General features: G+C 46.3%; 117 protein-coding genes, 1 pseudogene, 1 riboswitch and 1 other annotated feature (2 of these 120 only partly in view). Of the genes and pseudogenes, 23 read left to right on the top strand and 95 right to left on the bottom strand.

All coding sequences use genetic code 11. The features are described from left to right. The 34 genes from pyrR to ICW23_RS03210 form a co-directional block, all read right to left on the bottom strand. Positions 1–333: the 5' portion of a bifunctional pyrimidine operon transcriptional regulator/uracil phosphoribosyltransferase gene (pyrR, locus tag ICW23_RS03375; RefSeq protein WP_003154392.1), read on the bottom strand. Its footprint begins 213 nt before the window's first position; the window shows 333 of its 546 coding nt (coding positions 1–333); its start codon is at positions 331–333; its stop codon lies off the left edge, out of view. A gap of 188 nt (positions 334–521) precedes the next feature. Continuing rightward, complete coding sequence (locus tag ICW23_RS03370) at positions 522–1436, bottom strand: RluA family pseudouridine synthase (RefSeq protein ID WP_016936188.1); 915 nt, start codon at positions 1434–1436, stop codon at positions 522–524. A 1-nt stretch (position 1437) separates the two neighbouring features. Continuing rightward, a complete protein-coding gene (gene lspA, locus ICW23_RS03365; protein ID WP_016936189.1) occupies positions 1438–1899 on the bottom strand; it encodes a signal peptidase II in 462 nt (153 codons plus the stop codon). A gap of 101 nt (positions 1900–2000) precedes the next feature. Beyond that, positions 2001–2372, bottom strand: coding sequence for a TraR/DksA family transcriptional regulator (locus tag ICW23_RS03360; protein WP_095240746.1), 372 nt, complete (start codon positions 2370–2372; stop codon positions 2001–2003). A 148-nt stretch (positions 2373–2520) separates the two neighbouring features. Next, the gene (ileS, locus tag ICW23_RS03355; RefSeq protein ID WP_188154031.1) at positions 2521–5286 is read right to left on the bottom strand and encodes an isoleucine--tRNA ligase; all 2766 of its coding nucleotides are present in this window, start codon (positions 5284–5286) and stop codon (positions 2521–2523) included. Positions 5287–5337: 51 nt separating this feature from the next. Further along, positions 5338–5564: a binding site (T-box leader), on the bottom strand. A 61-nt stretch (positions 5565–5625) separates the two neighbouring features. Continuing rightward, the gene (gene divIVA / locus ICW23_RS03350; RefSeq protein WP_003154406.1) at positions 5626–6120 is read right to left on the bottom strand and encodes a septum site-determining protein DivIVA; all 495 of its coding nucleotides are present in this window, start codon (positions 6118–6120) and stop codon (positions 5626–5628) included. Between the two features lie 94 nt (positions 6121–6214). Then, the gene (locus tag ICW23_RS03345; RefSeq protein WP_016936192.1) at positions 6215–6985 is read right to left on the bottom strand and encodes a YlmH family RNA-binding protein; all 771 of its coding nucleotides are present in this window, start codon (positions 6983–6985) and stop codon (positions 6215–6217) included. 61 nt (positions 6986–7046) lie between these two features. After that, positions 7047–7325, bottom strand: a complete 279-nt coding sequence (locus ICW23_RS03340) for a YggT family protein (protein ID WP_016936193.1) — start codon at positions 7323–7325, stop codon at positions 7047–7049. Positions 7326–7331: 6 nt separating this feature from the next. Beyond that, on the bottom strand, positions 7332–7790 hold the full coding sequence (gene sepF / locus ICW23_RS03335) for a cell division protein SepF (protein ID WP_016936194.1): 459 nt from the start codon (positions 7788–7790) through the stop codon (positions 7332–7334). Continuing rightward, positions 7787–8479 carry a YggS family pyridoxal phosphate-dependent enzyme gene (locus tag ICW23_RS03330; RefSeq protein ID WP_016936195.1) on the bottom strand — a complete coding sequence of 231 codons (693 nt, stop codon included), beginning with the start codon at positions 8477–8479 and terminating at the stop codon, positions 7787–7789. The genes sepF and ICW23_RS03330 overlap by 4 nt, the downstream gene beginning before the upstream one ends. A gap of 6 nt (positions 8480–8485) precedes the next feature. Next, the gene (gene pgeF, locus ICW23_RS03325; protein ID WP_029575208.1) at positions 8486–9322 is read right to left on the bottom strand and encodes a peptidoglycan editing factor PgeF; all 837 of its coding nucleotides are present in this window, start codon (positions 9320–9322) and stop codon (positions 8486–8488) included. Positions 9323–9474: 152 nt separating this feature from the next. Next, positions 9475–9726 carry a YlmC/YmxH family sporulation protein gene (locus ICW23_RS03320; RefSeq protein ID WP_003154415.1) on the bottom strand — a complete coding sequence of 84 codons (252 nt, stop codon included), beginning with the start codon at positions 9724–9726 and terminating at the stop codon, positions 9475–9477. Positions 9727–9786: 60 nt separating this feature from the next. Beyond that, positions 9787–11067 carry an acetylornithine deacetylase gene (locus ICW23_RS03315; protein ID WP_016936197.1) on the bottom strand — a complete coding sequence of 427 codons (1281 nt, stop codon included), beginning with the start codon at positions 11065–11067 and terminating at the stop codon, positions 9787–9789. Positions 11068–11139: 72 nt separating this feature from the next. After that, a riboswitch (TPP riboswitch) is annotated at positions 11140–11248 on the bottom strand. 4 nt (positions 11249–11252) lie between these two features. Beyond that, positions 11253–12050, bottom strand: a complete 798-nt coding sequence (locus ICW23_RS03310) for an ABC transporter ATP-binding protein (protein ID WP_016936199.1) — start codon at positions 12048–12050, stop codon at positions 11253–11255. A gap of 130 nt (positions 12051–12180) precedes the next feature. After that, positions 12181–12963 carry an RNA polymerase sporulation sigma factor SigG gene (gene sigG, locus ICW23_RS03305; RefSeq protein WP_013352181.1) on the bottom strand — a complete coding sequence of 261 codons (783 nt, stop codon included), beginning with the start codon at positions 12961–12963 and terminating at the stop codon, positions 12181–12183. A 139-nt stretch (positions 12964–13102) separates the two neighbouring features. After that, entirely contained in the window at positions 13103–13822 is a 720-nt protein-coding gene (sigE, locus tag ICW23_RS03300; protein ID WP_016936200.1) for an RNA polymerase sporulation sigma factor SigE, read from the bottom strand. 57 nt (positions 13823–13879) lie between these two features. Beyond that, entirely contained in the window at positions 13880–14809 is a 930-nt protein-coding gene (gene spoIIGA / locus ICW23_RS03295) for a sigma-E processing peptidase SpoIIGA (protein ID WP_016936201.1), read from the bottom strand. 215 nt (positions 14810–15024) lie between these two features. Beyond that, entirely contained in the window at positions 15025–19314 is a 4290-nt protein-coding gene (locus tag ICW23_RS03290) for a S8 family peptidase (RefSeq protein WP_016936202.1), read from the bottom strand. Between the two features lie 272 nt (positions 19315–19586). Beyond that, entirely contained in the window at positions 19587–20735 is a 1149-nt protein-coding gene (gene ftsZ / locus ICW23_RS03285; RefSeq protein WP_016936203.1) for a cell division protein FtsZ, read from the bottom strand. 35 nt (positions 20736–20770) lie between these two features. After that, the gene (gene ftsA, locus ICW23_RS03280) at positions 20771–22084 is read right to left on the bottom strand and encodes a cell division protein FtsA (protein WP_003154425.1); all 1314 of its coding nucleotides are present in this window, start codon (positions 22082–22084) and stop codon (positions 20771–20773) included. 548 nt (positions 22085–22632) lie between these two features. Then, positions 22633–23424: a cell division protein FtsQ/DivIB gene (locus tag ICW23_RS03275; RefSeq protein ID WP_016936205.1), complete on the bottom strand. Its 792-nt coding sequence runs from the start codon at positions 23422–23424 to the stop codon at positions 22633–22635. A 129-nt stretch (positions 23425–23553) separates the two neighbouring features. Next, positions 23554–24465 carry a UDP-N-acetylmuramate dehydrogenase gene (murB, locus tag ICW23_RS03270; protein ID WP_188154030.1) on the bottom strand — a complete coding sequence of 304 codons (912 nt, stop codon included), beginning with the start codon at positions 24463–24465 and terminating at the stop codon, positions 23554–23556. Between the two features lie 25 nt (positions 24466–24490). Further along, positions 24491–25582, bottom strand: coding sequence for an undecaprenyldiphospho-muramoylpentapeptide beta-N-acetylglucosaminyltransferase (gene murG, locus ICW23_RS03265; RefSeq protein ID WP_188154029.1), 1092 nt, complete (start codon positions 25580–25582; stop codon positions 24491–24493). A gap of 116 nt (positions 25583–25698) precedes the next feature. Next, the gene (gene spoVE, locus ICW23_RS03260; protein ID WP_003154430.1) at positions 25699–26799 is read right to left on the bottom strand and encodes a stage V sporulation protein E; all 1101 of its coding nucleotides are present in this window, start codon (positions 26797–26799) and stop codon (positions 25699–25701) included. A 58-nt stretch (positions 26800–26857) separates the two neighbouring features. Beyond that, entirely contained in the window at positions 26858–28213 is a 1356-nt protein-coding gene (murD, locus tag ICW23_RS03255; protein WP_188154028.1) for a UDP-N-acetylmuramoyl-L-alanine--D-glutamate ligase, read from the bottom strand. Beyond that, entirely contained in the window at positions 28214–29188 is a 975-nt protein-coding gene (gene mraY / locus ICW23_RS03250) for a phospho-N-acetylmuramoyl-pentapeptide-transferase (protein WP_007409707.1), read from the bottom strand. Positions 29189–29295: 107 nt separating this feature from the next. Next, positions 29296–30768 (bottom strand): UDP-N-acetylmuramoyl-L-alanyl-D-glutamate--2,6-diaminopimelate ligase, encoded by a 1473-nt coding sequence (locus ICW23_RS03245; protein WP_016936209.1) that lies wholly within the window; start codon positions 30766–30768, stop codon positions 29296–29298. Positions 30769–30963: 195 nt separating this feature from the next. Continuing rightward, entirely contained in the window at positions 30964–32883 is a 1920-nt protein-coding gene (locus ICW23_RS03240; protein WP_016936210.1) for a stage V sporulation protein D, read from the bottom strand. Positions 32884–32995: 112 nt separating this feature from the next. Then, positions 32996–35125, bottom strand: a complete 2130-nt coding sequence (gene pbpB, locus ICW23_RS03235; protein ID WP_016936211.1) for a penicillin-binding protein 2B — start codon at positions 35123–35125, stop codon at positions 32996–32998. Positions 35126–35131: 6 nt separating this feature from the next. Beyond that, positions 35132–35485: a cell division protein FtsL gene (ftsL, locus tag ICW23_RS03230; protein WP_016936212.1), complete on the bottom strand. Its 354-nt coding sequence runs from the start codon at positions 35483–35485 to the stop codon at positions 35132–35134. Between the two features lie 38 nt (positions 35486–35523). After that, positions 35524–36459 carry a 16S rRNA (cytosine(1402)-N(4))-methyltransferase RsmH gene (gene rsmH / locus ICW23_RS03225; RefSeq protein WP_016936213.1) on the bottom strand — a complete coding sequence of 312 codons (936 nt, stop codon included), beginning with the start codon at positions 36457–36459 and terminating at the stop codon, positions 35524–35526. A 66-nt stretch (positions 36460–36525) separates the two neighbouring features. Continuing rightward, entirely contained in the window at positions 36526–36957 is a 432-nt protein-coding gene (gene mraZ / locus ICW23_RS03220) for a division/cell wall cluster transcriptional repressor MraZ (protein ID WP_013352164.1), read from the bottom strand. 125 nt (positions 36958–37082) lie between these two features. Continuing rightward, complete coding sequence (gene bshC / locus ICW23_RS03215) at positions 37083–38702, bottom strand: bacillithiol biosynthesis cysteine-adding enzyme BshC (RefSeq protein ID WP_188154027.1); 1620 nt, start codon at positions 38700–38702, stop codon at positions 37083–37085. An 86-nt stretch (positions 38703–38788) separates the two neighbouring features. Continuing rightward, positions 38789–39670, bottom strand: a complete 882-nt coding sequence (locus ICW23_RS03210) for a 2-dehydropantoate 2-reductase (RefSeq protein WP_316936403.1) — start codon at positions 39668–39670, stop codon at positions 38789–38791. A 163-nt stretch (positions 39671–39833) separates the two neighbouring features. Between ICW23_RS03210 and ICW23_RS03205 the strand changes: the two genes are divergently transcribed. Then, positions 39834–40316: an N-acetyltransferase gene (locus ICW23_RS03205; RefSeq protein ID WP_060962853.1), complete on the top strand. Its 483-nt coding sequence runs from the start codon at positions 39834–39836 to the stop codon at positions 40314–40316. 40 nt (positions 40317–40356) lie between these two features. Here the strand turns inward: ICW23_RS03205 and gerR are convergent, their stop codons facing one another. The 3 genes from gerR to ICW23_RS03190 all read right to left on the bottom strand — a co-directional run bounded on the left by gerR (position 40357) and on the right by ICW23_RS03190 (position 41808). After that, positions 40357–40932, bottom strand: a complete 576-nt coding sequence (gene gerR, locus ICW23_RS03200) for a sporulation-specific transcriptional regulator GerR (RefSeq protein WP_188154025.1) — start codon at positions 40930–40932, stop codon at positions 40357–40359. A gap of 156 nt (positions 40933–41088) precedes the next feature. Next, entirely contained in the window at positions 41089–41268 is a 180-nt protein-coding gene (gene rpmF / locus ICW23_RS03195; protein WP_003154457.1) for a 50S ribosomal protein L32, read from the bottom strand. A 21-nt stretch (positions 41269–41289) separates the two neighbouring features. Then, positions 41290–41808, bottom strand: a complete 519-nt coding sequence (locus ICW23_RS03190) for a YceD family protein (RefSeq protein WP_016936218.1) — start codon at positions 41806–41808, stop codon at positions 41290–41292. 208 nt (positions 41809–42016) lie between these two features. Here ICW23_RS03190 and ICW23_RS03185 point away from each other — a divergent pair, with 208 nt between their 5' ends. After that, positions 42017–43264 carry a nucleotidyltransferase gene (locus ICW23_RS03185; RefSeq protein WP_188154024.1) on the top strand — a complete coding sequence of 416 codons (1248 nt, stop codon included), beginning with the start codon at positions 42017–42019 and terminating at the stop codon, positions 43262–43264. An 18-nt stretch (positions 43265–43282) separates the two neighbouring features. On the opposite strand, the gene ICW23_RS03180 is transcribed toward ICW23_RS03185, so the two are convergent. Both ICW23_RS03180 and ICW23_RS03175 read right to left on the bottom strand, forming a co-directional pair. Beyond that, positions 43283–44305 carry a SepM family pheromone-processing serine protease gene (locus ICW23_RS03180; protein ID WP_016936220.1) on the bottom strand — a complete coding sequence of 341 codons (1023 nt, stop codon included), beginning with the start codon at positions 44303–44305 and terminating at the stop codon, positions 43283–43285. Between the two features lie 5 nt (positions 44306–44310). After that, positions 44311–45090 (bottom strand): patatin family protein, encoded by a 780-nt coding sequence (locus ICW23_RS03175; protein WP_014304961.1) that lies wholly within the window; start codon positions 45088–45090, stop codon positions 44311–44313. Positions 45091–45268: 178 nt separating this feature from the next. On the opposite strand from ICW23_RS03175, the gene ylbJ reads away from it, so the two are divergent. Beyond that, a complete protein-coding gene (ylbJ, locus tag ICW23_RS03170; RefSeq protein WP_099744270.1) occupies positions 45269–46495 on the top strand; it encodes a sporulation integral membrane protein YlbJ in 1227 nt (408 codons plus the stop codon). 17 nt (positions 46496–46512) lie between these two features. Here ylbJ and coaD read toward each other — a convergent pair whose 3' ends face one another. The 8 genes from coaD to ICW23_RS03130 form a co-directional block, all read right to left on the bottom strand. After that, positions 46513–46995: a pantetheine-phosphate adenylyltransferase gene (gene coaD / locus ICW23_RS03165; protein WP_016936222.1), complete on the bottom strand. Its 483-nt coding sequence runs from the start codon at positions 46993–46995 to the stop codon at positions 46513–46515. A 4-nt stretch (positions 46996–46999) separates the two neighbouring features. Next, positions 47000–47554: a 16S rRNA (guanine(966)-N(2))-methyltransferase RsmD gene (rsmD, locus tag ICW23_RS03160; RefSeq protein ID WP_016936223.1), complete on the bottom strand. Its 555-nt coding sequence runs from the start codon at positions 47552–47554 to the stop codon at positions 47000–47002. A gap of 298 nt (positions 47555–47852) precedes the next feature. After that, positions 47853–48125 (bottom strand): YlbG family protein, encoded by a 273-nt coding sequence (locus ICW23_RS03155; protein ID WP_016936225.1) that lies wholly within the window; start codon positions 48123–48125, stop codon positions 47853–47855. 57 nt (positions 48126–48182) lie between these two features. Further along, a complete protein-coding gene (ricF, locus tag ICW23_RS03150) occupies positions 48183–48632 on the bottom strand; it encodes a regulatory iron-sulfur-containing complex subunit RicF (protein WP_016936226.1) in 450 nt (149 codons plus the stop codon). 71 nt (positions 48633–48703) lie between these two features. After that, positions 48704–48943, bottom strand: coding sequence for a YlbE-like family protein (locus ICW23_RS03145; RefSeq protein ID WP_003154475.1), 240 nt, complete (start codon positions 48941–48943; stop codon positions 48704–48706). 15 nt (positions 48944–48958) lie between these two features. Further along, positions 48959–49369, bottom strand: a complete 411-nt coding sequence (locus tag ICW23_RS03140) for a YlbD family protein (protein ID WP_016936227.1) — start codon at positions 49367–49369, stop codon at positions 48959–48961. A gap of 174 nt (positions 49370–49543) precedes the next feature. Further along, entirely contained in the window at positions 49544–50584 is a 1041-nt protein-coding gene (locus ICW23_RS03135; protein ID WP_016936228.1) for a CAP domain-containing protein, read from the bottom strand. Positions 50585–50667: 83 nt separating this feature from the next. Beyond that, the gene (locus ICW23_RS03130) at positions 50668–51111 is read right to left on the bottom strand and encodes a CBS domain-containing protein (RefSeq protein ID WP_016936229.1); all 444 of its coding nucleotides are present in this window, start codon (positions 51109–51111) and stop codon (positions 50668–50670) included. Positions 51112–51251: 140 nt separating this feature from the next. On the opposite strand from ICW23_RS03130, the gene ICW23_RS03125 reads away from it, so the two are divergent. Then, positions 51252–51611 carry a YugN family protein gene (locus ICW23_RS03125; protein ID WP_188154023.1) on the top strand — a complete coding sequence of 120 codons (360 nt, stop codon included), beginning with the start codon at positions 51252–51254 and terminating at the stop codon, positions 51609–51611. A 33-nt stretch (positions 51612–51644) separates the two neighbouring features. Here the strand turns inward: ICW23_RS03125 and ctaG are convergent, their stop codons facing one another. The 6 genes from ctaG to cyoE form a co-directional block, all read right to left on the bottom strand. After that, positions 51645–52529: a cytochrome c oxidase assembly factor CtaG gene (ctaG, locus tag ICW23_RS03120; RefSeq protein ID WP_016936231.1), complete on the bottom strand. Its 885-nt coding sequence runs from the start codon at positions 52527–52529 to the stop codon at positions 51645–51647. A gap of 24 nt (positions 52530–52553) precedes the next feature. Beyond that, a complete protein-coding gene (gene ctaF, locus ICW23_RS03115; protein WP_007409686.1) occupies positions 52554–52886 on the bottom strand; it encodes a cytochrome c oxidase subunit IVB in 333 nt (110 codons plus the stop codon). Between the two features lie 2 nt (positions 52887–52888). Beyond that, positions 52889–53512 (bottom strand): cytochrome c oxidase subunit III, encoded by a 624-nt coding sequence (ctaE, locus tag ICW23_RS03110; RefSeq protein WP_013352146.1) that lies wholly within the window; start codon positions 53510–53512, stop codon positions 52889–52891. After that, entirely contained in the window at positions 53512–55380 is a 1869-nt protein-coding gene (ctaD, locus tag ICW23_RS03105; protein WP_016936232.1) for a cytochrome c oxidase subunit I, read from the bottom strand. Before ctaD ends, ctaE begins: the two co-directional genes overlap by 1 nt. A gap of 31 nt (positions 55381–55411) precedes the next feature. After that, the gene (coxB, locus tag ICW23_RS03100) at positions 55412–56482 is read right to left on the bottom strand and encodes a cytochrome c oxidase subunit II (RefSeq protein ID WP_016936233.1); all 1071 of its coding nucleotides are present in this window, start codon (positions 56480–56482) and stop codon (positions 55412–55414) included. 217 nt (positions 56483–56699) lie between these two features. Further along, positions 56700–57617, bottom strand: a complete 918-nt coding sequence (gene cyoE, locus ICW23_RS03095) for a heme o synthase (protein ID WP_016936234.1) — start codon at positions 57615–57617, stop codon at positions 56700–56702. A gap of 343 nt (positions 57618–57960) precedes the next feature. Between cyoE and ctaA the strand changes: the two genes are divergently transcribed. Next, positions 57961–58887: a heme A synthase CtaA gene (ctaA, locus tag ICW23_RS03090; RefSeq protein WP_188154022.1), complete on the top strand. Its 927-nt coding sequence runs from the start codon at positions 57961–57963 to the stop codon at positions 58885–58887. A gap of 93 nt (positions 58888–58980) precedes the next feature. Here ctaA and pyc read toward each other — a convergent pair whose 3' ends face one another. The 4 genes from pyc to glsA form a co-directional block, all read right to left on the bottom strand. Then, on the bottom strand, positions 58981–62427 hold the full coding sequence (gene pyc / locus ICW23_RS03085; protein WP_188154021.1) for a pyruvate carboxylase: 3447 nt from the start codon (positions 62425–62427) through the stop codon (positions 58981–58983). Positions 62428–62502: 75 nt separating this feature from the next. Next, complete coding sequence (locus ICW23_RS03080) at positions 62503–63714, bottom strand: FtsW/RodA/SpoVE family cell cycle protein (protein WP_016936237.1); 1212 nt, start codon at positions 63712–63714, stop codon at positions 62503–62505. 204 nt (positions 63715–63918) lie between these two features. Continuing rightward, positions 63919–64200: an Fpa/YlaN family protein gene (locus ICW23_RS03075; protein ID WP_016936238.1), complete on the bottom strand. Its 282-nt coding sequence runs from the start codon at positions 64198–64200 to the stop codon at positions 63919–63921. Positions 64201–64307: 107 nt separating this feature from the next. Beyond that, entirely contained in the window at positions 64308–65237 is a 930-nt protein-coding gene (gene glsA, locus ICW23_RS03070) for a glutaminase A (protein WP_188154020.1), read from the bottom strand. Between the two features lie 102 nt (positions 65238–65339). Between glsA and ICW23_RS03065 the strand changes: the two genes are divergently transcribed. Next, complete coding sequence (locus ICW23_RS03065; RefSeq protein WP_016936240.1) at positions 65340–65816, top strand: hypothetical protein; 477 nt, start codon at positions 65340–65342, stop codon at positions 65814–65816. On the opposite strand, the gene ICW23_RS03060 is transcribed toward ICW23_RS03065, so the two are convergent. After that, positions 65811–67139, bottom strand: coding sequence for a PhoH family protein (locus ICW23_RS03060; RefSeq protein ID WP_045927174.1), 1329 nt, complete (start codon positions 67137–67139; stop codon positions 65811–65813). The two genes, ICW23_RS03065 and ICW23_RS03060, sit on opposite strands and share 6 nt — an antisense overlap. Positions 67140–67294: 155 nt before the next feature. Between ICW23_RS03060 and ICW23_RS03055 the strand changes: the two genes are divergently transcribed. Continuing rightward, positions 67295–67921: a YhcN/YlaJ family sporulation lipoprotein gene (locus tag ICW23_RS03055; RefSeq protein WP_016936242.1), complete on the top strand. Its 627-nt coding sequence runs from the start codon at positions 67295–67297 to the stop codon at positions 67919–67921. Between the two features lie 102 nt (positions 67922–68023). Further along, positions 68024–68233: a YlaI family protein gene (locus tag ICW23_RS03050; RefSeq protein ID WP_016936243.1), complete on the top strand. Its 210-nt coding sequence runs from the start codon at positions 68024–68026 to the stop codon at positions 68231–68233. A 41-nt stretch (positions 68234–68274) separates the two neighbouring features. Here ICW23_RS03050 and ICW23_RS03045 read toward each other — a convergent pair whose 3' ends face one another. Next, complete coding sequence (locus tag ICW23_RS03045; RefSeq protein WP_095240763.1) at positions 68275–68595, bottom strand: YlaH-like family protein; 321 nt, start codon at positions 68593–68595, stop codon at positions 68275–68277. A 55-nt stretch (positions 68596–68650) separates the two neighbouring features. Then, positions 68651–70489 carry a translational GTPase TypA gene (gene typA, locus ICW23_RS03040; protein WP_016936244.1) on the bottom strand — a complete coding sequence of 613 codons (1839 nt, stop codon included), beginning with the start codon at positions 70487–70489 and terminating at the stop codon, positions 68651–68653. 111 nt (positions 70490–70600) lie between these two features. Between typA and ICW23_RS03035 the strand changes: the two genes are divergently transcribed. Together ICW23_RS03035 and ICW23_RS03030 are read left to right on the top strand one after the other, a co-directional pair. After that, positions 70601–70789, top strand: coding sequence for a YlaF family protein (locus tag ICW23_RS03035; RefSeq protein WP_016936245.1), 189 nt, complete (start codon positions 70601–70603; stop codon positions 70787–70789). A gap of 309 nt (positions 70790–71098) precedes the next feature. Continuing rightward, positions 71099–71716, top strand: coding sequence for a hypothetical protein (locus ICW23_RS03030; RefSeq protein ID WP_045927172.1), 618 nt, complete (start codon positions 71099–71101; stop codon positions 71714–71716). Between the two features lie 37 nt (positions 71717–71753). On the opposite strand, the gene ICW23_RS03025 is transcribed toward ICW23_RS03030, so the two are convergent. Then, positions 71754–72047: an anti-sigma factor family protein gene (locus ICW23_RS03025; RefSeq protein ID WP_045927171.1), complete on the bottom strand. Its 294-nt coding sequence runs from the start codon at positions 72045–72047 to the stop codon at positions 71754–71756. Next, positions 72044–72363: pseudogene (locus ICW23_RS19150) on the bottom strand (sigma-70 family RNA polymerase sigma factor); the annotation flags it as partial. The gene ICW23_RS03025 and the pseudogene ICW23_RS19150, both read right to left, overlap by 4 nt. A gap of 370 nt (positions 72364–72733) precedes the next feature. On the opposite strand from ICW23_RS19150, the gene ICW23_RS03015 reads away from it, so the two are divergent. After that, positions 72734–74299: a M4 family metallopeptidase gene (locus ICW23_RS03015; protein ID WP_188154019.1), complete on the top strand. Its 1566-nt coding sequence runs from the start codon at positions 72734–72736 to the stop codon at positions 74297–74299. Between the two features lie 49 nt (positions 74300–74348). Here the strand turns inward: ICW23_RS03015 and ICW23_RS03010 are convergent, their stop codons facing one another. The 3 genes from ICW23_RS03010 to ICW23_RS03000 all read right to left on the bottom strand — a co-directional run bounded on the left by ICW23_RS03010 (position 74349) and on the right by ICW23_RS03000 (position 75907). Continuing rightward, entirely contained in the window at positions 74349–74801 is a 453-nt protein-coding gene (locus tag ICW23_RS03010) for a GNAT family N-acetyltransferase (protein WP_188154018.1), read from the bottom strand. Continuing rightward, on the bottom strand, positions 74788–75585 hold the full coding sequence (gene suhB / locus ICW23_RS03005; protein ID WP_016936254.1) for an inositol-1-monophosphatase: 798 nt from the start codon (positions 75583–75585) through the stop codon (positions 74788–74790). Before suhB ends, ICW23_RS03010 begins: the two co-directional genes overlap by 14 nt. A 133-nt stretch (positions 75586–75718) precedes the next feature. Then, complete coding sequence (locus ICW23_RS03000) at positions 75719–75907, bottom strand: hypothetical protein (protein ID WP_003154513.1); 189 nt, start codon at positions 75905–75907, stop codon at positions 75719–75721. 238 nt (positions 75908–76145) lie between these two features. Here ICW23_RS03000 and ICW23_RS02995 point away from each other — a divergent pair, with 238 nt between their 5' ends. After that, the gene (locus ICW23_RS02995) at positions 76146–76778 is read left to right on the top strand and encodes a DUF1054 domain-containing protein (RefSeq protein WP_188154017.1); all 633 of its coding nucleotides are present in this window, start codon (positions 76146–76148) and stop codon (positions 76776–76778) included. A 35-nt stretch (positions 76779–76813) separates the two neighbouring features. Here the strand turns inward: ICW23_RS02995 and ICW23_RS02990 are convergent, their stop codons facing one another. Continuing rightward, positions 76814–77080: a UPF0223 family protein gene (locus tag ICW23_RS02990; protein WP_016936256.1), complete on the bottom strand. Its 267-nt coding sequence runs from the start codon at positions 77078–77080 to the stop codon at positions 76814–76816. A gap of 179 nt (positions 77081–77259) precedes the next feature. On the opposite strand from ICW23_RS02990, the gene ICW23_RS02985 reads away from it, so the two are divergent. Continuing rightward, positions 77260–78732 carry an aminotransferase class I/II-fold pyridoxal phosphate-dependent enzyme gene (locus ICW23_RS02985; RefSeq protein WP_045926937.1) on the top strand — a complete coding sequence of 491 codons (1473 nt, stop codon included), beginning with the start codon at positions 77260–77262 and terminating at the stop codon, positions 78730–78732. A gap of 47 nt (positions 78733–78779) precedes the next feature. On the opposite strand, the gene ICW23_RS02980 is transcribed toward ICW23_RS02985, so the two are convergent. Beyond that, complete coding sequence (locus ICW23_RS02980; protein ID WP_076982563.1) at positions 78780–78899, bottom strand: GapA-binding peptide SR1P; 120 nt, start codon at positions 78897–78899, stop codon at positions 78780–78782. Positions 78900–79012: 113 nt separating this feature from the next. Next, positions 79013–79807 (bottom strand): polysaccharide deacetylase family protein, encoded by a 795-nt coding sequence (locus tag ICW23_RS02975; protein WP_016936258.1) that lies wholly within the window; start codon positions 79805–79807, stop codon positions 79013–79015. 248 nt (positions 79808–80055) lie between these two features. Between ICW23_RS02975 and ICW23_RS02970 the strand changes: the two genes are divergently transcribed. Next, on the top strand, positions 80056–80430 hold the full coding sequence (locus tag ICW23_RS02970) for a hypothetical protein (protein WP_016936259.1): 375 nt from the start codon (positions 80056–80058) through the stop codon (positions 80428–80430). Positions 80431–80479: 49 nt separating this feature from the next. Here ICW23_RS02970 and lpdA read toward each other — a convergent pair whose 3' ends face one another. The 5 genes from lpdA to ICW23_RS02945 all read right to left on the bottom strand — a co-directional run bounded on the left by lpdA (position 80480) and on the right by ICW23_RS02945 (position 86532). Continuing rightward, on the bottom strand, positions 80480–81892 hold the full coding sequence (gene lpdA / locus ICW23_RS02965) for a dihydrolipoyl dehydrogenase (protein WP_016936260.1): 1413 nt from the start codon (positions 81890–81892) through the stop codon (positions 80480–80482). A 4-nt stretch (positions 81893–81896) separates the two neighbouring features. Then, positions 81897–83222 carry a pyruvate dehydrogenase complex dihydrolipoyllysine-residue acetyltransferase gene (gene pdhC / locus ICW23_RS02960; RefSeq protein ID WP_016936261.1) on the bottom strand — a complete coding sequence of 442 codons (1326 nt, stop codon included), beginning with the start codon at positions 83220–83222 and terminating at the stop codon, positions 81897–81899. A 124-nt stretch (positions 83223–83346) separates the two neighbouring features. Further along, positions 83347–84324: a pyruvate dehydrogenase complex E1 component subunit beta gene (gene pdhB, locus ICW23_RS02955; RefSeq protein ID WP_016936262.1), complete on the bottom strand. Its 978-nt coding sequence runs from the start codon at positions 84322–84324 to the stop codon at positions 83347–83349. 3 nt (positions 84325–84327) lie between these two features. Beyond that, positions 84328–85443 (bottom strand): pyruvate dehydrogenase (acetyl-transferring) E1 component subunit alpha, encoded by a 1116-nt coding sequence (gene pdhA / locus ICW23_RS02950; protein ID WP_013352119.1) that lies wholly within the window; start codon positions 85441–85443, stop codon positions 84328–84330. A gap of 420 nt (positions 85444–85863) precedes the next feature. Next, a complete protein-coding gene (locus ICW23_RS02945; RefSeq protein WP_016936263.1) occupies positions 85864–86532 on the bottom strand; it encodes a YkyA family protein in 669 nt (222 codons plus the stop codon). Between the two features lie 246 nt (positions 86533–86778). On the opposite strand from ICW23_RS02945, the gene ICW23_RS02940 reads away from it, so the two are divergent. Together ICW23_RS02940 and def are read left to right on the top strand one after the other, a co-directional pair. Beyond that, the gene (locus ICW23_RS02940; protein ID WP_003154542.1) at positions 86779–86952 is read left to right on the top strand and encodes a YjcZ family sporulation protein; all 174 of its coding nucleotides are present in this window, start codon (positions 86779–86781) and stop codon (positions 86950–86952) included. Between the two features lie 112 nt (positions 86953–87064). Then, the gene (gene def, locus ICW23_RS02935; RefSeq protein WP_016936264.1) at positions 87065–87619 is read left to right on the top strand and encodes a peptide deformylase; all 555 of its coding nucleotides are present in this window, start codon (positions 87065–87067) and stop codon (positions 87617–87619) included. A 34-nt stretch (positions 87620–87653) separates the two neighbouring features. Here def and ICW23_RS02930 read toward each other — a convergent pair whose 3' ends face one another. Beyond that, positions 87654–88427, bottom strand: coding sequence for a Cof-type HAD-IIB family hydrolase (locus ICW23_RS02930; RefSeq protein WP_188154016.1), 774 nt, complete (start codon positions 88425–88427; stop codon positions 87654–87656). A gap of 354 nt (positions 88428–88781) precedes the next feature. On the opposite strand from ICW23_RS02930, the gene ICW23_RS02925 reads away from it, so the two are divergent. Next, the gene (locus ICW23_RS02925) at positions 88782–88991 is read left to right on the top strand and encodes a DNA-dependent RNA polymerase subunit epsilon (RefSeq protein WP_016936266.1); all 210 of its coding nucleotides are present in this window, start codon (positions 88782–88784) and stop codon (positions 88989–88991) included. Between the two features lie 5 nt (positions 88992–88996). Then, a complete protein-coding gene (gene rnjA / locus ICW23_RS02920) occupies positions 88997–90664 on the top strand; it encodes a ribonuclease J1 (protein ID WP_029575210.1) in 1668 nt (555 codons plus the stop codon). A 33-nt stretch (positions 90665–90697) separates the two neighbouring features. Here rnjA and ade read toward each other — a convergent pair whose 3' ends face one another. The 5 genes from ade to ICW23_RS02895 form a co-directional block, all read right to left on the bottom strand. Further along, positions 90698–92431 (bottom strand): adenine deaminase, encoded by a 1734-nt coding sequence (gene ade / locus ICW23_RS02915; protein ID WP_188154015.1) that lies wholly within the window; start codon positions 92429–92431, stop codon positions 90698–90700. 149 nt (positions 92432–92580) lie between these two features. Next, positions 92581–93246: a Ktr system potassium transporter KtrC gene (gene ktrC, locus ICW23_RS02910; protein ID WP_016936269.1), complete on the bottom strand. Its 666-nt coding sequence runs from the start codon at positions 93244–93246 to the stop codon at positions 92581–92583. Between the two features lie 40 nt (positions 93247–93286). After that, complete coding sequence (locus tag ICW23_RS02905) at positions 93287–94114, bottom strand: gamma-glutamylcyclotransferase family protein (RefSeq protein ID WP_188154014.1); 828 nt, start codon at positions 94112–94114, stop codon at positions 93287–93289. A gap of 1 nt (position 94115) precedes the next feature. Beyond that, the gene (locus ICW23_RS02900) at positions 94116–95420 is read right to left on the bottom strand and encodes an ATP-binding protein (protein ID WP_095240772.1); all 1305 of its coding nucleotides are present in this window, start codon (positions 95418–95420) and stop codon (positions 94116–94118) included. Positions 95421–95591: 171 nt separating this feature from the next. Beyond that, positions 95592–95876, bottom strand: a complete 285-nt coding sequence (locus ICW23_RS02895) for a transcriptional regulator AbhA (protein WP_013352109.1) — start codon at positions 95874–95876, stop codon at positions 95592–95594. Positions 95877–96146: 270 nt separating this feature from the next. On the opposite strand from ICW23_RS02895, the gene mreBH reads away from it, so the two are divergent. The 3 genes from mreBH to ICW23_RS02880 all read left to right on the top strand — a co-directional run bounded on the left by mreBH (position 96147) and on the right by ICW23_RS02880 (position 98693). Then, entirely contained in the window at positions 96147–97154 is a 1008-nt protein-coding gene (mreBH, locus tag ICW23_RS02890; protein WP_029575211.1) for a cell shape-determining protein MreBH, read from the top strand. A gap of 71 nt (positions 97155–97225) precedes the next feature. Beyond that, complete coding sequence (locus ICW23_RS02885) at positions 97226–97360, top strand: protein YkpC (RefSeq protein WP_016936273.1); 135 nt, start codon at positions 97226–97228, stop codon at positions 97358–97360. Positions 97361–97460: 100 nt separating this feature from the next. Continuing rightward, positions 97461–98693 (top strand): aminopeptidase, encoded by a 1233-nt coding sequence (locus ICW23_RS02880; RefSeq protein WP_016936274.1) that lies wholly within the window; start codon positions 97461–97463, stop codon positions 98691–98693. Positions 98694–98722: 29 nt separating this feature from the next. Here ICW23_RS02880 and ICW23_RS02875 read toward each other — a convergent pair whose 3' ends face one another. Then, a complete protein-coding gene (locus ICW23_RS02875) occupies positions 98723–99631 on the bottom strand; it encodes a ketopantoate reductase family protein (RefSeq protein WP_047475218.1) in 909 nt (302 codons plus the stop codon). A 111-nt stretch (positions 99632–99742) separates the two neighbouring features. Continuing rightward, positions 99743–101362: an ABC-F family ATP-binding cassette domain-containing protein gene (locus ICW23_RS02870; RefSeq protein ID WP_016936276.1), complete on the bottom strand. Its 1620-nt coding sequence runs from the start codon at positions 101360–101362 to the stop codon at positions 99743–99745. Between the two features lie 163 nt (positions 101363–101525). Here ICW23_RS02870 and ICW23_RS02865 point away from each other — a divergent pair, with 163 nt between their 5' ends. Next, positions 101526–101795, top strand: coding sequence for a hypothetical protein (locus ICW23_RS02865; RefSeq protein ID WP_015239771.1), 270 nt, complete (start codon positions 101526–101528; stop codon positions 101793–101795). Positions 101796–101831: 36 nt separating this feature from the next. Here the strand turns inward: ICW23_RS02865 and lepB are convergent, their stop codons facing one another. The 14 genes from lepB to ICW23_RS02795 all read right to left on the bottom strand — a co-directional run bounded on the left by lepB (position 101832) and on the right by ICW23_RS02795 (position 114637). Then, positions 101832–102449: a signal peptidase I gene (gene lepB, locus ICW23_RS02860; protein WP_395940959.1), complete on the bottom strand. Its 618-nt coding sequence runs from the start codon at positions 102447–102449 to the stop codon at positions 101832–101834. A 94-nt stretch (positions 102450–102543) separates the two neighbouring features. Continuing rightward, on the bottom strand, positions 102544–104445 hold the full coding sequence (locus ICW23_RS02855) for a PTS fructose transporter subunit IIABC (protein ID WP_188154013.1): 1902 nt from the start codon (positions 104443–104445) through the stop codon (positions 102544–102546). 14 nt (positions 104446–104459) lie between these two features. Beyond that, positions 104460–105371, bottom strand: a complete 912-nt coding sequence (gene pfkB, locus ICW23_RS02850) for a 1-phosphofructokinase (RefSeq protein WP_016936279.1) — start codon at positions 105369–105371, stop codon at positions 104460–104462. After that, positions 105368–106123 (bottom strand): DeoR/GlpR family DNA-binding transcription regulator, encoded by a 756-nt coding sequence (locus ICW23_RS02845; protein ID WP_045926921.1) that lies wholly within the window; start codon positions 106121–106123, stop codon positions 105368–105370. The genes pfkB and ICW23_RS02845 overlap by 4 nt, the downstream gene beginning before the upstream one ends. 284 nt (positions 106124–106407) lie before the next feature. Continuing rightward, positions 106408–107601 carry an ABC transporter permease gene (locus tag ICW23_RS02840; RefSeq protein ID WP_045926920.1) on the bottom strand — a complete coding sequence of 398 codons (1194 nt, stop codon included), beginning with the start codon at positions 107599–107601 and terminating at the stop codon, positions 106408–106410. Continuing rightward, complete coding sequence (locus ICW23_RS02835) at positions 107598–108290, bottom strand: ABC transporter ATP-binding protein (RefSeq protein ID WP_016936282.1); 693 nt, start codon at positions 108288–108290, stop codon at positions 107598–107600. Before ICW23_RS02835 ends, ICW23_RS02840 begins: the two co-directional genes overlap by 4 nt. Continuing rightward, the gene (locus ICW23_RS02830) at positions 108291–109427 is read right to left on the bottom strand and encodes an efflux RND transporter periplasmic adaptor subunit (RefSeq protein WP_045926919.1); all 1137 of its coding nucleotides are present in this window, start codon (positions 109425–109427) and stop codon (positions 108291–108293) included. Position 109428: 1 nt separating this feature from the next. Next, positions 109429–110127: a YknW family membrane protein gene (yknW, locus tag ICW23_RS02825; protein ID WP_188154012.1), complete on the bottom strand. Its 699-nt coding sequence runs from the start codon at positions 110125–110127 to the stop codon at positions 109429–109431. Between the two features lie 343 nt (positions 110128–110470). Continuing rightward, on the bottom strand, positions 110471–110704 hold the full coding sequence (gene moaD, locus ICW23_RS02820) for a molybdopterin converting factor subunit 1 (protein ID WP_015417377.1): 234 nt from the start codon (positions 110702–110704) through the stop codon (positions 110471–110473). Next, a complete protein-coding gene (locus ICW23_RS02815; protein WP_045926916.1) occupies positions 110701–111171 on the bottom strand; it encodes a molybdenum cofactor biosynthesis protein MoaE in 471 nt (156 codons plus the stop codon). Before ICW23_RS02815 ends, moaD begins: the two co-directional genes overlap by 4 nt. Next, positions 111172–111693, bottom strand: coding sequence for a molybdopterin-guanine dinucleotide biosynthesis protein B (mobB, locus tag ICW23_RS02810; RefSeq protein ID WP_029575212.1), 522 nt, complete (start codon positions 111691–111693; stop codon positions 111172–111174). Continuing rightward, positions 111654–112946: a molybdopterin molybdotransferase MoeA gene (locus tag ICW23_RS02805; protein ID WP_016936288.1), complete on the bottom strand. Its 1293-nt coding sequence runs from the start codon at positions 112944–112946 to the stop codon at positions 111654–111656. Before ICW23_RS02805 ends, mobB begins: the two co-directional genes overlap by 40 nt. A gap of 17 nt (positions 112947–112963) precedes the next feature. Then, positions 112964–113983, bottom strand: coding sequence for a molybdopterin-synthase adenylyltransferase MoeB (locus ICW23_RS02800; protein ID WP_047475238.1), 1020 nt, complete (start codon positions 113981–113983; stop codon positions 112964–112966). 51 nt (positions 113984–114034) lie between these two features. After that, on the bottom strand, positions 114035–114637 hold the full coding sequence (locus tag ICW23_RS02795) for a molybdenum cofactor guanylyltransferase (RefSeq protein WP_188154011.1): 603 nt from the start codon (positions 114635–114637) through the stop codon (positions 114035–114037). Positions 114638–114781: 144 nt separating this feature from the next. Here ICW23_RS02795 and ICW23_RS02790 point away from each other — a divergent pair, with 144 nt between their 5' ends. Next, on the top strand, positions 114782–115343 hold the 5' portion of the coding sequence (locus tag ICW23_RS02790; protein ID WP_016936291.1) for a coiled-coil domain-containing protein. 413 nt of this gene lie beyond the right edge of the window; the window shows 562 of its 975 coding nt (coding positions 1–562); the start codon lies at positions 114782–114784; the stop codon falls past the right edge of the window.

Raw genomic sequence — 115343 nt, 5'->3', positions numbered from 1 at the left:
GCCGGTATAAAGCACATCATCGACCACAATAACCTTTTGGTCTGTGATATCAGCCGGAATGTCCGCGCCTTTTACAAGCGGTTCCTCATTGCTCGTTTTTTTTGTGAGATCGTCACGGTAAAGGGTAATATCAATTTCTCCGACGGTGACCGGATTTCCTTCAATCTGTTCAATCCGTTCAGCCAGCCGCTTTGCTAAATAAATGCCTCTTGTTTTAATCCCTACAAGAATGCAGTCATTCATTCCTTTATTCCGTTCGATCATTTCATGGGCTATCCTTGTGAGCGCCCTTCTGATGGCCTGTTCGTCGAGAATAACAGCTTTTTGATTCACTCGTGACACCTCTCCATTCGTATATAAGAAGAAAAAACCCCTCCTGCCAGAGCATAGAGGGGTTCCTTTCCAGGACGAAGACACACACGTATCTCTTCTGTCCTTTCCGTTATCCTTCTCAGCCTCTCTGGACTGTGTTAAAGAATCTATTCAGCTTGTTTTTATTATTTCAGAAAAGAAAGTCGCTGTCAATGGCTATTTCTCAAATGTTCAATGAGTTTTTTCATATCTTCAGGAAGGGGCGCTTCAAACTCCATGTATTCGCCCGTCCGCGGATGATCAAAACCTAATATTCCGGCATGAAGCGCCTGGCCGTTGAAATCAATGGTTTTTCTCGGTCCGTACTTCGGATCGCCTGCCAAAGGAAACCCGATATATTTCATATGAACGCGGATCTGATGCGTTCTTCCGGTTTCAAGACGGCACTCTACGAGCGTGAAGTCTTGAAAACGCTCAAGCACGTGGAAATGCGTGACGGCGTTTTTGCTGCCTTCTCTTGTTACGGTCATGCTTTGACGGTCTTTCTTATCTCTTCCGATCGGAGCGTCAATCGTTCCGTCATCATGTGAAATCAACCCGTGGACAACCGCTGTGTACTTTCTCGTCACGGTTTTATTGACGAGCTGATTAACGAGTGATTCATGCGCCATATCGTTTTTGGCGACCATTAACAGGCCGGAGGTATCTTTATCAATACGATGGACGATTCCCGGGCGCATGACGCCGTTAATGCCTGAAAGATCATTGCAGTGAGCCATCAGTCCGTTTACGAGCGTCCCTGTCACATGGCCGGGCGCCGGATGTACGACCATGCCCCGCGGTTTGTTCACAACCAAGACGTCCTGATCCTCATAGTAAATATCCAGATCCATCGGCTCTGCAAGCACGTCCAGTTCTTCCGGTTCAGGAATGGTGACGGTTACCTGATCGCCGGGCTGCATTTTGTAGTTGGCTTTGACGGATTTGCCGTTAACGGTTACCAGTCCCTCTTTCACCCATTGCTGCACCTGAGTGCGTGACCAGTTTTCTCCTGCTGCGGCCAAAAATTTATCAATCCGTTCGCTTTTTTGTTCAGGCTGAACGGTTATCTCAAATTGATTCATGTTATTGCTCCTTCTTTTTCCCGCTGTCAAACAGCATATGAATAAATAAAAGTATGACGCCGACGCACAGTGAGGAGTCCGCGATATTAAAAATCGGATAGTGATAATTCACGATGATGACGTGAATAAAATCGACTACTTCCTGGCGTGCCGCCCGGTCGATAAAGTTTCCGGCTGCACCTCCCAGCATTAAGCCGAGAGAAATTCCGAGTAACATCTGCCCTTTTGCATAACGCTGTATGTAATAAACGATTCCGATAATCACGGCGATGGTAATGACGTAGAAAAACCACATTTGGCCGGCTAAAATTCCCCATGCCGCTCCCGTGTTGCGATGAGAGGTGATATAAAGCACCTGATCGATGACAGGTATGCTTTGTCCCAATTCCATATGGCTGACGACAAGCCATTTGGTTAATTGGTCGGCAATAATAATAAAAAGAGCGATAAGATAATAAAGCACACACGTTCCTCCAGTATACAGTTACTTTTATCCTTTATGAATTTTATCAGTAAAAGATGCCGGAGTAAAGGCAGATCATAAGGGCATGAAGACAGACGCTGTCACTCATACAGCGCCTGATCATATGCATAATCTCCGGATACCCAGTATGGAAGGGTTTTCTTTTCAAATTGAGCGGGATAATAAAAATCATCAGCAGTTCTGGCCGTCGGCAATACCGCGAGCTTGTCAATCGGAATGGGGGCGCCTGTTTTTTCACAATAACCGTACGTATTGTTTTCAAACTTAGACAGGGCAAGAAGAACATCCTGAAGTTCTTCTTTTATATGATAGATCAGAGTTGCTTCTTGGTCGTTCATTGAAGGTTCAACAGATGCTGACATTTGAAAGCAAGAATATTCAAATAATCTTGATTGAAGTTCTTCTTTCATCATGAGAAGCTCCGTGTGGATTGCGGTCAGTTGATCATTCATTCATCACAACTCCTGCTCTTGATTTATAGCTTTATTGTTGCCCCCAGAGCGCCATTTGAAGCCCATAAGATTTTTCCTATCGTTCTAATCGATGACATTAGTGGCATGTAAAAAACGCCCGGCTGTCAGCCGGGCGCTTTCTCATTCATTAATTTTGATAATATTTTTCAACGATTTCCGCATTGCGCAGTGATAATGTCGGATACTTCGGATTAGCGCCGACATCTTTAGAAATCACGCGGGACCGCTCACACATCTGACCTTCCGCTTTTTCTACGGTCATTTTTCCTGTTGTGAAGCTTTGCGCGTTTTCCGGCGCTTCGCTTTCGTCTTTTACTGTCAGTTCCGAGACGATAAACAGCTGTGCGATGTTTTCTTTAATGGATGACAAGAGGTCGCGGTTTTCTTTGTTCGGATACAAAGTCAGGCTCGCTTCCAATGATCTCCCGATAATTTTTTCGTTACGGGCCATTTCCAAAGCTTTCAGCACGTCATTGCGAAGCTCCATGAAGCGGTCGAATTTTTCTTCTGTCGCTTGACTGTCCGGAACAGAGATGGTTTCCGGCATATCTGTCAGCTGCACGCTCGCCTCTTCAACAAATGATAAGTGAGACCACATTTCATCCGCCGTATGAGGGAGAATCGGCGCAGTCAGCTTCACTAACGCCAGCAGCGTTTCATAAAAGACGGTCTGCATGCTGCGGCGGTCCGGATGATCCGCATGCTCGATGTACACGACATCTTTTGCGAAATCAAGATAGAAAGAGCTGAGCTCGATCGTACAGAAATTATGAATGCTGTGATAAACAACCGCAAATTCGTATTCATCGTACGCTTTTTTCACTTTATCGATCAGCTTATTCAGCTTGATCAGCATATATTGATCCACTTCACGAAGATCTTTTACATCAACGGCATTGACGCTTGGATCGAAATCGAACAGGTTGCCGTGAAGGAAACGGAACGTGTTGCGGACTTTCCGGTATACTTCCGCGACCTGCTTCAGAATATCTTCAGAAACCGGGTGATCGGCCTGATAGTTTACGGAAGAAACCCATAAACGCAGAATTTCAGCTCCAAGCTGTTTTGCGATTTTTGTCGGCTCAATCGTATTGCCGAGTGATTTACTCATTTTACGGCCGTTTGCATCAAGTGTAAATCCGTGGCTTAATACGCCTTTATACGGCGCTTTGCCGGTGACTGCAACGGCAGTTGAAAGAGATGAGTTAAACCAGCCGCGGTATTGGTCAGAGCCTTCAAGGTATAAATCAGCCGGGCGGACGAGATCATCACGTTCCTCAAGAACGGCCTGATGAGAAGAACCTGAATCAAACCATACATCCATAATGTCTTGCTCTTTCGTGAAGATTCCGTTCGGACTGCCCGGATGTGTAAATCCTTCCGGCAGAAGGTCTTTTGCCTCTCTTTCAAACCAGACGTTTGAGCCGTGCTGTTTGAACAGCTCAGAAACGTGTTCAATCGTTTCGTCGGTGATGATCGGCTCACCGTTTTCAGCATAAAATACCGGGATCGGAACGCCCCAGACACGCTGTCTTGAAATACACCAGTCGCCGCGGTCGCGCACCATGTTGTAAAGGCGCTGTTCGCCCCACTCCGGCACCCACTTCGTTTGTTTGATGGCATCAAGCAGCTCCGGTCTGAAATCTTTAATTGACGCAAACCATTGCGCTGTCGCTCTGAAGATAGTCGGTTTTTTTGTTCTCCAGTCATGCGGATAAGAGTGTGTAATAAACTCGAGCTTTAAGAGCGCGCCGTTTTCTTCAAGCTTCTCCGTGATCGGTTTATTGGCTTTATCGTAAAACATTCCTTCAAAGCCCGGCGCTTCGTCGGTCATGTTGCCTTTTTCATCGACAGGGCAAAGTACTTCTAAGCCGTACTTTTGGCCGACGATAAAGTCATCTTCCCCGTGGCCCGGAGCCGTATGAACACAGCCTGTTCCGGCATCGGTTGTAACATGGTCACCGAGCATGACGAGTGAATCTCTGCCGTACAGCGGATGTTCTGCAGTGATATATTCTAACTCTCTGCCTTTATACGATGCGACAACTTCAGGATTTTCAAAGCCGCATGCCTCCGCTACGCTTTGGATTAATTCAGCCGCTACTACATAACGCTTGTCTCCAACCTTGATGACATTGTATTCAAGATCAGGATGAACGGAAATTCCGAGGTTGGCAGGCATTGTCCACGGCGTCGTCGTCCAGATAATAAAGCTTTCTCCGTTCTCGAGAACACCTTTACCGTCTTTCACCTTAAATGCAACATAAATGGATGCCGAACGTTTGTCCTGATATTCAATTTCCGCTTCTGCTAAGGCAGATTCACTTGAAGGCGACCAGTTGACAGGCTTCAGGCCTTTATAAATATAGCCTCTTTTCGCCATCTCGCCGAAAACGCGGATCTGCTGCGCTTCAAATTCAGGCTGAAGCGTAACATAAGGGTTTTCCCAATCGCCTCTGACGCCGAGACGCTTGAATTGTTCGCGCTGTCTTTCAATCTGCTGCCATGCATATTCTTCGCAAAGCTTGCGGAAATCGGCTACAGACATTTCTTTCCGGTTCACTTTTTTGTTTTTTGTCAGTGCCGTTTCAATCGGCAGACCGTGCGTGTCCCATCCCGGAACATACGGTGCGTTGTAGCCGCTCATTGATTTATAGCGGACGATAAAATCTTTCAGGATTTTATTCAGGGCATGACCCATGTGGATGTCTCCGTTTGCATAAGGAGGTCCGTCATGCAGTACGAATTTCGGGCGGTCTTTCGTCCGTTCTTGAACAAGACGGTAAATATCCTGCTCCTCCCATTCTTTCTGCATGTCAGGCTCACGGTTCGGCAGATTTCCGCGCATCGGAAAATCTGTTTTCGGCATTAACAGCGTATCTTTGTAATCCATTTTCATTCCTCCACAACATTTTTCAGAAAATAAAAAAAGCCCTCTCATCCCATAAGGGACGAGAAAGCTTATCTCGCGGTACCACCCTTTTAGAAAAAACGATCATCCGTCTTTTCCTCTCGAACATCGTAACGTGATGGAACGTCCTTTCCTACTCTCGGTTCAGAAAGGAAACTAAAGGGCTGATCTGCATGATTCCGGCCATCCCGGGCTTTCACCTTCCCCGGTTCGCTTTATGGCCTGCTTTGAGTCATGCCGGTCCCTTTCATCGTCTTTTCATCTGAATTTATGAACGTATTATATTCGAACGGGCCGGAGAATGTCAAGAAAATCTGAAAATTATTCTTTTTCCTCAAATACCGCGTCGACTTCGTATTCTAACAGATGATCCCAATCATCGTTTTTCAGCAGGTCGAGCTGCGCCTCAATCAGCATTTGGAAACGCGTTCTGAACACTTTAGACTGTTTTTTCAGCTCTTCAATTTCCATTGCGATTTTTCTTGATTTGGAAAGCGACTCATTGATGATTCGATCAGCATTTTTTTCTGCTTCACGGACGATCAGCTTCGCCTCTTTCTGCGAATTGCGCTTTACGTCTTCTGCCGCTTCTTGAGCTACGAGAATTGACTTATTCAGCGTTTCTTCAATATTGGCAAAGTGGCCGATTTTTTCATCCAGCTCGTTCACTTTCGCCTCAAGCTCCGTTTTTTTACGGAGTGCGATTTCGTAATCTTTTCTGACCTGCATTAAAAATTCATTTACTTCATCTTCATCATATCCGCGAAAACCTTTTGTAAACGTTTTGTTATGGATATCATTCGGCGTTAATGGCATATTGCCACCTCCATTTTACATTTCAGTACGGTTATCTAGTTCACATTATAAAACAAATACGGCCATAGATGGAGAAAAAATCTGAAAAAACGACTCATTTTTGCCGTTCGAATGTGACTTTCCATTTGTCTTTTTTCGTTTTTCCGTCTACTTTTGTCAAACTGCATCGTCCGAAGCCCCGAATCGAGAGCATGTCCCCTTCAGCAACCTGATAGGACGGATCCTCAACGGCTTTCCAATTCACCTTAACGAGCCCGTTTTTCACAAGGGTCTGCGCTTTCTGCCGGGATTGCCTGCTCATCGAAGCGCAGACAGCGTCGAGGCGCAATGAAGAAACCGTGTCATCCCTTATTTCGACATCTGAAGCGGGAATGTGAAGGGCTGAAAGCTCGATTTTCTCAAGCTTTACCGGCGCTTTGCCCGCTTTGGTCAGCTGAGTGCCGACAAAATCGGCGATTTCACCGGAAACGATAAGCTGCACGGCCTCCTCTGAGAAAATCAGATCGCCGTATTTCTGCCGCTTTAAGCCGATCCCCATTAATGATCCGAGAAGAGAGCGGTGATCGATGTTGACGAATTTTTCAGCGTATTGAACATCAAAGGCCTGAAGCTCAAAATCATCTTGTTCAGGTTCCATATATTCAGGATATAAAATCGCGCGTTTGCGCTCAGCTCTGTCATATCCCCCGAAAAAGGCAAGACCGCACGCATCGCCGATGACGGCTTTTACAATCACCTGTTCCCGCGGATCTAAGAAATCGGTCAGCTTCATCCGATATTGGTCCAGGACAATCTCTTTCCATTCAAGCGCCTGGTCGATAAAAGGGCGCTCGTCGTGTCTGAAGTGCTGGTAAATATCGCTCATGTTCTTTCCTTTCTATGTAAAGAGGCTTGGCTGGTGCCAAGCCCGTATCAAACTGTCGCATTCAAGTATACATTGCGATCATGCGGTATAGGCCCCAAAGTCCCGTCGTGGCAAACCGAAGCACGATAATCGCTACAATCGGGGATATATCCAGCATGGCAATGGGCGGAATGATCCTTCTGAACGGCTCTAAATACGGTTCGCAAATCGATGCGAGAAACCGTCCGACCGCCGTTTCTCTCGTACTCGGCACCCATGACATAAAGATGTAGATAATCAGGGCAAACGAGTAGATGTAAATTAAATAACTCAGAACGGAAAAAATTTGATAAAGAATCATCCTGCTTTACCACCTCTGATGTTCGTCTTCATTTATAAGCTCCGAAATCGTGCCGGAAACATCGACATTATCAGGCGTGCACAGAAAAATATCCGAACCGATTCTTTGAATGTCGCCGCCGATGGCATAGACGGTTCCGCTTAAAAAGTCGACGATTCTTTTCGCCTGATCATGCTGGATGCGCTGAAGATTGACGACAACCGCCCGCCTGTTCTTTAAATGATCGGCGATTTCCTGCGCTTCCGCATATACACGCGGTTCACTCAACACCACTTTAGAGGATTTCTGAACACTTTGCAAGCTTACTACGTTCTGTTTGCCCGCAGGCTTCTGAGCGTAGGCAGTCTGTTTATCTTTCTGCTGTTCATGCTCTTCCGGACGATCCTGCTCCGTTTCAATGTATTCGTATTCGTACTCCTCCTCATCCATCGAGAAAAAGTTTTTCAGTTTATTTTTCATGCTCATTTGTTTACACCCCCCGTTTCATTTCCGACTAATGAAGAGCCGATTCTGATAAAAGTAGCGCCCTCTTCAACAGCGATTTCATAATCATTTGACATGCCCATTGACAGTTCACGGCATGGTGCGTTTGTCTGGTTCAGCTCCTGCACCTGGTCCCTCAAATCACGCAATTGCCGGAAACAGGCTCTGATCGTTTCTGTATCGTCTGTCAGGGGAGCCATCGTCATCAGGCCCTCTACAGAAATGTTTCTAAACTCAGAAAGCTCTCTGATAAAGGGGATGACCTCCTCTGTTTTCAAACCGTGCTTAGACGGCTCAAGCGAAGTATTCACCTGCACAAAACAGCGAACCGCATGCTGCGCCCGTTTTTCAATTTCTTTAGCCAATGACAGTCTGTCTAAGGAATGTATATAAGATACACGGTCAGCGACGGCCTTCACCTTTCTGGACTGAAGACTGCCGATAAAGTGCCACACGGGGCTGCCTTTGATGACATCCTGCTTACGGATAAGCTCGGCATCCCGGTTTTCTCCCAGACTTGTAATACCGGCATCCACGGCCTCTTGAGCCCTTTCGGCTGATACGTATTTTGTAACCGCGATGACGGTTACATCTTCGGGGCTTCGGCCCGATCTGTTACATGCTTCGTTTATTCTTTCGTTTATATGTCGTAATTGATCAGCAACACGCAAGATAACTTATGCCTCCTTCATTCCGATAAAGGACATCATGCGTCCCGTTTTTCCTTTGTCGCGGCGATGTGAAAAGAATAGTTCACGCTCTTGTTCGGTGCATAAACCGCTGACTGAAATGTTTTCTTCCGGAATGCCGCAATGTATCAGAAGAAGGCGGTTGACCTCTTTTAAATCAAGCTGATACCGGCCTTTTTCCGTTTCGCGTATGGCGGATTCTGCGGAAAACGGCAGCGCCCGGACTTCATTGATGACGCGGTCGTCGACGGTATAGCTGTCCGCGCTGATGGACGGACCGATGACGGCCTGAATATCTGTTAAGCGGGAGCCTTCTTCGGTTACCCAGCGTTCCGTCATGATGCGCCCGATTTGTCTGACCGTCCCATTCCATCCGGCATGGGCAGCGCCGATCATTGATTTCACCGGGTCATAAAAATACAAAGGCACACAGTCTGCAAAACACAGGGCCAAAAAAAGATTTGTATCTTTCGTATAGAGCCCGTCCGTCCCGCGGAATGCGGAGGAATAGTCTCTCGCCCCTTTTCCTTTATCTCCCGCTGTCACGCATCGGACGCGGTTTTCATGTGTCTGATCGGCGAATACCCAGGAATCCAGATCAGTACCGCATAAGGACGCTATGATTTCACGGTTTTTCACAACATCATGAGCTTCGTCCCGGACGTGCAATCCGGTATTTAATGACTCATACGGAGGATTGCTGACACCGCCGTTTTTCGTTGTGAATCCGGCGATGACCTTTGTGTTATGCTGATTCACACGGTTCCAGTCTTCTATCATGAGTGCCGAGGGGGTGGTAAAACTAAACGGGTGATATGTATTCATGAAGATCCAACCTTTCGACAAACATTAAAAAGCGAATTTCCCACTCATTTTAACACAATTTTAAGCATACGTTTAGCGGCTGATTGAAAAATGAGATAAATAAATGTGCCGGAAACATTGAGATTTCCGGCTTTTTACAAGTAAAGGGAGGATTATGCTCCCCCCTTTGGTTCGTTTACACGCACTAAGATGACATCTTCCCCAATTTTAACTATATTTCGCCAAGGAATGATCATTTCCTCTTCTTTTCCGAAAAAACCGAGAACTTTTCCGCTGCCGCCTAAAATAATCGCCTGAATTTTTCCCGTTGTCACGTTAATATCAATATCACCGATGCTTCCGAGTTTTTTTCCGTTCGACACGTTGACTACATCTTTTATTTGAAATTCAGATATGCTGATCATTTGTATCACGCCCTTTGCCCGTTCTTTTTCCTATTATATGAGCGGCCGGGCTGAACCTTGTCACATCGGGCAATCTTTTTTGCGGCTGCACCAGGTGAGGATAAATCTCAGCATGATTTTCGTATAGTCCATCAGTTCATCGACGGACACTTCCTCGTTTACGGAATGGGCGTTTTTTAAATCGCCGGGTCCGTATATGACGCTCGGAATCCCGGCATGATAAAGCCATCCTCCGTCTGTTACGGTTTGGGAAACATCAATGACGGGCTCCTGTTGTTTGACGGCTGAGTGCGATTCCGCCAGAACAGAAACGGCCGGATGGTCCGGGTCGATTTCCAGCGCCGGGAACACCTCTCCTCTGTCTTCAATCATGGAAGATCCGCCCCATTTGAACACCGGCCTGTTTTCCCTGAGCCACAGATCACCGTCAGAGACACGATTGATATAGTCTTCGATTTCTGCAGCAGCTTGTTCGTGCGTTTCGTTCGGGTAAAAGTGGACGGTAATCCATAATCGGCATTCATCGGCGACAAACGCTGCGTGCCTTCCCCCTTCAATAACGGCGGGGTTGATCGTATTGGTGCCTGGCGCAAAGCCGGGATAGCTTTTCGTTACCGCCCAGTGGCGTTCCAGCTCTCCCAAGGCAGTGATAATTTTCGCCATTTTTTCGATTGCGCTCGCTCCGAATGTGCCTCCGCCCGCATGAATCATATTGCGCCTCATGCCGTCATGAAATGTTTGTTTGCTTTTCAATTCTATCCAGCCGGTGATGACTCCGCCCTGCCCTTGAATATGCAGGCTGCTCGTATCCGCGACAACCGCAAAATCCGCGTGATAGCCGCGTTTGCAGCATTCCAGCGTTCCCGCCTCGCCGACTTCTTCTCCGATCACAGATTGTACAATGAGGTCGCCCGCAAGCTCAATGCCTGCATCATGTATCAGCTTCAGAGAAAATAGAACACACGCCAATCCGCCTTTCATATCAGCGGCGCCTCTTCCGATCAGCATGCCGGCTTTAACGAGCGGCTGAAACGGGTCAGAGTCCCAGTCTTCATCCCTGACTTCGGCTACGTCAATGTGTCCGTTTAAAATCAGGCTTTGATGCCCGCTTGAATCTGTCCCTTTAAAAACACCGACTACGTTCGGGTCTTCCGGGTACACATCCCACATATCAACCGAGCAGCCCATTTCTTTTAAAAATCCGGCCACCCACTTCTGAGCTTCTGCTGTATTTCTTGCAGGCGGAGCCGGTGTCGGAAAGGCAATCAACCTTTCAGCAATATGTATTAAATCGTCCCGCCGTTTATCCGCCTGCTGCAGCAGCATGTCAAGCTGGTTCATTGAACATCTCTCCTTTTGCTGTATTAAAAAAACCCGTTTCATCAAATGAAACGGGTAAAAACGGATTTTCCTCCGCTTTTTTCACCGCTTCCCTCCGCCGGCATGATCCGGATCAGGTCCGTTAAGGGTTGAGACCAACGTCTCTCTCAGCTGCATGTCAGCAGCACCCCCAGGGTGAATTGATTTTATTTGACGGATGATGCCGCTTTTGCACGCGTTAAAAATGGACGGCCGTTGTTCCATAAGACATTGACAGGCATATCGAAAAACGCTGTAAGCCGCTCGTCAGAAAGCATGTCCTTGATTTTCCCGGCAGCGAACACCTCGCCTTGTTTTAAAAGCAGCGCCTGATCAAATACCGGCAGAATTTCTTCAGCATGATGAGTGACATAAAGGATGGACGGCGCATTTTCTTTTTCAGCGATCGACGTTATCGTGTCCAGCAGCTGCTCTCTTGCCATAAAATCGAGACCCGTCACGGGCTCATCCAAAATCAGCAGTTCCGGATCAGCCATAAGCGCCCGCACAATCAGCGCTCTTTGCCTTTCCCCCTGAGACAACGTTTCATACCGTCTGTCCGCGAAACTAATGGCGCCTAAATCTTTCAGAAGACCGATCGCTTTTTCCCTCACTTGTTCACTCGGTGTTTCATAAAGCCCGATTGAAGCGTACGCGCCGCTGAGGGCGATTTCAAAAGCGGAATCCGCGGCATATAATTTGTGCTGCAGACCCGCTGAAACAAGACCGATTTTTTTTCTGAGCCTGTCACCGAGCTCTGTTTTGCCGAATTGATGACCGAGCACCTGCATCTCTCCTGAAGTGGGAAAGTAATAAGAACATAACATATTCAGCAAGGCTGTTTTTCCGGCTCCGTTCAGTCCGAACAGCACCCAATTTTCGTTTTTCTCAACGCGCCAGTTGATATCTTTCAAAATCCATTGGCCGTTTCTTTTTAATGAGACATTGTCCAGTTGTAAAATCATTGCAGTTCCCCCGTTTATTTATTGTTTCAATTTTCTTAAAACTTTTACACATTAGAATACATCACTTTTTCACAAACGTAAACCGGCGCACGAAAAAAGCCTTTAAAACAATGTTTAAAGGCTTTCTCCGTTATTGATGGATATTCTTATTCATTTGTTTAATGGCTGCCTTTTCAAGCCTTGAGACCTGAGCTTGGGATATGCCGATTTCTTCTGCGACTTCCATTTGGGTTTTCCCCTGGAAAAAGCGCTTTCGCAAAATCATTTTTTCCCGTTCGTTCAGTCTTCTCATGCCTTCTTTCAGAGCGAGCTCCTCAATCCATTGTGTATCCTTATTGCGCTCATCGCTAATCTGGTCCATCACGTAAATCGGATCGCCGCCGTCATTATAAATCGGCTCAAACAGTGATACCGGATCTTGGATGGCGTCAAGGGCAAACACAATTTCTTCATGGGGCACTTCAAGAACTTTGGCGATTTCCTCTGCTGTCGGCTCCCTGCTTGTCTCACTGATTAACCGCTCCCTTACTTGAAGCGCTTTATATGCGATATCGCGAAGCGACCTCGAGACGCGGATCGGATTGTTATCCCGCAAATATCTGCGGATTTCTCCGATAATCATCGGTACAGCGTATGTTGAAAACTTAACATTATGGCTTAGGTCAAAATTATCAATGGATTTCATTAGTCCGATGCAGCCGACCTGAAATAAGTCATCAACATACTCTCCTCTGTTGTTAAACCTCTGAATGACGCTTAAGACAAGGCGCAGATTGCCGTTTACAAGCTTTTCCCTCGCTGAATCATCGCCCTCATCCTGCAATTGCTTAAACAGCTTTCTCATCTCTTCATTCTTGAGCACCGGTAATTTGGAGGTATCCACCCCGCAAATTTCGACTTTATTTCTTGACACGTTTTTCCCTCCCACTAGGAGCTGCTGTACAACGTTAAGTATCTCCTCGGGTGGGAAAAATATGCACCGCTATTTTACAGAAATAAACATCCGGCGCCGGCAATCCTTGCAGCAGTAAGGACCGTCAGATGGAAAAATTTTACACCATTTTGTTAAACTCTTTTCTCAGTCTTTTAATAATCCGCTTTTCGAGCCGGGAGATATAAGATTGTGAAATCCCCATCATATCGGCTACATCTTTTTGTGTTTTTTCTTCTTCACCGACAAGCCCGAATCGCAGTTCCATGATCTGCTTTTCTCTATCATTTAATTGCTCAAGCGCTTTTTTCAAAAGTTTTTTATCCACATTGGCTTCAATGTCTTTTGTAATAATATCATCATCTGTGCCGAGCACATCCGAAAGCAGCAGTTCGTTTCCGTCCCAATCAATGTTCAGCGGTTCATCAAAGGACACCTCTGAACGGATTTTATTGTTTCGGCGCAAGTACATCAAAATTTCGTTTTCAATACATCGCGACGCGTAGGTTGCGAGTTTGATTTTCTTTTCCGGATTAAACGTGTTTACCGCTTTGATCAAACCGATTGTGCCGATGCTGATTAAGTCCTCGATATTGATGCCGGTGTTTTCGAATTTGCGGGCAATGTAAACGACAAGGCGTAAGTTTCTCTCAATCAGGATGGCCCGCGCCGCCTGATCCCCGCTCGGCAGCTTTAATAAGAGCACCTGCTCCTCTTCTTTAGACAAAGGCGGCGGCAGCGCTTCGCTTCCTCCTATGTAATATACTTCATCACTTTTCAGTCCGAGTTTCATCAGCCATTTATACCACAAATATGTCAGACGCAGCTTAAGTTTTTTCATCTTCCTCCCCCTTCTAAATACAATGCGTTTTGAGTATGATGAATAACAGACTTTTCGTCAGGATACATGCTTCACAGCCTTCCCGGTCAGCATCTTCGGGTGAACGATTCCGTCAAATTCACCGTCCGCTGATAATTGTTTCGCGCTGATGCCGATCAGGCATTTTTCACATGCAATCATCTCGTCTTTCGTTATAATCGTGACGTAATCCGGCTTTAAACAGAGTAAAAATTGATTGTCCTGGCCGACGCCCCTGTATGGAATCAGCCTCAGCTTATCCGCATGGCGGAATGAATCATCAAGCTGCTCTATCACTTCAAGCGGACTGGCAGATTTGATGATGTCCGTTTCCTTTTCGCTGAGAATCGGAGCGAATTTGTCAATGTGAAGGATCATGACCGGCGTTTTTGTCAGCGGGTCATACAGCTGATTCCCGGAATCCACCAGGCCTTTTGCGCGGATTGTCTGTCCGCTGAATTCTGCCTGAACCATGACAAGTTCATCGTACTGAATGGACTTCGTCTCGATGTCTTCGATTCTCTTTTTCGAAAAAAACCATACGGCCGGAAATCCGATGACAACAAATATCCAGCTGATCGGATCGCCGAAGCCGGTCTGGCTCGTAACCATGGCGCCGTGTTTTACAATTGATTCTGTCTGCAGCAGGGAATGTACGCCGATCATTCCCCCGCCGACGAGAAAGGTCGCGAAATAAAAGGCGAACAAATTTTGAAAAAAGTACCGAAACCGTTTAAAGCCAAAAGCCGTAAGCACGATGACAACTGAAAATGCCATTTTTCCCGCCGGATGCTCTACAAAGGGAGAAACAGGCGTAAACATCAGAAGCACAATGGCTGATCCGATGAAACCGCCGGCGGCCACTCTTCTTTTTTTCACCTGGCGTTTTAAAATAAAGGCGGTTAATAAAAGCAAAAGAGAATCAAAACAAAAGTTCAACAGCCAAATGACATCCAGATAGATTTTCACATCTGACCCCTTTCCTCTTTTGTCTTACATATCTGTTTCTCTCTCTTGTTTCATAAGTATAAAGCAAGCTCTGTGGGAAAGTCTGTCAATTAATGTTGAGGGGAAAGTACAATTTTTAAGGGATAACCGTTTTATTTGTCGAGGGTCGAAGAGATTGATTTCCTATTGACCGTCTCAGCCAAAAAAGCGCTGCCGTGTCCCGGCAGCGCTCTGTTTTACTCATTGATATAAAGTTTTCCTTTTGCTGTCTGTCTCGTTTCATTTCCATAATCATCTCTTGCAATAACGTCAATTTTTGCTCCGCTTGCTTTGATGGAAGAAGTCGCCGTCCAGTAACCCTCATATCGTCCCGGAGAAATTTCTCTCAGCGGAAGCTCCGTCGCGTTTTGGGTCCCTGCCCGGGCGTTTGTCAGAGGCATACGGATCACGAATGAGGCGTCTAATTTCTTCCCGCTTGAAAAAGCGATTTTCACTGATTCTCCGGCTTTTAATTTTTTATCCGCTCCGGGAACCAATCCGGAGATGACGGGAGCGTGATAATTGACATCAATCACCGTCTTTTTCGTTGTTTTGTTACCCGCTTCGTCTGAGGCCGTGACTTTGATTTCGTTGCTGCCGTTTTCCAAAAGGATTCTTGCTTGATAAGAGCCGTCACTCACCTCGGCCTTTTTGCCGTTCACCTTCACCCATTTTAAATGGGCGTCGTAAGCTTTTCCTTTTACAGTCACCGCTTCTTTATTTGTTTTATCTCCGTTTGCCGGACTGTCAATCGTCACATCCGGCTTATCCTGATCGAGTATGACCGTGACAGGGCGTGACTCATCGGTTGATCCCTTGTCCGTCACAGATGCCGCCGTCAGCCGATTGGCATCTTTACGCAGTGTGACATCAGCCTGGAAATGGCCGTCTGCATCTGCTTTCGTTTCAGCGGCGGTTTTACCGTTATTGGTCAGGCGGACTGCGGTTCTTGGCGAAGCCGTTCCTTGCACCGTGATTGACTTCTTGTTTGTAAATGACCGGTCAACAGGCGACGTGATGTCAGGCACGGAAGCTTCGTAGTCGACTAAAGCCCTGATCATAAAGTTTCCGTCTGATTTATCGGCTTTTGACCAGCTGCCGTCGAGGTATTGCCAGTTTCTGTTCGAATATGGACTGCCGTCGTCAGATGACAGGGCAGGTGAATAAGGATCGGGTTTCGTCTGGCGGAGCACAAGATAAAAATCCTTTCCGACCTCGATTCCTTTTGAGCTGAGATCCACTTTGGTCCATTTTCCGTTTCGAAGCGCTTCAGCTTGGAACGGGCCGGCAATTTTGCTGCCCGGGCTCCCGTCAGGGCCGGATGCATCATATACTTCTGCTTGAAATTCGGTACCGCCCGGATCAGGCCAGTCCGCGCCCCAAAATTTAAAGAGGCCTCCTGTCAGCATACCGTGTTCTTTTCCGTCTTTAAGCGTCATCTTAACGGCAGATTTGCTGCCTGCCTTAAAATAGGACAGTCCGGCTTCTTCAGTCCCGTTATCATAAGCAATTTCCCCTTCATAGCCGATATACGGCTTAAGCTTGGCGTTTTTTTCAGCATCCCCTTTGATGTCAACAGAAAATTCGCTGTTGTAAAAGCCTTTTGCGGCTACTTTAATGGTGTATGAGCCTTCGTACGCCCGAAGCGAATATTCACCCTTGTCATTTGTCACCGCAGGCTCAATTGCAGCGTCCTCCACTACATAAAGCGCGGCCCCTTCCACCGGTTCGCCTGTCGACTGATTGGTGATGGTTCCTTTTAGCGTGCCGGACGGCATTTGTTCCAGTGTAAAGTCTGCCTGTGCGGTTTTGTCTGCTTGAACAGAAACTTGTTTTGCAGCGGGTTTAAATCCGTATGCCTCGGCTTTCAGCGTATAGTTTCCCGCTTTATGAGACAGGCTGTAGCTTCCGGTTGCGGGGTCGGAATACACGGATTTCCCCGTCTCGGCGACACTGATTTGCGCTCTGAGCGGCAGGAGATTCGTTTCACGTTTCACCGGTTTTCCGGATGATTTCACCGCCGGTTTGGCCAGTTTCGGACTGACGGCTTTTTTCTTCAGATGTCCGGGCGGTGTTTGTCTATTGTGTTTACTTTTTTTGGCCGCCTTGCCGAGAGGGCTGCTTGAAAGCCGGACGTCATCAATATACCATCCGTCTTCATTGAGTACTTCGTCTGACTGCATATTAAACATAAGCTTTATATTTTGGCCTTTATACGCGGATAAGTCTGCTTCTTCATCATTCCATCCTGCGGAGTCACCATTGTAAACAGCTGCCTGCTCCCAATTCGATTTTCCTTCCGGCAGAACGAACACGTACCCGTAATCAAAAAATTCTTCGAGCTTGTGCCAGCTTTTAAATTGCAAAAACAACCGTCCTGAATCTGGAACCTGGATCGGAGGCATCACTAAATTCATATTGGCCGAATCGGCATACGGTCCGGACAGATTCGTCGCATACACTTTATCTCCGGAAAATGCAGCGCCGGGGCCTGAACTCGGAATCCCCCATTCCCATTGGTCATGTGTCCCGTAACTGGACCAGCCGGCCGGCTGTGATTCAAAATCTTCTTTGTACCCCGCCGTAATGCTCGGTTTTACGTCAGCCCGGTACGTATCAGATTCTGCAGAATGACCCCCGAAATCTTTTATTGTCCATTTATAACTTACCGTGCTGCCCGTTACGTGTGGAATTTCTGCCTGGTAGAGCCCCTTTTTTTCATCACCGCTTTTTTGAACGGCGGCGATCGTTTTCCATTCTCCTTTATCAAATTGATAGGAAAGTAACACCTCAGTCACGCTTACATCGTCTTCTGCTGTAACCGTTAACGGCAGATTTGCCCCTTTGTAAGCTACTTGGACGGGTTCATGATGCCAGCTGGGCGGATTGTGATCTTCGCCCGCAGAAGATACTTTGCCTTCTACGCTTCCGATTCCGTCTGTTACGGCAGAAACGGCGTCAAAAGCATTGACTAAACCGTGGCCGTAGCCGTTATTCGGTGATTCCGGAAAAACGGAGTCTGTCAGCTTTTCAGCGGTGCGCGTCAAAACGTCTTCCATTTCATCAACCGTAATAGAAGCGTTCGCCTGCCTTAACAAAGCCGCCGTCGCCGCCACATGCGGCCCGGCCATTGAAGTTCCGTTCCAGCCGCCTTCATATGTTCCCCCAGGAATAGAGGAACGGATATTCACTCCCGGAGCCGAAATATCCGGCTTAGTTTCATGATACGGTGAGGGGCCTTGAAGTGAGAAATCAGCAAGTTTCTTGTCGATGTCAGTCGCGCCTGTCGCAAATGCTTCCGGATAATTGGCCGGATTTGCGATTGAACCAGGTCCTCCCGGTGTAAATAAATCTTCATTTCCCGCAGAGAATTCCGGAAAAATCTCGGCTGCTCTCCATGCATTCACCATATCGCGGTACCACTCGTCCATTCCTGAACCGCCTGCCCAGGAATTATTGACAACATCCGGCGCCATCTCGGGATGCGGAGTGCCGTTTTTATCTTTTGGCGCGAGCACCCACTCACCGGCATCCAAAATATCGGCATCGGTTCCTCCGTCATCTGAAAATGCTTTTACTGCGATCCATTTCGCGCCCGGAGCGACACCGATTTGATTTGAGCCGTCAGGTTCTGAACCCGTCATCGTGCCTGTTACATGAGTGCCGTGTTCAAGATCATCGTAGGGCGCGTCTTTTTTAGACACGGCATCATACCAGTTCATTTCATGGTTCGGCGCTGCGGGATTTTCAGGATCGTACCCCCGGTATTTTTCCTTAAGCGCCGGGTGATCCCACTGAACCCCTGTATCAATCGAGGCGACAACCGTACCGGTGCCGTCGTAACCAGAGGCCCAGGCCTTCGGCGCATCAATTTGGCTGATGTTCCATTCAACGCCTCCCTTTGCCTTGATCTCTTTTTGTTTTTTCTTCAATTGAAAAGGAGCTTTTGATTGAGTAAGCTGTCGCTTTTCATTCGGGAGAACTTTTTCTACTTCAGGAAATGAGGCAACTTTCTCCATTACCTCTTTCGAAGCCGTGACTGCCATTCCGTTGACAATATAATAGGAATGGATGCGGTCCGCCTTGCCTTTCTTTTTTTGTTTTTCCAAATATGTTTTTATATTCTGCTGGGCATCATGAGCCGCCAGTTTTAAAGAAGAGACGACCGCTGACCGCTTTTGATATTCTGTTTTTGCTGCCGAAAGCGATTGGGACTTGGCATTTTTCTCTGCTTCTTTAACCGCTTTTTTCGTATCGGCTTTCTCTTTAAATTTGATGAGAAATGTGACTTTATCATTTTTCTCAAAACGCTTCTTGACTGAATCGGAAATCTTATGCTGAACGCTCTTAGAGGAAGAAAGATCTTTGGTGGCAGAAACTGTTCCCGGTGTGGTCTCCGCTGCGGCTGCACCCGGAAACAGCAGTGAACTGACGACAATCGCGCTTAAAACGGAGCCTGTCCATCTGTTTCTCATTTTTTTCTTCAATCGTATCCCTCCTTATTTGGAAACGCAATATAAATTTGTATTCCTCCCCTCTCAATTGGAATGGTTTGTCATTTCGATGCTGCACGTTAAATGTAGACAATCTTCTATTCAGATATTGTCACATTCTGTCAGAAAGCCGGACGAAACTAGAAAACAATCAATTGGTCATAGGTATAAAGTTTCTATTTTCATTGTATAGATCATGGGGATAGGCAGGAAGACTGAGCGAAAAAAGAAAAAGGACAAAACCATGTGGTTTTGTCCTTTTTGCATCAGCCGCGTTTGTTGCGGTTTCTTAAAAATGTAGGAATATCAAGGGCATCATCCGCCGGCTGTGAAGTATGGCGGTTTACCGTGTTTTGATGCTGTGTTTCTTCTCGTTTCGGCTCACGTTTCGCAGCAGGCTGGCTTTGAGACTTCAAGCCTTGGTTTAAACTCGGACGCTGCGGTTTTGAGTCGTCTTTCTCCTGTTCGATAAAACCAGTCGCGATGACGGTAACGACGATTTCATCTTTCAGATTTTCATTGATAACTGAACCGAAAATCATATTCACATCAGGATCAGACGCAGAAGCGACGATATCGGCTGCTTCCTGCACTTCGTAGAGGCTCAGATTTGTACCTCCCGTAATGTTCATTAAAACACCTTGCGCTCCGTCGATTGCCGCTTCAAGGAGCGGGCTGGAGATGGCCTTTTTAGCGGCTTCGGCAGCACGGCTTTCGCCTGTAGCGATCCCGATACCCATCAATGCTGAACCTTTGTTGGACATGATGGTTTTAACATCGGCAAAATCTAAGTTGATTAAACCAGGCGTCGCGATAAGGTCTGAGATACCTTGCACCCCTTGGCGAAGCACGTTATCAGCTTCACGGAATGCTTCAAGCATCGGTGTGTTTTTATCGACAATTTCTAAAATCCGGTCATTCGGAATAACGATCAGCGTGTCAACGGCTTCTTTCATCGCCGTGATCCCGCCGGCAGCCTGCAGCTGGCGTTTTCGTCCTTCAAATGTAAACGGTCTTGTTACGACTCCGACAGTCAAAGCGCCTAAGTCTTTTGCGATTTGCGCAATAACCGGTGCGGCTCCCGTTCCGGTACCGCCTCCCATTCCGGCTGTAACGAACACCATGTCAGCGCCTTTTAACGCTTCTTCGATTTGTTCTTTACTTTCTTCAGCGGCTTTTTTGCCGACTTCCGGATTCGCTCCCGCTCCGAGACCGCGGGTCAGCTTTTCTCCGATCTGCATTTTCACTTCTGCTTTTGACAGGTTAAGAGCTTGCGCGTCCGTATTTACCGCGATGTACTCTACACCCTGTACTTCGTTTTCAATCATTCGGTTGACCGCGTTATTACCGCCGCCTCCTACTCCGATTACTTTAATTGATGCTAAGCCGTCTATGTTTGTTTCGAAATCCAACATGCTAAATCCTCCTAATCTGCCGAATGACTATCAATCTATTCCCAAAACATGCTTAATAGTTTTTTCATTTTGCTCGGTTTGTTGTGTTCGGCTTGTGTTTTTTGTTTTGCTTTTGGACGCTGCTGCGCCTCAGGCCGCTGATGATGTTCTTCTTCGTGAGAGACCGCGATTTCCTGCACGGCTTCTTCCGGCATATGAAAGCCTATTTTTCTTCCCTGAATTCTGGCATTTCGGCAGGCAAATTGTATCAAGCCGACACCCGTCATATATTGAGGGTCTCTTACACCGATATAATTCGGGCTTGCGACCCTGACATTGTGCCTCAGCACTTCCTGTGCCAATGAAAGCACGCCGGGCATTGCGGCCTGTCCGCCGGTCAGCACAAAGCCGCCGGGCAGATCTGTAATTCCCATATGCTCAATTTCGGCTGCGGCAATCTCAAGAATCTCTTCCACTCTTGCTTCAATAATATTGGCAATTTCCTGCTGTGTAAAAGATTGCTTTTGATTCGTTCCTATGACGGTGACTTCAAATACTTCATCTTCTGAAGCCTCATCGTAGAATGCATGTCCGAATTGTTTCTTTACTCTTTCAGCCTCTTCGGTGGAAGTGCGCAATCCGATCGATACATCTTTCGTGATGTTTTCGCCTCCGAGCGGAATGACGGCTGTCTCCTTCAGGTGCCCCTGTTCAAATACCGCCACCGTCGTCGAGCCGCCGCCGATATCAATCATGGCTACTCCGAGGTTTTTTTCGTCTTTTGACAAAGCCGCTGAACCGGCCGCAAGCGGCTGCAGGCAGATATCTGTAATTTCGACGCCCGCTCTCTCCACACAGCGAAGCAAATTATGTAAGATCGTTTTGGAGCCGGTAATCAGCGTGCCTTCTACTTCCAGGCGCACGCCGAGCATTTTTTTCGGATCGGTAATTTCGTCTCTTCCGTCAACGATAAACTGTTTCGGAACGACGTCAACGATCAGCTGCTCGTGCGGAACTGACACGACCTGTGCCGCTTCCATTACCCTGCGGACGTCTTCAACGTGAATTTCTTTGTTTTCACTGGAAACAGCGACAACGCCGTTCGTATCTTGAATATGAATATAATTTCCATTAACGCCGACAATGGCTTTTTTCAGCGGAAAACCTACCATTCTTTCAGCTTGGTCAAACGCTTTTCTTATAGAATGAACGGTTTCATCTATATCAACGATTGAGCCTTTTTTCAACCCTTCAGACGGTACATTTCCCACTCCGATAATGTTAAGGGAATCATCTGTCATTTCTCCGACGATCACTTTTGTATTGGACGTACCGATGTCAAGACTGACGTAAAGTTCATTGTTGTTCATTCTATGGCACCTCCTCACATTTCGATCAAATTCTATTCTATTATTTGCGGAACAACAATACAATGGATGTGGCTTTACAAGTGTGTAACAAAAACAACAGCATCAACAAATTTTCATCTGATTTCTCACAATTTATGTTTAATGAAACTATTCGTTATATTCTATGTATATCCTCTTTTATATCGCATTTTTTTTATTTTTTTTGGAGATGGCCCACCTTACCGTAAGATTTCTTGTCACGGGGTCATCCTGTGCAATCCAGATGCAAATATACCCGCTTTCCATTAGTCTACACTAAGATGAACCTTCAGAAAAGCGATAGATATTGCCAGAAACATCCGAAAAAAGAAGAAACAGGTGGAAAATTCCAAATGCAATGATCACTGCAGAAGACACGCCCATTGCATTAAGAATTTTCCGCTTGTCCGGCAGCCGGAATCCCCGGCAAAAAACAAACATAGTCATAACTATTCCGCTATCGGTTATATCGGCTGCCATGCTGATTGTAACAGTCCCTTTTGAATCACCTTAAAATTAGTTCTTTAGAACTATTGATCAGTTTCTTTTTTCTTGCCGGATTTACCTTTTTTAAATTCTTCAAAATATGTAGCGACTTCTAAGTGGATAATTCCCTTTTTTCCGCCGTCCAGCTGAGAAACGATAGAAGGATAGGTCTTCATCCGGGCGGCAAACGTTTTAATTGAAGCGGTCACCACATATCCGTCGTTCATATACAGCTTAATCCGGTCCTGATCCATTTTTACCGGAGTGTAGTAGATTTCAGAAATCGACTGCTTTAACGAACCTGAAAGCTTATCAAGCTGATCTGCCATTTTGACCCGCTTTTTCGCGTTTGTCCAGTCTACCAAAATCGGACCCGCGTCATCGGGCGTGACTTCGTTCGGCAGCACGGTGCCGTTCTCCAGCACTTCATAATACACATCATTCCGCTGCAGATACGCGATGGTCTTATATTCTTCAATGTGAATTCTGACTTTGTTAGGAAATGCTTTTGAAAGCTCCGCCTTTTTCACCAGCTTATTCTGCTCAATCTTTTCTTCTGTTTTTTTCTTGTTCAGACTCCAGAACTCGGTCTGTCCGTTATGTATATCAGAAAGCGCGCTGATCTCTTTTACAGACACGTTTTCGTTTCCGGAAACGGTGACAGAAGAGACTTTGCTGATCGGCATCTGCAAATACACGATGATTAAAACCATCATAAAAAAGAGCACAATGAATGAAATCAGCCGGCGGTTTGCTTTTTGTTTCCGCTGCTCTTTGATTTTCGGAATCCGTTCTTCAATATTTACGATTTTTTCTCTTTCATGATTCGGGTTCACTGCCTGTCCACCTCGCTAAGAATGAAACAGCTTGACATTCGTCTGATTGAAAAACAAACGGCATGCTGTGATGCCGTTTGACATTTGTTAAAAGTATATCACATGAGCTCGCGGAAATCAGAGAACCTTTTAGCGATTCCCGCCGATGATTTCAACTTCTGTATGCATGTCAACATCATACTGCTCACGGATGGTCTTTTTCACATACTCAATCAGGTCAAGGACGTCCTTGGCAGTCGCCCCGCCGGCATTGACGATAAAATTCCCGTGCATTTCGGACACTCTCGCTCCGCCGATCTGATATCCTTTTAATCCCGCTTTTTCAACGAGGTTTCCGGCATGATCCGGCAGCGGATTTCTGAATATGCTTCCCGCGCAGGGGCTTGAGTACGGCTGAGTATTTTTTCTGTAATCTTTGTTTTGCTGCATTTGCGCCGTGATGGCTTCCCGTTCCTTTTGCTCAAGCTTTAGAACTGCCTCAAGACACACGCCGGGACGTTTTTTCTGCAATACAGACGTTCTGTAGCTGAAGTCCATCTCTTCGTTCGTCAGCCATTCGATCGTGCCGTCTTCAAATAAGATACGGGCTTTCACAAGAATCTCACTCATATCAGATCCATGCGCCCCCGCATTCATATAGACGGCTCCGCCGATTGATCCCGGAATGCCTGCTGCAAATTCGAGTCCGGACATTCCTTTTTTACTCATCGAAGTCGCAAGACGGACGACTGAATAACCGCCTCCGACCGTCACCTGATCGCCGTCAATCTCTAAATGATCGAGACCCGCTCCCAGCTTAATAACAACTCCTCTTATGCCTTCATCAAGCACGAGCAGATTTGAACCGCGGCCGATAACCGTCCATGGCAGGTCATGTTTCTTCACAATATCCATAATATCTTTGACTGCTTCCACACGGTTGGGGATGATTAAAATGTCCGCCGGACCGCCGATTTTCATCGTTGTATGATTCGCGAGCGGTTCTTGTTCCAGCACTTTGCCGACTTCGCGGTCTCTTAATTCCTGAATTACGTTCTCCATCGTAAACCTCCGCATTCCATTTGCTCTATTTTTTAATGTCTTCCATGATACTGTACAGTCTGGCTGCCGCATCGGGAACACCGAGTGATTTTGTCCGCTCACTCATGTCTTTTAGCGTTTCGTCATTCATTACGATTTTGTCCAGCGCAGCGATCAGTTTTTCTCCGCTGAGCTCGGTTTCTTTCAGTACGATTGCAGCGTCATGCTGGCTGAGCGCCTTCGCATTGACTTCCTGGTGATTGGCTGTCACGTACGGGCTCGGAATGAGCACACTCGGAATGCCGAGTGCGGTGATTTCCGCAATCGTTGTCGCCCCGGCTCTGGCCACAATAACATCAATTGATTTTAAGTACTCCGGCATTTGGTGCAAAAACGGTTTTGTCACCATATTATCAGCGGCTTTTCCGCCTTTCAGCTCAGCCGTTACCTTCTCATAATGCACTTCCCCGGTAATATAAAGCACTTGGTAAGGTCTCGTTTTCAATTCTTCCTGCATATCAATAACGGCACGGTTAATAGGAGCCGCACCTCTGCTTCCGCCGAAAATGAGCACCGTTTTTTGATCTTCTTTCAGCCCGAATTCAGTTAACGAGCGGCCTGTCTTAATTGAGACGACTTCAGAGGCTCTCGGGTTTCCCGTAAAAACAACTTTTTCAGCAGGAAAATGCGATTTTGCCTCTTCAAAGCAAATCGCCACCTTATTAACATATTTCGAGAGAAACTTATTCGTGATGCCCGGAAGGCTGTTTTGCTCATGAATGATCGTCGGAATTCCCATTTTTGCCGCCGCGTATACAACTGGACCGCATACATAGCCGCCTGTGCCGATAACGGCATCTGGTTTAAATTCGTTTAAATACGATTTGCTTTTCTTCACGCCTTTTAAGAAACGCATGACCGTTTTTACATTTTCAAAAGAAAGTTTTCGTTTGAAACCTGTAATTTCAATGGCGCGAAACGGAATATTTTCCCTTTCAACAATTTTTTTCTCAAGACCGTTCTCTGTTCCGATATATAAAAATTCCACGTCCGGGTGCCGGCGCTGAACTTCTTTAATAAAGGCCAAAGCCGGATAAATATGTCCTCCGGTTCCGCCCCCGCTTACTGCAATACGCATTCGTATGTCCCCCTTAATCACATAGCGATAACCCTGTTTTTTAGGACAGGGTTATTGATGTTGTCTGTTTTTTTATAAATGACGAATATATCATGAGTGATGAGGCAAGATACAGATCAATACCTCGAGTACCGGCTGACATTTAAAAGCACGCCGACCGCTGCAAGCATCAGCGTCAATGATGACCCTCCGTAGCTTAAAAACGGCAGCGTAATTCCTGTTACCGGGATCAGCCCCGTCACAACACCGATATTAATCATGACTTGAATAGCAATCATAGAAATAATGCCGATGGCGACAAAGCTTCCGTATAAATCCGGAGCGCCGAGCGCAATCCTGACGCCCCGCCATAATAAAATACTGAACAGCAGCAATATGAGCGATCCGCCGATAAAGCCGAGTTCCTCAGATAAGATAGCAAAAATGAAATCGGTTTGCGGCTCCGGCAGGTAAAAAAACTTTTGCCGGCTTTGGCCGAGCCCCATTCCGAACAGACCGCCCGGACCTACGGCATAGAGCGACTGAATGATCTGAAATCCGCTTCCAAGCGGGTCCTCCCACGGGTTTAAGTAGGAGGTGATCCGTTTAATCCGATAAGGAGCGGACAGAACAAGCGCCGCAAATCCGCTTAAACCGATGAGTCCGAGAAACGCGAAATGAGCGATTCGCGCACCGGAAACAAATATCATCACGATGCACGTGCCCACCATCACCGTCCCCGTTCCAAGGTCGGGCTGGCACATGATAATAATAAATGCAGAAAACACGATTCCGAGCGCGGGAACGAATCCGCGTCTGAATGACGTAATGTTCTTCTGTTTTTCAGAAAGAAATTTAGCCAGAAACGCAATCATCGCGAGTTTCATAAACTCCGAAGGCTGAATGCTGAACGCGCCCACACCGATCCAGCTTCTTGAACCGTTCCGCACCATTCCGACTCCCGGAATCAGTACAAGCACAAGCAGGAAAAAACAAATGATCAGAAGCAGCTTCGACCATGTGCGCCATGTCCAATAATCCACATTCATAATGAAAAACATGGCAATGACGCCGATTCCCGCAAACAGCAGCTGCCGTTTCGCAAAGAAAAACGAGTCGTCAAATTTATAATCCGCCCAAACCGCACTTGCACTGTAAACCATAATTAATCCTATTGTTAAAAGCAATAACGTAATGATAACTAATAACAAATCAGGCGCTGTTTTTTTAGTAGTCAAAGCAATCGACACCCCAAGCATAAGTCATTTAGGGCTGCCGATGAACAGAGACAAGCCCTTACTTAAGCATATGCACGGCATCTATAAACATGTCACCGCGTTCTTCAAATGTTTTGAACTGATCCCAGCTTGCACACGCAGGTGACAAGAGGATGACGTCTCCTTCATTTGAGAGCGCAAACGCCGCAGATACTGCTTGTTCAACATTATCGACACGTTTGACATGTTGTATTCCCAGCTCATTGCCCAGTTTTTCTATCTTCGGCGCCGTCTGGCCGAACGTAAGGACCGCTTTGACATTGTCCATATACGGTTTCAGATCGTCAAAGCCGTTGCCGCGGTCAAGTCCGCCTGCAAGCAGTATAACCGGAGCTTTGAACGCGGAGAGCGCTTTGCTTGTGGCTAAAATATTCGTCGCTTTGCTGTCATTATAAAATTTACGATTCTGAATCGCAGTCACATACTGCAGACGGTGTTTAACACCGGTAAAGCTTGTCAGCACCTTCTGAATCGCTTTATTGGATGCGCCCGCCGTTTTTGCCGCGGCTACAGCGGCTAGAATATTTTCTAAATTGTGCGCGCCCGGCAATACGATGTCATCAACAGGCAGAATCGCTTCATCGCCGAACATCAGCATTCCGTCTTTAATGAATGCGCCGCCGGACAGTTCCTGATGAACTGAAAACGGAACGGTGCCGGCTTTTCCGCCTTCAGCAAGCCGCACGACTGTTTCATCGCTTTGGTTTACGATGGCCGTATCGCTCTCAAGCTGATGCAGATACACCTTCTGCTTGGCTTTTTCGTAATTTTCACGGCTGTGGTGATAATCCAAATGAGCGTCAAATACATTTAAAATCAGGCCGATTTCAGGTCTGAACGCATGAGTCCCCATCAGCTGAAACGAAGAAAGCTCCGTGACGATCCATTCATCACCGTCAGCACGATAAGCCACTTCACTGGCGACAGTGCCGATATTCCCCGCGATCAGCGCCTTTATCGAGTCAGCCTTCAGCATTTCGTAGACCAGGGTCGTCGTTGTCGTTTTCCCATTCGAGCCTGTAATGCCGATGAATTTTGCATTGGTGATATAATACGCAAGCTCGATTTCCGTCCAAACCGGGATGCCTCTTCTTTGCGCTTCCTCCACCATAATATTTTCATACGGGATTCCGGGATTTTTGATCAGAATGGTTATATCATGCTGATCAAAAAGTGATGTCGGATGTTCACCGCAGATAACCTCAATTCCTCTTTCTGAAAGCCTTTGGGCAGGTTCGTTTTCTTCAAAGGCTTTTTGATCATTTACGACGACGTTAATGTCTTTTTCATGAAGAATCGACGCAGCCGCATATCCGCTTTTCGCCAGTCCGAGGACCAGAAAGTTTTGTTTTTGCAAAAAAAGTTCGTTTTCCACTTATAACCACACCTCGATGTAAATTCCTAAAACGGCAAGCAGCAGTCCCGCAGTCCAGAATGTGACGACAACTCTCCATTCAGACCATCCGACCAATTCGTAATGGTGGTGAAGCGGACTCATTTTAAAGATTCGTTTTCCTGTCGTTTTAAAGCTGATGACTTGTAAGATAACAGATAAGGTCTCAATCACAAAAACTCCGCCGATAATGACGAGCAGAATTTCAAGCTTTGTCAGAATGGCAACGGTCACGATCGCTCCTCCGAGCGCAAGCGACCCGGTATCCCCCATAAATACTTTGGCGGGATGGGCGTTGAATACAAGAAAACCGAGAACGGCGCCGACAACGGCAACCGAGAAAATCGCAACGTCATATTGTGACTGGTTCCACGCAAGGATCGCGAAAGCGCCGAATGCGATAGCAGCGGTACCGGACAAGAGGCCGTCCAGACCGTCTGTCAGGTTGACGGCGTTTGAACCTCCGACAAGCATAAAGAGAACGAGGATAAAGTATCCCCAGCCGAGATCAATTGACAGATGTGTTCCCGGCACCCTGATGCCGGTTGAAAAATGGCAGTAATGATATACTCCGTAGAATACAATGGCGATAATGATCTGGCCGATCAATTTCTGTTTCGATGTTAATCCGAGATTCCGTTTCATCACCACTTTAATATAATCATCCAAAAAGCCGAGCAGGCCGTATCCGATCGTGACAAACAGCAGAAGAAACATTTCCGCGCTCAGATGCGAAAATTTCTGCGTCATGACAATCGCCGTAATGGCAATGGATACGATAATCATGACCCCGCCCATCGTCGGCGTCCCTGATTTTTTCATATGTGATTTCGGCCCTTCTTCTCTGATGCTCTGGCCGAATTTTAAACGTCTTAAAAACGGGATAAGAATCGGAGATATCAGAACACTGATTAAAAATCCCATTATTATTGTAAATAAAATCACTTGCTCAAGCATTGCTCTTTTCTCCTCCCGTTTCGTTCAAACGACATACGTATTTATCATATTCACATTGTTTCCCCGTAATTCTTTTCATTTCCCTCATTCTAACACTCTTTCCTGTTTTACTTTTTATTCAGCTCAACGATAGCTCTTCCCGCTACTTCGGCGTCATCAAAGTCGAATGTTTCATTGCCGATCTGCTGATAGGTTTCATGCCCTTTTCCGGCAATCAGAACCACATCACCCTTTTTCGCGTTGGCAATGGCAAAAAAGATGGCCTGCTCGCGGTTGGCGATACTGTGATAGTAAGTTCCTTCTACCCCTCTTTCCATATCTCTTAATATGGCCAGCGGGTCCTCGCTTCTCGGGTTATCTGAGGTAAAGATCGGTTCGTCAGCGATCCGCACCGCAATTTCAGCCATTTTCGGGCGCTTTGTTTTGTCCCGGTCACCGCCGCAGCCGACGACGACGAAAAGCTTGCCTTCTGTCATGTCTTTGCATGTATTCAGGACGTTTTCCAGACTGTCAGGCGTGTGCGCGTAATCGACGACGACAGGAAACGGCTGATTGTGATTCACCAGTTCAAACCGGCCTCTGACACCTTGCAGCTCTTCAAGAGCGCTTGTGATCGTATCGAACGGGAGACCTGCTGCGATCGCTGTCGCCGCTGCAGCCAGTACGTTATACACGTTGAACCGGCCGACGAGTGAAACCGTGATCTGCTTTGTTCCTTTTGGCGTAACGAGTTCAAAGCTTGTGCCTTGCGCAGAGATCTCAATTTGTTTCGCCATGACATCGGCATCATTTTCGATTCCGTATGTAAGGATGTGCGCCGCCGTCACTCTTTCAAAATAAGCGCTGGCTTTGTCATCTGCGTTTAAAACGGCCCGCTTCGGCTTTTCATGGTTGAAAGAGCCGCCCAGCTGAGAAAACAGGAGGCTTTTAGCCTGTCTGTAGTCTTCCATCGTCTTGTGATAGTCTAAATGGTCCTGCGTCAGATTCGTGAACACGGCGATATCATAATCGCAGCCGTGAACCCTGCCGAGTGACAGAGCGTGAGAAGACACTTCCATAATAGCTGTATCAACATGCTCGTCATTCATTTTCTTGAACGTTTTTTGCAGTGTGACGCTTTCGGGCGTTGTATTTTTGACCGGGAATGTCTCATCACCGATTTTAATGTACATCGTTCCGATTAAACCGGTCTGTCTTCCCGCTTTTTTGAAAATCTCATCCACCATATGCGTCGTTGATGTCTTGCCGTTTGTGCCGGTGATGCCGATAAGCTGAAGTTTCTTTGTCGGCTGCCCGTAAAACGCGTCAGAAAGAACGCTGAGCGCCCGCTGTGACCGGCGGACGATAATGACAGGAATATCGACGTCAAGCTCTTTCTCGGCGACGATGGCAGCTGCGCCGTTTTCTGCGGCTTTTTGGGCGAAATCATGTCCGTCCACCGTATACCCTTTTATACACACAAAAAGACTCCCTTTTCTCACTTCCCTGGAGTCCATCTCAATTGAAGTTATATCAGGGTCATGAAAGTCATTTTGAACAGGTTCGGCCATTAAATATGTAAGCAGCTTTGTAAGTTTCATTGTATCAAACCTCTCAGAAATTCTATTCATTCTTTTATCATGATAATTGTTTATAAAAGTCAGAATGGCTTTTAAACATACAGTTCATATTTTAGCGTAAATAAAAGGATACATCCAGTTAATCTTAAAAGTTATCTTCTTTTTTTCTCTTTATGATAAAAGGCAGCCGAAAACAATCGGCTGCCTCAAAAAGACTCATTCTTCACTCAAGTAAACACGGATCTTTGAGCCTTCTTTTACTTTCGTTCCGGCTGCAGGTGATTGCTTCACAATTTTGCTTCCTTTTCCTGAGGAGTCTATATTCAAATTGACAAGCAGCGACTCAAGATCAGAGACAGACATCCCTACAACATTCGGAACCTCTATTGTTTTTGTGTCGTTCCATTGATATTTTTTCTCGATTTGATTTTTTCGCGGTTTGACGCCGAGCTCCGGCAGACTGTCTCTCATAATATTCCCGACAATCGGCGCGGCGACGGTTCCCCCGAATTGAATCGTGCCTTTCGGATTATCAACCGCGACATATACGACAAGGCTCGGGTCATCAGCCGGCGCAAAACCGATAAAGGAAACGATATGGTTGTTTTCGAGATATTTGCCGTCTTTGACCTTTTGTGCCGTTCCTGTTTTTCCGCCGACGCGATATCCTTCTACAAAGGCATTCCGTCCCGTTCCTTGCGCGACGACACTTTCTAAAGCGTATCTGATCTGCTTTGACGTTTCCTGGGAAATAACTTGTCTTTTCGCAATCGGCGATTGTTTCTTAACGGTTTTTTTCGTGACGGGATCAACCCACTCTTTGGCGATAAACGGAGTATAAAGCGTTCCGCCGTTTATTGCTGCGGATACGGCTGCCACCTGCTGAATCGGCGTGACGGAAACCCCTTGTCCGAAAGCGGTTGTTGCCTGTTCGACCGGGCCGACTCTGTCAAGCGGAAATAAGATTCCTGTTCCTTCCCCTTGCAGATCGATGCCTGTTTTCTTTCCAAATCCGAAGTCCTTAATATATTGAAACAGCTTTTGTTTTCCGAGCCGTTCCCCAAGCTGTACAAACCCAGGGTTGCAGGAATTTTGAACGACTTCAAGGTAAGACTGCGAACCGTGGCCGCCCTTTTTCCAGCATCTGAGGCGGGCGCCGTCCACCTCGGCAAATCCTTTGTCATAAAAATGATCTCTTTGCAAGTTTACTTTTTGTTCTTGGAGCGCCGCCGCGAGCGTAATAATCTTAAAGGTCGAACCCGGTTCATACGTGCTCCATACCGGCAGATTCCGGTTGTAAACGGACGGATCCACTGATTGATAGTCAGCCGGATCAAAATCAGGACGGCTTGACATTCCCAGCACTTCCCCGTTTTTCGGATTCATTGCGACCGCAATCATTCCGTCCGGGTTGTATTTCGCCGCTGCATTGTCGAGCTCTCGTTCTATAATCGTCTGAACCTTGGCGTCAATCGTCAATTTCATATCAAGTCCGTCTTTCGGAGGGGTGTAATCATCCGCTTCATCAGGCATTTTCTTCCCCTTGGCATCCGTATAAAATTTCACGGAGCCCTTTACACCTTTCAAGTCATCATCATAATAAGCCTCCAGTCCGAGAAGGCCCTGGTTATCAATACCGGCAAAACCGAGAACATGGGATAAAAAACTTCCGTACGGATAATGACGGATGCTGTCTTCAGCTACATAAACCCCTTTTAAATCGAGCGCTTTGATTTCTTTCGCTTTTTTATTTGAAATTTTCCGGCCCTCGGGTGAGATTTTTTCTATGGAAGTTTTCTTTGTAATGTGTTTATAGACCTTCTCTTCCGACATATTTAAAACTGACGCGAGAAGCTTGCCCGTTTTTATGGGATTTTGAATCTGGCGCGGTACGACAAAGACGGTCGGCGCGCTTTTATTAGTAGCCAGCTTCACGCCGTTCCGGTCAAGGATCTCTCCCCGCTCAGGCTCAAACGGCAAATTCCGGCTCCAGGAATCCTTAGCCAGCGAAGTCAGCTTTTCCCCCATTACAAATTGGACATAGCCTAATCTGCTGTCAATGATCAAAAAAATGATCACGCCAAAAAGCAAAACCAGTAATAAACGTTTTCGAACCGTTACATTTGAAACGCGCAAGGGACCGTCCACTCCTTATTTAGGCTTGTTTCATTTTATGCCTCAGCTTGGATACATAGAACGGCGCGCATAAAAAAGAAGCCCGCGGGCATCCGCGGACTTCTCTGTCCCGTTAATCAGGATTTTTAAATTTCACCTTGATCACGGTATTTCCCTTCAGTTCTTTGCCTTTTTTGACACTTTGGCTGGCAGCGTAACCTTCGCCGCTCACATCAATGTGAATGCCTGATACCTTGCTGAATTGAAGCACTTCCCGTCTCGACCATCCGGACATATCAGGCATTATCATCTTTCCGTCTGTTTTTAAGAAGATTTTCTGATTGGTAATCACATCTTCCCCGGCTTTCGGATACTGCTCTTTTACGGCAACATCACTGCCGATGACAATCGGTGTGAGATGTTCATTTTTCGCTTCCTTCTCAGCATTCGTAACCGTCTTGTCTGTCAGGTCAGGGATCTTTTGGCTTTTCGTTTCTTCCTGGCCGGAATCTGACTTTTCCGTCGGCTCGATGTTCAGATAATGCAAACTGTTTTTCATCGTCGGGTTAAAGATTTCCGCGACAGGATCGGAACTGCTTTGGCCGGCTTTTAATTGCGGCTGCTGCACGGCTACATAGATGACGAGCTTAGGATCATTTTTCGGTGCCATGCCCATGAATGAAAACACATAGTTGCTCGTTCCTTTTAAATATCCGCCCGTCCCCGCGATTTGCGCGGTTCCCGTTTTCCCCGCAACATCAAAACCTTCAATTTTATAAGGTTTTCCCGTTCCGATGTCTGACGTCACAACTTCTCCGAGCAGGTCCCGGACTTGTTTGGCCGTATCAGCCGAAATCGGCGTGCCTGCTTGTTCGGGCTTTGTCTGCTTGACGACTTTTTTCGTATCAGGGTCGACGATATGGTCAATGACGTAAGGCTTCATCATTTTGCCGTTATTGGCAATCGCCGTGACTGCCTGAAGCTGCTGAATCGGCGTTATCGCCGATGCTTGGCCGTAAGCCGTGGACGCTTTATCAAAATCATATTTGAAGTTAATTTTACTTGATACTTCACCGGGCAGATCAATCCCTGTTTTTTGATAGAGCCCGAATTTGTGCAGATACTCATTAAACCGGTCAAACCCGAGTTTTTTGTCTGCCAGTTTGGCGAAAGCAACATTTGACGACCTCATGAGGCCGTCATGGAAGCTTGTCATGCCCCAGCCGGCTCCATCGTTCCAATCTCGTACTGTTCCGCCGCCTACTTTATATGTTCCTGATTTATATTTCTCGTTTGCAGAAAACACGTTTTCCTGAATCGCCGCGGCAAGCGTAAAGATCTTCATCGTCGATCCCGGTTCATACGCGTACGACACTAAGTCGTTGTAATAATTGGTGACGTTTCTGAGATTCGGATCAAAACTCGGACGCTGCCCCATCGCAAGCACTTTGCCTGTTTTCGGTTCTACGACAGCCGCCATGATTTTTTTCGGTTTATACTTTTCCGCCACTTTCGTCATGCTGTCTTCTAAAAAGGTTTGAATTTTCTGATCAATGGTTAAATATACATTGTCACCGTTTTTAGGTGCGGTGATTTTTTCTTTGCTGTTCGGAAGTTTCCAGCCGGATTTATCACTTTCATACGTGACGGATCCGTCGCGTTCCGTCAGATAGCTGTTCAGTATTTTTTCCAGCCCTAAAGATCCTTGTATCTGGTTTGTTTTTTCATTTACATCGGCATAGCCGAGAACATTTGATAAAAACACACCGTTCGGATAGTAGCGCTTCGTATCTCTTAAGAAAGAAATACCTGGAAGCTTCATTTTTTCGATCTTTTGCTTTTTCGCATAAGAGATATCGCGGCCGGCTGAACCGAATTCCACCTGCTTCGCGCCATTCCTGTTTAAGATGTCCAGAATCTCGCTTTTGTCAAGTTTAATAACACTCGCAAGCTTTTCCGCTGTTTTCTCTTTATCCTTGACATACTGAGGCTTCATCTTTTTATCAAGTATGGCAATGAGCTTATAAGTCGCCGTGTCCTCAGCGAGCACTTTGCCGTTCCGGTCAAGAATGGAGCCGCGGCTCGCTTCTATCGTCCGCTTTTTTTCGTGCTGCTCGGTCGCTTTTGTTGCAAGTTCCACCCCGTTAGCTTTACCGGTTAATTGAATGTACGCCATTCTCCCGAGAATGACAAAGAAAAAGAGAGCGAAACAAATACTCAGTATCGCTGCTCCTCTGTTCATAAACTTATTTTTTTTAGGCATGGGTTATCATTCCTGTATGTTTTTCACTTTTTTATCTTTCAGGTTCAAACCGTGCTTTTTAGCGATATCCATCAATCGCTGCGGCTGGCTTAAATCACCCGCCGTTTTTTGGAGATCACCGATCTGCTTATTCTTCTCTGATACTTTCTCCTCCAGTTTTTGCACCTCAATATTGGATTGGTACGCCGCGTATGCCTTTGATACGATAAACATTGAAGTGGAGAGAACGGCAATGGCAAACAGGACGAGCAGCACCTTTTCCCCGAGTGTAATGGAAGCCCTTTTTTTGACAATCACCTTTTTTTCGGGACTTATCACTGGCCGTTGTTGTTTTTCCTGCTGGTAAGCTAAGTTGCTCATAGGCTGATGACCTCCTTTATGTTGTCATTTGCTGCCCGTTATTTTCGTTTCTCCGCAATGCGGAGCTTCGCTGAGCGGGCGCGGTTATTTTCTTCAAGCTCCTCTTTTGATGCCGTAATGGGTTTTCTCGTAATCAGTTTTAATTCCGGTTCAAATTCTTCCGGTATCACAGGAAGACCCGGAGGCAGTTCGGGAAGTGATGATTTTTCCTTGAATGTCGTCTTGCACATTCTGTCTTCCAGTGAGTGAAAAGTGATCACAGATACCCTTCCGCCCGGCTTCAGCATCTCTATCGCCTGCAAGAGAGCCTCTTCAAATACTTGAAGCTCATCGTTTACGGCGATTCGAATCGCCTGAAATACGCGTTTGGCCGGATGACCGCCGCTTCTTCTCGCCGGAGCCGGTATCGCGTCCTTTATTAGATCGACCAGTTGGCCGGTTGTTTGAATAGGCGATTTCTCTCTTGCCTCTTCAATTTTTCTGGCGATTTGCTTGCTGAATTTTTCTTCTCCGTATTTAAAGAAAATCCGCACAAGATCCTCATACCGCCATTCATTTACGACCTCTTTCGCCGTAAGGGCGGCCGACTGGTCCATCCTCATGTCCAGCGGTGCGTCATGATGATAGCTGAATCCCCGTTCCGGTGTATCAAGCTGCGGTGAGGATACTCCTAAATCAAATAAAATTCCGTCGACACTCGTAATGCCGTGTTCGTGTAAACATTCTTTTAAATAACGAAAGTTGCTTTTCACCAAAATGAGCTGTCCTTTGTACTCAGACAATGTTTGCTTTGCGTTTTCAAGCGCCGTGTCATCTTGGTCAAAGGCGATTAAACGCCCTTTTTCCGATAATTGCTGCAATAAATATGTACTGTGCCCGGCGCCTCCCAGGGTGCAGTCCACATAGGTTCCGTCCGGTTTGATATTTAAACCGTCGACGGTTTCACGTAGAAGTACTGTCTTATGCTGAAACATTTGTGTCGGTCCCACCTTTATCAGGAATGAATTGAATTGTCAGTTGCTGTGATGCACGAAGATCCATTATATATCAAATCCAATCATGTTTTCAGCAATTTCAGCGAATGAATCTTCTTGCTCTTCTGTGTATTGTTCCCAGATTACCTTACTCCACAATTCAATTCGATTGGAAACCCCGATGACAACACATTCTTTTTCCAGTTTTGCGTAATTCAGAAGAGATGACGCAATATTAACCCTTCCCTGCTTGTCCAGTTCGCATTCGGTCGCACCGGAAAAAAAGAAACGGGTAAATGCGCGGGCGTCTTTTTTGGTGAGCGGCAGCGCCTTCAGCTTTTCTTCGATCAGCTTCCATTCATTCATCGGGTAGCCGAAAAGACATTGGTCAAGTCCTCTTGTCAGCACAAACTGCTCACCGAGGCCTTCTCTGAATTTTGCGGGTACGATCATGCGGCCCTTTGCATCAATTGTATGCTGGTATTCACCCATAAACATGATAAGGACCCCCACTTTCTCCCCTAAACTCACCACTATCCGCCACTTCTCTCCACAACCTCATTTTACACTGTTTAAACATAAAAAAAAACCCTGAACTATTCAGGGTTCTTTAAAACTTTGTTTCAAAGTTTGACAATCTGATGTTGGTTTTGAAAAGAAAATGGCAGATGTTTGAAGGTTGTGAAGAATTTTGGACCGTAACGGTTCAAATAATACATTACATTCCAGATCCGTTCCTGCGGAGCGCCGAGCGGTCTGATGCTGTTTTGGATTCTTTCATAGTCACGAAGCACAAAACCTTCTTTTTCTTCAATTCTTTTTGTTACCGTCCGTTCTAGAAACAAGAGCTGATCTTGAATGAAGGCGGCATTCTTCTGTAAGAGCGGCTCAAGGCTTGAATCGACTTTAAGCGCTTCGTCCCTTGCTTTTTTATGGGCAGCTTCAATCTGCGACTTCGCCTCTTCCATCACAGAAGAAAATTCTTCAGGAATCTGCTCGTTAAAATAAGTCTCCTTCAGATGTCCGGTGCCGTGTTCGATCGCTTCCTGAAGCGGGATATTCCGTTCCGAAAGCTTCTTTTCAATATGGCGCTCAAGAATCGTAATGTTTAATCTCGGCACTACCGGAGTCATAGAAAAGCCCATTAATGAGAAAGCCTGCTTCAGCTCGCCCCAATAATTGACTTCCCCCGGCCCTGCGATAAACGCAAGAGTCGGGATGAGAAACTCCTGCATCAGCGGCCTTGTCACAACGTTATTGCTGAAACATTCCGGTTTTTCTTCCATATGGGTATGAAGTTCGTCGTTCGTCCACTTGAGGTGAAGTTCTTTAATGACAAAAACGCCATTTTCTTTTTCAATTAAGAAGCGCTCTCCCTCATACTCGTAAAATAAGTTGGCCTGTTCTTTGTCCGACTCAATAATCGGGTGATAACCGGCTTCCCGCATAAGACGCTGCTGATTTGACACTGCTTCGGCAAGTTCATTATTGTGCTTTAAAATCTGCTGAAACATGACCGTTTCCAGCTTTTTAATCCCGGGATCTCCGGAATTGATCAGAATAAGTCCTTCTTCTTGAAACAAACCGGCGATTAACAGTTCAAAAAAGTCCGTAAATGTCTCTGATGAGCGTAAACATCGCTTCACATTTTGAAGGAGTGCGTTTGTGTGATCCGTTTCCTCAAAAGAAGCGAACACTTCATCAATCCACGCCGCACATTTTTCCTGATCAAGAGAGGTATTGGCCGCCGATGTTTTTTTCCAGTAAGACTGCGGCAGCTTCTGTTTCACCGGACCTTTTTTCTCTGTTGACGTATGCACATAATTGATTTCTTCCAGATCGTGATCTTCACCCGCCACCCAGAAAATCGGAACGACAGGAATCCGGAGCGCCTCTTCCTGCTGTCTGGCAAGTACGATAATGGAGATAATCTTATGTATGGTGTAAAGGGGTCCTGTTAAAAGACCGGCCTGCTGTCCGCCTACAACTGCTGCGCTTTTTGGATCTCTCAGTTTTTTGATGGAGGCCTGCATGGCGGCGGAGTTAAATTTTTCGTTATACGAGGATAGGTAATCGGCTAATTCCTCTCTGGCAAACGGCCTTGAAGACAGGTCATGAAGCCGCTTTTGCCATACATCCTCAGAATAAATATCATAATCAAAAAATGAAGACATGTTTTCTCCATCTATATAGTGCTGCACAAACGTATTTTGACTTTTGATGGAAAGTTCAGTTAGCTGCATCTGTCTGGAACTTCCTTTCTCCAATAAATAGTTAGGTTTCCGAAATGAGTATAGCATGTTACCGGAAAACCTCAAAAGACTTTGTTTCAGTTTCTTTCTAACGCTTTTATGCTGCGGTGTAAAAACGGGAGATGAACGGCCGGCAATCCCCGGCTCTCCGCCTCTTTCACAAGGTAGCCGATAATCGCATCGGCCTCCGTCCGTCTTCCCTTCAAGATATCGACAAGCATGGAAGAATGATTTTTTTCCGTCCGGCTGCAAACTTCGCAAACCCTGTTCCACGCTTCCTCTCTATCCGCGAGGCCAAGAATTGTCTCCGCTTCTTCAAACACATTTCTCATATATTTTTTGTAAGCGGCATTTGTTAACAGCTCTCCGTTTTTCACACGCAGCAATGCAGTTAACGGGTTGATGCATACATTTATGATCAGTTTTCCCGTCAACAGTTGATACCAGTCGTTTTCATCATATACGGGAAAATCACGGTGCATGCCGGAAAAGATGGTGTTGAGCGTTTCCGGCCGGGATGCGCGGAATACACTCCATCTTACGGCACCGGTCCCAGTATGTTCAACGGCATGATCTGATATCCTTTTTGCCCCGTGCTCAACCGTGCCGGCATAAAGCGAATGATCTGTATGCCAATCTTTGATGTCGTGTATGTGTCCCATGCCGTTTTGCAAAAACAGCACATTCGTCCCTTTTATTGTCTCAAGATCCGGCAAAACATCGCTGAGCTGGTGCTGTTTAACAGCTGCGATTAAGAGATCGAATCCGGAAGTGATGCCTGTTTGCGCTCTGCATGACGCCGTAAATTCTTTTCCGTCTTTCACCAGCCGTATACCGCCTGAGTTAATCGCATCAGCCTGCTCCGTCCGCCGCGTGATGACCGTTACCTGATGGCGGGACGATAAGTAGTAAGCACATAAAAGGCCCACCGCTCCGCCGCCGATAATTCCGATTTTCACACTGTCACACCCTATATCTGCTTTTTTCCATATTATCATAGCAGAAGCCGCCGCAAATTACTTCAATTTCGTTTTGAACAAAATGACAGACGAACATATTATAGTTGGAATTTTCAATTAAAGCGTTTACAATAATAAGTAGAACACAACAAAGGGGGAGTTTGTGTTGAAAATAGAGCGCCTGCTCATCAACTTTAAGACACTCGAAGAATTTAAAAGGTTTAAAGAATACGGGATGCAGGAGCTGTCCATGCTTGAAGATCTGCAGGATAATATCATTGAAAATGACAGCACCTCGCCTTTTTACGGGATTTACTTCGGGGATAAACTAGTGGCGAGAATGAGTTTATATCAGGTAAGCGGAAGCGCGAATCCGTATTTTGATCAGCGTCAGGACTTTTTGGAACTATGGAAGCTTGAGGTTCTTCCTGGCTATCAAAACAACGGATACGGCAAAGCGCTTGTCGATTTTGCAAAATCCTTCAGAATGCCGATCAGGACGAATTCACGCATGAAATCAGCAGAATTCTGGGATAAGATGAATTTCGAGCCCGTTAAATATGATATGGCGCGTGACAAAGGAGAAAACCCTTACATCTGGCATCCTGATATGGACGGTGAAATGACAGCCGGGGAAACGGCATAATAAAAAACCGGCCGGGACAATGCCCTCAGGCCGGTTGATTTTATAGGCTCTGCGCCGATTTTCTTTCATCATCTTTCGAATTGACCATCCTTCTCGCTCTGTCCATAATATCAATTAACGCTTTGTAATCTTCTTCCGTCATCTCCAGCTTGTTTCTCAAGCTTTCGTTTTCCTCACGCAGATCCTCGACTTCTTTTTGCAGCGCGGTCAGCTGTTCTGTGAGTTTTTCTTTTTCATGACGCACATCCGCTGCGGCTGGCGACTCTTTAAATTGCTGCAGAAACAAAATCACATCATCAATGGACAGCTCTTTTTCTCCTTCCGCCCTGCGGATCGGGGGCTGCTTAACGGTTCCCGGCAGATTGGCGGAATGCACCCCGATTTGCTTTCTTAATTCCTTCCGCTGTTTTTTCGCCAGTTCTATCCCTGACTGATATTGTTTCCTGACATAAGAATTCCACCTGAACCCGCAGGCGGCAGCCGTTCTCGTCAGCGCTCTGCCGACTTCTTCAAAAGCGGAAAGCTGGGTCCCGCCTTCCCGTATGTGCCTGAGCACCACCTCGGCCAGCAGCAAATCTTCATCTTGCGTCCACGCATCTTGTCTCGTAATCGTCAATCGTATCTCCCTCCATATTTGCTCATTTACCTCATACATATGCCGCTGATAGATTAGATAGACTATTGGCGCTCACAATTTTTTCGGCGGCAGCAGGCCGGAGGGAGAAAAAAAGAAAAGCGCAGGAACCGAAATTCCCGCGCTTTTCTTCATACATTAATTGCTTTTTACATTTATGTCTTTGCCGTTGTATGATCCGCATGCTTTACATACACGGTGAGACAATTTCATCTCTCCGCATGACGGGCATTCTGTCATACCAGGTACATTTAGTTTGAAATGTGTACGGCGCAATCTTTTTTTCATTTTAGAAGTTCTTCTAAAAGGTACAGCCATTATTCCCACCTCCTTAAAGAGTTAAGATTCATCATCTTGTGTTAAGAGCTTTTTCAGATCCGCAAGTCTGGGGTCGATCTGATTTTTCTTCTCTTCCTCAGAAATCACTTGCCAATCCTTTCCCACTTGGGGAGCGGCCCCTTCTTTTTGTTCAGTTTCACAAAAGATTTGCATAGGAATTTCTAAAAGAATCTCTTCTTTTACGATCGGAGTCAAGTCGACGGTATCGTCTTCAGCAATATGAACGTCCTCATCTTCTATATCATCCGTCTTATGAAATCTAAACAGTTCTTTTGTCGCGATTGTAAATGGATACGGCACATCAACTAAAGTTCTTGAGCACGGCAAAACCATTTCGCCTGAAATCGTAAAGTCAAACGAAACCTGCTTGGATTCAATCTCAGCGCGGCCCTTCACCCGGACGGGAGAAATGCGGCGGATATCAGAATTCAATTTTGTCAGCTCATTCAACTCAACTGTTTCATCAAATTCAAAGCTCTTTTTCGCCATTTGATGAAGCTGATAAATCGTCCATTTCATTTGTATCACCTCAGGAAAGCAACAAACATGATTATAGCTTTTCAGAATGTTTTTGTCAATATTTTTTCTTTACAGCATAATGCCGCCGTCTTGCAATCGTTGACAGCCGGATAGGCTAATCATACACTAAACGAAACGGACGAAAATATGCACTTCATTTGCAAATGTACCATACGAAGCAAAACATAGCAAGAAAGGCGGAACAAATATGAAAGCAGTCGGCCTGGTTGTTGAATATAATCCCTTTCATAACGGACACCGCTATCATGCGGAACAAGCCAAAATCAAGACGGACAGCAGCGTCGCGGCAGCGGTGATGAGCGGCCCTTTTTTGCAGCGCGGGGAACCGGCCGCCGTCTCAAAGTGGGCCCGGACAAAAATGGCGCTGGAAAACGGCGTGGATATCGTCATTGAGCTCCCTTATATGTATGCCGTACAAAAAGCGGAATTATTCGCGCGCGGCAGTATTTCGCTTCTTCACCAATTAGGATGCAGCAGCTTATTTTTCGGCAGTGAAAACGGACGGATTGACCCCTTTATTGAAGCCGCTGAAGCGTTCAGCCGAAAGGAATCTGACTGCAGCCAGATTCTGAAAGAGGAGCTGAAAAAGGGGCTCAGCTATCCGGCCGCCGCCTCAAAAGCTTTTTCACACATATTCAAAGGACAGGACATGCTTGATTTGTCTAAGCCGAATAATATTCTCGGTTTTCACTATGTCAAAGCAATACATGCCTCCGGTTCCGCCATGAAGCCTTATACGACAGCCAGGATCGCTTCCGGGTATCATGACGCCGAGCTTCCCGGGGATGACAGCCGGATAGCCAGCGCCACAAGCATCAGAAAAGCGCTGATCGAAAAAGGAACGGAGGCCGCAAAGAGCTTTCTCCCGGAAGCGTCTGTGCGCGAGCTGGACGCATACAGAAACTCATACGGATTATGGCACAGCACGGAAGACTATTTTTCATATGTAAAATACAGTCTCAGCACTCTGTCAGCTGAAGAATTAAGCCGAATCTATGAAGTGGAAGAAGGCCTTGAGCACAGAATTCTGCGCACCATCAGACAAGCCCGCTCCTACCAGGAAATGATGGAACTATTGAAAACAAAACGATACACGTGGACGAGGCTGCAGCGGATGAATACGCACATTCTGACACGAACGAAAAAAGAAGACATGCACCGGCTTTTAAATCCTGCAAGCGCACCTTATATCCGTCTTCTCGGAATGACGAAAAAAGGACAGGCATACCTGTCGGCAAAGAAAAAAGAGCTTACCGCGCCGCTCGTCAGCAAGCTCTCCTCTTTCTCCCATCCCGCTCTGGATCTGGACATATCGGCGGGACGGGTTTACAGCCTGCCGATAAAAGAACCTGAACGCACATGGTTTGAGAAACAGGAATTTTCACAAGCGCCGATCCGCTATGATGAAGACGAAAAACGTTTTTTGAATGCGTAAATAAAGCACCTGACTGTATCAGGTGCTTTTTACTTTCAGCTTATCCAAATAATCAAGTGCGTCCTGCATGGTGTCGACCGGAACGATCTTCATATCGGACTTGATAGCTTTTGCCGTTTTTACCGCATTTTTATAATCAGAGTTTTCAGCACCGTTTTGGTTCGGCGCAAAGAAAATATCTTTCCCCGCTTTGTCTGCGGCGACGACTTTCTGATCGATTCCGCCGATCGGCCCGACTTTGCCGTCAACGTCGATTGTTCCCGTTCCGGCTATATTGTAGCCTTTTGTTTCGTCAGGTTTTGTCAGCTGGTTGTAAATTTCTAAAGACATCATGAGACCTGCAGAAGGCCCGCCGATGTTTTCAATGCTGAAATGTAGATCGGGCTTCACTTTCACGTTCCGATCCGTATATAACGCGACACCGATACCCGCTCTTTTCGGGTCATCCGGGAATGATTTCAGCCCAATGTCAACGGTCTTTTCTTTCGTGTCCCGTTCAATGTGAAACGTGACTTTCTCCCCCGCTTTTTTGCTGCTGATATAATCAATCAGCTTTTCAGCGGATTCGTATTTTTTTCCGTCCGCGCTGATGATTTTATCACCGACCTCTATTTTTCCTTTTGCCGGCATGCCGGAAACGACTGAGCTGGCGTAAATGCCGTTAAATGAGTATTTTACCTGTTTGCCGGCTTTTTGATAAGCGGCAATGACCGCGTTTTCTTGAGAGCTTTTCATCATCTGCAGCTGGCGCTTCATATAGTCTGAATCTGTTTCGCCCTCTTCTTTTATGCTTTCATCCGGGACGATTTCATCGTAAGGATGCACTTTCGCCCAAAGATATGTATACGGATTGGCTGGGCCTACTTTGACAGTCATCAAGGAAAGGCTTCCTTTTTCAGGATAGCCTCCGTCCACCTTAATCAGCGGTCTCAGCTCTGATGCTTCTCCCGGCTGTGTGATGTAAAACGGAAGCTTAATAAATGTAACAGCGATTAATAAGATCAGGATGATAAACACCCAGCGAAAATGTTTTGCTTTCATATGAGTTAGCCCTCCCAGTTCTCTATTTCTTGTTTAATCCGGCCGATCATGCGGTCTGCGGCTTCTTCGCCCGCTGTGATCATATGATCAATGTTGGCAAAAGAGCTTGAACTGAATGATTCAAGAGAAGGGCGGATCATGACGTCTGCGGCAATGGTCTGGTGACGGACCAATTCATTTTGCAGTATATCCATACTTTGCATGATTACATCAAAAATATGTGCCGCTTTTTCCGTTTTTTTCACCCGCGATACGTCAGAGGCGATAACGATATCAGCGCCCATATCCTTTACCGCGGAAACCGGGATTCTGTCGACCACCGCGCCGTCCACCAACATGCGCCCGTTCATTTTTTGCGGGACGAAAACGCCGGGTATGCTGATGCTCGCGCGGACGGCTTCGGATACGGAGCCTTTTGTAAAAACGAGTTTTTCTCCGGTCTGGAGGTCGCATGCCACGATGCCGAGCGGGATCCGCAGTTCTTCTATCGGCTTGCCGTACGTATACGCATGTACGAGCTGCCTGATGCGGTCCCCTTTCAAAAATCCGAGACGCGGCATCGTATAATCCGCATACAGCCGCCGCTTAAATGCTTTGGCGACTTTTTTCATCGTGGCCACGTCATGCCCGGCCGCATAAAAGCTTCCGACTAACGCTCCCATGCTGCTGCCGGCAATCATATCAATTGGAATCTGATGCTTATGTAAACTGGATAACACTCCGAGGTGGGCAATGCCTCTTGCCCCTCCCGAACCTAACGCTAACCCGATTGTAGGTTTGGCCAACGCGACGAACCCCCTATAGACATCCTATACATGAATTCTATGGTCTAAATTGAACCCCTATGCTCGTATATTAGTACAGGATGACAAATAGGTACTTGCCCGGCCGTCCTTAAGGTCTGTTCTATATTTTATCATGATATAAATGTCAGTGTGCAATTTTAGCATCGGGGAGGTAAGAATGAACTTGTCTAAGTTTCATACATTTTTGATTTCATTGTTTTTTATTTTTTTGACGGCGACGGTTATTTCACACCCGCAGGCCTCATTCGAAGCCTCCAAAACCGGCCTTTCCATGTGGTGGGAGGTAGTTTTTCCTTCGCTGCTTCCGTTTTTTATTTTATCTGAGCTTTTAATCGGATTCGGCATTGTCAGGTTTGTCGGCCTTTTACTCGAACCCTTTATGCGCCCCATTTTCAGAGTGCCGGGGGTCGGCGGATTTGTACTGGCTATGGGCATGGCTTCAGGAAATCCGGCCGGCGCGAAACTGACTGCACGGCTGCGCCAGGAGAAACAGATCTCCAGAGTGGAGGCTGAACGCCTCGTCTCTTTTACCAATTCATCCAATCCGTTATTTATATTCGCGGCTGTGGCGGTCGGCTTTTTTCATAACGCCTCTCTCGGCATTCTTTTAGCATCGGCTCACTATCTCGGAAACATCGCCGTCGGCCTGACGATGCGTTCATACGGACGGAAAGAAGAAACGGCGTATAGCGGTAAAAAGACGATCGCTCTTCCTTCACTGAAAGAAGCATTTCTGGCGCTGCACAAAGCGCGGCTTTCGGAGAAGCGGCCGCTCGGAAAAATTTTAAGCGACGCCGTCACGTCTTCTGTACAAACCTTGCTGATGGTGGGCGGTTTTATTATATTGTTTTCGGTTTTCAGCCGGTTATTATCAATCGTACAAGTCATGGATGTGCTTTCTGTATTTACGAACGCGCTTCTTTCGCTCTTCCATCTTCCCGTAAGTCTGGACATTCCTCTTATCAGCGGAATGTTTGAGATTACGCTCGGGAGCAAGCTGGTCAGTGAAGCGGATGCCGCCTTGCTGCCGAAAGCGATGATTGTGAGTTTTATTCTCGGTTTCAGCGGCCTTTCCGTACAGGCCCAAGTGGCCGGCATTTTATCGGAAACAGATATCCGCTTTAAACCGTTTTTTGCGGCGCGTATCCTTCAAGGCATTTATGCCGCCCTTTTTATTCTTTTACTGTGGAAGCCGCTTTATCTTGCATTGGACGAACCTTACCAGTCCGTATTCCTTCCGCTCCGCGATCAGAGTGCGGCCTCGGCTGCCGTCAGCGGATGGAACACACTTGTTGAAGCCGGCCCCGCCGTAACCCTGGCTGCCCTCGCCGTATACGCACTGATTTATTGTTACAGGCTGTCAGCACGGATAAAAAAAGGATGAGACGCCAAACGCGCTTCTCATCCTTTAAATTTCTGCTGCAGCGCCTGTTCGACTTCCGGAGGAACAAACTCTGAAACAGGCCCGTTATATTTTGCGACCTCTTTTACAATGCTTGAACTTAAAAAAGAGTACTGATTGTTCGTCATCATAAAAAAGGTTTCTATTGACTCGTCAAGCACGCGGTTGACAGAGGTTCCCTGCATCTCATATTCGAAGTCAGAAACAGCTCTGAGTCCCCTGATAATCGCATTCGCCTGCTTTTTTTTGGCGTAGTCGATCAACAGTCCCCCTGACGTCTCGACCGTAATATTCGGTATGTCTTTTGTCACTTCCCGCAATAGCTCACAGCGTTCTTCGACTGTAAACAGCGGCTGCTTGGAAGAATTGTTAAGCACGCATACGTACACATGCTCAAACACGTTTGCTCCCCGCCTGATAATGTCCATGTGTCCGTAGGTGACGGGATCAAAACTTCCGGGACATACAGCTATACTTGCCACATCATTACCCCCTATTTCGGTATATCGTCACTCCTGTAAGCCCGTAAATTTCCCTTCTTGTTACAGTAAGCGTGCCGACGGCTTCAGGAAGCGCAACCGCTTTATCATGCTCGGCTACGACAAAACCGCCTTCATTCAGCATGTTCTCTTCATCAATCATTTCGATAAGCGCTTTCAGCTTTTGTTCCTTATACGGAGGATCTAAGAAAATTCCGTCAAAACCTTTTTCCCGTTTCGCCGCGGCATAGAGGGCCCGCTCTGCATCATTGCGGTATACTTCCGTTGAAGACAGCAGATCCAGCGCTTTTAAATTCGCTTTTACCGTTTGGATGGCTTTGAAATCACGATCCACAAAGATACAGCGGTCAAATCCGCGCGACAGCGCTTCAATTCCAAGACCGCCGCTCCCCGCAAACAAATCCAGCCCCGTTCCTCCGTCAAAATACGGGCCGATCATATTAAAAATAGACTCTTTTACTTTATCCGTCGTCGGCCTTGTTGATGTGCCCGGCACAGCCTTTAAGGCTCGTCCTTTTCTTGAACCGGAAATTACTCTCATTTTTCACACCACTTTTTCTGAAAACTTTGATGTTTCGCATCGGCTGAGCCGTTATGTACAAAAACAATCCCTATCTTATCATAAAGCATTCTTTCAAACAATGAGCGTGAAATCATGTATACATGCTCACATTCTTGTCAAAACTACGTGTAACAGCATCAATAAATGATGTTGTTGCCAACCGCGGAGAAGACTTACGTTTCCCCATAAGTTCTTCCTCCGGTTTCTCCTCTCCCTTTGCCTTCTCCTTAACTTGTTAAGGAATAGAAGGACCCCGCAGGTTTCTGCGGGGATTTTTTTATATGCCGATCTTATAATCGTACTCTTTCGCTTTATCAAGCTTTGATTCAAATTCCAGCTTTAAAAAGGGCTTATATGAAGGCTCTACTTTCTTCACATATGAATAAGAAGAAATCTTTTCCATCGTTTTTTCGATTTGGCCCATATCGCAATACAGCACTGCGTATTTCAGTCGCTTGGAAACATAATGAACGTTGCCGAATTTTCTCAGCATTTTACTGTGTTTTAAAGAATGCAGATATACGATTATGCCTTGGCGCTTGCTTTCCATCATGATCACCGCCTGACTCTCTGTTCATTTTATGTAAAAGACGAGACGGCCGTCTCGTCAGGAAACTTTGCATCCGCAGCCGCCGCCGGAACCGCAGCCGCCGCCGCAGGATGACAGGCCGTCAAAATAAGGATTCCCCGTCGGAACTTTTACATGCTCCGAAACGGCCGTGCCGAGTTCGATGCTGATCTCGTCAAGCAGCGACTGAAGCTCAGTCTCCGCTTTTTTGAATTCGGCCACCTTATCATTTAAATCCAGCTCCCGCTTCAACTCTCTCATTTTGCGGGAAATTTCTCTATAATCAGGATGATATTTGCCAAAGCGCTGCACATCCTCATACTGCTCTTTAATGCTCAAAAAAGAACGAATAATCCGCCCTGCCTCTTCATCTTCATGGAGACGCTTGTAACAATCACGGTAATTTTCAGCCGTCTCAGACTGCAGAATCATGCCGGCAAGCTGCTCCGCTTCACTTTGAAGCCGGACGGACTCAATTGTTGCATACATTAATACGCACCTCCAGTTGTTAGTTTACCACGAAACCTGCCAATTGGAAAATGCGGCGTTTAAATGCTTTTTTAATCCTGCGAACGCATGGCGTGAACCATCTGCATCATCATCTGCGCCATCTGAATCCCGTTTGAGAATTGGCTTACCCGGTGCGGTATCGTTTTTTCATAAAAATTCATCATGTCCAGCTGAAATGAATTGAGATCGTCCGGCTTTCTCGCGAGTCTTCGGTACCAGACGGGGCGCTGCCGTATAAACCGTTTCCGTTCCTCATCTGCAGATATGAATTCCTGAACCTCTTTTCGCATACACGATCCCCTTCTTTAATCCTTCCTGAACGAAAAAGGATGTTGTCCGGAGCCTTGCCGGGGCTGCTTCGTATCGCTGCTCGAAAATTGGCTTAAAAGGCTTTGCAATGATGAAATAGACTGGCTCATTTTATTGATCTGCTCATTCATTTGGTTGATATCCATTTTTTTGACGGCAGTGACCATTTTTGAAACGAAATCGTTCTTTTCAGCTGGTTCCTGTTTGGTTTCCGCTTCAGGAGCAGACTGAACGGCCTCATCTTTAAATGGGTCCCACATCGAATCGTCCTCGCCGAGGAGAACCCAATTTTCATAGACTTCCTGCCAGCTTCTTTGTTCCTTGCGAACATTTTGGATCAGTTTGGGATGCTTTTTTACGAATTGTTTAAAATCATCGATTGATTGCCGTGATTGCTGATTCGCCACAATTCTCACCCCCTCTGAAAAGTTTTGCCTGCTATAATGTATCGGTTCAGGCGCCTTAATGTTCGCCTAAATTGCGAAAAAAAGCAGGTATATGCAAAAATAATTTTTCCCGGCAGGAGCCCGCTCGCGAAAAAACATAAAAAAACCGCGGGGGGCTGCGCCCCTCTGCGGTTTTTACTGCCAAGGCTTAATGAAGTTTTGCGTATAATATTTCCGGTCCACGCCGACCCCGAGGTGTGTGTAATCAGGGCTTAACAGCGCTTTTCTGTGTCCTTCGCTGTTCAGCCAGCCTTCCACTGCCGCCGGACCGTCCACATAGTTGTATGCAATATTTTCACCGGCCTCACGGTATTTCACATCGCCTTTTTCCAAGCGGTCCTTCAAAGTCCCGTATTTCTTTGAGACATGGGAGAAATACTTGTTGTCCTTCATGTCCTGGCTGTGGCCGAATGCCACTTTTGCAGCGCCTTCGTCCCATTTCAGCCTTGCAAGTCCGTGTTTCACGCGGATGACATTTGTAATATCGAGAATCTGCTGTTCGCTCGCCCGTTCAATGCTGTCCCATTTTTTATCGGAAACAGGCTCGGGTTCTGTGAGTCTTCCTCTGTACATAACCTCGTACGGCCTTTGTTTTACTAGCGTTTCCGCATCAAATGCCCTGATGCTTGACAGATTCCCGTCAAATTTGTCCATGTACAGCTGAACATACATACCGCCGATCTTAACAGTGGGACGGGTATTGATATCTTCTTCAGAAAACTCAAACCGGTACGTGTTACCCTTATCCGTCACATTGACAAACGGAGCAACCTGCGTCGTTTTAAAGACTTCGCCCGTCGATTCGCCGATCTTAAACGGTTTTGCGTTGATGCCGCTTCCTGAAGCGTATAAAGTCACGGCTTTATCATTCAGAATACCGACTTGTACATATTGGTCTTTCCCCTGGTTGTACACCCACCATTCATAATCATAGGCAGAAGGATCTTTCCGGGACGGTTCCCCGAGTTTCTTTTTCACATCGGCAGCAGATTTCCCCATGAGAGAAAGCAGTCCGGATGACGGTATTTTCAGCCGTTTTCCGCTCGCCTCCTCATTGGAAACCTGAGGCTCCTCCTGATTCGTTTTTTTCTGAGGAGCCGATCCATATTGTATAAACAGAACATACGCTCCGTAAATAAGCAAAAGGATAACGAGAGCCCTGGCGATATTTTTCAACCTCTCACCCCCATGAAATCAAACCGTTCTATTATTGTTTTTCTTATACAGTACAGCCTATTTGCAGCGTCCGTCATTTATGTTTAATGGATAAACCCTTCCGGACCTTCGTCTTCAGAAATGTCAGACAGCGCCCGGCCTGCTTGCTCATTTGATTGCTCAGCCAAGGAAAGGTCGCCGAGCGTGACAATGCCGACCAGTTTTTTATCCCTTGTGACGGGGATTCTTCTGAGCTGATGTTCAGCCATCATATGGAGCACTTCTTCCACAGAAGCGTCTTCTTCTGCACTGATAACCCGCTCTGTCATTGCGTCGGTTATTTTTTGAGAGTTCGGCTTTTTAGAAGCAATTCCCCGTAATACGAGATCTCTGTCTGTCACGATCCCGACAAGGGTCGCTCCGTCCTCATCCACTATCGGAATAGCGCCGACATCCGCGTCTTTCATCTTCACCGCAGCTTCATATACATTATCTAATACTGTACAATATTGCAAGTCTGACGTCATGAGCTTATTGATCTTTGTCATTGCGGAATTCCTCCTTTTTTCTGCTACTATTGTCGTCAAATTTTTCTTTTTGCATACTTTCACCGTATGAATCATTGAATGTGCAACGCTTTCATACTATGATTGTCAGGAAAGGTAAATTTTAAAAGGAGGGGGAAGGTTTGAAGTTTGAAAACAGCGGTCTTGAAGGGGTAACTGCGGAGCTCAGCCGCTTGAATGATCTGATGGAAAGCAAAGGGCTCATTCTGGACGGACAATGGGATTATGAAAGAGTGACTTACGACAAAAAGTTTTCAGCTGCTGAGGGGACATTTTATCTGCGGATTCAAGGAACGGCAAAAGAGGGCGATGTAGGCGGCAGCCGTGCCGTGATTCAGCTGAAGGCCCCTCTTTTAGGAAAGCATTATTATCCGCACGGCGTAGAATACGGCAGCGATGAAGAATTTCCGGAACATGTCGTCGCAAAAAGCAAGGCATTACTGCTTGAATTGGCAGAGTCTTTAAAAACAGTGCAAATGTAATTAAAAAGTACAGCAGAATATGCTGTACTTTTTTTATGAGACGGTATGCTCGATATACGGCGGCTCTGAGAGCGTATCTTTTTCCCGTTCCGTTCTGACCCACTGAAAAAAGACGACAGCCAAATATGTTCCGTAAACAATCTCTTGTATGATTTTCATCAGCACTGCCCCAAGCTGCTGATCTTCCAAAGGAGGAAGCGTGTTAAATATCTCCGGACCGGATAAAGGGATCTTCTCCGCCAAGTCTAAAGGGACACAAAGCTTCATAGCTTCGGCCCAAGCCGCCGGATCTGTGTACGTGGCATACATGGGCGCCCCGCTGAACATAATGAGCGCACACGCCGGCGTTAACAGAATCCCGTCCGCCATAATGTACCCAAGCTTCATTAAACCGCTGAGCCGGGGCAGACCGTCCACCTGATGCACAAGCGGCCACCACATAAAAAACGCCGTTACGAAGATGAGTCCGTTCATCAGCGCGTGATACAGCGAATCCGTTTTGACGAAATCAAATATAAACGGAATGTGATACAGTGAAAAAATGCCGTTAAACAGCAGCAAAGCGATAAGCGGCTGTGAAAAAAATGAAAACAGCCGCTTTACGACGGGACGGAAAATCAGTTTTTTCCATGCCCAGCCGGGAATTCCGGAAATCAAGAGCGGCGGCACGACTAAAAACAGAACCGCCATCTGCACCATATGAGCGCTGAACATCACGTGGCCCAATAAATCAACGGGACTTCCCGCAGCCGCGTAAAAAAACAGCGCGGAAAGCACAAACAGCACCTTCTCTTTAGCCGACACACGTCCTTTATGCCGGCTGCACCAGTAAAAGTAAACACCTGTTATCACGGCAGTTATACAAAACAGATAAGGGCTCCACATGGCGCGAAACCCGAACATTTCCAAATTAATCAAATCTCTCACTCCCCGCCGCCCCGATTACCACCAAATAATCGTGACAAATGCAAGCACGGTGATAAACGCGACAAATATTCCCGAATACAGAAATAGTGACGGCGCTTCATGCCCTTTCTGGCTCATATGCATAAAGTAAAACAGCTGAAAGATGACCTGGATGACCGCAAGCAGGATAAGAAACGGCATTGTAAACCATCCGGCAATGCCGTCTGCAGCCACCGTCAAAAACGCGACAAGCGTAAGGCCGATCATCAAACCGAAGGAGATGACCTGATATTTCATCTCCTCGGCATTTTTCTTTTTCCGATATTCGAGATCCGTACTGACAGTCCCTCTGTTTTTGTTATCGTCCATCGTTATCCCACCATCCCCATCAAATATACAACGGTAAAGATAAAGACCCACACGACATCAATGAAATGCCAATATAGACTGGCCACATAATATTTCGGCGCATTATAAAGGCTGAGCCCTCTTTTAGCATTCCGGATCATCAGTGCGCTGATCCATAATAACCCGAACGCCACGTGTGCTCCGTGTGTGCCGACCAGCGTGTAAAACGCCGAGCCGAGCGCAGAGCTAGTAATGGTAAAGCCAAACTCGTGAGTGTAATGCTTAAATTCATAAATTTCCACCCCTAAAAATCCGGCTCCCAATAAAACGGTAATCAAAAGCCACACCTGCATTTTTTTAAAGGAGAAATTTTTCATATGATACATTGCATACACACTCGTTAAGCTGCTCGTTAACAGAAGCATCGTGGCGATAAACACGATCGGCAGCTCGAACATGTCAGCCGTTGACGGCCCGCCCGCTTTAGATTCCCGCAAAGCGAGGAATGTCGCAAAAAGCGAGGCGAACAGAACCGTTTCCCCGCCGAGAAACAGCCAAAATCCTAAAAACTTATTTTTCCCTTCAAGCGTTGCTTTTTCAGGAGAAGCCGGAAAGGTTTCAGCCGTCATTTTTTCCTGTAGCTGCATTACGCCTTCACCCCTTTATCATCATTCGGCAGATCTTCTTTGTGAATATGATAACCGTAATCATCGACCAAGGACCGAAGCAGCATGGTAAAGAATGTGATGCCGAGGCCTATAAAGATAACCGGAAGCCCCCATGAATAGTCGGAGTGGTATAAAAACCCGAACGCTGCGACAAACAGCCCGAAGGACATGATAAACGGCATGATGGAGCCGTTCGGCATATGAATGTCCTCTACAGGCTCTGCAGGCGACATCCCTTCATTTCCGGCCTGCTTTTCAATCCACAGCGGATCAAGTCCCCGCACAAACGGAAGCTGTTTAAAATTATATTCAGGCGGCGGCGAAGATACCGCCCATTCGAGCGTACGTCCGTCCAGCCACGGGTCATTCCCGACGTATTTCCCTTTTACAGAAGTATAAATAATATTAACGACGAGCAATACAGCCGCGCCCGCCATGAAAAACGCGCCGATTGAACTGATCAGGTTTCCGGTATCAAGCCCCTGGCCGGGCAGATATGTGTAAACGCGCCGCGGCATTCCCATTAAGCCGAGGAAATGCTGAATGAAGAAGGTAAGATGAAACCCGATAAAAAACAATACAAAGGAAATTTTCCCCATCGTTTCATGAAGCACCTTCCCGAACATTTTCGGCCACCAGAAATGCACGCCCGCCAGGATGCCGAACACAACGCCGCCGATGATGACGTAGTGGAAATGCGCTACGACAAAATACGTATCATGGAACTGATAATCTGCCGCTGCGGCCGCCAGCATGACACCCGTCACACCTCCGAGCACGAAAGACGGAATAAAGGCGACGGCATACAGCATAGGCGTCGTGAATTTAACGTTTCCTCCCCAAATCGTCAAAAGCCAGTTGAAAATCTTAATGCCCGTAGGCACCGCAATCGCCATCGTTGCAACCGCAAATATTGCATTGGCAATCGGTCCGAGTCCAGTCGTAAACATGTGGTGAACCCATACCATGAATCCGAGAAAGCCGATCAGCACGATCGCAAAAACCATAGAGGAATAACCAAACAGACGCTTTCTCGCAAACACAGGAATGATTTCTGAAAAAATCCCGAAAGCGGGAAGAATTAAAATGTATACTTCCGGATGCCCGAAAATCCAAAACAAGTGCTCCCAGATAATCGTATTTCCGCCCAATTCAGGGTTAAAGAAATTCGTCCCGAACAGACGATCCAGCATCATCAGCGCTAAACCGACGGTGAGCGGAGGAAATGCGAATAAAATGAGTGCCGACGCCACAAATGTCGTCCACGTAAACAGCGGCAGTCTCATATACGTCAAACCTGGCGCCCTCATATTAATAATGGTTGCCAGAAAGTTGATCCCCGCAATCAGCGTCCCTAAGCCTGATATCTGCAGGCCGAGCACGAAAAAGTCAACGCCGTGCCCTTTCGAATTCAGCGCAAGCGACGCATACGCCGTCCAGCCTGCATCTGGAGCGCCTCCTAAAAACCAGCTCAGATTCAAGAAGATTCCCCCGAAGAAAAACAGCCAGAACCCAAGCGCATTCAGAAACGGAAATGATACGTCACGCGCCCCGATCTGAAGCGGCACAACCGCGTTCATCAGCCCGAATAACAGCGGCATTGCCGCCAGGAAGATCATTGTCGTGCCGTGCATCGTCATAATTTCATTAAACTGCTGCGCATTCACAAAATCGTTTCCCGGTCTCAAGAGCTGAATCCTGATAAGCATGGCCTCAAGTCCGCCGACGACGAAGAAAAATCCCCCGGCGATCATATATAAAATCGCGATTTTCTTATGGTCAACCGTCGTCAAATAGTCCCAAAGCATAGAGCCTTTTCTTTGCTGCCCTGTAAGCGTATTCATCATTTGCGACCTCCCCCCTGATATCTCCCTGTCCTCACTTGTTCTCCGCTTTCAGCCCTTTTAAATATTCATACAGCGCATCCGTTTCAGAGTCCGAAAGCTTCGGATAAGTGCCTGTCATCTTATTGCCCGGTTTAATGCTGTCCGGATCTTTCAGCCAAGCTTTTATGTTCTCTTTATTCGCATCCTTGATGCCGGCCACTTTGACACGTTCGCCGAAGGTAGCCAGGTTCGGAGCCGTTCTTGCTGCTTCAGCCCGCTTATCATTAGGCTCAACCGCATGACAGCTCAGGCAGTTTTTTTCCTTAAACAGCTCTTCTCCTTGCGCGGCTAAATCGGAATCTGTTGTATGCTTATAATTTTTCATCGCTTTCGTCCATTGTTTAAATTCTTTTGACGGCAGCGGTTTCACTTTGAAATCCATCAGCGCATGTGAAGGTCCGCACAGCTCCGCGCATTTCCCGAAGAAATATTTGCCCGCTTCTTTGCTGCGTTTAGAATCGAAGGTCAGAAAGAAAGTATTGTCGTTATCCGTATTCGTATCGATTTTTCCCCCGGCTGACGGAATCCAGAAAGAGTGTTTCACATCTGAGGACTTCAGCTTGAAATAAACGCGTTCATCTGTGGGAACGATCAGCTCCTGACTGGTCACAAACCCGTAATCAGGATACTCGAATTCCCACCAGTATAAATTCGCCCTTACATTAATCACGAGCGCATCCTCTGCTTTACGGTTTTTCTTATCCATCGGCGACGTATCCGCCAGCGCCAGTGTCTGGATGACAACCGGGATGACAAGAATAATCAGAAGCAGGATCGGAATAACGGTCCAGGTGATTTCTAAAAAACGGTTCCCCTCCACCTGTTTCGGTATCGTGTCTTCCCCTACACGCGACCGTCTGAATCTCACAATGACGTAAAAGAAAATAACTGCTACGACCGCAACGACGACAACCATGATAAGTGTGCTGAGCACCGTCAGATCATACTGTTTATCAGCCACTTCGCCGGCAGGCTTGAGTGTGGACAGAAACGGTTTTCCACAGCCGCTCAATAAAAGCGGCACTAAGGCTAATAATGATAAAAGACGCCAACGCTTTAACATTTCACCCAACCCCTTTTTTGAATCAGTACAAAATGCACGAGCAGTAAATCTGCTTCCAGCTGAAATACTTCATTTCCTCATTTCTTAAAATATGAGATTTTTTACTTAAAATTCCATCTATGTATAAAAGCAAAGCCGCCTGATTAAACAAAAGGTCAAGGCGGCGTTTACTAGTTGTCATTGTTTGTTTTGGCGATCAAACAAGCTCATTATTCAATTAAAACAGCGTGAAGACCACCATTGCTACGAAATAAATGGTCATGTAATTAAGCGAATAGACAAACATAAGAGTTGCCCACTTCATAATGTTTTTCATACGGAAACCCATCAATCCGAGAACAAGCCATCCTATATTCAGCAGAGTGCCGAGAATGACGATCGGAAGACCGAGACTGCCGAGGAAAAACGGAAGCGGCAGCAGGCATGCGACCCAGACGATAATCTGTCTTTTCGTCACCTCAAAGCCGTGCACTACCGGAAGCATCGGAATGTTCGCTGCTCTGTAATCTTCCGTCTTCTTAATCGCAAGCGCTAAAAAGTGCGGAATCTGCCAGATGAATAAAATCATGAATAATACCCATGCGACAACACCGATGTGCCCTTCAACCGCTGTCCAGCCGATTAACGGCGGAACAGCGCCCGATACACTTCCGACAACCGTATTAATCGTATAGCGGCGTTTCGTCCACATTGTATAAAGAACAACGTACGTAAACACCCCGATAAAACCGATGACTGCCGCCATTACGGTGGTCATTAAAAGCATGATAAGTCCTAAAGCAATGAGTAAAATTCCTGACCACAGCGCTTGATTCGGCTGAATCTTTCCGGTAACCGTCGGTCTTACTTTCGTGCGTTCCATTAAATGATCAATATCACGGTCATAATAGTTATTAACCGCACAAGAACCGGCGATGATCAGTGAAGATCCTATTAATGTAAGAAGCACGGTGTTTAAATTGCCTAAAAAACTCAGACCGGATATATGTAACGCAAGCCACATGCCGGTAAAAGTCGTAATTAAATTCGAATTGACGATTCCTATTTTAATAAGCGAAAGGAAATCCTTCCATGCCGTCGTCTCTTCAATCTGTCCGTCTATAGCTGTATCGTTTAAAATTCTGGAATTAGCCATAACGTAAACCTCCCTTACAAACCTAAAGCAGGTTTTTTAAGACCTGCAACTCTATCATACAAGATAATGACCTGTAAAAAAACATCCTCTTAAATATTAAACGAGAAACAGGAATTTATTTGTGAACGTTTTATGAATTTTACCACATCCGCCGATTGCATAATAAAGCGGTTACTTTATTTCTATCAGACCCATCTGGAATAATCAACCCCATTATCTAAGAAGTCCTGATTCTATTATATTTTTGTGAACAAACAGAATTGAGAATTGCCACAAAACACATATTCGCTTACACTTGGTACGTATATTATTTTGTCCAGTTTGTTAAGAAGGTGAATGTAAAATGAATAAAGCTTTAAAAGCACTCGGTGTGCTGACGACATTCGTCATGCTCGTCGTGCTGATCGGCGGCGCTCTTGTCACAAAGACAGGGTCGGGTCTAGGATGCGGAAGACAGTGGCCGCTTTGCCACGGCCGCTTTTTCCCGGAGCTTAATGCCGCTTCTATCATTGAATGGAGCCACAGACTCGCAAGCGGTGTCTCAATCGTTCTCGTGCTGAGCCTCGCGTTTTGGGCATGGAGAAAAGTCACGCCTGTTTTCCGTGAAACAACCTTTCTCGCCATTATGTCCATTATCTTTTTATTTTTACAGGCGCTTCTCGGCGCATTAGCGGTTGTTTTCGGATCAAATGCGCTCGTTATGGCGCTTCATTTCGGCATATCGCTCATTTCTTTCGCTTCTGTTCTGATTTTGACGCTGCTCATATTTGAAGCGGATAAATCAGACAAAAAGCTCGTCAAGCCGCTCAGAATCGGCAGGAAAATGCAGTTTCATATGATCGGCCTTTCGATTTACACGTATATCGTCGTTTATACGGGGGCTTATGTGCGCCATACGCAATCAAGCCTTGCCTGTCCTGATGTTCCGCTTTGCAGCAGACTGAACCACGGGCTTCCATCCCAATTTCAGGAGTGGGTGCAGATGGGCCACAGAACGGCAGCGCTGCTTCTGTTCATATGGATCCTTATCGCTTTCGTGCATGCGGTGCGCTCCTACAAAGACCAAAAACAGATTCTTGGTGGCTGGACGGCGGCTCTTGTCTTTGTTTTATTACAGGCGCTCTCCGGAATCATGGTTGTTTATTCAGAAATGGCCACCGGTTTTGCACTTGCCCATTCACTCTTTATTGCCGGGCTGTTCGGCGTCCTATGCTATTTCTTATTATTAATCGCCCGCTTCCGTTATGAATCAAAACAGCGGAACATTTGAGGCGCATGAAAAGACCGAAGCATCAGAGCTTCGGTCTTTTTACATACAAAAAACCTGATCGCACATGGATCAGGTTTTTTAATGTTCATTCTTTTACGCTTTTTCAATCTCGATCAGTAAATCGCCTGTCTGAATCGGTTCTCCGTTTTTCACATGGATCTGCTGAATCGTCCCGGAGAACGGCGCCTGCACCGTCGTCTCCATTTTCATCGCTTCATTAATCATCAGATGATCGCCCTTGTTCACCTTCGCGCCGGTTTCAGTTAACAATTTAATAACTGTTCCCGGCATTGATGCTGCAATGTGGCTTGGGTTTGTCCGATCGGCTTTTAATTTTTCCTGTACGGACGATTTAATGCTTTCATCTTTAATGACTACCTCACGCGGCTGGCCGTTCAATTCGAAATAAACGACCCGTGTCGCGTCCGGCTGCGGTTCACCGATAGATACAAGTTTCACGATCAGCGTTTTTCCGCGCTCGATTTCCACTTCGATTTCTTCACCGAGCGTCATGCCGTAGAAGAAAGTCGGTGTGTCCAATACGGAAATATCACCGAAGCGTTCAGCCGTTTGTACATATTCAGTGAAAACCTTCGGATAAAGCGCATACGCGATTGCGTCCTGGTCACTCAATTCCATCTGATGCGTTTCTTTCCATTCTTCTTTAATGCCTTCGAAAGATACCGGTTCGAGCAGCTCACCGGGTCTTACCGTAATCGGCGTCTGCCCTTTCAGCACGAGCTTTTGCAGTTTTTCCGGAAATCCGCCGTGCGGCTGGCCGATCTGCCCTTTAAAAAGCTCAACGACAGAATCCGGAAAATCAAGCGTTTCGCCTTTATCATAAACATCTTGTTCTGTTAAATTGTTTTGCACCATGTAAAGCGCCATATCTCCGACGACTTTGGAAGAAGGTGTTACTTTAACGACGTCGCCGAACATGCGGTTGACGACGCTGTACATCTCTTTCACCTCATTCCAGCGGTCACCCAGGCCGACGCCTTTTGCCTGCTGCTGCAAATTGCTGTACTGCCCGCCCGGCATCTCGTGATTATAAATCTCAGTGTGCGGAGACTTCATCCCGCTTTCAAATTCACTGTAATATTGACGGACAGATTCCCAGTATTGTGACAGTCTTTCAACCTGCCGGACATCCATTTCAGGACGGCGGCTGTTCCCTTCAAGCGCATGGTAAAATCCGCTTGCGCTCGGCTGTGAAGTCAGCCCCGCCATTGAGCTGACGGCGACATCCACGATATCCACACCCGCTTCAACAGCTTTGGCATAGAGAAAGACGCCGTTGCCGCTCGTGTCATGCGTGTGAAGATGAACGGGAATATCAATCGTTTCCTTCAGCGCGGAGACAAGTTCATATGCGGCCTGCGGTTTCAAAAGACCTGCCATGTCTTTAATGCCGAGAATGTGCGCACCAGATGCCTCAAGTTCTTTCGCCATGGAAAGATAATATTTCAAATCATACTTCGTCCGGCTCTTATCAAGAATATCTCCCGTATAACAAATCGCAGCCTCTGCCACTTTTCCGGTTTCACGGACGGCATCGATGGCCAGCGTCATCCCTTTCACCCAGTTCAGGCTGTCAAAGATCCGGAATACATCAATACCTGACTCTGCTGACTGCCGGACAAATTTTTGGATGACATTGTCCGGATAGTTGGTATAACCGACGGCATTTGATGAACGAAGCAGCATCTGGAACAATGTGTTCGGCACTTCCTTGCGGAGATCTTCAAGGCGTTTCCAAGGATCTTCTTTTAAGAAACGGTACGCTACATCAAATGTCGCGCCTCCCCACATTTCAAGGCTGAACAGTTCAGGCCACAGGACAGCCGTGGGGTTCGCGATTTTTTTCAAATCATTTGTTCTGATTCTGGTCGCAAGCAGAGACTGGTGGGCATCCCTGAACGTTGTATCAGTCAGGAGTACGGACTTTTGCTCTTTCACCCAGTCAGCAAGCCCTTCAGCGCCTCTTTCATCGAGAATCTGTTTCGTGCCGTTTACCGGCTTTTCTCCGATACCTAACGTAATAGCCTGAGGCTTATCAAACGCAGGTTTTTCTTTTTTCCCGATTCCCGGAAAACCGTTTACCGTTACATTGCCGATGTAAGAAAGCATTTTTGTTCCGCGGTCCTTCTGTTTAGGAAAAACAAACAGTTCGGGCGTTGTGTCGATAAACGATGTATCATATTGCCCGGTCAGGAATTTTTCATGCTTTGCCACGTTTTCAAGAAACGGGATATTGGTCTTAATGCCCCTGATTCTGAATTCCTGCAGGTTGCGGACCATTTTTGCCGATGCCTGCTCAAACGTCAGCGCCCATGTCGACAGTTTGACGAGCAGTGAATCGTAATAAGGCGTGATAACCGCGCCCTGGAAGCTGTTCCCTGTATCAAGACGGACGCCGAAGCCGCCGCCTGAGCGGTAAGCCATAATTTTACCCGTGTCAGGCATAAAGTCATTCAGCGGATCTTCAGTGGTCACACGTGATTGTATCGCATACCCGATTGTAAAAATGTCTTTTTGCTGAGGAATATTGACGGCACGGCTGTGGAGTCCGTGGCCCTGCGCAACGAGAATCTGCGTCTGTACGATATCAACCCCCGTAATCATTTCCGTAATCGTATGCTCCACTTGTACGCGGGGATTCACTTCAATAAAGTAAAACTCACCATCCGCTACGAGAAATTCCACGGTTCCCGCGTTGATATAGCCGACATTTTTCGCAAGGGCGACAGCCGCTTCACAGATCTCGTCCCTTAATTCAGGCTGTAAGGATACACTCGGCGCCACCTCAATGACCTTTTGATGGCGTCTCTGAACGGAACAGTCCCGCTCATACAGATGGACGACATTGCCTTCTTTATCTCCGATCACCTGAACTTCAATATGCTTAGGATTTTCGATCAGTTTTTCAACATACACTTCGTCGTTTCCGAATGCGGCTTTCGCTTCTGATTTAGCCCGCTCAAACGAATCTTTCAATTCGCCCTCGCTTCTGACGATTCTCATCCCCCGGCCGCCGCCTCCGAGCGACGCTTTAATAATAAACGGATACCCGTGAACTTTTGCGAATTGTTCGACATCTTTTAATGTTTCAGCAGGCCCGTCACTCCCCGGGATAACGGGGATGCCGGCTTTTTCAGCCTGCTCTCTGGCCTTGACCTTATCTCCGAACATATCCAAATGCGCTGACGTCGGTCCGATAAATACGATGCCCTCTTCTTCACAGCGTCTCGCAAATTGGATATTTTCAGACAGAAATCCGTAACCCGGATGGATGGCGTCAACGCCGTTTCTTTTCGCAATCTCAATAATCCCTTCAATATCAAGATACGCGTCTATCGGTTTTTTGCCTTCTCCGACAAGATAGGCTTCATCCGCTTTATAGCGGTGGTAGGAACCCGAATCTTCTTTTGAATAAACGGCTACCGTTCTGATGTTCAATTCTGTGCACGCCCGGAAAATCCGGATCGCAATTTCTCCCCTGTTTGCTACTAACACTTTTTGGATGGATTGTTGTGACAAATTTCTCTCCCCCTTGGCCTAGTAAATATGTAGTTTATAATAAAGGAATATCCGTCCTGTGTATACATTTGTTTTTTACAGATACACAGATTTTTCCGTCTGCCGTCTTTTTACCCCCTTAGACGGAACGGGTTCCCTCTTTTTCTTCTTTTCTGAGTACTTGACATGCATACTGACGTTCACCAATATACCGGCGCTCGTCAATAATAAAAACATGGATGAGCCTCCGTAGCTGATAAACGGCAGCGGAACACCCGTAATGGGAATTAAACCGCTGACACCGCCGAGATTGATGAAGGTCTGAATCGCAATCATACTGGATATCCCGATTGCCAGGAGACTGCCGAACGGATCTTCACATTTTCTCGCAATATAAAAACCTTTTAACACAACAAAAGCAAGCAGCACAATGACGAACAGGACGCCGAAAATGCCGAGCTCCTCTGAAATAACCGCCATGATAAAGTCTGTATGCGATTCCGGCAGATATCCGTATTTTTGAATGCTTTCTCCGAGACCGAGGCCGAAAAAACCGCCTGAGCCGATCGCATAATACGAATTTATAATCTGCAGGCCTGATGTGCCGGCATATTTAAACGGGTTTTCAAGGCTTTCAAACCGGCTCATGCGCCCAGGCGTTAAAATATCGTCCCATTTCAAATAAATGATCGGGCTGACAAGAAGTAATACGATTCCCGCCATGATCACCAGCCTGAGCAGCGTCTTTCCGCTGAATCCCGAACACATAATGACGCAAAACGCGATCAGACCGATAATCATCGCCGTTCCGAAGTCAGGCTGAATGGCGATAAGCGCACAAATGACTACGGTGACGATCACCGGCGGAGCAACTCCTGTCAAAAGCTGATCGATATAGCTTTGTTTTTTCGCGTACACCGCGGCAAGATACAGAATCAGGGTCAGCTTGACAAATTCCCCCGGCTGAATGGCCATTCCGCCGATTTTAAACCAGCTTTGCGCGTTTCCGGCAACATGTCCGAAAACAAACAGCGCGCAAAGCGCAGCCACTGACGCAAGCAGTAATATTTTCTGGACCTTCTGATGGGCGAGCACTTTGTACGGGAAAACGGCCGCGATGATAAACAGCACGAGCCCTGCAATGACGGCGAACAGCTGCCGTTTAAAAAAATAGTCGCTGCTCACGCCGTAACGCATAACGGCGGTAATCATACTTGAACTGTATACCATTACCAATCCGAAACTGCACAGCAGAATAATAGCGCTTATCAATGAATAATCGTAAGATTTTAACATTCTTTTAAACATAACATCCTCTTTCCTGCTTAAAGCTTACGTTTAATACCTATTGCGTATTATATTTTACTATAATTCATAAACAATTTACGCAGTTTCTTTATAGTTTTTCGGATGAAATGCAGATTAATAGACCGTCTCACGAAAAGAAGATGCAAAAAAACGGTTTACGGTTATAAAAAAACCCAAACCGTTGAATAGTTTGAGTTTGATCATTTATTTTCCTGTAAACGCGTCATGCAGTGCAGACAGTTCTCTTTCAAGTCTGTCCAGCAGCTCTTTTCCGTCGTTTTCATCAACTAATCCCAGGCGGACAGCAAAATCGATTTCCCTCGACAGTCCGAACATCTGAGTATCCAAGACCTCTTCGTACAGAGGACATTGAGGCATCGTTAAGTTATCCATTTGTACTCGGATCAGCTTCAAAATCTTCTCAGCATCTGACTTCAACAGTTCGAATGCTTTCTGCTGATGGTCAACTATAATCTCTGAAGCCAAAAGTATCCCTCCGTTCCCCAGGCGAGTACCTAATTCTTCTATTTATCATAAAGGGTATCAGGTGAAATTGCAAGAGGATTTAAGCAGATGTCATGATAAAAAGTGTTTCAAAAAATACTCAGCCTGTATTTCTCAGACATGATTTCCAGAAGCTTCACACCCGCGATGCTGTTGCCTTTTTCATCAAGCGCCGGGCCGAATATACCGATTCCGAAATTGTATGGCGAAATGCCCATGATTCCTCCCGAAACCCCGCTTTTGGCGGGAATGCCGACCTTGATCGCGAATTCCCCGCTCGCATTGTACATGCCGCATGTCACCATAAACGTCTTGCAGATTCTCGCCACATCTTTTTTTATGACCTGTTCCCCGGTCTCCGGATGCTTGCCGTCAAGTGCGAATACGCAGCCGATTTTGGCTAAATCCAGACTGCTCATCTTAATCGCGCACTGCTTTGTATACAAATCCATGACCTCTTCAACATCGCCTTTAAAAATGTCATACTGCTTCATGTAATAACACATTGCCCGATTGATCATGGAGGAACCGAATTCTGATGCTGCGACATGTCTGCAATATGTAATTTCCTGATTATTCGCAAGCCTTCTGATAAATCCGAGCAGATAATCCAGACGGTCTTTCGGCGTATGCCCTTTAATAAAACTTGTAACGACGAGAGCGCCCGCATTAATCATCGGATTTAAAGGCTTGCCCGGGTTCACCGTCTCAAGCTTCACAATGGAATTAAACGGGTCGCCGGTCGGCTCCTGCCCTACGCAGCTGAATATCTTTTCCTTTCCGTAATCCATCAGGACGAGCGCCAGAGAAAGCACCTTCGAAATGCTCTGCAGCGTAAATGTCCGGTCGGCGTCTCCTGCCGTCAGACATGTATTTTCCGCATGATAAATCGTGACTGAAAGGCTGTCTTGCCTCGATTCTGCCAAAGCCGGAATATAGTCTGCCACTTTGCCTTCTCCGGTCTTTTTTTTCGCTTCTTGAACGAGTGCGTCCAGCTCCTGGTAATGCCGGCATACCATTTCGATCCCCTCACTTTGCTGCCGTTGGTTACGTCTAATTTGCGACGCAAAGTGACAATTCATGCGAAAACTTTTATACTTTAAGTAAAGGGGGGCTTCACCATGAGCGTTATTCAAGTTAAAGGCAATGTTACATACCCGATTACAATTGATCCGAGTGTCTGGATTTTCGATGACCGCAAGTTTCCGTTTGAAAACAATCAGCCCGTTCACTCAGACGGCTCGGCAGAAACTAAGGAGCATACACTCGATCCGGAACGGGTGATCAGAGAAGGGCGCATTTCGCCGCCGACTTTAAAAAGCGAAAAACGTTTTGAAAAAGAAAGATTAATGAACGGCAGTTTCGCCATGAAGCTCGGTGCTGTCTTAGCAAATGCCGAGCCGAAAGAAAGCGCTGTCCTTTGCGTATTTATTTCAGGATCTGAAAGAACCGAGGTGCCGCTTGAAAAGGCGATGGACGCAATCGCCCATTTCTGTGAGTCAGGGAAGCCTCTTCAAGACGGCGGTCCGGTCCATTTTTACGTGAACGGAAACTTTGAAAAACCGATAACAGGCGTCACAGAAATCGAAGTTCTATAACAAATCGGCCGCAAGCTGTGCAAGGCCGGATCTTTCGCCTTTCATAAGCTTCACGCTGCCGGAGACGGTTTGTCCTTTAAACCGCTCTACGACATAAGCAAGTCCGTTATTTAAACTGTCTAAATATGGGTGATCTATTTGCTCCGGGTCACCCATCAGGACAATTTTGCTGCCTTCTCCCACCCGTGTCAAAAGCGTCTTGACCTCGTGCCTCGTCAAATTCTGAGCCTCATCGATAATAATAAACTGATCCGGAATGCTTCTTCCCCGAATGTATGTCAGCGCCTCAACCTGAATTGATCCGATGCCCGCTAAAATCGCTTCAAGTTCACCCGGCTTTTTCGCATTGAACAAAAATTCAAGATTATCAAAGATCGGCTGCATCCACGGCTTGAGCTTCTCCTCTTTTTCACCCGGCAAATATCCGATATCCTTGCCCACCGGGACGATGGGACGTGCGACGATCAGTTTTTTATAAATACCGAGATCCTCAGTCTGCAGAAGCCCCGCTGCGAGAGCTAGCAAAGTTTTTCCCGTTCCCGCTTTTCCGATCAGGGTGACAAGCGGGATATCTTCTCTCAGCAGGAGTTCAAGCGCCATTGTCTGCTGGACGTTTTTCGGCCTGATGCCCCATACGTGCTCATCATCAAAGACGAGTCTTTTTACGGTCTCCCCTTTCTTATCTGTCATGCCGACCGCAGAAGAAGATCCTCCTAATTCATCTTTCATCAGCACAAATTGATTCGGATAAACCTGATGCTGCTGAAGCTCCTTGACTGAAATTTGTTTGTTTTTATAAAACGAGTCAAACCGCTCTTTATTCATAAATATATCTTTGTACCCACTGTATATCTCATCATGGTCAACGACTCTGTCGTTTAAAAAATCCTCCGCCAAAAGCCCGATGGCATCCGCCTTTACCCTGACCAGCACATCCTTGCTGACCAGAATGACGGGGCGGCCGTTTTCTTTCGTTTCCTCCTCAAGGCTTAAATTTTTTGCCACCGCCAAAATGCGGTTATCATTCGTTTTTTCGATAAAAATTTCCTGAAGCTGATGAAATGACCGGTGGTTCAGTTCAATTCTGAGCGTTCCTCCGCTTTCAAGCGGAACCTTTTCGTGCAGCCTTCCTTTCTCCCTGAGCCCGTCTATCAGCTTAGATACGTGCCTCGCATTCCTCCCGACCTCGTCCATATACCGCTTTTTTGAATCGACCTCTTCCAGCACGACGGCGGGGATGACAACTTCGTTTTCTTCAAAAGAAAAAATGGCGTTAGGATCCTGCAAAAGTACATTCGTATCTAACACATAAATTTTACTCAAGTCTCAGCCTCCTGAAAAATAAGGATCAAAGCCCAGCGTGTGCTTCTCTTTTCGTAAAAAACGGGGATGCCTGCTAAAATATATGATTTGGTGAATAAAGATAGAAGGTTAATTCAACAATAAAAGAAATGAAAGCATTAAGGAGGGAATCTGACGTGCGAATTCTTTTCATTATCATACAAGCTTTATTTATTCTGACCGGCTGCACAGCTGTACAGGATAGCCGCGGACGCAGCAATATCCAAAACGAATCAACCGATCAGGGCGGAGCAAAACCGATTCATGTGAGTGATACAGCTCCTGAAACAGCTGCGAATCCCGGCCGGACAGACATTGCAAAGCATCTAGTCGAAGTGACTGAAAAAATCCCAGGCATTACAGACGCCACCGCGGTCGTACTCGGGCGCTACTCAGTCGTCGGAATCGATGTGGATGACAATTTAGAACGGAGCAAAGTGGAAAGCATTAAATACACCGTTGCCCAAGCATTAAAAAACGATCCTTACGGCGCCAATGCCGTTGTCGTCGCTGATCCTGATACAGTCTCCCGCCTGAGAGGCATGGGCAGCGATATTAAGGCCGGACGTCCGGTTTCAGGCATTTTGGACGAACTCGCCGCAATCGTCGGACGTGTCATGCCGGAAGTTCCGAATGATGTGACCGACAATGAAAAAGAATCACCGACTAAATCGAATGATGACCAGCTGAATCAAAGAGATCAGAACAAGCTGCAAAACGAGCAGAATGATCAATCGGATCATCACATGAATAACCGCCGGTAAAAAGCAGCGCCCGCTACAAAGGAAGGGCGCTGCTTTCTTTCCCTTTGGCAGGCGGGTCATCCATGATATAATGCTTGTCATAGTGAAAGAGGTGAAAAATCAATGAGAGTTAAATGTTCCATTTGCGACAAAATTGAACAAATTGATGATGAAACACTGACAGCCAAACGCCTCCGCAACCGTCCGATTCATACATATATGTGCCAGGAATGCCATGACCGAATCAAAGTCAAAACAGAGGCGCGGCTGAATACCGGACACTTCTCCTTTCATCCAGGGCAAAAAACGAAAAAAGATAAAGTGAAAAAATAAACCAATAAAAAAATGACCCGCCGAAAGGCAAGGTCATTTTTTTATTGCGGTTTAGCTGACTGGCTTTTTTTGGACTGATGCAGACGGATTTTGTAAATGATCAAAATCAAGGCGGCGACAACAAGCCCTTCTCCGACCGGCAGAAACACACCGAAAAAAGTCAGCACGGTGCAGCCGAGCACGAGAAAGAGATAAACTGCCGCAGCCTTTAAAACCGGCAGCCTTTTGGCAAAGCCGAGTCTAAATACAATCACCGAGAGCACGACGATCGTTCCGTATAACAGCCACATTCCCGTCAGCGGATGCTCATCCACTTGGTAAAGCGCAGCAAAGAACGACAGCCGTTCACTTACTTCATTCAAAAAGATCCCCTCCCCTTTTCCGTTCGGGTTCTATCTTTTCAAATTCTGCAAGTGATTAAGACATTCCTGCTGTTTTTTTCTTTTTCGCCGCTTTTTCACGTTCGTTTTTGTTCAGGATTTTCTTTCTTAAACGGATGGATTCCGGTGTTACTTCACAGTATTCATCATCGTTTAAGTACTCGAGTGATTCTTCAAGCGACATAATGCGCGCTTTCTTAATCGTAGTCGTTTGATCCTTCGTTGCGGAACGGACGTTTGTCTGCTGTTTCATTTTGCTGACATTGACGACAAGGTCATTGTCACGGTTATGTTCGCCGACAATCATGCCTTCATATACTTCTGTGCCCGGCTCAACGAAGATGACGCCGCGGTCTTCAATACCTTGAATTCCGTAAGATGTCGCTTTTCCATTTTCCATGGAAACGAGCACACCCTGACGGCGGCCTCCGACTTGGCCTTTTTGCATCGGCTGATAGCTGTCAAACGTGTGGTTCAGGATACCGAAACCGCGTGTCAGTGACAGAAACTCAGTAGAATAGCCGATGAGCCCGCGTGAAGGTACGGTAAAGATCAGGCGGACCTGGCCGTTTCCGTTATTAATCATATCGAGCATTTCGCCTTTTCTCGCACCCATTGATTCCATAACAGAACCGGTATGCTCTTCAGGCACGTCAATCTGCACGCGCTCAACAGGCTCGCAGCTTACACCGTCGATTTCCTTAATGATAACTTCAGGTTTAGACACTTGAAGCTCATAGCCTTCGCGGCGCATGTTTTCAATTAAAATAGACAGGTGAAGCTCACCGCGTCCTGAAACAACCCATGCGTCAGGCGATGCCGTCGGTTCGACACGAAGACTGACGTCTGTTTGAAGCTGTGCGTTCAGACGCTCTTCGATTTTACGGGCTGTGACATATTTGCCTTCACGGCCTGCAAACGGGCTGTTGTTTACGACAAATGTCATTTGAAGCGTAGGCTCATCAATACGCAGAACCGGCAGCGGCTCATGGTGGTCAGCCGGACAAACCGTTTCACCGACGTTGATGTCTTCCATACCGGAAACGGCAACGAGGTCTCCCGCTCTCGCTTCTTCAATTTCCACGCGTTTCAATCCTTGGAAACCGAAGATTTTCGTTACACGGAATGATTTGACCGTTCCGTCAAGTTTCATCAATGAAACCTGCTGGCCGACTTTCATCGTGCCGCGGAAAACGCGTCCGATACCGATACGGCCGACATAGTCATTGTAATCAAGAAGCGCCACTTGGAATTGAAGAGGCTCTTCGGCGTTATCAACCGGCGCAGGGACATGTTCAAGAATCGTTTCATACAGTGATTCCATGTTTTCGTCCTGCTTTTTCGGATCAAGACTTGCCGTTCCGTTAATCGCAGAAGCGTAGACGACAGGGAACTCAAGCTGTTCTTCGTTTGCATCCAGCTCGATGAACAGATCAAGCACTTCATCGATAACTTCTTCAGGGCGGGCGAAATCACGGTCGATTTTGTTTACGACGACAACCGGATTTAAGTTCTGCTCAAGGGCTTTCTTCAGTACGAAACGGGTTTGCGGCATGCAGCCTTCATATGCGTCAACGACTAACAAAACGCCGTCAACCATTTTCATAATCCGTTCAACCTCTCCGCCGAAGTCGGCGTGTCCCGGAGTGTCCAAAATATTAATGCGTGTATCTTTATAGTTAATCGCAGTATTTTTCGCGAGAATTGTAATACCGCGTTCACGTTCAAGATCGTTTGAATCCATTGCGCGTTCGGCAATATTTTCGTTGGCACGGAATGTTCCGGCTTGGTGAAGCAATTGGTCTACCAAAGTCGTTTTCCCATGGTCAACGTGGGCAATAATCGCGATATTGCGAAGATCGTTTCGAAGTTTCACATTTTCATCTCCTAAAAAAATTAGATAACTTTCATATTATACCACACATCCTCTTTAAAAGCGTCACGTTTTTCTGTAAACTGAAAGTATGACGTTAAAGGGGATGGAAATATGAAAAAATTGAATTGGCTCTTATTATTATTTGCATTCGCAGCAGTCTTCAGCATGATGCTGATCGGCGTATCAATCGCTGAGAAAAGCGCATGGGGTGTCATCGGAAGCATTGTTCTCGTTATCGCCATGATGGGAAGCGGTTTCACTGTAAAGAAAAAAATGCGCGAACAGGGACTGCTTGATTAAAAGCATGACCCTTTGCAAAATTCCGTAAACATGAAAAGCACAATATTGTATGAAGCCTGAATGAAAAATTCAGGCTTTTTTGCATCCTCAAAACCGGTGGTATGTAAGGCTTATCTCCCCCGCCGCCTAGTCAAGAAGCCGGAAACAGCAGCATGCATCCTAGTGACAACAGCAGAGTCCCTCAGAAAAGGCAGCCGGAATTAGTCCGGTATTGTTATGAAGAAAATACCAAACTTCCTATTTCAATTCCATCACTGGATTTTTATACTTGTGGCTGTAAGCAAATACACATGACAAGGAGAGAACAAAATGAAAACATCTTTTTTGAAGAAAACCGCTGTAACCGCCGCTGCAACTGCTTCAGCCGCCTTGCTTGCATTCAGTCCGCTTGAGTCTGCCGGTGCAAAAACAATTCAGGCAAATGAATCGCCTGTCTTGCAGGCTTTTGCCGAGAAAACACCGGGAGATGCGGCAAAGCTTTTAGACATCATCAGCCAGTCCATTTACGAAAAAGACGGCGTCTATTATTTTGACGGTGAAAAAGCGGTTGAATTGGGATTAGATAAAGAAGCCGCACAGACCATTCAAAAGCTGTGGGACAGCTCAACGGAATTTTTAACGGTCCTTTCCCAATGTATCGAGAAAACGGACGGCGAATATACATTTAATAAAGAAAAAGCAGTGGAGCTCGGCTTTACGGAAAAAGAAGCTCTTATCGTTGATCAGCTGTTCACCGCTTTCTCCCAGAGTCTTCATATTCTTCAATCTGCTCTGGTTGAAGAAGACGGCGTGTATACGTTTGATCAGGAGCTTGCTGAAAAAGCAGGTGCAGGTAAAAAAGAAGCGAAGCTGTGTGCCGGATTCTTTAATTCACTGCCGCAGGAATTACTTGAAAGCATTTATACAGCCTTTCACCCGGCTGAGTAAACGAAAAAAACGCCCGGTCATCCAGCCGGGCGTTTTTTTAATTCAGCAGTTTAAGCGCAAGCATGATGAGAAATACAGCTCCGAACATACAGGCGGCATTTGTCAGCAGCCTCCCGTAATATCTTTCCTGAAACCGCCTCTCCTCGTCTTCATAACCGTCTGGCGCCTTCATCTCAGCTTCGCCAAAGTCAAGCGGCTCCTTCATCATATGATATACCCTTTTGCACTCACCGCATGTATCAAGATGGCGGGAAATATACCGCTCTGTTTCTGTTTCACAATCGCCTTCAATATATAAAGGGAGTAAATCTCTCACTAAACAGCAAGTCATATGTGTCCGTCCTTCCTTTTTTCCGCCAAATGCTGTTTCAGCTGCATTCTCGCCCTGTATAAGGTGCTCTTCACCTTCGGCAGGCTCCAACCCAAAATATCAGCAATCTCTTCGTATGACAGCTCTTGAAATTCCCTTAAAATTAAAACGGTCTGCTGATCATTTTTCAGGCGCTGATCTGCCCGGCCAGCGCGTTCTTTGTGTCTGTCCGGTCAACGTAATGCTCCGGCAGTTCATATATTGTTTGCTGAAGCCCTTCATTCAAGGTGATATCTGAAAATTGGTATTTTCTGTCCCGTCTGTACCAATTGATGAAGAAATATCTGTCGAAATGCTGAATAAAATGACTGAAAATCTCTGACATCTGTAACAATCCTTTACGTTTATTAAGGCCTCACCCGTTTAGACAACCGGCATTAAAAAAAGTTTTAAAGATCCTAACATTTTTCCCCTATCATTTTTCCCGTCTTCATCTGTCATTTTTTTCAGAAGAAATCGCGTCATTCGACTCATGTCTATTCCGACACGTGCCTCTCGGCTTATCCCCTGACACCGCCTCCCAGGAGCCTGTACGGGACGATTCTATCAATTCAGCTGCGGAGTCTAGTTTTATATTGCAGAATGAGAGATTGCTGGTTTATTATAACAATATAAGTTTTCATTATTTTCAAAAAGGGGGATTTATTGTGGGTTTAGGTAAGAAATTGTCTGTTGCTGTCGCCGCTTCTTTTATAGGTTTAACGATCAGTCTGCCGGGTGTTCAGGCCGCTGAGAATCCTCAGCTTAAAGAAAACATGACAAATTTTGTGCCGAAGCATTCTTTGGTGCAATCTGAATTGCCTTCTGTCAGTGACAATGCAATCAAGCAATATTTGAAACAAAACGGCAAAGTCTTTAAAGGCAATCCTTCTGAAAGGCTGAAGCTGATTGACCAAACAACCGATGATCTCGGCTATAAACACTTCCGTTATGTGCCTGTCGTGAACGGTGTGCCTGTGAAAGACTCTCAAGTCATTATTCACGTTGATAAATCCAACAACGTCTATGCGATTAACGGTGAATTAAACAACGATGCTTCTGCCAAAACGGCAAACAGCAAAAAATTATCTGCAAATCAGGCGCTGGACCATGCTTTTAAAGCAATCGGCAAATCACCTGAAGCCGTTTCTAACGGAAACGTCGCAAACAAAAATAAAGCCGAGCTCAAAGCAGCAGCTACAAAAGACGGAAAATACCGCCTCGCCTATGATGTAACGATCCGCTATATCGAACCGGAACCTGCAAACTGGGAAGTAACCGTTGATGCAGAAACTGGGAAAATCCTGAAAAAGCAAAACAAAGTGGAACATGCGGCTGCAACCGGAACAGGTACGACTCTTAAAGGAAAAACGGTCTCATTAAATATTTCTTCTGAAAGCGGCAAATATGTGCTGCGCGATCTTTCTAAACCTACCGGAACACAAATTATTACGTACGATCTGCAAAACCGCGAGTATAACCTGCCGGGCACACTCGTATCCAGCACCACAAACCAGTTTACAACTTCTTCTCAGCGCGCTGCCGTTGATGCGCATTACAACCTCGGCAAAGTGTATGATTATTTCTATCAGAAGTTTAAACGCAACAGCTACGACAATAGAGGCGGCAAGATCGTATCCTCCGTTCATTACGGCAGCAGATACAATAACGCAGCCTGGATCGGCGACCAAATGATTTACGGAGACGGTGACGGTTCATTCTTCTCGCCTCTTTCCGGTTCAATGGACGTAACGGCCCATGAAATGACACATGGCGTTACACAGGAAACAGCCAACCTGAACTATGAAAATCAGCCGGGCGCTTTAAATGAATCCTTCTCTGATGTATTCGGGTACTTCAACGATACTGAGGACTGGGATATCGGTGAAGATATTACGGTCAGCCAGCCGGCTCTCCGCAGCTTATCAAATCCGACAAAATACGGACAGCCTGACAACTACAAAAATTACAAAAACCTTCCGAACACTGATGCAGGCGACTACGGCGGCGTGCATACAAACAGCGGAATTCCGAACAAAGCCGCTTACAATACGATTACAAAAATCGGCGTGAACAAAGCAGAGCAGATTTACTATCGCGCCCTGACGGTATACCTCACTCCGTCATCAACCTTTAAAGATGCAAAAGCAGCTTTGATTCAATCAGCGCGGGACCTTTACGGCTCTCAGGATGCTGCAAGTGTAGAAGCGGCCTGGAATTCAGTCGGCTTGTAAACTAGAAAAGAGACCGGGTGTCCGGTCTCTTTTTTATATCTGATACATTTCACAATGGCTTTACCATGATCATATATGTCTTTTCCCGATCGTCTTTTTCAAGCTTCAGCTGTTCAAAACCGCATTTGCTTAAAAACAGCAACCATTCCTGCCTGTCCAGGGGAACGGCTGCAAACATCGCTTTATGCTCCGCTCTCAGCCGGCCGGCAATCTCTTCAATGACCGCCCGACCGATGCCTTTCTCTTTTGCCTCTGGAGCGACGGCCACAGTCCCGAGCCACGGTTTTCCGTTTGAGGGCGCCCATTCTAAGTGAAAGCTGACGGCGGCAGGAGCGCCGTCAAGCTCCCATATGAGCCACGTTCCATTGTACATGGAGTATGCAAGCATAAACTCCGCCCCATTTTTTGTTCCGAATTCTTCGGCTCTCCACACCGGGTGTGCCGCCGCCAGCTGCTCCAGAAATTCCAGATCTTCTTCTTCAAACTCCCTATCTGTCAGCATGTAAATAGTCGTCAAAGATGATTTTATGTATCGCCGGATTTCCCGCAAGCACGCTGTGGTTATCTAAAAACGTAAACGGTTCGCCGTCTGTTGTCGTGTAAATGCCGCCGACTTCGTTCAGCAGCACGCAGCCGGCAGCGTAATCCCACGGCGCGAGCCTCATTGTGATGTATGCGTCAATGCGGCCGGCCGCAACACTGGCCAGCTCAAGTGCCGCCGAGCCGTAGGAACGCGTTCCTCTTACCCGTTTTACGAGCGGCGCCAAAATACTCGGGTCGATTCTTCTGTTTTCCGTCACCCATGTGGCATTGATTGCAATAATCGATTCTTCAATAGAAACCTCTTTTAAAGGAGCAAGCGGCGTGTCGTTCAGATATGCCCCTTTTCCGCTGAATGCATGATACAGCTCGTCCTGCATCACATCATAAATTAAGCCGATTTTGCCTTTTCCGTCTTCAAAAATACCGATGGAGATTGCGAAATGCCGCTTTTGATGGACAAAATTCATCGTCCCGTCAATCGGATCAATGATCCAAACGATTCCGTCCAGGGAGCGGAGCTTATCTCCCTGCCCTTCTTCGCCGAGGATGCGGTGTCCGGGAAAAGTTCCCTGTATACGGTCAATGAAAAAGCGTTCCGTCTCTTTATCCATATTTGTGACTAAATCATTCGGATTTGATTTTGTTTCAATCGTCAAGCTTTCCTGCATGGATTGTCTGATTCTCGTTCCGGCTTCTTTTACCCATTGTTTTGCGATATCATCAATTTCCGTCCAATTTGTCATACCGTGTACCTCTTTTCTATGTATAGCTTACTCTATAGCATACTGATAAAAACAATTAAAAAGCAAGGAAAATGAAAAAAATGCCTTCTCACGTAAAAACGAACCATTTCCTGCGGTTCGTTTTTACTATTCTTTATCCGTTAAGACGAATCCATTCTTTTCTGAGACGTTCCAGTTTTCTTTTACTGAGATCGATTTGATCTTCATTCTCTTTTTGCATGGCCTCATAAAGGGTTGCCAATTCATAATCAACCTCTAGTCTCCAGACAGCTACACGGTTATTTTTTTCCTCCCTGAATCCTTCCTTCACCACTTGCCTCATTGTCTTTCGCCCCTTCCAGAGATCATTTGTTAAAAAAGCATCCCATTTTCCAATTCATTATTAATGATACTTCTTATATCCTATGGAAACTTATATTCGGCTGTAACAACATTCTTAAAATTGTGTGTTTACCTATTCATTTTTTACCACCACTCCTCTCCACTCAAACGTTCTCAATGTTTTTGCGGCCGGCAGGGGCTGTGGTAAAATATGAATACTTACGATAAGGAGGAAAAAGATGACTCAGATGCGTTTTACAAAAGAAGACTTTGACACATTTACAATAGAAGGATTAGATCCGCGCATGGAGGTGTTAAAAGAACAAGTGCGTCCGAAGCTGTCTCTTTTAGGAGAACATTTCGCACCGACATTGTCGGCATTAACCGGAGATGAAATGTTCCCTCATGTCGCCAAGCACGCGAGAAGATCTGTCAACCCGCCGGCTGACAGCTGGGTTGCCTTTGCAAACAGCAAACGCGGCTATAAGAAGCTCCCCCACTTCCAGATCGGACTATGGGATACCCATATGTTTGTATGGTTTGCCATCATTTATGAGTCTCCGATAAAAGAGGAATACGGCAGATTGCTGGAAGCGAAGCAGGAGGAAATCACAAAACAGATTCCCGGTCATTTTGTATGGTCGCCGGATCATACGAAGCCAGGTGCGTACAAGCAGTCGGAGATGGATCGGGAACAGCTGAAAACACTATTTGAACGTCTGCAGACCGTAAAGAAAGCAGAGCTTTTGTGCGGCATTCAGCTGCAAAAAGAAGACGTGATCAACATGAACAACAATGAATTCCTGCAAACCATTGAAGATACTTTTAAGAAGCTTTCCTTTTTATACACGCTGACTCAGAAAGTCTCATAACATAAAAAAGCGGGCCGGTTTCCGGCTCGCTTTGTTTACATTTTGATAACCGCTTGATCTGATTGTTTCGCCTCTTTCACAGTCCGATACGGGGAATAGCTGCTGTCCGCTTCAAATTGGCTGCAGATTTTCTTTTCCTCCGCCTTTCCGGGAACGATTTCTTTAAAGCGGCGGTACGCATCCAGAAGTCTGTTGCGGTCAGTTCCTTTTTCATAGGCGTTTTCCACCTGCTGAAAAAACGCAATGACATCCACGGCCTCCTCTGTCGTCCAGTCTTCATTCATCGGATATTGATATTCCAAATGTCTTCACTCCTTTATAATCATGCTCAAAATAAGCATCTTCCATAGATCATAAATTGTTCTTTACTTTCTTTCAAGTTCATAATATAATTCATTTGTTTTACGTTTAAAAAACGGGTAATCATACTGAATGTAATACAAACTAATCCGTAGGTATTATGATAAAGGTGGGAAAACAATTGCCGCAACATGAAACACCCCTGTACAGCGGACTGAAAAAGCACGCGGACAGACAGCCTGTCCAATTCCACATTCCGGGCCATAAAAAAGGCGCGGGAATGGATCCGGAATTCAGACAATTTATCGGAGAAAACGCGTTAAGCATAGATTTAATTAATATTGAACCTTTGGATGATTTACATGCGCCAAAGGGCATCATTAAAGAAGCGCAGGACCTGGCCGCAGAAGCATTCGGCGCAGACCACACCTTCTTTTCCGTACAAGGGACGAGCGGCGCCATTATGACGATGGTCATGGCCGTATGCGGACCCGGAGATAAAATCATCATCCCAAGAAACGTTCATAAATCCATTATGACGGCCATTGTATTTTCCGGAGCGGTGCCGATTTTTATACACCCGGAAATTGACGATGAGCTCGGGATTTCTCACGGCATCACGCTTGAGTCTGCCGAGCGGGCTTTGACTGAGCACCCTGACGCAAAAGGTCTGCTTGTCATCAATCCGACGTATTTCGGTGTGGCGGCTGACCTGAGCAGCATCGTCAAGCTCGCGCATTCTTTCAATGTGCCTGTTCTTGTCGATGAAGCGCACGGCGTGCATATTCATTTTCATGATAAGCTTCCTTTGTCCGCCATGCAGGCGGGCGCTGATATGGCAGCCACAAGCGTGCACAAATTAGGCGGCTCTCTGACGCAGAGCTCCATTTTAAATGTGAGAGAAGGCCTTGTGTCCAAAGAAAGAGTGCAGTCGATTTTAAGCATGCTGACGACAACATCAACATCCTATCTGCTTCTCGCTTCACTGGATGTCGCAAGAAAGCGGCTCGCTACAGAAGGCCGCGGCCTTCTTGAAGATACGATTCTGCTGGCAAATCAGACACGGGAACGCCTCAATCAAATTGAAGGCATCCGCTGTGTCGGCGAAGAAATCACAGGATCTAAGGCCGCCTTCAGTTATGATCCGACTAAATTAATCATTTCGGTCAAAAACCTCGGCCTGACCGGGCATGACATTGAAAAATGGTTGCGCGAATCATATAATATCGAAGTCGAGCTGTCCGATTTGTATAACATATTATGTATTTTCACTCCCGGAGACAGAGCAGGAGATGCCGACCGCCTTGTAAACGCGCTTACAGACATTTCAAAGCAGGCTGCTGCCAATGAATATGCTCATCAGCAAACGGAAGTTCTGCTTCCTGAAATTCCTCTGTTAGCGATGACGCCAAGAGACGCGTTTTACGCAAATACGGAAGTCATTCCGTTAAAAGAATCCGCAGGACGGATCATTGCAGAGTTTGTCATGGTGTATCCACCGGGAATTCCGATCTTTATTCCGGGCGAAATCATTACTGAAGAAAACATCAGCTACATTTTCAAAAACCTGGACGCCGGCCTTCCCGTGCAGGGTCCGGAAGACGCGACGCTTGAAATGATCAGAGTCATCAAAGAACAAAAAGCCATCCAATAAAGATAAAGAAGCCCGAAACGAAATCGTTTCGGGCTTTTTTACACTTTTTACTCTTCTTCAAGATGACACCGGCATTGTCCGCAGCATGTTCCGTATAACGTCGTTACCTTCTCATCCTCAAAGTAATGAATCGCTTCGTTACAGTCTTGGCAAACAATCGTACCCATCTCTCATTCCCCATTTCTCAGAATTTGAAAACGCTTAATTCTTACTTGTTGTTATTATATTATTATGTCACATTTAATATGTCAACCGATAAATTGTATAACACATTTATTTTTTACGGTCTTTTTATAGCTCGAGGATCAATCACGGTATATCCTTTAGTACGCAATCCTTTTACAATGTCCGGCATGGCTTCGGCCGTCCACTTCCGGTCATGCATCAATATGTTGGCGCCGTCCCGCAGATAAGGGCTGCTCAGCGTGATATCGGTAAGCGCTTTTTTGGATTGATATTTCTGATCCCAATCGTAGCCGAAGGTCCAGTTCATTTTCACCATACCTTCTTGTTTTATAAGTTTGTCACTGTAGTCCGTATTGCTTCCGAAAGGCGCCCTGAAAAACGCCGGTTTCTCCCCGGTTATCTTTTCAACGGCTTTATTGACGCCGATGATTTCTTCCCGTTGTTTTTGTTCGGAAAGGTCTTTTAAATTTTGATGAGTCATTGTATGATTTCCGATCATAAAGCCTAACTCATGAATATGCTGAAGCGCTTTCTTATTTTCATCTTTTTTCAAAAATTGGCCGTTCACAAAAAAGATCGCTGACGCATGGAGATCATGCAGTTTGTCCGCAATCTCAGCGGCATGCTGATCGGGTGCATCATCTATCGTTAACAATGCAATCGGTTTTTTGTCTTTCTGGTCATCCAGTTTTTCCACGGCAAAGGTTTTCGGATTGATATAGTAACGGGGCTCTGCCTTCTGTTTTTCCTCTTTTGTATGAGTGTTTTCCTGTTTAGCATGATTGACCGCAGCTTGAGAATGGGGTTGTTTATTTGTTTGCGTTTTTTCAGTTGATTGGCAGCCGACGAGCAAGCACATCCATATAACGGCGGCAGCGGCTTTATACATGACAATCCCTCCTGATATGGTTTTGCCCACAGTATAACGAAAAAACAACGCTCTCACGAAAAATAATGTGCCTTTTTTACACATCAGCTTCACAAGTTGTCACACGTATTATTTCTTCATTAAAAACGGTTTCAATTATATAACAATTAAGTAACAAGCCTTAGGTTTTTCACCTATCGTGATACACTTGATATAGTCCTTATAAATGGATGAACCAATATATTATATAAAACAGAGGAGTAAGATAGATGCGCTACCGTACGGTGATTCCCTTTTTTTTGATGCTGTTCGTTCTGTCAAGCTGTTCGGTTTCTACTGTCAGTCCGTTCAAAAATAACCGGATCGACAGCATTCATCACACTCAAATCTTGTTTTTTTCCGATGAAAATCATATAGATAAAGAAGTTCCTTACTACGATGCGATTCTTGATTTAGAAAAGAAATACCCCCATCATGTTGATCAAATGAAAGTTTATGACAACAGAAAGGGCTGGGAAGAAGAAATCAACACATTCCCGGCACTGATGGTAGTCAATCACCGGCATGTCGTCATGAAGATTGAAGGCGCGGTAAAGAAAAAAGAGGATATTATCAAGCCTATGCAGCATGTGCTTGCACAATAAAAACAGCCCTCGCTTTTAAAAGCGGGGGCTGTTCATTTTCTTGCAATGATTATTTTACGATATGGATCGGGCTTCCGATTGCCACTTCGGCAGCTTCCATTGTGATTTCGCCCAATGTCGGGTGAGCGTGAATTGTCATTGCGATATCTTCAGCAGTCATTCCGCCTTCGATCGCCAGGCTCAATTCAGAAATCATGTCAGAAGCGCTCGCGCCGGCAATTTGCGCACCGATCACAAGACCGTCTTCTTTACGAGTGATCAGCTTCATGAAGCCGTCAGTTTCGTTAAGAGACAGCGCGCGTCCGTTTGCAGCAAACGGGAACTTAGCAGCAACGACTTCAATGCCTTCTTCTTTCGCCTGTGCTTCAGTGTAACCGACAGAAGCCAGTTCAGGCTCAGAGAATACAACCGCCGGAATACCGAGGTAATCGATTTCAGCAGGCTCTCCCGCAATAGCTTCCGCAGCGATTTTACCTTCGTAAGACGCTTTGTGAGCCAATGGAGGGCCGTCAATGATGTCACCGATTGCGTAAATATTCGATACGTTTGTTCGGCACTGCTTGTCCGTTTTAATGACACCGCGGTCAGTCATTTCGATACCGACTTGCTCAAGGCCGAGCTCATCAGTGTTCGGACGGCGTCCGACAGTGATTAATACGTAATCAGCATCAACCGTTTTTTCTTCGCCTTTTACTTCGAACGTAACTGTTACGCCGTCAGGTCTTTCTTCAACGCCTTTAGCCATAGCGCTTGTATGGATTTCAACGTTGCCTTTTTTCTTCAGTCTGCGGGTAACGAGAGAACTCATTTGTTTTTCGAAGCCAGGAAGAATTTCATCTCCGCCTTCTAAAATCACCAATTCAGTTCCGAAGTTTGCATACGCTGTTCCAAGCTCGGTACCGATATATCCGCCGCCGATAACAACGAGTTTTTTCGGAATTTCTTTAAGCGCCAGTGCGCCTGTAGAGTTCAGAACACGTTCGCTATATTTGAAGTTTGGCAATTCGATAGGGCGAGAACCGGTAGCAATGATCGCGTTTTTAAATGTGTATGTTTGCGCAGAGTTCTCATCCATTACACGTACAGAGTTGCTGTCTACGAAATAAGCTTCGCCTTTTACAACGTCCACTTTATTTCCTTTTAAAAGACCTGCAACACCGCCGGTAAGCTTATTTACAACAGAAGCTTTCCATTCTTGGACTTTTGTAAAGTCAACTTTTACGTTCTCAGCAGTGATCCCCATGTCATCTGAGTGTTTTGCATTCTCGTAACGATGGCCTGCATTGATAAGCGCTTTTGAAGGAATACAGCCGACGTTCAGACAAACGCCTCCAAGAGTTGCTTTTTCAACGACTGTTACTTTTTGTCCAAGCTGAGCAGCGCGGATGGCAGCTACATAGCCGCCAGGTCCCGCACCAATCACAAGAGTATCTGTTTCAATAGGGAAATCTCCTACTACCATAACATTACGCCTCCATTAAAATAAGTTGTGGATCGTTCAGTAAACGCTTGATGTGGTTTAACGCATTTTGTGCAGTTGCTCCGTCAATCATACGGTGGTCAAAGCTGAGAGAAAGAGCTAAGACAGGAGCAGCTACAATTTCACCGTCGCGGACGATCGCCTTTTCAGCGATGCGGCCGATACCGAGAATCGCAACCTCTGGGTGGTTGATAACCGGTGTGAACCATTGGCCTCCGGCAGAACCGATATTTGTGATTGTGCAAGAAGCGCCTTTCATTTCCGCAGGTGCAAGCTTGCCTTCACGCGCTTTTGTAGCAAGGCTGTTAATTTCATCAGAGATTTCGAAAACGGCTTTACGGTCGGCATTTTTCACTACCGGCACAAGCAGGCCTTTTTCAGTATCCGCTGCAATTCCGATGTTGAAGTAATGTTTTTGGATCACTTCATCTGTTTTATCATCAATAGATGTGTTTAAAACAGGGAATTTTTTCAGAGCGGATGTTAAGGCTTTTACGACGTAAGGCAGGTAAGTCAGCTTGATGCCTTGATCAGCAGCAACTTGTTTGAACTGTTTGCGGTGAGCAACAAGATTTGTTACGTCAACTTCATCCATAAGAGTTACGTGCGGTGCAGTATGCTTAGAGTTCACCATTGCTTTAGCAATCGCTTTACGGATACCGCTCATTTTTTCGCGTGTTTCAGGGAACTCGCCTTCAGGAGCCTGAGCCGCTGCAGGTTTAGCCGTTTCCTGAGGCGCCGCTGTTTCTTGCGGTGCCGCTTCTTGAGCTCCGCCGTTTACAAAGCTGTCGATATCTTCTTTTACAACACGTCCGTTATTCCCTGAACCTGTTACTTTGCGGATATCAATGCCTTTTTCACGTGCATATTTGCGTACAGAAGGCATAGCGATCACGCGTTTGTTCGGATCAGCTTCCGCTTGGTCCTGCTGTCCTGCGCCAGTTTCTTTTGCAGGCTCTGCTGCGCGTTCTTCTTTCGCTACGTCCTGTCCTGCCTCAGCGGAAGACTGAACTTGCGCTTCAGTTTTCGCATCGCCGGATTCGTCGCTTCCTTTAAATTGAAGATCTTCGTAACCAGGTGCGTCAAACGTAATAATCGTTTGTCCAACAGTTGCAACCGTTCCCTCTTCAACTTTTAATTCTAATACTTTTCCTTTAACAGGTGAAGGAATTTCTACCACTGCTTTATCATTTTGCACTTCAGCCAGTACATCGTCTTCTTCTACCTCGTCGTTTGGCTTAACAAACCATTTTACGATTTCGCCTTCGTGGATACCTTCCCCGATATCCGGAAGTTTAAATTCAAATGCCACAGTTTTCGACCTCCTAGTTGATTAAGCAAATTTTAGTTATGCATACGCAAGCATTGAACCTTTAAAAACAGGTTTATAATAGAGGAAAAGAACGTGTGTCTTTCCCTCCTGTTATGAAGCCTGATTAAAATTCAAGAACTTTTTTCGCAGTTTCAAGAACGTCTTTATGGTTTGGAAGCCATACGCTCTCAGCTTGCGAGAAAGGAAATACTGTATCAGGCGCTGCGACACGCAGTACCGGAGCTTCCAGGCTCAGGATCGCGCGGTCATTGATTTCAGCTACAACGTTGGCGCCGACACCTGCTTGTTTTTGAGCCTCTTGCACGACAATTGCGCGGCCTGTTTTTTCAACAGAGGCGATAATCGTATCGATATCAAGCGGGCTTACAGTGCGAAGGTCGATAACTTCAGCAGAAACGCCTTCTTTTTCAAGCTCTTCAGCAGCTTTAAGCGACTCATGAACCATTGCGCCGTATGTGATGATAGAAAGGTCAGCACCTTCGCGTTTCACGTCAGCTTTTCCAAGCTCAATTGTGTATTCTTCCTCAGGAACTTCCTGACGGAAAGAACGGTAAAGTTTCATATGTTCTAAGAAAACGACTGGGTCGTTGTCACGGATTGCAGAAATTAAAAGTCCTTTTGCGTCATACGGAGTAGACGGAATAACGACTTTAATACCCGGCTGCTGAGCCACAAGGCCTTCTAAGCTGTCAGCGTGAAGTTCAGGAGTGTGAACCCCGCCGCCGAATGGAGAACGGATTGTCACCGGAGAACTCCAGCGGCCGCCTGAACGGTAGCGCATACGGGCCATTTGGCCTGAAACTGAATCCATTACCTCATATACGAATCCGAAGAATTGGATTTCCATAACCGGACGGAAACCGTTTAACCCTAAACCAAGAGCGAGACCGCCGATACCGGATTCAGCAAGCGGCGTATCAAATACACGGTCTTCACCGAATTCTTTTTGCAATCCTTCAGTCGCACGGAATACGCCGCCGTTAACACCAACGTCTTCTCCGAAAACTAAGACATTTTCGTCATTTTTCAGTTCTGTGCGTAACGCATCCGTGATTGCTTGAATCATTGTCATTTGCGCCATGGCTTACTTCGACTCCTTCTGTGTATAAGTTTCTAATTGCTCTTTTAGGTTGTAAGGCAATTCTTCGTGCATGATTTTGATTAAATCAGTCACTTTTTGCTTCGGTTCAGCATCTGCTTTTTTGATGGCCTGCTTAATTTCTTCTTTTGCAGCCTCAATTACTTTGCTTTCTTCTTCTTCAGACCACAGGCCTTTGTTTTCAAGGAAAGCGCGGAAACGGACGAGCGGATCTTTCTGCTCCCATTCGTTTTCGATTTCTTTCGTGCGGTATTTAGTCGGATCGTCACCGGCCATTGTATGCGGACCGTAACGGAACGTAAGTGTTTCGATCAGTGTCGGGCCTTCGCCGTTAATTGCGCGTTCGCGCGCTTCAGCAGTTGCAGCGTACACCGCAAGGGCATCCATACCGTCAACCTGAACGCCGACAATACCTGCTGCGGCCGCTTTTTGAGCGATTGTTTGAGCCGCTGATTGTTTTTCAACAGGAGTTGAAATCGCATAGCGGTTATTTTGCACTACGAAGATTGCTGGCGCTTTGTAAGCTCCGGCAAAGTTGATTCCTTCGTAGAAGTCCCCTTGAGAGGCGCCGCCGTCACCTGTGTATGTGATAGCTACGGCTTTTTTACCCCGTTTTTTAAGACCGAGCGCTACACCGGCAGTTTGGATGTATTGAGCACCGATAATGATTTGCGGAGAAAGGGCGTTCACATCATCTGGCATTTGGTTTCCGCGGAAGTGTCCGCGGGAGAATAAGAACGCTTGGTAAAGCGGCAGACCGTGCCAGATTAATTGAGGCACATCGCGGTAGCCCGGAAGAACGAAATCTTCTTTTTCAAGCGCGAAATGCGTTGCGATTTGTGAAGCTTCCTGGCCGGCAGTAGGAGCGTAGAAACCGAGACGTCCCTGACGGTTTAATGAGATAGAGCGCTGATCAAGCACGCGTGTGTATACCATGCGGCGCATAAGCTCTTTTAATTGATCATCTGTTAAATCAGGCATCGCCGCTTCATTCACGACTTCTCCCTTTTCATTTAAAATTTGGAACGTTTCGAACTGCTTCTTAATGGCATCAAATTGCTTCTTACTGTCAACGATTGTTTTTTTCGTTTTTGCAGCCATACTAAAGTCACCTCTTCCTTTCTTTTAAACAGTCATTAGACGTGCATTCCTGTATACATACAAACTTAGGATACCCTAAAGTATTAGCAGCAAGTCGTATATATTTAGCCTATCCCCAGTTTGCCGAAACCTTTATGTAGGATCATCACTATCTGATCTGAACTGTATTATTTCGGAGTTGTAAAAGACTGATACAACACCGCTTAACATGGATAAGTTTACACTAAATAAAGAAGACCCGTCAATCGTTTTAAATGTTGATTTTAAATAAATGTATTCGCTTTATATTTTTCCGGCGGGACAAGCTGTTCATCCGCCGAAACTGTACTAGTATACATACATCTGCTGTACTACAATAGAATTCAGAATCCTTTTTTCCGCATAAAAAAAGGGCCGGGCATCCGGCACCTTTCATCGTTTTCAGCTTTCATTGACATGAAAGCCGGCCTCTTTATACAGCTCTTCTCTGGCCTGATTATACTCTTTCGTCTGCTTGTTAAACGCTCCGCCCCGCTTTAATACCTTTTTGTAGGAATCGTTCACTTTGCCGATCTTCTTGTCGAGGTCTTCTGCAGTCAGGTCTTTTTTCTTAATGGCGCTGTACAATTCTTTATCATATTGAATGGCTTTCATATAGTCTTTATAGAGTCCGCCGTATAAATCATAGCGTTTTTCCATATGTGAGGCTGCTGCTTGCGCCTTTTTCTTAATGGACCGGTCTTTAATCGATCCGGCTGTTTGTGTGACGGTTTCAAATTCTTTTTTCGAACTGTCCATGCTGTCTTTTTCCGTTTTCAGATGCTGCTTGCGCTGTTCCGCGTTTTTAAGGGCCTCATCCGAAAGTGAGACGATTTTTTCGTAATCATTCATATTCAGCTGAATGACTTCGTTATACAGCTCATCTTCCTTTTTCTCTAATTTTTCTAATGTTTTCTGCTCTTTTTGAAACGGTTTTTCCGCCTGTACGGCTTTTTCCATCGAATCATGAATTGTTTCAACCGGGTCTTTCTCCCCGCAGCCTGCAAGCAGCATACTTGCGGCGGCGAGCGCTCCGATTCCCGCCAGCATCTTTTTTTGTAACATATTCACTTAAAATCCCCCAATCTTGACAATTTCCACTATAGAAGCCAGAACGCCTTTTGACAATAGCTGAGCTGTAATTGGTATTCCCGGAATTTTTGGGCAAAGACATTTATAGCTTCGCCAGAGCGTACTTGCGTAAAAAATTGAGAAAACAGGGCGGATGACCATACATCTTTTTGGCTTTTACATAGTTTATAGTAGACGCCGGCCCTGCTGAAAAGGGTCAGCGTAATTCAAAGAGGAGGTTTTTTTATGTACGGATATGGATTTGGCGGCGGATTTGGCGGCGGTTGTTGCGGCGGATACGGTTATGGCGGATACGGATACGGCTGCGGAGGCGGTTACGGCCGCACATTCGCATTAATCGTCGTATTGTTTATCTTATTAATCATCGTCGGTGCCGCTTATTTAGGCTGCGGCTGCTGACCTTATACACTATGAACATCGGCCGGCCTGCTATGGCCGGCCAATTGTTTCGTTGCGCCGCGATAAGGAAGTTCGCTATAATTTACATATTAAGCTTTAGGAGTGAAGTTTCTTGATTACTATGGAAAATATTGTCCGCGACGGACATCCCGTGCTCAGAGAGATCGCTGAAGAGGTCCGGCTTCCCGCTTCTGACGAAGAAAAACAGCAACTTGCTGATATGATTGAGTTTGTGAAAAACAGCCAAAATCCTGAATTAGCCGAGAAATACAACCTTCGTCCCGGAGTCGGTCTTGCCGCTCCTCAAATAAACGTAAAAAAACGGATGATCGCCGTTCATGCTGAAGATGCGAAAGGCACTTTATACAGCTATGCCCTTTTCAACCCTAAAATCGTCAGCCACTCAGTAGAAAAAAGCTACTTGACGAGCGGAGAAGGCTGCCTGTCAGTAGACGAACCCATTCCCGGCTATGTGCCGCGCTACGCACGCATCCGAGTAAAGGCGACGACGCTTGAAGGGGAACAGATTGACATCCGCCTCAAAGGTTTTCCGGCCATCGTGTTTCAGCATGAGATCGACCATTTGAACGGTGTGATGTTTTACGATCATATCGATCAAGAAAATCCGTTAAAAGAACCTGAAAACGCCATTGCTATTGACCGTTAAAAAGAACCGGCACTTCTTTAAGTGCCGGTTTTCTTCATTTCAAAAGCCCCAGTTCTTTGACAGCCCAGCTGATTCCCTCTTCATCCACCGGCTTTGTGACGAAATCAGCGGCAGCCTTTAATTCCGGAACTGCATTTCCCATCGCCACCCCGGTGCCGACAAAACGGATCATCTCAAGATCATTTAGTCCGTCGCCGAAGGCATAAGTGTCGCTTATGCTGTACGGAAGGCGCTCAAGCACTCTTTTAATGCCTTCCGCTTTTGAACCGCCCTTCGGAAGCACATCCGTTGACAGTTCATGCCAGCGGACATAATCAAACTCCGGAAAAGCGGCGTATGCTTTTTCTTCATGTCCGCGGCAGAATAAAAGCAGCTGATAAATATCTTTTCCTTTATAAAATGTTTCATCAACTTCGGGATAAGACGCTTTCAGACTGCCGATTCCTTCCGAGACGTGCGGATGTCCCGGAACGGTCGTTTTCATCGTATCTTCCGCCATGAATACGACTGGGTGCTCCCCTTCTTCTGCCTGCTTTAATAAACGCGCGACCGCATCTTCCGGCAGCGGATTTTTATAAATCACATCGCCTTCAAACACGACAAACTGGCCGTTGTATGAAATAAATGATTCAATCTCAAGCTCTTCCAGAATCGGTTTTACCATAAACGGAGACCGCCCGCTGGCGATAAAAACGTGATGGCCGGCCTCTTGAAGCGCCGCCACGGCGTTTCTTGCGCTATCGGGGATATGTTTATCATGATCATAGATCGTGCCGTCAATATCAAAAAAGATCAGTTTTGGTTTCATGTCAATTTCTCCTTTATCCCGTTTATCAGTCGTGTCCTGTTCAATCTCATCATACAGAAAGTTTTTCTTCCGGCAAACAGCCTTGACGAAATTCCAATTTTACCCACGAAAACAAATCCGGTTTTGCCGCATACTACTGCTATAAAGGGCTTTAAAGGAGGTATATGATGCTGCGCCGGTTACGGAAGAAACTCAGAAGACAGTGGGGCGGAATGCTCCGGAAAAAAGTCATCGCGTAGAAGGGATCTTTCGGTTTTTGAAAGTCCCTTTTTTGCTCGAGACTTTCCTTATAATCCGTTTTCGAATATAATAGAATAAGCGAGTCTAACATACGGCATTTAAGGAGAGATTTGGATGATTTATAAGGTATTTTATCAAAAGAAGGCTGACGAAGTACCTGTACGGGAAAATACAGATTCACTTTACATTGAGGGCGTTTCAGAACGGGACGTCAGAACAAAACTGAAAGATAAGAAATACAACATTGAATTTGTTCAGCCTGTGGACGGTGCTTTTTTAGAATATGAGAAGCAGAGCGAAAATTTTAAAGTATTGGAGTTATGAGCGGAATGAAATTTGTAAAAAATGACCAGACTGCCGTTTTTGCCCTCGGCGGATTGGGCGAGATCGGGAAAAATACGTACGGGGTGCAGTTTCAGGATGAGATTGTACTGATTGATGCGGGAATTAAGTTTCCTGAAGATGAACTTCTCGGCATTGATTACGTAATCCCCGATTACACATATTTAGTAAAAAACGAAGACAAAATTAAAGGTCTGTTTATCACCCACGGTCACGAAGACCATATCGGCGGTATTCCGTACCTGCTCAGACAAGTAAATATTCCCGTTTACGGCGGTAAACTCGCGATCGGCTTACTTCGGAATAAACTTGAAGAGCACGGACTGTTAAGACAGACAAAATTAAACATCATCGGTGAAGACGACATTGTTAAGTTCCGGAAGACGTCTGTATCCTTCTTCAGAACGACACACAGCATTCCGGATTCATACGGAATCGTCGTCAAAACACCGCCGGGCAATATCGTACATACCGGAGACTTTAAGTTCGATTTCACACCGGTAGGCGAACCGGCAAACTTGACAAAGATGGCCGAAATCGGGAAAGAAGGCGTTCTGTGCCTGCTTTCTGACAGCACGAACAGTGAGGTGCCCGATTTCACCATGTCAGAACGCCGTGTAGGCGAAAGCATTCACGATATTTTCCGAAAAGTGGACGGCAGAATTATATTTGCGACATTCGCTTCGAACATACACCGTCTTCAGCAAGTGATTGAAGCTGCCGTTTTAAACGGCAGAAAAGTTGCCGTATTCGGACGCAGTATGGAATCGGCTATTGAAATTGGACAGACTCTCGGTTACATCAGCTGCCCTAAAAATACGTTTATTGAGCATAACGAAATCAACCGTATACCTGCCAATAAAGTAACGATTTTATGTACGGGCAGCCAGGGTGAACCGATGGCGGCGCTATCACGCATCGCTAACGGCACGCACCGTCAGATATCCATTAATCCCGGAGATACGGTTGTCTTTTCTTCTTCTCCGATTCCCGGAAACACAATCAGCGTAAGCCGCACCATCAACCAGTTGTACCGTGCGGGCGCAGAAGTCATTCACGGTTCGCTGAATGACATCCATACATCTGGACACGGCGGACAGGAAGAACAAAAATTAATGCTCCGTCTGATTAAACCGAAGTTCTTCATGCCGATTCACGGGGAATACAGAATGCAGAAAATGCACGTCAAACTCGCGACTGATTGCGGCATTCCTGAAGAAAACTGCTTTATTATGGACAATGGCGAAGTGCTGGCGCTCAAAGGCGAAGAAGCCGCTGTGGCAGGCAAAATCCCGTCCGGTTCCGTGTACATTGACGGAAGCGGAATCGGTGACATCGGCAATATCGTGCTCCGCGACCGCCGCATTCTTTCAGAAGAAGGCCTTGTTATCGTTGTTGTCAGCATCAACATGGACGACTTTAAAGTATCGGCAGGACCTGATTTAATTTCAAGAGGTTTTGTATACATGAGAGAATCTGGTGATTTAATCAACGACGCACAGCAGCTCATTTCGAACCATCTTGAGAAAGTAATGGATCGGAAAACAACGCAGTGGTCCGAAATTAAAAACGAAATTACCGACACGCTCGCTCCGTTCCTATATGAAAAAACAAAACGCCGTCCGATGATCCTTCCGATCATTATGGAGGTCTAAAAAAAAACTGCACTCATCATGAGTGCAGTTTTTTTATTGCAGCGGAATATGCTGAAAGGCTTTGACATCAAACAGACCGGCTGCCGTCATTTTAATATCCGGAATCACCGGAAGCGCTAAAAACGATAATGTAAGAAACGGATTGAAATTACCGGTGAATCCGAGCAGAGGAAGCTTTTCATGAAGCACGCCCAGGCTGTCATTCACCCATTCCGCAGACTTATCAGACAAAAGCCCGGCAATCGGAAGCGGGACAGAGTGAAGCAATTCTCCGTTTTTCACGGCTGTCAGCCCTCCTCCGGTGTCACGCAGTCTGTTGATTGCTTTTGCCAAATCGGCATCGTTTGTACCGACAGCGATGATGTTGTGGGAATCGTGAGAAATGGTTGTGGCAATGGCGCCTTCTTTTAACCCGAACCCTTGTACAATCCCGAGACCCATCATTTTTTCTCTGCTGTGGCGTTCAGCGACGGCGATTTTTAATAAATCATTTTCTGTATCAGGGCAAAATGTGCCGGCAGACGGTGCAGGGACTTCTTTTTTCCTCGTCTCTAAATGATTTGGTATGATTTCGATTACATTCATTAGCCTGCCCTCTTGAATCGGCATATGAAAATCTGATTCAGTCAGCGGCGCTTTCAGCCGTACTGTATCCAACAGCGCCTGATCCGGAGAATAAGAGCCGGCAGACTGCTCATAAACCGGGCAGCCGTTCTCGGCAACGGTCCGGCCGGCGACCAAGGTCTTTGTGACGGAAGCCTCCCGCAAATCTGAAATAAACAAGAGATCTGCATCAAAACCCGGTGCCACCGCGCCTTTTGTTTCAAGGCCGTAGCACTCGGCCGCATTTAAGCTGGCGAGCTGATACGCAAGGAATGGATCAAGTCCCGCTTTTATTGCCATTTTGACTTGGTGGTTCACACTTCCTTCTGAAAGCAGATCGTCCACATGTTTATCATCAGTACAAAAGAAGAAGCGGCGCGCATTTTTTTCGTTCACCGCCGGCAGCACATTAAGCGTATTTTTGGCCACCGATCCTTCGCGCAGCATGACATACATTCCCCGCCTGATTCTGTCCAGCGCCTCTTCTTTTGTCGTCACTTCATGATCATTTGACACTAACGCGGTTCTGTATATATTGATGATATCTGAAGACAGTCCGGCTAAATGCCCGTCAATCCGTTTTCCGTGAAGCTTGGCATCAAGCAGTTTCTGAAGCATATCCTCTTCACCTTCGGCAACAGACACGTAGTCCATTACTTCCGCCAGTCCCAGCACCTCTTTTTCCTGATAAAAAGGCTTTAAATCTTTGGCTTTTAATACGGCTCCCGAGCGTTCAAAGCTTGCGGCGGGAACACAGGAAGGAAGCATGAAACGGATGTTCAGCGGCGCTTTTTTCGCCTGCTCTATCATAAATGAAATGCCTTTTGCCCCCGAAACGTTCGCGATTTCGTGAGGATCAGTAATGACAGTCGTCACTCCGTGAGGGAGGACTGCTTTTGCAAATTCAATCGGAGTAACCATAGAGGACTCGATATGAACATGTCCGTCAATAAAGCCCGGAACGATCATTTGGCCTTCTGCATCAATGACTTCTTCCCCTTCATACTCGCCCAACCCGACGATCACTCCGTCCGTAATGGCGATATCTGCAGAAATCCATTCCTGGTTAAATACATCCATGATTTTTCCGTTTTTAATGACGGTATCGGCTTTTTGTCGGCCGGCCGATGCATTCAGCCGTTCAGCCAGTGTTTCTTTGTTCAAAATGAGGCCTCCTCTTTTTCTTTATATGGTACAATATGCTATCGGATCGCCTGATCATAGTCAATAAAAACTGCAGAATATACCGCTTACACGATAAATGTCTTTCTATTCTGACATATAAAAAAGACCGTCCTTTTATGGACGGCTTTTCACTTTGTATGAAGCACTCTTTTTTCAAATCGGGAAATGTCCGTAAGAGAGCCGATAACGATGAGAATATCGTCTTTTTGGATCATTTCAGTCGCCAGCGGAGATACGATTACTTCTTTTTCTCTCTTGATGGCCACGATGTTAATGCCGTACTTCGCGCGTATGTCCAGATCAAGCAGTGTGTTGCCCGCAAGCCTGCTGTTGGCTACGATCTCCACGATGCTGTGTTCGTCAGACAGCTCTAAATAATCAAGCACATTATTTGATACGATGTTGTGGGCGATGCGTTTTGCCATGTCACGTTCAGGGTGGACGATGTGGTCGGCCCCGATTTTCGCAAGCACTTTTTCATGATAGTCGTTCTGCGCTTTGACCGTGATGGTGTTCACGCCGAGTTCCTTTAAGATCAGCGTCGTTAAAATGCTCGCCTGTATATTTTCGCCGATTGCCACAATGACGTGGTCAAAATTGCGCAGCCCCAGATTTTTCAGCACCGATTCATCGGTTGAATCACCGATGACGGCGTGTGATGCGATTTTGGCATATTCATTTACTTTATCTTCATCAATATCCATCGCCATGACCTCAAGGCCTTCTTCACTTAATGCTTTGCAAATACTCCCGCCGAAGCGTCCGAGACCGATAACGGCAAACTCTTTTCTCATAACAGTACTCCTTTAAACAATATCTCTAATAGGAATAGTATCACATTTTCGGCAATGAGTTCATATGGCGTTTGAGCTTTTCTGAAAAGGCGGGCGATAAATACAAGTCTGCTCCGCGTTCGATTTCTTCCTGATAGTGACCCGGAGGCGCAATTTCCTCAGCTTTATCAAGCACAAGAAACGTCAGGCAGCCCCTGTATATACGGCCGCCGGCATTCACTTCTATGAACGCGGGACGATATGTATGGCTATCAACACCTTCCCTTTTATACAGATAGGTTGCCGCTTCAAACGGGAGCTTGTACAGCACGCCTTCAGTACGGCCGCCATCTTCAACAAGATCGGCTCTGGAACCGTCAGGACGCCTTAACGTGAATCTCGTCGAATACCCTTCAGCAACCGCCCCTCCGACCGGCTCGGCAAAAAAGTGATCGACCCCCGCCTGTTTAAAACGGGCATTATCCATACATGAACCGTAAGCGAAATAATAAACCGGGCTGTCATCCTCCCGTTTCATAAAACGATATTCTTTCCAGTCTCCGCTTTTGATCCGGCTGAATGAAGCACACTGCTCGGGCTTTACGACATATGCGAAGGCCGTTTTATTCCCGAGATCCGTCGTCACGGCGACTTCCTCCCGGTCAAAATCGGCATAATGCGCATCCAGCTTACAGATCATCTGATGACCTGTTTCATACAATTCTCCGTATACAAAAGCTGTTTCTGCTAAAGACGCCGCGGGCTGACCTTTTTCTGTTTTGTACAGCACGCCGTTTATCGCGGCCTGCTCGCACACACACGGAGCGCCTTTCAGCAGCTCATGATTTTCTTCACGCTTCCGTAACAAACCGTATACAAAAAGAAGCAAGTTAGTTTTCCTCCTTTTGGACAGCATCCGCTTCTAACGGCAGAAATACCTGAAACGTACTGCCTTCTCCATTTTTGCTCTTAATGTTAAGTTTACCATTATGCTCCTTGAGAATTCGTAAACAAATCGGAAGGCCGAGGCCTGTTCCCTGATCTTTTGTCGAGAAAAACGGTTTCCCGATGTTTTTAAGCTTTTCTTTCGACATGCCGTTTCCTTCATCCTGTATGCTGATCACCGCGTATTCTTCATCCCGTTTTGTGTAAATATGAATATTCCCGCCGTCAGGCATCGCCTCAATCGCATTTTTAATAATATTGATAAATACCTGTTTCAGCTGGTTTTCGTCACCGTTGACCATACAGGACTCAGTCTGCCTGAAATCCTTCTCAATCACAGTGTTTGACAGCACCGCGTTTGTGTCAAGAAGCGTCGCCACCTGCCTTAAAATATGGTTGAGATGATGGGCGGTAAACGTCACGGTCTGCGGCTTGGCGAGCAGAAGCAGCTCTCCCAGCACAAGATCTATCCTTTTAATTTCCGAAAAAATAATATCGAAATAATCCGTTCGTTCCGGATACTGAGCTTTCATCAGCTGGAGAAAGCCGCTGACTGATGTTAAAGGATTTCTTACTTCGTGGGCGATTCCTGCCGCAAGTTCACCGGCGATAGCCAGCTTTTGAGATTGCATGGCAAGCCGTTCGTTCGTTTCCAGAAGCTCATCAACCGCTTTTTTCCGTTCACTGATATCAGACATCGTTCCCAGGCTTCCGACAAATTTCTGTCTGCGGTCATAATACAGCTTATAATGAACTTCTCCCCAAAAGATAGTGCCGTCTTTTTTAATATATTTAGCCGTGAACATTCCTGACGGGGACTGCTGCTTAATTTGGGAGATAATATAATCAATGATATGTTTCTCTTTTATAAAATAATCATTATACATCGTGCCCATACATTCGCTGATGGAATAGCCCGTAATCGCCGTCCAAGCTTGATTCAAATATGTAATATTCCCTTGTGAATCCGTCTGAAAAACAATTTCCTGCAGATTGTCCATGATCCGGTTTTTCTCATCTGAAAGCGCCTTTGCTTTCTGCTCGCTGTCCTTCAGCTCCGCCAGCAGCTGCTTTTTATGATCTACATAATAAGCCAGCAGCCAGACGCTGATTAACGTGACAGTGGTAAAAGTGATATCAACAGGCCAGTTAATCGGATTCCGTTCAATTATGTAAAATAAATAATCCCAAAACATAATAAAAATCATTGCCAAGATTAATGAAATGATACGCGCTTGATATTTTCCCATAGTCCCACCTGCCGCTAGCATTTCTACATATATTGTAACATTGTTGACCGCATTATTGACTAAAAAATGATAACTATTCCCAATTATTTGAGCAGGTTTACTTGATTTTACCGTGAGTTTTTGCACAAGTTCATAATAAAAGGGCGGAATGACGCTCCGCCCTTTTTATCATTATGATTTATCTTTTAACGCTTCCTCGATTTCCTCAAGCAGCATTTTCGCTCCTTCAGGGCTTAAGATGATTTTACCGTTGCCGTATTCCTGATTGTCGGGGGTAATTTCTCCGGTCATTAAGCAAATGCCGTGCGGTTTGTATTTTTTCAAGACAATTTTGTCTCCGTCAACAAAAAATTCAATACTATCTTTAATAGCGATATCCAATGCTCTTCTCAATTCAATCGGCATGACAATACGCCCTAGTTCGTCTACTTTTCTTACTACACCAATTGATTTCATAGAAATCCCCTACTTCCTTTAATGTCTCTTATATATGTCCAAGGAAAATCCTTCATAAACGTAGACGAAAGTAACGGAGCAAAAGTTTCTCCGCATCCGGTAATGAATGTTTTTTTACAGAAGAAAGCCTTTTTGAAATACGGGATACAGACTTTCCCTCCTTTTTTACAAAAACATTTCATTCCCGGCGGAAACCCCCAAAAATCGTGGTTTTTCTCAGAAACTTTAAATGTAGAATCAATTAAATCAGGATAGGGATTGGGTGAAAATATGTTTCAATCAACTGAGATCGGAATCGACTTAGGAACCGCTAATATACTTGTTTACAGTAAAAATAAAGGAATTATTTTAAACGAGCCCTCCGTTGTCGCTGTAGATACAACAACGAAAGCGGTGCTTGCCATCGGAACAGATGCCAAAAACATGATCGGAAAGACGCCGGGGAAAATCGTCGCCGTACGGCCGATGAAAGACGGTGTCATTGCTGATTATGATATGACAACTGACTTATTAAAACACATTATGAAAAAAGCCGGAAAAAAAATCGGGATGACCTTCCGCAAACCGAATGTCGTCGTCTGCACGCCTTCAGGATCAACAGCCGTTGAACGCCGAGCCATCAGTGACGCTGTCAAAAACTGCGGAGCAAAAAACGTTCACTTAATTGAAGAACCCGTAGCAGCTGCAATCGGAGCCGACCTGCCGGTTGACGAGCCGGTCGCAAACGTCGTCGTGGATATCGGAGGCGGTACGACTGAAGTTGCCATCATCTCATTCGGAGGCGTCGTGTCCTGCCACTCTATCAGAATCGGCGGCGACCAGCTTGATGAAGATATCGCTTCGTTCGTCAGAAAAAAATATAACCTGCTGATCGGAGAACGTACGGCAGAACAAGTGAAAATGGAAATCGGTTTTGCATTGATTGAACATGTGCCGGAAACGATGGAAATCCGCGGCCGTGACCTCGTAACCGGTCTGCCGAAGACGATCAGACTGCAGTCTAATGAAATTCAGCACGCGATGCGTGAATCGCTCCTACATATTCTTGAAGCCATCAGAGCGACTCTTGAAGATTGTCCGCCGGAACTCAGCGGGGACATCGTTGACCGCGGCGTCGTGTTAACCGGCGGGGGCTCGCTTTTAAACGGGATGAAAGAATGGCTGACAGAAGAAATCGTCGTTCCCGTTCATTTGGCCGCAAATCCGCTTGAATCAGTGGCTATCGGCACGGGGCGTTCGTTAGACGTCATCGACAAGCTGCAAAAAGCGATTAAATAATAAGATTGTGCTTCTTTTTTCTCCGGCCGGCTCATATTGTGAGAACTGGAGAAACATTAAGGAGGAAGCATATGCTTAGAGATGTGGGAAGACGCGTAGCGGTAGCTGTCATTTTAAGCGGAATTATCTTGGGGGGTATGAGCATTTCGCTGGCCAATATGCCCCATTCTCCGGCCGGCAGCACCGTAAAACTGAATCATCCGTAAAGACGCAGCAAAGGCTGTGTCTTTTTCATTTACGCTCCTTTCTTTTCTTTATGAGGCGATATTTGATATGATGAGAAAAACCGATGAGGAGGAATGAACGATGAGTTCGTTTACTGAAAAGTTAAATACATATGCTCGGCTGGCGGTAGAAGTCGGCGTCAATGTCCAAAAAGGACAGCATGTCGTAATCAATGCCTCAACCGATGTCCGGGAACTTGTCAGACTGCTGGCTAAACATTCGTATGAAAAAGGCGCAAAAAACGTCACCGTAAATTGGCAGGACGATGAATTGTCCAGATTAAAATACGAAATGGCTCCGTTTGAAGCGTTTGAAGAATATCCTGAATGGGAAGCGAAAGGCAAAGAAGAGCTCGCGAAAAAAGGAGCTGCGTTTATTTCTGTCGTCTCATCCGACCCCGACCTGTTAAAAGGCACTGACGGGAAACGGATTGCAGCGTTCCAAAAAGCCGCCGGAAAAGCATTGCATACATACAGACAATATATTCAATCAGATAAGGTCAGCTGGACGGTGATCGGAGCCGCTTCAACAGGCTGGGCGAAAAAAGTGTTCCCGGATCAGCCGGAAGAAACAGCCGTTCAGCTTTTATGGGAAGAAATTTTCAAAACGACCCGCGTAAATGAAGAAAACCCAGTGGAAGCATGGAAAAAACATGATCAAAACCTTCATGAGAAAGTGGAACACCTGAACAAAAAACATTACAGCGCCCTGCATTATCAAGCTGAAGGAACAGACTTAACCATTGAATTACCGAAAAAACATGTATGGGCGGGCGCAGGAAGCGTGAATGAGAGCGGGCACGAATTCATGGCCAACATGCCGACAGAAGAGGTTTTCACTCTTCCGCAGCGTGATGGGGTGAACGGCACGGTTTCCAGCACGAAACCGCTGAGCTACGGCGGCAACATTATTGATAACTTTACACTTACCTTTGAAAACGGCCGCATCGTTGATGTGAAAGCTGAAAAAGGCGAGGAGATTTTAAAAGGCATCGTCGAAACCGATGAAGGCTCGCATTATCTCGGAGAAGTGGCCTTAGTGCCGTACGATTCACCGATTTCACAATCAAATATTTTATTTTACAACACACTGTACGATGAAAACGCATCAAACCACTTGGCGATCGGCAGCGCGTATGCCTTTAATATCGAAGGCGGCAAACAAATGACACGGGAAGAGCTTGTTAAAGAGGGCTTAAATGAAAGCATTACGCACGTAGATTTCATGGTCGGCTCCAAAGATATGAATATCGACGGGATTACTGCTGACGGCAAAAGAGAACCGATCTTCAGAAACGGAAACTGGGCATTTTAATAAAAAAGGAGGCGCTTCGGCCTCCTTTTTTATTTTGCTTCATACATTTGCAGGTTGGCAAAGACAGTTTCCAAAACAGGGGTATCAACTGACAAGCCTTTCGCTTTCTCAAGCAGAAAACCGTGTAAATGATCACCTTCTGTCACCCGGCCCTTTTCCATATCTCTCAGCATCGACGATTTCATATGATAAGACATGCTTGTCAACGTACGATAACTCTCATCTTCCAGGTCAGCGTCCTTCGGAATACCCGCAGCCTTGAAAATGGCTCCGATTTCTGCAAAAAGACGCTTTGCCGTATTGCGGCCGCCTTCTGTATCTAAAATAGGTCCGACCGGCTGTTGAAACAAAGTGGTTACTCCCGCCTGCGCGGCAATGAACATGTACTTTTTCCAAATATCCTTTTCAATATCCCGGCTGATGATGACATCCGCTTTCACACCCGCAAACGCTTTTTCCAGCTCATTTATACGTTCTGTGCGTTCCCCGCTCCATTCACCGAACACAAAGCGGTGGGCAGCGCTCGTATGAAGAATTTCCCCTTTTTCGTTAAGGGCGCTCTCAATAAAGCAGAGGCCTCCTAGCACCTGCCGTTTTGAAAAAGCTTCGAACAGCTCGTTATAGTGCCTGTACCCGTTTAAAAAAGGAATAATGACCGACGAAGGTTTGACAAACGGTTTGACATCCCCAATGACGTCCTGCAAAGAATACGCTTTTGATGCGATGATAACGGCGTCAAACTCTCCATCTTCGCCCGCCATGATTATTTTCGGCTTGATTGAAACATCACCATTTGCACTTTTGACGGTCAATCCCGTCTCTTTTAATTGTTCCGCCCGCTTCTGACGGACGAGAAACGTAACGTCATTTCCCTTCTCTGCAAGACGTGCGCCGATATAACCGCCCACTCCCCCTGCTCCGACAACTAAAAACTTCATGATGCATTCCTCCGTCTCTTTTCAATTCATATGTTCCTTTATTGTAACGGGAAGTCAGAAGATTGAAAACTTTTTTCATAAATAAAAAGCAGAGTCTCCTCTGCTTTTTTATTACGCGTATAGCTCTTCAAGCTTTTTCTGCACATCCGCATTTTCAAGAAATTCATCATAAGACATTTGTTTGTCAACGATGCCTTTAGGCGTTAATTCAATGATGCGGTTGGCAATTGTCTGTACAAACTGATGGTCATGAGATGAAAACAGCATAGCGCCTTTAAAGCTGATTAAACCGTTGTTAAGCGCTGTAATGGATTCCAGGTCTAAATGGTTTGTCGGTTCATCCAGAATTAAAATGTTCGCGCCGGAAAGCATCGCTTTTGAAAGCATGCAGCGCACTTTTTCTCCTCCGGAAAGAACGTTTGATTTTTTGTTGACTTCTTCCCCAGAGAACAGCATGCGTCCTAAGAAGCCGCGCAGAAAGCTTTCGCTTTGGTCATGCGGCGAGTATTGGCGGAGCCAGTCTACAAGGTTCGCATCGCTGCCGTCGAAATATTCGCTGTTGTCTTTCGGGAAGTACGCCTGAGAAGTGGTGACGCCCCATTTGAATGTGCCGCTGTCAGCTTCCATTTCCCCGGAAATGATTTTGAACAATGTCGTAACGGCAAGCTCATTGCGGCCCGTAAACGCGATTTTGTCTTCTCTGTTCATAATAAAGCTGACGTTATCAAGCACCTTAACGCCGTCAATCGTTTTCGTTAAGCCTTCTACCCGCAGCACGTCATTTCCGATCTCGCGTTCCGGCGTGAAATTGACATAAGGATAACGGCGTGATGACGGTTTGATATCATCCAGCGTAATTTTATCAAGGAGTTTCTTTCTTGATGTCGCCTGCTTTGATTTAGAGGCGTTGGCGCTGAATCTGGCCACGAACTCCTGAAGCTGTTTAATCTGCTCTTCTTTTTTCTTATTGGCTTCCTGAGAAAGCTTTAAAGCAAGCTGGCTCGATTCATACCAGAAATCATAGTTGCCGACATACACTTGAATTTTATTAAAATCAAGATCGGCGATGTGCGTGCACACTTTATTTAAAAAGTGACGGTCGTGGGATACGACGATGACTGTGTTCTCAAAGTTGATCAGAAACTCTTCCAGCCACTGAATCGCTTTCAGATCCAAGTGGTTCGTCGGTTCATCAAGCAGCAGAACGTCCGGCTTGCCGAACAGCGCCTGTGCCAAAAGCACTTTCACCTTTTCTGAACCGCCTAAGTCCGCCATTTTCTTCGTATGCAGGTCTTCAGAGATGCCCAGACCCTTTAACAAAATAGCGGCTTCACTTTCAGCTTCCCATCCGTTTAATTCCGCAAACTCTCCTTCAAGCTCAGCGGCGCGGATGCCGTCCTCATCAGAAAAATCCGGTTTCATATAAATCGCGTCTTTTTCCTGCATGACTTCGTATAAACGTTTATGTCCCATAATGACGACTTTCAGAACTTCGTAATCTTCATATTCAAAATGGTTCTGCTTCAGGATGGCAAGGCGTTCGCCCGGGCTCATATGAACATCGCCGGTCTGAGGCTCCAGTTCACCGGATAAAATTTTCAAGAATGTTGATTTTCCGGCACCGTTTGCGCCTATTAATCCGTAGCAATTGCCCGGCGTAAATTTAATATTGACATCTTCAAATAACTTGCGATCCGCAAAACGCAAGCTCACATTATTTACAGCAATCATTTATAATCCTCCATCGTGTCTAACATCATTAAAAGTATACCATGAATAAAGGGGAAGAGAAATGTTTCCCTGCGAATATAAGGGTTTTGAAAAGACGCAAGCGCCAAACCCGAAGCCCTGTGATACAATAGATATATATACATATTCATCACGGAGGAACAAGTTGAAGCTTTTAACACTTACAGAATATTGTCTTATGATTTTCTTTACCGGGGTTTTTCTGGCCGTCACAGGCTTTACCGCACGTGACATCGGCTTGTACGTCGGAATCGCCCTCATTTACACGTTTTCGCATCTCTTTTCAAAACGGATGCTTGAAAAACGCGGCAAAGAGAAGCAGCAGGTGAATCTTTTTTTCAGCGTTCTGGCCATTGTCGGATCAGTGCTGGCCACGGTAATGTTCATCGCCATCGCCGCCTCGTTTGCCAAATAAAAACGCCGGCCGTCCGAATCGGGCAGCGCGGCGTTTTTATTTTGTCTGACGCATATCATGAAACGGGAAGAACACAAACTTCGAGGTGCCGACGATCCGTTTTTCGGCAATTAAACCGAGTCCGTTCCGGCTATCCATTGAGTTCAGCCGATTGTCGCCCATGACGAAGTATTTGCCTTTCGGAACCTTTACGGGGCCGAAATCTCCCGTCAGGTTGACTCCCAGTTTTTTCGCTTCTTTTTTATTGCTCGCGAGGTACGGTTCATCGATTTTTTTGCCGTTTATATAAAGCGTGTCATTTTTCATTTCCACCGTTTCTCCGGGTTTTCCGATGAGCCGCTTTACATAATGGACTTTCGATGTATCGCCGTTAATAATGACGATGTCCCCCCGCTCGATTTCTCCGATATAATTGACGCTTTTGTTGACAAACAGCCTTTCACCGTCATGTAATGTCGGGTACATTGATGATCCTTCCACTAAGTACGGTTCAAACAGGAAATGGCGGATTAAAAGCGCAAGAGCGACCGCTATAATGATGGCCTTTCCCCATTCCCAATACGTGTTGGATTTTCTTTTTACCGATTTTTCAGAAGTAGGTTTTTGTTCTTCAGTCAACGTGGTTCCTCCTAGACGATCACTGTTACGGTTCATGTACTATCTTTACTTTATCACAACTCATCACAAAATACATAACGCTTCTATGCGCATATGATTGAAAAAAGCGCCCGTAAAGGACGCTTTTTGCTTATTTCTCTACTACCGGTTTTTTGACGATTCCCAAGATAACCGCCGTTACAACCGCTCCGATCACGATGCTCATTAAGTAAAGCAGCGGATGGTTCGTAATGAATGCAACGAATATTCCTCCGTGCGGTGCAGGGAGCGTTACCCGGAAAAACTCTGTCAGTCCGCCCGCTACCGCAGAACCGATAACGGCTGCAGGGATGACGCGAAGCGGATCAGCCGCCGCAAACGGGATGGCGCCTTCTGTAACGAAAGCAGCTCCCATGAAGTAGCACGTAATACCGGCTTCACGGTCACGTTTAGAGAATTTATGTTTAAAGAATGTTGTCGCCAGTGCAATTCCAAGCGGCGGAGCCATTCCGCCCGCCATGATGGCTGCGTGCGGGGCATAGTTTCCGGCGCCGATCATCGCAATACCGAAAGTGAACGCCGCTTTATTGAGCGGGCCGCCCATGTCGATAGCCATCATACCGCCTAAAATAATCCCCATTAAGACAAGGTTTCCGGTTCCAAGGCTTTCAAGCCAATTTGTTAAGAAATTCATAAACGCTGCTACAGGTGTGTTAATGACAAACTGCATCAGGACACCGGTGATAAAAATACCGAGCAGCGGATAAATCAATACAGGTTTTAATCCGTCAAGAGTCTGAGGAATAAAGACAAACAGCTTTTTCAGCAGGACTACAACATAACCGGCTAAGAACCCGGCAATCAGTCCGCCCAAGAATCCGGCATTCGCCTGCGTAGCCATAAATCCGCCGACCATACCCGGCGCAAACCCCGGACGGTCCGCAATACTCATTGCGATGAATCCGGCAAGAACGGCAACGATCAGTTTTAACGCATTATCGCCGCCGATAAAGTTCAGCGCTGCAGCAAACGTGTTGTATGTCTGATCTTTCGGATCAGCTGAATGAATTCCCCAGAAGAATGAAATCGCCACGAGGATTCCGCCGCCGACGACAAATGGCAGCATGTTGCTGACACCGCTCATTAAGTGTTTATAGAAAGTGCTTCCGATGCTTGTGCCTGATTTCTGTTTCGGGCCGTCTTCATTAGAAGAGGCAGATCCTCCGCCGCTGCCTTCGTAAATCGGGGCATCTTGATTAACGGCTTTTTCAATCAGTTCTTGAGGACGTCTGATACCGGCCGTTACGGGCACTTGAAGAACATGTTTGCCTTTAAAGCGCTCCATTTCAACCTGTTTATCAGCTGCTACGATAATCGCAGGCGCATCTTCAATTTCCTGAGCCGTCAGCTTATGCTTGATTCCGCTTGAGCCGTTTGTCTCTACTTTAATGTCGACACCGAGCTCTTTCGCTTTTTCTTTCAGTGCGTCAGCAGCCATGAATGTATGAGCGATACCTGTCGGACATGCAGTAACCGCAAGAATTTTGCCCTTTCCTGACGGCGCTGCCTGTTCTTCCTGCTCTTCTTCCTCATCGTCATCTTTGTCATGCTGATTGATGATGTCAATGATCGCATCTTCTGATTCAGCCTCAAGAAGCTGTTTGCGGATTTCTTCACGCATGAGAAGCGTTGAAAGTCTTGATAATGCTTCAAGGTGCGTATTGTTCGCTCCTTCGGTTGCCGCAATCATAAAGACCAGGTGTGCCGGCTGACCGTCTAATGATTCATAGTCCACACCTTCTTTTGAACGTCCGAATGCGATGGCCGGGTTAATGACGCTCGCCGTCTTCGCGTGAGGAATGGCAATGCCTTCGCCGATTCCCGTCGAGCTTTGGCTTTCACGATTTAAAATGGCTGCTTTGTAAGCCTCTCTGTCATTTAATCTGCCGGCTTTGTCAAGCACTGTCACCATTTCATCGATAACGTTTTCTTTCTCTTTGCTTTCTATATTGAGATGAATTGTATCTCTTGTTAACAGCTCAGTTATCTTCACTTTTCTTTCCTCCTCTATAGACGTGTGACTTTAACTTCAGGAAGAAGCTGCTGTACAAACTCTTCAGTTCCGAGCTCCTCAGAAAACGCCGTCGCGCTTCCGGAAGCAACACCTAAACGGAACGCGTCTTCCAAAGGCAGCTGTTTTGAGATCCCCGCAAGGAAACCCGCGACAACGGAATCACCCGCGCCTACCGAATTGACCAGCTTTCCTTTAGGAACATTAGCGAGGAAAACCGCCTCTTTCGTAAATAAAAGCGCACCGTCGCCAGCCATCGAAACAATCGCATGTTCAGCGCCTTGTTCAATTAATTTTTTGCCGTACGGAACGGCTGCTTCGGCTGAGTCAATGACCGTATTGAACATTTCGCCAAGCTCGTGATGGTTCGGCTTCATCAAAAACGGTTTCATTTCTGTCGCTTTCATAAGCGCTTCACCAGAGATGTCTACCACCACCCGGGCATTCTGCTTTCTGCATGCCTCAGCAATTTTTTCATACGTGTTATGCGGAAGAGAAGATGGGATGCTTCCCGCTAAAACGACGATGTCTCCTTCTTTCAGAGCGGAGAACTGTTCTAAAAAGGCACTGAACACTTCGTCTGAAATCGTCGGGCCCTGACCGTTAATTTCCGTTTCATCGCCCGTTTTCAGTTTTACATTTATACGCGTGTCTTCATCCACCTCAGAAAAAGCCGTTTCCAGACCTTCCTGCTGCAAAAATGACGTGATATAATTTCCGGTAAATCCGCCGACAAACCCCAATGCTTTTGACGGCACATGGTGTCTTTTCAGTAATCTCGAAACGTTAATGCCTTTCCCGCCGGGGTACTTCGTGTCATAGCTGGAACGGTTTAAACCGCCTACGGCAAAATCTTCAACGTGAACGATATAGTCAACAGACGGATTGAGGGTTACAGTGTAAATCATGATTTCACTACCTTTACGACAGTTTTTTCTTGGTAATTATCGAATGCAAGTTCTTCAGATTCAGTGGTAATGATAACGGCATCGCCCAAAGCGGCGAACGCTGCGAAAGAAATCTCGCCGAATTTGGAAGGGTCAGCTAAAACATACGCGTTTTTCGCCTGTCTCACAGCCTTTGTCTTCAGAAGAGCCTCATCCGGATCGGGTGTTGTATAACCGGCTTCAATGTGCACGCCGTTCACTCCGAGAAAGCTTTTGTCAAACCGGTATTGGCTGACCGCCGATAATGAGGCGCCGCCGATCATCGCACCTGTTCGATGCTTCACATATCCTCCGAGAAGATAAAAGGGGATTCCTTTCCTTATTAAAGCGTCGATATGCATAACTCCGTTTGTGACAACCACAATGTCCTTTGTTTGATCTATAAAATCAATCATATGCAATGCAGTTGTTCCCGCATCAAGATAAATACAGTCACCTTCTTCTAATAAAGATGCCGCTTTTTCTGCAATCTTCAGCTTATCTTGAAGGTTTTTGGAGGATTTTTCAAGCATATCGGGTTCTTGCCGGCTGTTGGAAAGCTTAGATGCCCCGCCGTGAACGCGCTTTAAAAACCCGCGCTCTTCAAGCGTTGATAAATCTCTTCTGATTGTTGATTCAGAAGCGTTTGTCATGCTTATCAGCTCTTGAATCTTTACCACGTCACGCTTTTCAATCTGATCAAGGATCAGCTGATACCTTTCAGGAGTGAGCATATTCCGCCTCCTTTGAAAACGTATTCATTTCACCTACAAGATTATTGTAAACGCTTTTTTTACTTCGAGCAACTAAAATCACTCAAATTCATTCAATAACTATCAAAATCTTTCACATTTGTTCATATTAACGTATGTACATAGGGTTTGTAAACTGTAAATTCGACAAAAAGGGGGACAATTGTATGACATTTCTTTTTATCATAAATGAAAAAAGTCTATTATATTCATTCAATCTTTAAAACACAGAAAAAACCCCATGCGGACTGCATGGGGAGGTTTCACTATTCATACCGTAACGCTTCAATCGGATCTAAGCGGGATGCTTTGTTGGCCGGCAGCATTCCGAAGATGACACCGATCAGCATACTGAACAGCACGCCGATACAAACCACCTGCCAGGAAACGAGCGACGGCCAGCCCGCGATAAGGGAAACGAGTGATGCTCCCCCGTAGCCGAGACCGATTCCGATTAAGCCGCCGATTAAAGTAAGCACAACGGATTCAATTAAGAATTGTGTCAGAATCTGTCCTCTCGTGGCACCGAGCGATTTGCGGATGCCGATTTCTCTTGTCCGTTCCGTTACCGATACGAGCATAATATTCATGACCCCGATTCCGCCGACAACGAGAGAAATACCGGCGATCGAACCGATGATTGTCGTCATGACGGTCGTGACCTGACCGATGCCCGCGGCGATTTCTTCCATATTCATGACTTGGTAGGCCTCTTTTGTGCCGTGATTGTCATTTAAGAGGCGGGCCGCTTCTTTTCCTGTCGTTTTGATTTGATCAGCGGATTCCGTCTGAATCGAAACGTTGCTGTAGTCATTTGTACCGAAAGACGTTTTCAGCATGTTGAACGGAACATACATTTCACTGAGCCCTAATGATAAAAATCCGCTCTCTTCTTTTAATACACCGATTACTTCTACGGGCTGTCCGCCGGCCCAGACGATTTTTCCGAGCGGAGATGTTTTCCCGAACAGCTTTTCAGCCATTTTTTTCGAGATGATGCCCGCTCTTTTCCCGGAAAGGAAATCGTTATCCGTAAATGTCCGCCCATCCTGAACGTCCAGCTTTTTTACGTCCGTGTAGCCGCTGTTAATGCCATTCAGCGTAATGTCCGTTTCTTCTTCATGATAACGGGCCGTCATTGATTTTACAGCGGAAGCGACAACCTGCTTTACGCCGTCCACTCCTTTTAATCCATTAATATCTTCTTCTGTAAAACTCGCTTGCTGCAAAGCGTTCGGATTGGCTGTTAATTCTTCATCGCTCGGCAGATAATACAATTCAATTGTATTGCCCGGCCCGCTGATGGATTGCTTCAGCATTTGCTCTCCGCCCTGCCCGACAGCCACAACAACGATTACTGAACCGACGCCGATAATGATGCCGAGCATCGTCAGAATCGATCTCATCTTGTGAGCTCTGACGGAACTGAGAGCCATCCGGAGATTTTCTAACAGGCTCATTCCCCCACTCTCCTCTGCTCAGAATCGCGGGGAACGATACTGCCGTCACGGACGAAAATCACTCTGTTTGTACAATCCGCCACTTCACGCTCATGTGTGACAAGCACCACGGTCACGCCCTCTGCGTTAAGCTCTGTGAACTGCTCCATAATGGAAATGCTTGTTTTCGTATCCAGCGCGCCGGTCGGCTCATCAGCCAAGATAAGCTTCGGCTCGTTAACGATGGCTCTTGCAATCGCGACACGCTGCTTTTGGCCGCCGGACAGCTCATTCGGCATGTGAAGCATCCGGTCCGCTAAGCCGACTTTTTCCAGCGCATATTCCGCCCGTTCCTCACGCTCTTTTTTGCCGATACCTGCGTAAATCATGGGAAGTTCGACATTTTTTCTTGCATTCAATCGCGGCAGCAGCTGAAATTGCTGAAAGACAAATCCGATTGATTTATTCCGGACCGCCGCAAGCTCTTTTTCCGTACATGAAGATACATCTTCTCCCGCAAGTCTGTAACTGCCTGATGTCGGTCTGTCCAGACAGCCGATGATATTCATAATCGTAGATTTACCTGATCCCGACGGTCCCATAATGGATACATATTCCCCTTCTTCAATCGTCAGGTCGATTGAACGGAGGACATCAAACGTTTCCTTGCCGATCTGATAGCTTTTTTTCACCTTTGAAAGCTGAATCATCTATGCTTTCACATCCGTTCCGTCAGTCAAACCGTCAGCCGGATTCAGAATGACTTTATCATTCTTTGAAAGTCCCTCTTTTATCTCCGTTAACTGATTCGAGGTGTCGCCCACTTTGACTTTCACGCGTTTGGCCTTCCCGTCTTTTACCGTAAAGACCCAGTGCTCATCTCCGTCTTTTTTGACTGCGGAGGACGGCAGCGTATCGGCTTTCCGCTTGTCGGTTTCAATGTTCATAATGAGTTTAAACCCCGGTTTGCCCTCCGGAAGCTTTCCGATCAGCTTGACCTGAAACGGATACTGCACGGCTTGTTCCGTGCTTTCACCAGAAGCAGCTCCTGACTTTTGTTCCGGAACGAGACCGACAGCCGTCACTCTTCCCTTCCATGTTTTATCCGGAATGGCGTCTGATGTAATTGTAACGCTTTGTCCCTTTTTCACTTTCAGTGTGTCGTATTCAGACAAATTGCCGGCAACGATCAAGTGTTCCGGGTCGCCTATATGTATTACCGGTTCTTGAATATCCGATTTTTTAGAAGCGGCTTCTTGATTTACTGAGATAACCGTCCCGTCCATCTCACTCTTGACATTGAGGTTCGCCACCTGGTTTTCAAGAGATTGCTTTTGCAGGTCAGATTGCTTTAATTCAATTTCAGCTGTTTTTTGCTGAAGCTGCAGATCAGTCCGTTCGGATTCAATTTGTTTTTTGGCTTCCGCTTCTCCCGCTTGTTTTGCCAGATCTGTTTCTTTACTGTTTAAGGCTTGCAGTTTTTCTTGAATTTGTTCCATTTGCAGCCGTTTTGATTGTTCTGTCAACTCATTTTGCTCTTTATCAAGGTTGAGCTGTTCGTTTGTATAAGTGACTAGCGACGATCCCTTTTTTACTTTGTCGCCTTCTTTTACTTTTACTTTATCAAGGGTTCCTTTGTCCGCTTCATAAAAAACATACTGTTCTTTGGAGAATTTAAGTGTTCCCGGAACCATGACCGCAGATGAGATTTCTCTTTTTTCCATAGTCCCGGTATCCACTTTTTCCCCGGCGCTGCCGCCCGCGGGAGCGGCCGACTTATAAATATTGATACTGATGAATACTGCTACAATGACTGCGATGCCGATTCCGATCCAAAGTTTTTTCATGTTATACACCTGCTGCCACTGAATTTAACAGTCCTCCGACTGCCGATACCAAAAGCATAATAACAAACAGGACAATTGCGGAAATCCAGCCTGCTTTTTTAGAAATGCCGCCGGTATAGCGCAGACCTAAAGCGAGCAGAATATAGCTCCAGATGCTGAAAATATCGATCGCGCTTAAAAAGACCGATACGCCGTCTCCGGCCGGTATGACACTCGCCAAAGATGTGACAGGGTACAGTGAGCCCGCATCGGTAAAATAAATGACAAGTCCGTTAATGACTAAGCCGATGTTAGTAATAAATGCAGTAAAGAGGCCGAGTGAGAGCATTTTTTTATAAGTTGTCACGCCGCCTGAAATTTTGACGCACAGCCAATAAATAAGCGGAACGATAAAGAGAGCGATAATGCCTCCGAAAATTCCTCCGAAAATCGAGCCGAATTTCGCAATGGTTTTGGTCATTTCAATCTGATCATCGGTCAATCCGTCAAGAGATGAGCTGGTCAGTAATTCTTCATAATTCATCCCCAGCCCGCGCAAAATACTCCCCGCCGCGATGAGAATGATGACAATCAGGAGAGGAAGTCCGATGACCGGGTGTTCTTTTAATCTTTTAAACTGCACAACAGGACTTGTAATGACGCCGAAAATTGACGGCTTTTCCGTTACTGCCGTATTGTTTTTTTCCAGATTTGGTTCCATATTGCTGATGCCTCCTATGTATTATTCTGTTTATACGTACGCATCCGGCTTATAAAAGTTTCAATTTTTTTGCCGTTTGCGTATTTATGCTAAATTGTAACACAAAATCTTAAATGTACGTTCCATAATTATGTAAAAAATGACCAGCGCCGGACTGATATGAAAGCAGGCTAAAAATCTTGTGTGACGCCGTTTTAAGCCTGTGTATGTAAAGAAAACCGCACAATTAAAAATCCCCTTTAAATTCCATTTGGTCTCCCCCTGGAATTCAGCCTTTCTTGCCGATGTTATCGGCGTACTGTGCAAAAAAGCCGGATGGCAATGATGCACATCCGGCTTTTATTCACCCTCCGCTTACAGGCGGGATAAAGGCAATGGTATCGCCTTCTGTTACGATGCTGTTGTCTTTTACGTAAGTTTCATTGATTGCGATCATGGCATTGTCTATCGTCTGAAGGCCGTACCGTTCTTTTAACAGCGTTTTTACAGCAGACGCTGCCGCCTCCTTTTCGTCAAGTTCAATGACCGGCGTTCCCGCCTGCTCCGCAAGTCCGGCAAACAAAAGTACTTTAATCATCGTGATTCCCCTTTATTTAAATCCGGTTTTCCGTTCGGATAAGGCGTCGTTTCCAGCTGATCGCCTATCCATTCTTCGCCGTCTTCCCAGATTTCTTTTTTCCAAATCGGAACAATCTGTTTTATCCGTTCAATGGCATATTCATTCGCCTCATATGCCGCCTTTCTGTGCGGAGAAGACACGGCGATTACGACCGCCGCTTCTCCGATATCAAGGACGCCGACGCGGTGAGTGATCGCAGCTTCGGCTCCCTCCCATTTCGCGCTGATTTCATCGCCGATTTGAGAAAGCATTTGAACAGCCATCGGTTCATATGCTTCATATTCAAGACGCACCGTCCGCCGTCCGGCAGTCCACTCTCTGACCGTGCCGATAAACGTTGTGATGGCCCCGGCTTCGCGCTTTTCAACTTTTTTTACGATATTTTCCGCAATGATAGGTTCCCTTGTAATTTGAAAACGTTCCATTTATGCAGATCCCCCTTTCAGCTGCGAAAGCACAAACATAATGGCAGCCGGATCATCCGCATGGAATACGGGTATGCCCGCATCTGCAGGCATATGCTCCGTACTTCTGCTGACAACCGCGAGCACGCGCTCCAAATGCTTCAGCTTTTGCCAATCTTCGCTGCTTTTAATCATAATGATTTTCGGATGCGGCGCATGTTTAAAACCCTCAATGAGAAGACAGTCGATTCCCAAATATTCATACAGGCCGATCAAACCAGCCAGATCCCATTTTTTTCGCGCCGTAAGCTGCAAGACCCCGTCCCCTTCTACTGCCGTAACCGCGGCACCGGCTTTTGATAAGCGCTCTGAATCCTTTCCGTCAGAAAAAGGTTCCGGCTCTCCGCCATGTCCGTGATGCTTTAAACATCCAACCGTGCATTCTTTCGGCGCCGCTTTCAGTATACGTTCGATAAACGTTGTTTTACCGCTGTTTTGAAACCCTACGATCTGGACGATCGGGAAAGAATTGACCACGGCCACTCACTTCCATTCTCGTCGCGGATGAGAAGCACGTGAACCGTCCGTCCCGCTTCATATCCTCTCGTTCCTCCCGGCAGAAGGATAAACGCGTTTGCTTCGGCAAGAGATGTGACTGAGCTTGATTTGTCGAGACCGACCGGTGACGCCATCATCTTTCCGTCCTTATGATAAACAAACGCCCTCACAAATCTCGCAAACGGATTCGGCTTCGGAAAGTCATTTGTTAACACGGCTTCCGCCCATCCGGCGTGAGGTTTTTCATTCAGAAGCCAAGACTGAATCATCGGTTTGACAAACAGGGTGAAACCGACATAACATGCCGACGGATTGCCTGAAAGGCCGAACAGCAGCATGTCATCGGCCCGTGCGACAGTTGTCACGCTCCCCGGGCGCATTGCCACTTTGTTAAATAAAACTTCCGCTCCGAGCTTAGCATAAATGTCAGGAAGAAAATCAAAATCACCGACTGACACGCCGCCGGTCGTGATCAGAAAATCGGTTTTTTTCATGGCTTCCTTCACCGCCGCATAACTGTCATCAAAATCATCGGAAATTTTGCCTAAGTTCAGCGGCACCGCACCCGCTTCAATGATCTGGGCATACACCATGGCCGCGTTGCTGTTGCGGATTTTGCCCGGTTCAAGCGGATCGCTTACATGAAGAAGTTCGGTTCCCGTGGCGATAATTCCGACCACCGGCTTTCTCACCACAGGAACAGAAGCATAGCCGAAGGTTGCCAAAAGAGCGGTGACGCCCGGCGTGATTTTCGTTCCTTTTTTTAAAAGCGAGCTGCCCTTTTTTGCATCTTCTCCTTGGTATGAAATATTATCACCCGCATGGAAAGGGCGTTTCACCGACATGTAATCCGTGCCGTTTTCAGAATACGTTTTTGTCAGCTCAAGCATCACTACGGCATCCGCGCCTTTTGGAATCTGCGCCCCTGTCATAATGCGGACCGCTTCATATGGTCCGAGCTCTTTTTCTGACACGGCGCCGGCCCCGATATGGTCAATGACTTCAAACGTGACGGCATTATCACGGGAAGCCGTCTTTGAATCGCACGCCCTGATGGCAAAACCGTCATACGGAGAACGGTCAAAGGCAGGCACATCATGGTCCGCCTTAACATCTTCCGCCAAATAGCGGTGAAGGCTGTCCTCCAGCGGCACCCATTCGGTATCCCCCTGTTTTTTATACCGGCTCACCCGGCGGACTGCTTCGCCCACCTGAATCGGCGTTCTTTTTTCAAGCATAGCAATACCTCCCCTTACTACAGTCCGATCACTCTGGCCAGAACTGAATTTGCTTCTTTGATGTCGTTTGTACCGTGAATCAGAGCCCGTCCGTCTTGAAAAATAACGATCCTGAAGCGTTCGTATGCCATGTGCAGCAGAAATTCATTTGCTTCGACTTTGCCGATCTGCTTCAGACGTTTGACGAGCTCTTCTTTGTCCAGCCTCTTTAACGCTTCCGATCTGATTTGAACGGTGTCTCTTCCGCACAGCACGCTTGCTTTTGGCCTGTTTTCAGGCTGCAGGTACGGGTATACGGGCTCCGCGCCGCAGGAAGGGCAATGATCCCGTTTGGTCTGATCCACATTTACGCTCATATTGGTGTTATTCCACACATCAAACGTAAAAAAGCGCCGATTTACCGCTTCATGGTTACCTGTCAGCAATTTCAGCGCCTCTGCCTGCTGATAAGCAGAGACGATATGAACCGCCGGAGGTATGATGCCTGCTGTATCACATGTCGCTCCGCCCACGGGTATTTGCTCAAACAGACAGGATAAGCACGGCGTAACCCCCGGGATAATCGTCATACACATCCCCTGACTGCTGACACAGGCACCGTAAATCCAAGGCGTTTTCGTTTTCAGAGCCAGATCATTGATGACCATTCTCGTTTCAAAATTATCTGTCGCATCCACGATGCAATCCGCTTGTTCGATCAGCGGTTCGAGCGTTTCCGCCGTACCTTCGGCCGCATAAGCATCTATATGTATGTCACTGTTTATCGCCAAAAGACGCGTCTTTGCCGCCACGGCTTTCGGCAGGCGCTCTCTCGCGTCTTCTTCTGTATACAGCTGCTGTCTTTGTAAATTGCTCCATTCCACATAATCCCGGTCAATAATCGCCATACGGCCTGCTCCGGCTCTTGCCAGCCCCTCTGCTGCGGCTGTTCCGAGGGCCCCGGCCCCGACAATCAGGACACTGCTGTCAGCCAGCGCCTTCTGCCCTTTTTCCCCTATCGGCTTAAATCTTGTCTGCCGCGAATAGCGCTCTTCCATCTGTATTGTCCCCTTGCATTTTTATTTCCATCATACCATGTTTCCTCACCATCAGTCCTGATGTGAAGACTCGATAAGCGCCAAAAGTCTGGCGTAATCATCCCGGGTGTTGATATTGACGAACTCTTCCGGCCCGGCGCCGATGTCTTCAGCCTGCACATAACAGACAGACAGATGTTTCAGCGTGTCTGCCATTTTCAGCTTGTTTTGTGCCAGCTGATCAAAAAGCACCTCTTGCACCCGTTTATGATAAACAGCCAAGAGAGGCTGCGCTCTGTTTTCACAAATCGGAATGACAGCGTCCACATTTCCGGTCAGCTTCATTTCAAGCGCTGCCATGGTCTTTCTAGTCACGAGCGGCGTGTCACAGGATATGACCGTGTATGTTTCGCCTTCCGTTTGTTTCATTGCCGTATATATGCCGGCCAGCGGCCCCATTCCCCGAAACTGCGGCACATCGGCAAAAACATGTCTCTCTTTGTTTGCTAAGAATTTTTTTATATGCTCAGGGCGGCTGATAATCACCGTCTCTCCGCAGCCGAAGGCTTTTTTCGCCTGCTCATAAAACATGCCGCCCTTCCACTTTGCAAAAGCTTTCGGTTCCCCAAACCTTCGGGAAGCTCCCCCTGCTAATATTACATTCACCCGTTTCATGTCATCTCTCCCCATTCTATATAAAAGCATAGCAAACGCCTCAGCCGAAATACAATATTACAGTGCTTGTCAGTTTAATTAAGAGGAATAGCCGTCTGTCCTATTCCATATTGTAGTGTTAACATCATGAGGGAGATGGTTCTTATGAAAATATCAGGTCCGTTTTTCCACGACACTTCTCAAGAGAACCTTTATTTGAAATCTGAACTTTCGAGATGCAGAAAACTGATTTCGGAGTTTGAAGCAAGCTACTTTCATCAAAAAAACAATAAGCTCCAGGAGGAAAACGCCAATATTAAAGAGCGGCTTCACAAGCTTACTGACGAACTGGAAGCAATGGCTCAAAAACACAAACAGACAAGTAACACGGAACGGTCTCTGCATGAAATCAGGGCCGGGCTCCTCGATAAAATCGTCATTCTGCAAGAACTGCTGCAGAAGGAAACGTTTCGGCGGAAAAATGAGATGGAAGAAAAACACCGTCTCCATCTTACGAATGTAAAATTTGAAGAAGAAAATAAAAACTTACATACCCGTATCCGCTCACTTGAGACCGCAATGGAAACGGAACAGACTTCTCACGAAGATACGAAACGGCGTTTTCAGGCTGCTGCAGAAGAAAATATCCGGCTGCAAACACAAATGACAGAAAAAGAATACCAGCTCAAACATATTAAAATAGAAATTAATCATATGAGAGATCGAA

It is taken from the genome of Bacillus sp. 1021, assembly GCF_014534735.1.
GTDB classification, from domain to species: domain Bacteria; phylum Bacillota; class Bacilli; order Bacillales; family Bacillaceae; genus Bacillus; species Bacillus siamensis.
The sequence above is the reverse complement of the archived record's forward strand: the minus strand, read 5'-3'. Positions and strand labels throughout refer to the sequence as shown.

What these genes read in the sequence shown, in the direction of transcription:
- ICW23_RS02795 (WP_188154011.1), bottom strand. Translation starts at nt 114,637, where the DNA reads ATGAAACGGGTGAATGTAATATTAGCAGGGGGAGCTTCCCGAAGGTTT.
- pdhB (WP_016936262.1), bottom strand. Translation starts at nt 84,324, where the DNA reads ATGGCGCAAATGACAATGATTCAAGCAATCACGGATGCGTTACGCACA.
- mreBH (WP_029575211.1), top strand. Translation starts at nt 96,147, where the DNA reads ATGTTTCAATCAACTGAGATCGGAATCGACTTAGGAACCGCTAATATA.
- ICW23_RS02975 (WP_016936258.1), bottom strand. Translation starts at nt 79,807, where the DNA reads ATGTATAAAGCCGCTGCCGCCGTTATATGGATGTGCTTGCTCGTCGGC.
- ctaF (WP_007409686.1), bottom strand. Translation starts at nt 52,886, where the DNA reads ATGGACGATAACAAAAACAGAGGGACTGTCAGTACGGATCTCGAATAT.
- moaD (WP_015417377.1), bottom strand. Translation starts at nt 110,704, where the DNA reads ATGATTAAAGTACTTTTGTTTGCCGGACTTGCGGAGCAGGCGGGAACG.
- mraZ (WP_013352164.1), bottom strand. Translation starts at nt 36,957, where the DNA reads ATGTTTATGGGTGAATACCAGCATACAATTGATGCAAAGGGCCGCATG.
- suhB (WP_016936254.1), bottom strand. Translation starts at nt 75,585, where the DNA reads ATGACAAATTGGACGGAAATTGATGATATCGCAAAACAATGGGTAAAA.
- ICW23_RS02995 (WP_188154017.1), top strand. Translation starts at nt 76,146, where the DNA reads ATGACTCAGATGCGTTTTACAAAAGAAGACTTTGACACATTTACAATA.
- mraY (WP_007409707.1), bottom strand. Translation starts at nt 29,188, where the DNA reads ATGCTTGAGCAAGTGATTTTATTTACAATAATAATGGGATTTTTAATC.
- yknW (WP_188154012.1), bottom strand. Translation starts at nt 110,127, where the DNA reads ATGGAACCAAATCTGGAAAAAAACAATACGGCAGTAACGGAAAAGCCG.
- pbpB (WP_016936211.1), bottom strand. Translation starts at nt 35,125, where the DNA reads ATGCCTAAAAAAAATAAGTTTATGAACAGAGGAGCAGCGATACTGAGT.
- divIVA (WP_003154406.1), bottom strand. Translation starts at nt 6,120, where the DNA reads ATGCCATTAACGCCGAATGATATCCATAACAAAACGTTTACAAAAGGT.
- murB (WP_188154030.1), bottom strand. Translation starts at nt 24,465, where the DNA reads ATGGAGAACGTAATTCAGGAATTAAGAGACCGCGAAGTCGGCAAAGTG.
- ICW23_RS03245 (WP_016936209.1), bottom strand. Translation starts at nt 30,768, where the DNA reads ATGAAACTTACAAAGCTGCTTACATATTTAATGGCCGAACCTGTTCAA.
- ctaD (WP_016936232.1), bottom strand. Translation starts at nt 55,380, where the DNA reads ATGATGAATACGCTTACAGGGCAGCAAAGAAAAGGCTCTATGCTTTGG.
- ICW23_RS03145 (WP_003154475.1), bottom strand. Translation starts at nt 48,943, where the DNA reads ATGCGAAAAGAGGTTCAGGAATTCATATCTGCAGATGAGGAACGGAAA.
- ICW23_RS02800 (WP_047475238.1), bottom strand. Translation starts at nt 113,983, where the DNA reads ATGGAAGAGCGCTATTCGCGGCAGACAAGATTTAAGCCGATAGGGGAA.
- ICW23_RS03010 (WP_188154018.1), bottom strand. Translation starts at nt 74,801, where the DNA reads ATGCTGACAGATAGGGAGTTTGAAGAAGAAGATCTGGAATTTCTGGAG.
- bshC (WP_188154027.1), bottom strand. Translation starts at nt 38,702, where the DNA reads ATGCAGCTAACTGAACTTTCCATCAAAAGTCAAAATACGTTTGTGCAG.
- sigE (WP_016936200.1), bottom strand. Translation starts at nt 13,822, where the DNA reads ATGAAAAAACTTAAGCTGCGTCTGACATATTTGTGGTATAAATGGCTG.
- ICW23_RS02870 (WP_016936276.1), bottom strand. Translation starts at nt 101,362, where the DNA reads ATGATTGCTGTAAATAATGTGAGCTTGCGTTTTGCGGATCGCAAGTTA.
- ICW23_RS03320 (WP_003154415.1), bottom strand. Translation starts at nt 9,726, where the DNA reads ATGATCAGCATATCTGAATTTCAAATAAAAGATGTAGTCAACGTGTCG.
- ICW23_RS03065 (WP_016936240.1), top strand. Translation starts at nt 65,340, where the DNA reads ATGAGCGTTATTCAAGTTAAAGGCAATGTTACATACCCGATTACAATT.
- ICW23_RS03050 (WP_016936243.1), top strand. Translation starts at nt 68,024, where the DNA reads ATGAGAGTTAAATGTTCCATTTGCGACAAAATTGAACAAATTGATGAT.
- rsmH (WP_016936213.1), bottom strand. Translation starts at nt 36,459, where the DNA reads ATGTTTCAGCATAAGACAGTACTTCTACGTGAAACCGTCGACGGTTTA.
- ICW23_RS03155 (WP_016936225.1), bottom strand. Translation starts at nt 48,125, where the DNA reads ATGGAAAGCAAGCGCCAAGGCATAATCGTATATCTGCATTCTTTAAAA.
- murG (WP_188154029.1), bottom strand. Translation starts at nt 25,582, where the DNA reads ATGCGTATTGCAGTAAGCGGGGGCGGAACCGGAGGACATATTTATCCG.
- ftsA (WP_003154425.1), bottom strand. Translation starts at nt 22,084, where the DNA reads ATGAACAACAATGAACTTTACGTCAGTCTTGACATCGGTACGTCCAAT.
- ICW23_RS02830 (WP_045926919.1), bottom strand. Translation starts at nt 109,427, where the DNA reads ATGAAAAAACTTTGGATCGGAATCGGCATCGCAGTCATTGTAGCAGTA.
- ICW23_RS03000 (WP_003154513.1), bottom strand. Translation starts at nt 75,907, where the DNA reads ATGAGGCAAGTGGTGAAGGAAGGATTCAGGGAGGAAAAAAATAACCGT.
- ICW23_RS03185 (WP_188154024.1), top strand. Translation starts at nt 42,017, where the DNA reads ATGAAAGCAGTCGGCCTGGTTGTTGAATATAATCCCTTTCATAACGGA.
- rpmF (WP_003154457.1), bottom strand. Translation starts at nt 41,268, where the DNA reads ATGGCTGTACCTTTTAGAAGAACTTCTAAAATGAAAAAAAGATTGCGC.
- rnjA (WP_029575210.1), top strand. Translation starts at nt 88,997, where the DNA reads ATGAAATTTGTAAAAAATGACCAGACTGCCGTTTTTGCCCTCGGCGGA.
- ftsL (WP_016936212.1), bottom strand. Translation starts at nt 35,485, where the DNA reads ATGAGCAACTTAGCTTACCAGCAGGAAAAACAACAACGGCCAGTGATA.
- pgeF (WP_029575208.1), bottom strand. Translation starts at nt 9,322, where the DNA reads ATGAATACATATCACCCGTTTAGTTTTACCACCCCCTCGGCACTCATG.
- glsA (WP_188154020.1), bottom strand. Translation starts at nt 65,237, where the DNA reads ATGGTATGCCGGCATTACCAGGAGCTGGACGCACTCGTTCAAGAAGCG.
- ICW23_RS03080 (WP_016936237.1), bottom strand. Translation starts at nt 63,714, where the DNA reads ATGTTTAAAAGAATGTTAAAATCTTACGATTATTCATTGATAAGCGCT.
- ICW23_RS03030 (WP_045927172.1), top strand. Translation starts at nt 71,099, where the DNA reads ATGAAAACATCTTTTTTGAAGAAAACCGCTGTAACCGCCGCTGCAACT.
- ICW23_RS02840 (WP_045926920.1), bottom strand. Translation starts at nt 107,601, where the DNA reads ATGAGCCTGTTAGAAAATCTCCGGATGGCTCTCAGTTCCGTCAGAGCT.
- pfkB (WP_016936279.1), bottom strand. Translation starts at nt 105,371, where the DNA reads ATGATTTACACTGTAACCCTCAATCCGTCTGTTGACTATATCGTTCAC.
- ctaE (WP_013352146.1), bottom strand. Translation starts at nt 53,512, where the DNA reads ATGCAGCTACAGGAAAAAATGACGGCTGAAACCTTTCCGGCTTCTCCT.
- ICW23_RS03340 (WP_016936193.1), bottom strand. Translation starts at nt 7,325, where the DNA reads ATGATTCTTTATCAAATTTTTTCCGTTCTGAGTTATTTAATTTACATC.
- ICW23_RS03370 (WP_016936188.1), bottom strand. Translation starts at nt 1,436, where the DNA reads ATGAATCAATTTGAGATAACCGTTCAGCCTGAACAAAAAAGCGAACGG.
- ICW23_RS03035 (WP_016936245.1), top strand. Translation starts at nt 70,601, where the DNA reads ATGAAAAAATTGAATTGGCTCTTATTATTATTTGCATTCGCAGCAGTC.
- ICW23_RS02970 (WP_016936259.1), top strand. Translation starts at nt 80,056, where the DNA reads ATGCGCTACCGTACGGTGATTCCCTTTTTTTTGATGCTGTTCGTTCTG.
- lpdA (WP_016936260.1), bottom strand. Translation starts at nt 81,892, where the DNA reads ATGGTAGTAGGAGATTTCCCTATTGAAACAGATACTCTTGTGATTGGT.
- lepB (WP_395940959.1), bottom strand. Translation starts at nt 102,449, where the DNA reads ATGAACCGTAACAGTGATCGTCTAGGAGGAACCACGTTGACTGAAGAA.
- ricF (WP_016936226.1), bottom strand. Translation starts at nt 48,632, where the DNA reads ATGTATGCAACAATTGAGTCCGTCCGGCTTCAAAGTGAAGCGGAGCAG.
- ICW23_RS02930 (WP_188154016.1), bottom strand. Translation starts at nt 88,427, where the DNA reads ATGAAACCAAAACTGATCTTTTTTGATATTGACGGCACGATCTATGAT.
- ctaA (WP_188154022.1), top strand. Translation starts at nt 57,961, where the DNA reads ATGAATAAAGCTTTAAAAGCACTCGGTGTGCTGACGACATTCGTCATG.
- ICW23_RS02900 (WP_095240772.1), bottom strand. Translation starts at nt 95,420, where the DNA reads ATGGGAAAATATCAAGCGCGTATCATTTCATTAATCTTGGCAATGATT.
- ICW23_RS03315 (WP_016936197.1), bottom strand. Translation starts at nt 11,067, where the DNA reads ATGAACCAGCTTGACATGCTGCTGCAGCAGGCGGATAAACGGCGGGAC.
- cyoE (WP_016936234.1), bottom strand. Translation starts at nt 57,617, where the DNA reads ATGGCTAATTCCAGAATTTTAAACGATACAGCTATAGACGGACAGATT.
- ICW23_RS03025 (WP_045927171.1), bottom strand. Translation starts at nt 72,047, where the DNA reads ATGACTTGCTGTTTAGTGAGAGATTTACTCCCTTTATATATTGAAGGC.
- ICW23_RS03130 (WP_016936229.1), bottom strand. Translation starts at nt 51,111, where the DNA reads ATGACAAAGATCAATAAGCTCATGACGTCAGACTTGCAATATTGTACA.
- ftsZ (WP_016936203.1), bottom strand. Translation starts at nt 20,735, where the DNA reads ATGTTGGATTTCGAAACAAACATAGACGGCTTAGCATCAATTAAAGTA.
- ICW23_RS02925 (WP_016936266.1), top strand. Translation starts at nt 88,782, where the DNA reads ATGATTTATAAGGTATTTTATCAAAAGAAGGCTGACGAAGTACCTGTA.
- sepF (WP_016936194.1), bottom strand. Translation starts at nt 7,790, where the DNA reads ATGAGCATGAAAAATAAACTGAAAAACTTTTTCTCGATGGATGAGGAG.
- ICW23_RS02940 (WP_003154542.1), top strand. Translation starts at nt 86,779, where the DNA reads ATGTACGGATATGGATTTGGCGGCGGATTTGGCGGCGGTTGTTGCGGC.
- ICW23_RS02815 (WP_045926916.1), bottom strand. Translation starts at nt 111,171, where the DNA reads ATGGAACGTTTTCAAATTACAAGGGAACCTATCATTGCGGAAAATATC.
- ICW23_RS02845 (WP_045926921.1), bottom strand. Translation starts at nt 106,123, where the DNA reads ATGCTCACTCCTGAAAGGTATCAGCTGATCCTTGATCAGATTGAAAAG.
- ICW23_RS03360 (WP_095240746.1), bottom strand. Translation starts at nt 2,372, where the DNA reads ATGAATGATCAACTGACCGCAATCCACACGGAGCTTCTCATGATGAAA.
- ICW23_RS02875 (WP_047475218.1), bottom strand. Translation starts at nt 99,631, where the DNA reads ATGAAGTTTTTAGTTGTCGGAGCAGGGGGAGTGGGCGGTTATATCGGC.
- ICW23_RS02885 (WP_016936273.1), top strand. Translation starts at nt 97,226, where the DNA reads ATGCTTAGAGATGTGGGAAGACGCGTAGCGGTAGCTGTCATTTTAAGC.
- pdhA (WP_013352119.1), bottom strand. Translation starts at nt 85,443, where the DNA reads ATGGCTGCAAAAACGAAAAAAACAATCGTTGACAGTAAGAAGCAATTT.
- ICW23_RS02805 (WP_016936288.1), bottom strand. Translation starts at nt 112,946, where the DNA reads ATGCTTGAAAAAAGAACGCCGATTCAGGTGGGCGAAGCAGTCCGCCGG.
- ICW23_RS02895 (WP_013352109.1), bottom strand. Translation starts at nt 95,876, where the DNA reads ATGAAATCAATTGGTGTAGTAAGAAAAGTAGACGAACTAGGGCGTATT.
- ICW23_RS03190 (WP_016936218.1), bottom strand. Translation starts at nt 41,808, where the DNA reads ATGAAATGGACGATTTATCAGCTTCATCAAATGGCGAAAAAGAGCTTT.
- ylbJ (WP_099744270.1), top strand. Translation starts at nt 45,269, where the DNA reads ATGAACTTGTCTAAGTTTCATACATTTTTGATTTCATTGTTTTTTATT.
- rsmD (WP_016936223.1), bottom strand. Translation starts at nt 47,554, where the DNA reads ATGAGAGTAATTTCCGGTTCAAGAAAAGGACGAGCCTTAAAGGCTGTG.
- coxB (WP_016936233.1), bottom strand. Translation starts at nt 56,482, where the DNA reads ATGTTAAAGCGTTGGCGTCTTTTATCATTATTAGCCTTAGTGCCGCTT.
- ileS (WP_188154031.1), bottom strand. Translation starts at nt 5,286, where the DNA reads ATGGATTACAAAGATACGCTGTTAATGCCGAAAACAGATTTTCCGATG.
- ICW23_RS02880 (WP_016936274.1), top strand. Translation starts at nt 97,461, where the DNA reads ATGAGTTCGTTTACTGAAAAGTTAAATACATATGCTCGGCTGGCGGTA.
- ICW23_RS02980 (WP_076982563.1), bottom strand. Translation starts at nt 78,899, where the DNA reads ATGGGTACGATTGTTTGCCAAGACTGTAACGAAGCGATTCATTACTTT.
- ICW23_RS03310 (WP_016936199.1), bottom strand. Translation starts at nt 12,050, where the DNA reads ATGATTTTACAACTGGACAATGTCTCATTAAAAAGAAACGGCCAATGG.
- ICW23_RS03180 (WP_016936220.1), bottom strand. Translation starts at nt 44,305, where the DNA reads ATGAAAGCAAAACATTTTCGCTGGGTGTTTATCATCCTGATCTTATTA.
- ICW23_RS03345 (WP_016936192.1), bottom strand. Translation starts at nt 6,985, where the DNA reads ATGAGCGATATTTACCAGCACTTCAGACACGACGAGCGCCCTTTTATC.
- ICW23_RS02835 (WP_016936282.1), bottom strand. Translation starts at nt 108,290, where the DNA reads ATGATTCAGCTTTCAAAGGTGAAAAAAAGCTATCAGATCGGCAAGGAA.
- ktrC (WP_016936269.1), bottom strand. Translation starts at nt 93,246, where the DNA reads ATGAGAAAAGAGTTTGCCGTTATCGGTCTCGGACGCTTCGGCGGGAGT.